101 protein-coding genes, 1 tRNA gene and 1 riboswitch (2 of these 103 only partly in view) are annotated in these 114,382 nt (G+C 65.3%); of the genes, 56 read left to right on the forward strand and 46 right to left on the reverse strand.

The window, feature by feature from the left end:
- Window positions 1-6,767 carry the 5' portion of a glycoside hydrolase family 94 protein gene (locus NX862_RS01945; RefSeq protein ID WP_264492186.1) on the reverse strand. 1,246 nt of this gene lie to the left of the window's left edge, so 6,767 of the gene's 8,013 nt are visible here — the first part of the coding sequence; it begins with the start codon at window positions 6,765-6,767; its stop codon lies off the left edge, out of view.
- Window positions 6,768-7,075: 308 nt separating this feature from the next.
- Between NX862_RS01945 and NX862_RS01950 the strand changes: the two genes are divergently transcribed.
- The gene (locus tag NX862_RS01950; RefSeq protein WP_264492187.1) at window positions 7,076-7,675 is read left to right on the forward strand and encodes a sigma-70 family RNA polymerase sigma factor; all 600 of its coding nucleotides are present in this window, start codon (window positions 7,076-7,078) and stop codon (window positions 7,673-7,675) included.
- A gap of 10 nt (window positions 7,676-7,685) precedes the next feature.
- Here NX862_RS01950 and NX862_RS01955 read toward each other — a convergent pair whose 3' ends face one another.
- The gene (locus tag NX862_RS01955; protein ID WP_264492188.1) at window positions 7,686-7,850 is read right to left on the reverse strand and encodes a DUF3309 family protein; all 165 of its coding nucleotides are present in this window, start codon (window positions 7,848-7,850) and stop codon (window positions 7,686-7,688) included.
- A 560-nt stretch (window positions 7,851-8,410) separates the two neighbouring features.
- Between NX862_RS01955 and NX862_RS01960 the strand changes: the two genes are divergently transcribed.
- Window positions 8,411-8,908 (forward strand): hypothetical protein, encoded by a 498-nt coding sequence (locus tag NX862_RS01960; protein ID WP_264492189.1) that lies wholly within the window; start codon window positions 8,411-8,413, stop codon window positions 8,906-8,908.
- Window positions 8,909-9,034: 126 nt separating this feature from the next.
- On the opposite strand, the gene NX862_RS01965 is transcribed toward NX862_RS01960, so the two are convergent.
- The 5 genes from NX862_RS01965 to NX862_RS01985 form a co-directional block, all read right to left on the reverse strand.
- Window positions 9,035-9,214: a hypothetical protein gene (locus NX862_RS01965; protein ID WP_264492190.1), complete on the reverse strand. Its 180-nt coding sequence runs from the start codon at window positions 9,212-9,214 to the stop codon at window positions 9,035-9,037.
- A gap of 9 nt (window positions 9,215-9,223) precedes the next feature.
- Window positions 9,224-9,520, reverse strand: coding sequence for a PRC-barrel domain containing protein (locus NX862_RS01970; RefSeq protein ID WP_264492191.1), 297 nt, complete (start codon window positions 9,518-9,520; stop codon window positions 9,224-9,226).
- A 302-nt stretch (window positions 9,521-9,822) separates the two neighbouring features.
- A complete protein-coding gene (locus NX862_RS01975) occupies window positions 9,823-10,083 on the reverse strand; it encodes a hypothetical protein (RefSeq protein WP_264492192.1) in 261 nt (86 codons plus the stop codon).
- 5 nt (window positions 10,084-10,088) lie between these two features.
- The gene (locus NX862_RS01980; RefSeq protein WP_264492193.1) at window positions 10,089-10,388 is read right to left on the reverse strand and encodes a glycine zipper domain-containing protein; all 300 of its coding nucleotides are present in this window, start codon (window positions 10,386-10,388) and stop codon (window positions 10,089-10,091) included.
- A gap of 175 nt (window positions 10,389-10,563) precedes the next feature.
- Entirely contained in the window at window positions 10,564-10,944 is a 381-nt protein-coding gene (locus tag NX862_RS01985; RefSeq protein ID WP_264492194.1) for a hypothetical protein, read from the reverse strand.
- Between the two features lie 45 nt (window positions 10,945-10,989).
- Between NX862_RS01985 and NX862_RS01990 the strand changes: the two genes are divergently transcribed.
- Window positions 10,990-11,628: a YiaD family glycine zipper/OmpA-like lipoprotein gene (locus NX862_RS01990; protein WP_264492195.1), complete on the forward strand. Its 639-nt coding sequence runs from the start codon at window positions 10,990-10,992 to the stop codon at window positions 11,626-11,628.
- On the opposite strand, the gene NX862_RS01995 is transcribed toward NX862_RS01990, so the two are convergent.
- Window positions 11,625-12,374 (reverse strand): Crp/Fnr family transcriptional regulator, encoded by a 750-nt coding sequence (locus tag NX862_RS01995; RefSeq protein ID WP_264492196.1) that lies wholly within the window; start codon window positions 12,372-12,374, stop codon window positions 11,625-11,627. The genes NX862_RS01990 and NX862_RS01995 overlap by 4 nt on opposite strands.
- Before the next feature lie 170 nt (window positions 12,375-12,544).
- Between NX862_RS01995 and NX862_RS02000 the strand changes: the two genes are divergently transcribed.
- The 5 genes from NX862_RS02000 (at window position 12,545) to NX862_RS02020 (ending at window position 14,603) form a co-directional block, all read left to right on the forward strand.
- Window positions 12,545-12,796 carry a hypothetical protein gene (locus NX862_RS02000; protein ID WP_264492197.1) on the forward strand — a complete coding sequence of 84 codons (252 nt, stop codon included), beginning with the start codon at window positions 12,545-12,547 and terminating at the stop codon, window positions 12,794-12,796.
- A 21-nt stretch (window positions 12,797-12,817) separates the two neighbouring features.
- Entirely contained in the window at window positions 12,818-13,084 is a 267-nt protein-coding gene (locus tag NX862_RS02005) for a hypothetical protein (protein WP_264492198.1), read from the forward strand.
- An 11-nt stretch (window positions 13,085-13,095) separates the two neighbouring features.
- The gene (locus NX862_RS02010) at window positions 13,096-13,446 is read left to right on the forward strand and encodes a hypothetical protein (RefSeq protein ID WP_264492199.1); all 351 of its coding nucleotides are present in this window, start codon (window positions 13,096-13,098) and stop codon (window positions 13,444-13,446) included.
- Window positions 13,443-13,718: a hypothetical protein gene (locus tag NX862_RS02015; RefSeq protein ID WP_264492200.1), complete on the forward strand. Its 276-nt coding sequence runs from the start codon at window positions 13,443-13,445 to the stop codon at window positions 13,716-13,718. The genes NX862_RS02010 and NX862_RS02015 overlap by 4 nt, the downstream gene beginning before the upstream one ends.
- A gap of 303 nt (window positions 13,719-14,021) precedes the next feature.
- The gene (locus tag NX862_RS02020) at window positions 14,022-14,603 is read left to right on the forward strand and encodes a hypothetical protein (protein ID WP_264492201.1); all 582 of its coding nucleotides are present in this window, start codon (window positions 14,022-14,024) and stop codon (window positions 14,601-14,603) included.
- A 610-nt stretch (window positions 14,604-15,213) separates the two neighbouring features.
- Here NX862_RS02020 and NX862_RS02025 read toward each other — a convergent pair.
- From NX862_RS02025 to NX862_RS02040, 4 genes are all read right to left on the reverse strand, one after another.
- Entirely contained in the window at window positions 15,214-16,101 is an 888-nt protein-coding gene (locus NX862_RS02025) for an NAD(P)/FAD-dependent oxidoreductase (RefSeq protein WP_264492202.1), read from the reverse strand.
- A 3-nt stretch (window positions 16,102-16,104) separates the two neighbouring features.
- Complete coding sequence (locus NX862_RS02030; RefSeq protein ID WP_264492203.1) at window positions 16,105-16,548, reverse strand: Rrf2 family transcriptional regulator; 444 nt, start codon at window positions 16,546-16,548, stop codon at window positions 16,105-16,107.
- A 139-nt stretch (window positions 16,549-16,687) separates the two neighbouring features.
- Window positions 16,688-18,088 (reverse strand): sensor histidine kinase, encoded by a 1,401-nt coding sequence (locus tag NX862_RS02035; RefSeq protein WP_264492204.1) that lies wholly within the window; start codon window positions 18,086-18,088, stop codon window positions 16,688-16,690.
- On the reverse strand, window positions 18,085-18,762 hold the full coding sequence (locus tag NX862_RS02040) for a response regulator (RefSeq protein ID WP_264492205.1): 678 nt from the start codon (window positions 18,760-18,762) through the stop codon (window positions 18,085-18,087). Before NX862_RS02040 ends, NX862_RS02035 begins: the two co-directional genes overlap by 4 nt.
- 75 nt (window positions 18,763-18,837) lie before the next feature.
- Between NX862_RS02040 and NX862_RS02045 the strand changes: the two genes are divergently transcribed.
- The 4 genes from NX862_RS02045 to NX862_RS02060 all read left to right on the forward strand — a co-directional run bounded on the left by NX862_RS02045 (window position 18,838) and on the right by NX862_RS02060 (window position 22,985).
- Window positions 18,838-19,905 (forward strand): ABC transporter substrate-binding protein, encoded by a 1,068-nt coding sequence (locus NX862_RS02045; RefSeq protein ID WP_264492206.1) that lies wholly within the window; start codon window positions 18,838-18,840, stop codon window positions 19,903-19,905.
- Window positions 19,906-20,018: 113 nt separating this feature from the next.
- Entirely contained in the window at window positions 20,019-20,981 is a 963-nt protein-coding gene (locus NX862_RS02050) for a Bug family tripartite tricarboxylate transporter substrate binding protein (protein ID WP_264492207.1), read from the forward strand.
- Entirely contained in the window at window positions 20,978-21,466 is a 489-nt protein-coding gene (locus tag NX862_RS02055) for a tripartite tricarboxylate transporter TctB family protein (RefSeq protein WP_264492208.1), read from the forward strand. Before NX862_RS02050 ends, NX862_RS02055 begins: the two co-directional genes overlap by 4 nt.
- A gap of 1 nt (window position 21,467) precedes the next feature.
- The gene (locus NX862_RS02060; protein ID WP_264492209.1) at window positions 21,468-22,985 is read left to right on the forward strand and encodes a tripartite tricarboxylate transporter permease; all 1,518 of its coding nucleotides are present in this window, start codon (window positions 21,468-21,470) and stop codon (window positions 22,983-22,985) included.
- Between the two features lie 251 nt (window positions 22,986-23,236).
- Here the strand turns inward: NX862_RS02060 and NX862_RS02065 are convergent, their stop codons facing one another.
- The 15 genes from NX862_RS02065 to NX862_RS02135 all read right to left on the reverse strand — a co-directional run bounded on the left by NX862_RS02065 (window position 23,237) and on the right by NX862_RS02135 (window position 37,247).
- Window positions 23,237-23,746, reverse strand: coding sequence for a GNAT family N-acetyltransferase (locus tag NX862_RS02065; RefSeq protein ID WP_264492210.1), 510 nt, complete (start codon window positions 23,744-23,746; stop codon window positions 23,237-23,239).
- A 173-nt stretch (window positions 23,747-23,919) separates the two neighbouring features.
- Window positions 23,920-23,994 (reverse strand) — tRNA-Glu (locus tag NX862_RS02070).
- A gap of 178 nt (window positions 23,995-24,172) precedes the next feature.
- Complete coding sequence (recJ, locus tag NX862_RS02075; protein WP_264492211.1) at window positions 24,173-25,906, reverse strand: single-stranded-DNA-specific exonuclease RecJ; 1,734 nt, start codon at window positions 25,904-25,906, stop codon at window positions 24,173-24,175.
- An 87-nt stretch (window positions 25,907-25,993) separates the two neighbouring features.
- A complete protein-coding gene (gene glpX, locus NX862_RS02080; protein WP_264492212.1) occupies window positions 25,994-26,965 on the reverse strand; it encodes a class II fructose-bisphosphatase in 972 nt (323 codons plus the stop codon).
- Window positions 26,966-27,031: 66 nt separating this feature from the next.
- The gene (locus tag NX862_RS02085; protein WP_264492213.1) at window positions 27,032-27,250 is read right to left on the reverse strand and encodes a hypothetical protein; all 219 of its coding nucleotides are present in this window, start codon (window positions 27,248-27,250) and stop codon (window positions 27,032-27,034) included.
- Complete coding sequence (locus NX862_RS02090; protein WP_264492214.1) at window positions 27,247-27,501, reverse strand: hypothetical protein; 255 nt, start codon at window positions 27,499-27,501, stop codon at window positions 27,247-27,249. Before NX862_RS02090 ends, NX862_RS02085 begins: the two co-directional genes overlap by 4 nt.
- Complete coding sequence (locus tag NX862_RS02095) at window positions 27,498-28,907, reverse strand: radical SAM protein (RefSeq protein ID WP_264492215.1); 1,410 nt, start codon at window positions 28,905-28,907, stop codon at window positions 27,498-27,500. The genes NX862_RS02090 and NX862_RS02095 overlap by 4 nt, the downstream gene beginning before the upstream one ends.
- On the reverse strand, window positions 28,904-29,641 hold the full coding sequence (locus NX862_RS02100) for a prolipoprotein diacylglyceryl transferase family protein (protein ID WP_264492216.1): 738 nt from the start codon (window positions 29,639-29,641) through the stop codon (window positions 28,904-28,906). The genes NX862_RS02095 and NX862_RS02100 overlap by 4 nt, the downstream gene beginning before the upstream one ends.
- A gap of 13 nt (window positions 29,642-29,654) precedes the next feature.
- On the reverse strand, window positions 29,655-30,947 hold the full coding sequence (locus tag NX862_RS02105; RefSeq protein WP_264492217.1) for a homoserine dehydrogenase: 1,293 nt from the start codon (window positions 30,945-30,947) through the stop codon (window positions 29,655-29,657).
- A gap of 64 nt (window positions 30,948-31,011) precedes the next feature.
- Window positions 31,012-31,251 (reverse strand): hypothetical protein, encoded by a 240-nt coding sequence (locus NX862_RS02110; RefSeq protein WP_264492218.1) that lies wholly within the window; start codon window positions 31,249-31,251, stop codon window positions 31,012-31,014.
- 236 nt (window positions 31,252-31,487) lie between these two features.
- Complete coding sequence (locus tag NX862_RS02115) at window positions 31,488-32,399, reverse strand: pirin family protein (protein WP_264492219.1); 912 nt, start codon at window positions 32,397-32,399, stop codon at window positions 31,488-31,490.
- 187 nt (window positions 32,400-32,586) lie between these two features.
- Window positions 32,587-33,186, reverse strand: coding sequence for a TadE/TadG family type IV pilus assembly protein (locus NX862_RS02120; protein WP_264492220.1), 600 nt, complete (start codon window positions 33,184-33,186; stop codon window positions 32,587-32,589).
- Between the two features lie 10 nt (window positions 33,187-33,196).
- Window positions 33,197-33,742 (reverse strand): TadE/TadG family type IV pilus assembly protein, encoded by a 546-nt coding sequence (locus NX862_RS02125; protein ID WP_264492221.1) that lies wholly within the window; start codon window positions 33,740-33,742, stop codon window positions 33,197-33,199.
- On the reverse strand, window positions 33,739-35,460 hold the full coding sequence (locus tag NX862_RS02130) for a pilus assembly protein TadG-related protein (protein WP_264492222.1): 1,722 nt from the start codon (window positions 35,458-35,460) through the stop codon (window positions 33,739-33,741). The genes NX862_RS02125 and NX862_RS02130 overlap by 4 nt, the downstream gene beginning before the upstream one ends.
- Before the next feature lie 158 nt (window positions 35,461-35,618).
- Window positions 35,619-37,247: a vWA domain-containing protein gene (locus tag NX862_RS02135; protein ID WP_264492223.1), complete on the reverse strand. Its 1,629-nt coding sequence runs from the start codon at window positions 37,245-37,247 to the stop codon at window positions 35,619-35,621.
- 324 nt (window positions 37,248-37,571) lie between these two features.
- On the opposite strand from NX862_RS02135, the gene NX862_RS02140 reads away from it, so the two are divergent.
- The 6 genes from NX862_RS02140 to NX862_RS02165 all read left to right on the forward strand — a co-directional run bounded on the left by NX862_RS02140 (window position 37,572) and on the right by NX862_RS02165 (window position 43,672).
- Window positions 37,572-38,804: an MFS transporter gene (locus NX862_RS02140; protein WP_264492224.1), complete on the forward strand. Its 1,233-nt coding sequence runs from the start codon at window positions 37,572-37,574 to the stop codon at window positions 38,802-38,804.
- 48 nt (window positions 38,805-38,852) lie between these two features.
- On the forward strand, window positions 38,853-39,431 hold the full coding sequence (locus NX862_RS02145) for a DUF924 family protein (RefSeq protein WP_264492225.1): 579 nt from the start codon (window positions 38,853-38,855) through the stop codon (window positions 39,429-39,431).
- Between the two features lie 76 nt (window positions 39,432-39,507).
- Entirely contained in the window at window positions 39,508-40,902 is a 1,395-nt protein-coding gene (gene lpdA / locus NX862_RS02150) for a dihydrolipoyl dehydrogenase (RefSeq protein ID WP_264492226.1), read from the forward strand.
- A gap of 103 nt (window positions 40,903-41,005) precedes the next feature.
- Window positions 41,006-41,599, forward strand: coding sequence for a DUF642 domain-containing protein (locus NX862_RS02155; protein WP_264492227.1), 594 nt, complete (start codon window positions 41,006-41,008; stop codon window positions 41,597-41,599).
- Between the two features lie 192 nt (window positions 41,600-41,791).
- The gene (locus tag NX862_RS02160; protein ID WP_264492228.1) at window positions 41,792-42,406 is read left to right on the forward strand and encodes a choice-of-anchor C family PEP-CTERM protein; all 615 of its coding nucleotides are present in this window, start codon (window positions 41,792-41,794) and stop codon (window positions 42,404-42,406) included.
- Between the two features lie 114 nt (window positions 42,407-42,520).
- Window positions 42,521-43,672 carry an MFS transporter gene (locus NX862_RS02165; protein ID WP_264492229.1) on the forward strand — a complete coding sequence of 384 codons (1,152 nt, stop codon included), beginning with the start codon at window positions 42,521-42,523 and terminating at the stop codon, window positions 43,670-43,672.
- Here NX862_RS02165 and NX862_RS02170 read toward each other — a convergent pair.
- Window positions 43,662-44,003: a rhodanese-like domain-containing protein gene (locus NX862_RS02170; RefSeq protein ID WP_264492230.1), complete on the reverse strand. Its 342-nt coding sequence runs from the start codon at window positions 44,001-44,003 to the stop codon at window positions 43,662-43,664. The two genes, NX862_RS02165 and NX862_RS02170, sit on opposite strands and share 11 nt — an antisense overlap.
- A 175-nt stretch (window positions 44,004-44,178) precedes the next feature.
- On the opposite strand from NX862_RS02170, the gene uvrA reads away from it, so the two are divergent.
- Both uvrA and NX862_RS02180 read left to right on the forward strand, forming a co-directional pair.
- Window positions 44,179-47,034 carry an excinuclease ABC subunit UvrA gene (uvrA, locus tag NX862_RS02175; RefSeq protein WP_264492231.1) on the forward strand — a complete coding sequence of 952 codons (2,856 nt, stop codon included), beginning with the start codon at window positions 44,179-44,181 and terminating at the stop codon, window positions 47,032-47,034.
- Window positions 47,035-47,414: 380 nt separating this feature from the next.
- A complete protein-coding gene (locus tag NX862_RS02180; protein ID WP_264492232.1) occupies window positions 47,415-48,080 on the forward strand; it encodes a VPLPA-CTERM sorting domain-containing protein in 666 nt (221 codons plus the stop codon).
- A 53-nt stretch (window positions 48,081-48,133) separates the two neighbouring features.
- Here the strand turns inward: NX862_RS02180 and NX862_RS02185 are convergent, their stop codons facing one another.
- Complete coding sequence (locus tag NX862_RS02185; RefSeq protein WP_264492233.1) at window positions 48,134-49,633, reverse strand: CoA-acylating methylmalonate-semialdehyde dehydrogenase; 1,500 nt, start codon at window positions 49,631-49,633, stop codon at window positions 48,134-48,136.
- Window positions 49,634-49,836: 203 nt separating this feature from the next.
- Here NX862_RS02185 and NX862_RS02190 point away from each other — a divergent pair, with 203 nt between their 5' ends.
- The 17 genes from NX862_RS02190 to NX862_RS02270 all read left to right on the forward strand — a co-directional run bounded on the left by NX862_RS02190 (window position 49,837) and on the right by NX862_RS02270 (window position 69,538).
- The gene (locus tag NX862_RS02190) at window positions 49,837-50,730 is read left to right on the forward strand and encodes a LysR family transcriptional regulator (RefSeq protein WP_264492234.1); all 894 of its coding nucleotides are present in this window, start codon (window positions 49,837-49,839) and stop codon (window positions 50,728-50,730) included.
- A gap of 75 nt (window positions 50,731-50,805) precedes the next feature.
- Window positions 50,806-51,240 (forward strand): CBS domain-containing protein, encoded by a 435-nt coding sequence (locus NX862_RS02195; RefSeq protein WP_264492235.1) that lies wholly within the window; start codon window positions 50,806-50,808, stop codon window positions 51,238-51,240.
- Window positions 51,241-51,342: 102 nt separating this feature from the next.
- Window positions 51,343-51,843, forward strand: a complete 501-nt coding sequence (coaD, locus tag NX862_RS02200) for a pantetheine-phosphate adenylyltransferase (protein WP_264492236.1) — start codon at window positions 51,343-51,345, stop codon at window positions 51,841-51,843.
- A gap of 53 nt (window positions 51,844-51,896) precedes the next feature.
- Window positions 51,897-52,262, forward strand: coding sequence for a hypothetical protein (locus tag NX862_RS02205; protein WP_264492237.1), 366 nt, complete (start codon window positions 51,897-51,899; stop codon window positions 52,260-52,262).
- On the forward strand, window positions 52,259-53,794 hold the full coding sequence (locus tag NX862_RS19360) for a methyl-accepting chemotaxis protein (RefSeq protein ID WP_319800858.1): 1,536 nt from the start codon (window positions 52,259-52,261) through the stop codon (window positions 53,792-53,794). Before NX862_RS02205 ends, NX862_RS19360 begins: the two co-directional genes overlap by 4 nt.
- Window positions 53,795-53,993: 199 nt before the next feature.
- Window positions 53,994-55,001, forward strand: a complete 1,008-nt coding sequence (locus NX862_RS02215; RefSeq protein ID WP_264492238.1) for a LacI family DNA-binding transcriptional regulator — start codon at window positions 53,994-53,996, stop codon at window positions 54,999-55,001.
- 131 nt (window positions 55,002-55,132) lie between these two features.
- The gene (locus NX862_RS02220; RefSeq protein WP_264492239.1) at window positions 55,133-56,395 is read left to right on the forward strand and encodes an ABC transporter substrate-binding protein; all 1,263 of its coding nucleotides are present in this window, start codon (window positions 55,133-55,135) and stop codon (window positions 56,393-56,395) included.
- A gap of 117 nt (window positions 56,396-56,512) precedes the next feature.
- Window positions 56,513-57,400, forward strand: a complete 888-nt coding sequence (locus NX862_RS02225; protein WP_264492240.1) for a carbohydrate ABC transporter permease — start codon at window positions 56,513-56,515, stop codon at window positions 57,398-57,400.
- Entirely contained in the window at window positions 57,397-58,203 is an 807-nt protein-coding gene (locus tag NX862_RS02230; RefSeq protein WP_264492241.1) for a carbohydrate ABC transporter permease, read from the forward strand. Before NX862_RS02225 ends, NX862_RS02230 begins: the two co-directional genes overlap by 4 nt.
- A gap of 8 nt (window positions 58,204-58,211) precedes the next feature.
- Window positions 58,212-60,383 carry a glycoside hydrolase family 2 protein gene (locus NX862_RS02235; protein WP_264492242.1) on the forward strand — a complete coding sequence of 724 codons (2,172 nt, stop codon included), beginning with the start codon at window positions 58,212-58,214 and terminating at the stop codon, window positions 60,381-60,383.
- A gap of 3 nt (window positions 60,384-60,386) precedes the next feature.
- A complete protein-coding gene (locus tag NX862_RS02240; RefSeq protein WP_264492243.1) occupies window positions 60,387-61,451 on the forward strand; it encodes an ABC transporter ATP-binding protein in 1,065 nt (354 codons plus the stop codon).
- Between the two features lie 131 nt (window positions 61,452-61,582).
- Window positions 61,583-62,740, forward strand: coding sequence for a ribonuclease D (rnd, locus tag NX862_RS02245; protein WP_264492244.1), 1,158 nt, complete (start codon window positions 61,583-61,585; stop codon window positions 62,738-62,740).
- Between the two features lie 121 nt (window positions 62,741-62,861).
- Window positions 62,862-64,241, forward strand: coding sequence for a hypotaurine--pyruvate aminotransferase Tpa (tpa, locus tag NX862_RS02250; RefSeq protein WP_264492245.1), 1,380 nt, complete (start codon window positions 62,862-62,864; stop codon window positions 64,239-64,241).
- Between the two features lie 130 nt (window positions 64,242-64,371).
- A complete protein-coding gene (pdxR, locus tag NX862_RS02255; RefSeq protein WP_264492246.1) occupies window positions 64,372-65,823 on the forward strand; it encodes a MocR-like pyridoxine biosynthesis transcription factor PdxR in 1,452 nt (483 codons plus the stop codon).
- Between the two features lie 134 nt (window positions 65,824-65,957).
- Entirely contained in the window at window positions 65,958-67,724 is a 1,767-nt protein-coding gene (xsc, locus tag NX862_RS02260; protein WP_264492247.1) for a sulfoacetaldehyde acetyltransferase, read from the forward strand.
- Window positions 67,725-67,789: 65 nt separating this feature from the next.
- On the forward strand, window positions 67,790-68,527 hold the full coding sequence (locus NX862_RS02265) for a sulfite exporter TauE/SafE family protein (RefSeq protein ID WP_264492248.1): 738 nt from the start codon (window positions 67,790-67,792) through the stop codon (window positions 68,525-68,527).
- Entirely contained in the window at window positions 68,528-69,538 is a 1,011-nt protein-coding gene (locus NX862_RS02270; RefSeq protein WP_264492249.1) for an acetate/propionate family kinase, read from the forward strand.
- 153 nt (window positions 69,539-69,691) lie between these two features.
- Here NX862_RS02270 and NX862_RS02275 read toward each other — a convergent pair whose 3' ends face one another.
- From NX862_RS02275 to truA, 4 genes are all read right to left on the reverse strand, one after another.
- Complete coding sequence (locus NX862_RS02275; RefSeq protein ID WP_264492250.1) at window positions 69,692-71,764, reverse strand: MFS transporter; 2,073 nt, start codon at window positions 71,762-71,764, stop codon at window positions 69,692-69,694.
- Between the two features lie 126 nt (window positions 71,765-71,890).
- Window positions 71,891-73,849: an acetate--CoA ligase gene (acs, locus tag NX862_RS02280; protein WP_264492251.1), complete on the reverse strand. Its 1,959-nt coding sequence runs from the start codon at window positions 73,847-73,849 to the stop codon at window positions 71,891-71,893.
- Between the two features lie 235 nt (window positions 73,850-74,084).
- Window positions 74,085-75,686 (reverse strand): SulP family inorganic anion transporter, encoded by a 1,602-nt coding sequence (locus NX862_RS02285; protein WP_264492252.1) that lies wholly within the window; start codon window positions 75,684-75,686, stop codon window positions 74,085-74,087.
- 87 nt (window positions 75,687-75,773) lie between these two features.
- Window positions 75,774-76,538 (reverse strand): tRNA pseudouridine(38-40) synthase TruA, encoded by a 765-nt coding sequence (gene truA, locus NX862_RS02290; RefSeq protein ID WP_264492253.1) that lies wholly within the window; start codon window positions 76,536-76,538, stop codon window positions 75,774-75,776.
- 356 nt (window positions 76,539-76,894) lie between these two features.
- Here truA and NX862_RS02295 point away from each other — a divergent pair, with 356 nt between their 5' ends.
- Genes NX862_RS02295 through NX862_RS02305 form a run of 3 tightly spaced genes read left to right on the forward strand, consistent with a single transcriptional unit; the run spans window position 76,895 to window position 79,655 of the window.
- Entirely contained in the window at window positions 76,895-78,274 is a 1,380-nt protein-coding gene (locus NX862_RS02295) for a YcjX family GTP-binding protein (RefSeq protein ID WP_264492717.1), read from the forward strand.
- Window positions 78,271-78,708, forward strand: a complete 438-nt coding sequence (locus NX862_RS02300) for a GNAT family N-acetyltransferase (RefSeq protein WP_264492254.1) — start codon at window positions 78,271-78,273, stop codon at window positions 78,706-78,708. Before NX862_RS02295 ends, NX862_RS02300 begins: the two co-directional genes overlap by 4 nt.
- The gene (locus NX862_RS02305) at window positions 78,696-79,655 is read left to right on the forward strand and encodes a TIGR01620 family protein (protein ID WP_264492255.1); all 960 of its coding nucleotides are present in this window, start codon (window positions 78,696-78,698) and stop codon (window positions 79,653-79,655) included. The genes NX862_RS02300 and NX862_RS02305 overlap by 13 nt, the downstream gene beginning before the upstream one ends.
- A gap of 362 nt (window positions 79,656-80,017) precedes the next feature.
- On the opposite strand, the gene pth is transcribed toward NX862_RS02305, so the two are convergent.
- Both pth and NX862_RS02315 read right to left on the reverse strand, forming a co-directional pair.
- Window positions 80,018-80,719, reverse strand: a complete 702-nt coding sequence (pth, locus tag NX862_RS02310) for an aminoacyl-tRNA hydrolase (protein WP_264492256.1) — start codon at window positions 80,717-80,719, stop codon at window positions 80,018-80,020.
- A 65-nt stretch (window positions 80,720-80,784) separates the two neighbouring features.
- Window positions 80,785-81,375, reverse strand: coding sequence for a 50S ribosomal protein L25/general stress protein Ctc (locus NX862_RS02315; RefSeq protein ID WP_264492257.1), 591 nt, complete (start codon window positions 81,373-81,375; stop codon window positions 80,785-80,787).
- A 400-nt stretch (window positions 81,376-81,775) separates the two neighbouring features.
- On the opposite strand from NX862_RS02315, the gene NX862_RS02320 reads away from it, so the two are divergent.
- From NX862_RS02320 to NX862_RS02330, 3 genes are read left to right on the forward strand one after another with little or no spacing between them, the layout of a single operon-like run.
- Window positions 81,776-82,810, forward strand: coding sequence for a cysteine synthase A (locus NX862_RS02320; protein ID WP_264492258.1), 1,035 nt, complete (start codon window positions 81,776-81,778; stop codon window positions 82,808-82,810).
- The gene (locus NX862_RS02325; RefSeq protein WP_264492259.1) at window positions 82,807-85,377 is read left to right on the forward strand and encodes a DUF3772 domain-containing protein; all 2,571 of its coding nucleotides are present in this window, start codon (window positions 82,807-82,809) and stop codon (window positions 85,375-85,377) included. Before NX862_RS02320 ends, NX862_RS02325 begins: the two co-directional genes overlap by 4 nt.
- Window positions 85,374-86,087 (forward strand): alanyl-tRNA editing protein, encoded by a 714-nt coding sequence (locus NX862_RS02330; protein ID WP_264492260.1) that lies wholly within the window; start codon window positions 85,374-85,376, stop codon window positions 86,085-86,087. The genes NX862_RS02325 and NX862_RS02330 overlap by 4 nt, the downstream gene beginning before the upstream one ends.
- Window positions 86,088-86,240: 153 nt before the next feature.
- Here NX862_RS02330 and NX862_RS02335 read toward each other — a convergent pair whose 3' ends face one another.
- Complete coding sequence (locus tag NX862_RS02335; RefSeq protein WP_264492261.1) at window positions 86,241-88,598, reverse strand: glycoside hydrolase family 3 N-terminal domain-containing protein; 2,358 nt, start codon at window positions 88,596-88,598, stop codon at window positions 86,241-86,243.
- Window positions 88,599-88,731: 133 nt separating this feature from the next.
- On the opposite strand from NX862_RS02335, the gene trxC reads away from it, so the two are divergent.
- The gene (gene trxC, locus NX862_RS02340; RefSeq protein WP_264492262.1) at window positions 88,732-89,172 is read left to right on the forward strand and encodes a thioredoxin TrxC; all 441 of its coding nucleotides are present in this window, start codon (window positions 88,732-88,734) and stop codon (window positions 89,170-89,172) included.
- On the opposite strand, the gene NX862_RS02345 is transcribed toward trxC, so the two are convergent.
- Window positions 89,166-89,999: a MurR/RpiR family transcriptional regulator gene (locus tag NX862_RS02345; RefSeq protein WP_264492263.1), complete on the reverse strand. Its 834-nt coding sequence runs from the start codon at window positions 89,997-89,999 to the stop codon at window positions 89,166-89,168. The genes trxC and NX862_RS02345 overlap by 7 nt on opposite strands.
- Before the next feature lie 102 nt (window positions 90,000-90,101).
- Between NX862_RS02345 and NX862_RS02350 the strand changes: the two genes are divergently transcribed.
- From NX862_RS02350 to folE2, 11 genes are all read left to right on the forward strand, one after another.
- Window positions 90,102-91,124: a polyamine ABC transporter substrate-binding protein gene (locus NX862_RS02350; RefSeq protein WP_264492264.1), complete on the forward strand. Its 1,023-nt coding sequence runs from the start codon at window positions 90,102-90,104 to the stop codon at window positions 91,122-91,124.
- The gene (locus NX862_RS02355; protein ID WP_264492265.1) at window positions 91,121-92,152 is read left to right on the forward strand and encodes an ABC transporter ATP-binding protein; all 1,032 of its coding nucleotides are present in this window, start codon (window positions 91,121-91,123) and stop codon (window positions 92,150-92,152) included. Before NX862_RS02350 ends, NX862_RS02355 begins: the two co-directional genes overlap by 4 nt.
- On the forward strand, window positions 92,152-93,024 hold the full coding sequence (locus NX862_RS02360; RefSeq protein ID WP_264492266.1) for an ABC transporter permease: 873 nt from the start codon (window positions 92,152-92,154) through the stop codon (window positions 93,022-93,024). Before NX862_RS02355 ends, NX862_RS02360 begins: the two co-directional genes overlap by 1 nt.
- Window positions 93,017-93,835, forward strand: a complete 819-nt coding sequence (locus NX862_RS02365; RefSeq protein ID WP_264492267.1) for an ABC transporter permease — start codon at window positions 93,017-93,019, stop codon at window positions 93,833-93,835. The genes NX862_RS02360 and NX862_RS02365 overlap by 8 nt, the downstream gene beginning before the upstream one ends.
- Window positions 93,832-94,905 (forward strand): DmpA family aminopeptidase, encoded by a 1,074-nt coding sequence (locus tag NX862_RS02370; protein WP_264492268.1) that lies wholly within the window; start codon window positions 93,832-93,834, stop codon window positions 94,903-94,905. The genes NX862_RS02365 and NX862_RS02370 overlap by 4 nt, the downstream gene beginning before the upstream one ends.
- A gap of 57 nt (window positions 94,906-94,962) precedes the next feature.
- Window positions 94,963-95,931 (forward strand): signal recognition particle-docking protein FtsY, encoded by a 969-nt coding sequence (gene ftsY / locus NX862_RS02375; protein WP_264492269.1) that lies wholly within the window; start codon window positions 94,963-94,965, stop codon window positions 95,929-95,931.
- Complete coding sequence (locus tag NX862_RS02380; RefSeq protein WP_264492270.1) at window positions 95,932-96,828, forward strand: EamA family transporter; 897 nt, start codon at window positions 95,932-95,934, stop codon at window positions 96,826-96,828.
- Window positions 96,825-97,439 (forward strand): inner membrane-spanning protein YciB, encoded by a 615-nt coding sequence (locus NX862_RS02385; RefSeq protein ID WP_264492271.1) that lies wholly within the window; start codon window positions 96,825-96,827, stop codon window positions 97,437-97,439. Before NX862_RS02380 ends, NX862_RS02385 begins: the two co-directional genes overlap by 4 nt.
- A 65-nt stretch (window positions 97,440-97,504) precedes the next feature.
- Window positions 97,505-98,134: a hypothetical protein gene (locus NX862_RS02390; RefSeq protein WP_264492272.1), complete on the forward strand. Its 630-nt coding sequence runs from the start codon at window positions 97,505-97,507 to the stop codon at window positions 98,132-98,134.
- A gap of 175 nt (window positions 98,135-98,309) precedes the next feature.
- Window positions 98,310-98,385, forward strand: a riboswitch (SAM riboswitch).
- Between the two features lie 56 nt (window positions 98,386-98,441).
- Window positions 98,442-99,620, forward strand: a complete 1,179-nt coding sequence (gene metZ / locus NX862_RS02395; protein WP_264492273.1) for an O-succinylhomoserine sulfhydrylase — start codon at window positions 98,442-98,444, stop codon at window positions 99,618-99,620.
- Between the two features lie 180 nt (window positions 99,621-99,800).
- Window positions 99,801-100,883 (forward strand): GTP cyclohydrolase FolE2, encoded by a 1,083-nt coding sequence (gene folE2, locus NX862_RS02400; RefSeq protein WP_264492274.1) that lies wholly within the window; start codon window positions 99,801-99,803, stop codon window positions 100,881-100,883.
- Between the two features lie 145 nt (window positions 100,884-101,028).
- On the opposite strand, the gene glmM is transcribed toward folE2, so the two are convergent.
- From glmM to NX862_RS02440, 8 genes are all read right to left on the reverse strand, one after another.
- Entirely contained in the window at window positions 101,029-102,369 is a 1,341-nt protein-coding gene (gene glmM / locus NX862_RS02405; RefSeq protein WP_264492275.1) for a phosphoglucosamine mutase, read from the reverse strand.
- Window positions 102,366-103,382, reverse strand: coding sequence for a dihydropteroate synthase (gene folP / locus NX862_RS02410; RefSeq protein ID WP_413694525.1), 1,017 nt, complete (start codon window positions 103,380-103,382; stop codon window positions 102,366-102,368). Before folP ends, glmM begins: the two co-directional genes overlap by 4 nt.
- Window positions 103,383-103,545: 163 nt before the next feature.
- Entirely contained in the window at window positions 103,546-104,454 is a 909-nt protein-coding gene (locus NX862_RS02415) for a dihydroneopterin aldolase (protein ID WP_264492276.1), read from the reverse strand.
- Window positions 104,455-104,579: 125 nt separating this feature from the next.
- Window positions 104,580-105,209, reverse strand: a complete 630-nt coding sequence (locus NX862_RS02420; protein ID WP_264492277.1) for a cell wall hydrolase — start codon at window positions 105,207-105,209, stop codon at window positions 104,580-104,582.
- A gap of 233 nt (window positions 105,210-105,442) precedes the next feature.
- Window positions 105,443-107,998 (reverse strand): putative PEP-binding protein, encoded by a 2,556-nt coding sequence (locus NX862_RS02425; RefSeq protein WP_264492278.1) that lies wholly within the window; start codon window positions 107,996-107,998, stop codon window positions 105,443-105,445.
- Window positions 107,999-108,298: 300 nt separating this feature from the next.
- The gene (glyS, locus tag NX862_RS02430; RefSeq protein WP_264492279.1) at window positions 108,299-110,437 is read right to left on the reverse strand and encodes a glycine--tRNA ligase subunit beta; all 2,139 of its coding nucleotides are present in this window, start codon (window positions 110,435-110,437) and stop codon (window positions 108,299-108,301) included.
- Complete coding sequence (locus tag NX862_RS02435; RefSeq protein ID WP_264492280.1) at window positions 110,438-110,923, reverse strand: DUF6446 family protein; 486 nt, start codon at window positions 110,921-110,923, stop codon at window positions 110,438-110,440.
- Window positions 110,920-111,858, reverse strand: coding sequence for a glycine--tRNA ligase subunit alpha (locus NX862_RS02440; protein ID WP_264492281.1), 939 nt, complete (start codon window positions 111,856-111,858; stop codon window positions 110,920-110,922). The genes NX862_RS02435 and NX862_RS02440 overlap by 4 nt, the downstream gene beginning before the upstream one ends.
- Window positions 111,859-112,116: 258 nt before the next feature.
- Between NX862_RS02440 and NX862_RS02445 the strand changes: the two genes are divergently transcribed.
- The gene (locus NX862_RS02445; protein WP_264492282.1) at window positions 112,117-113,793 is read left to right on the forward strand and encodes a serine protease; all 1,677 of its coding nucleotides are present in this window, start codon (window positions 112,117-112,119) and stop codon (window positions 113,791-113,793) included.
- A 302-nt stretch (window positions 113,794-114,095) separates the two neighbouring features.
- Here NX862_RS02445 and ilvC read toward each other — a convergent pair whose 3' ends face one another.
- Window positions 114,096-114,382, reverse strand: partial view of a ketol-acid reductoisomerase gene (ilvC, locus tag NX862_RS02450; RefSeq protein WP_264492283.1) — the end only. 736 nt of this gene lie beyond the right edge of the window; 287 of the gene's 1,023 nt are visible here — the last part of the coding sequence; its start codon lies beyond the right edge, outside the window; the stop codon is at window positions 114,096-114,098.

The following is a 114,382-nucleotide window of genomic DNA, read 5'->3' on the forward strand; positions in this document are numbered from 1 at the left end:
CCTTCGGGGAACTGGCGACCGGCCGCGCGGAGCAGTTGCGCCCGCGTCAGGTCGGGGCGCAGGGCCGTCAGCGCCATGGTGTCTTGCAGCTGATCGCGGAACCCATAGGCGCCGCTGGCCTGATAGAACCCCGCCCGCGCCCAGACCCGACAGGCCAGCGTCTGATACAAAAGCCAGCCGTTCAGCATGATATCCATGGCGCGGTCGGGGGTTTCGACCTGAACCTGACCCAGAAGCTTTTCCCAGAAGGCCACGACCGGGGCCACACCCGGGTCATGACGTGTCCGCAGGATCAGGGCGCGGGCCTCGTCTGCCCCCGCCGCCTGACCCAGCGCAAAGACCAGATCCACCGTGGCGCCGGGTTCCAGCACCAGGCGCCGGGCCAGCGCCGCGCAGGGGTCAAGCCCCGCCCCCACCCGCCCCGAGAACCCCGACAGCCGCGCGGGCCGCGCCATATCGCCCCGGCGTCCGATGACCTCGGCCCGGTCGCAGGTCAGGCTATCGACCCCCGCGCCGAAATCGGCAAAGGCCACGACGCCGGGAAAAGCCACCGACCGCGGGTTGCGCGCCAGAACCGCACCCGTGGTGTCGACCTCTGTCACCACAGGACCGCCACCCAGAACCCAGGCGACATAGGCCGTCACGCACAGATGCCGGCGCCGGCCCGTGGTGTTGTGCAAGGTCAGCCGCGTGATCTTTACCGGGTCGGTCAGTGGCACATATTGCAGCATATGCGTCCTGATCCCGCCCGCCTCGTGCTGGAACTCGGTCCGGCCAAAGCCGTGGCGGGCGATATAGCTGCCCTGCCCCCTGATCGGCAGGGCGGTGGGGGTCCAGACCTGACCGGTGTCCAGGTCGGTCAGGTAAAAGGCCTCGCCCGCAGGGTCACTGACCGCATCGTTGGACCAGGGCGTCAACGGGTTCTCGCGCGCGTTTTGCGCCCAGGTAAAGCCGCTGCCCTCGGACGAGACCTGAAAGCCGAAGCCCTGGTTCGCGATGACGTTGATCCAGGGGGCGGGCGTGGTCTGGCCGCCCTTCAGGTGGGTGACATAGGTCCGCCCCTGATCGGCGAACCCGCCGGTGCCGTTCCAGAACTCCAGCCCCGGGTCGGGCAAAAGCGTCGGCGGCGGGAGGGGGGCCAGGGGCGGGGCCGCCACGGGCGGCGCGGTCAAAAGATCCAGCTGCGCCCCGATGCCACCGCGCGCCGCCACCAGCACGACACTGGCCGCCCCCAGCAGAGCCTGACGCAACTGCGGCGTGATCAGATCGGCGCGCAGCAGGTGAACCAGACCCCCGGCGCGGCGGGCCGATTGGTCCAGAAGGCTTTGCAGATCCTGCACATAGGACGAGGCCCTTTCGTTCAGGATCACCACATCGACCTTCAAAAGCCGCGCCTGCCAGTATTCGGCGGCGGCCAGGACCTCGGCCACTTGCGGCAGTTCCTCGGTCTCGGCGATCTGGACCAGAAGGATCGGCCGGTCCCCCGATATCCCCAAGGCCCAAAGGTCGGATTGCGGCCCCATCGCGGCCCGCGACCGCAGGCGGGGATCGCCCCGGATCACCATACCGCCCAGCCGCTGAAACTCCGCCGCCTTGGCCGGGGTCAGGCCCAGGTGGCGCAGTTCGACCCGCGATTGCGTCCAGGACAGCGTCATGGCGCGCCCAAAGGCCGAAGGGTCGGAATGACGCTCGACGCTTTCCAACAGCGCCTGCGGAGAGCCTGCGACCAAGGTCCAGAAGGTGACACGCGCCCGCCCGCCCCCGGGGATCAACAGCCTGCGGCGCAGGGCAAAGACCGGGTCCAGCACGGTGCCGGTGGTGTTCGACAAGGGCTGATCCAGCGTCACCTGCGACAGGTCGCGCCCCCGGCCGATGAAACGCTCCCGCGCGGTTTCCCATTGCAGGGGGGCGGTCTCCTCGCCCTCGACCACGGCGATATGGGCGGCCCAGACCTCGGGGTCGGTGGGCGTCCGCCTGCGCCTTGTGGCAATCAGGACCCCCCAGTCCGGCAGGACATCGGTCACAACGAACAGCTTGGAAAAGGCCGGATGCGCGGTATCGGCCGCAGCACCACCAAGGATCAGTTCGGCATAAGAGGTCACGTCGATTTCGCGCGCATGGCGGCCGGTGTTGGTCAGTGTCACCCGCCGCGCCTCGCCGTCGTCTTCGGGCGAGATCACGACCTCGGTCCGCGTGGTCAAGATCCGGGTGCGGTGGGTAAAGACCGCATGATGGGGCGAAAAGACCGCCTGCACCGGGCTGCCCAAGGGCTGCGCCGTGGCCGACCACAGCCCGCCCGACTGCACATCGCGCAAAAAGATGAAACTGCCGGCCCGCGCCTGGGTCGGATCGGCGCGCCAGCGCGTGACGGCCAGGTCGCCCCAGGACGACCCCCCCGCGCCCGAGGGCGTCAGAACGACCCCGTAGCGCCCATTGGACAGAAGATGCGCCGTGGCGGGTTCGGCTTGCGGATCGGCAAAGACGCGCAGGACCTCGGGCGCGGCCTGAACCTCGGCGCCACTCAGCGCCTCCCGCGCGCGGGGCGGGGCAAGCGAGACATCGCGGGCGACCGGTTCTTGCAGCAGGCTTTCGACCGATTGCACGCGCGGATCGGCATGGAAATCGCGCGGGATCAGCCCGCCGGTCACGACATTGGCCAGAGCCACGATGGTCATGCCCTGATGATGGGCCATGAAACTTTGGACCACGGCGCGGCTGGCGCCTTCGGGCAGGCGCGAGGGCGTGAAGTCGACCGCCTCGTAAAAGCCGAACCGCCCCTCGGCGCCAAAGGCGCGCAGGTGGTCGAAATTGGCCAAAGCCGCGCGCGGGTCGATCATCGCGGCCAGCGCCGTGGCATAGGGCGCGATCACCCGGTTTTCGCCCAAGCCCCGTTTCAGCCCCAGCCCCGGCACGCCGAAGTTCGAATATTGATAGGTCATCTCCAGGTCGCGGGCGTTATAGGCGCTTTCCGAAATCCCCCAGGGCAGGCCAAGCGCCGTGGCATAGGCCTCTTGCCGGGCGACGATGCGGCGGTGGGTCTGATCCAGGATCGAACCCTCGGGCGATTGCAGCACCAGGGCCGGCATCAGATATTCAAACATCGACCCCGACCACGAGATCAACCCCGAGCCCGCGCCCAAAGGCGTCGCAGCCCGTCCCAGCTGGAACCAATGGCGGGCCGGGGCGTCGCCCTTCGAGATGGCAAACAGGCTTGCCAACTGCGCCTCAGAGGCCAGAAGGTCATAGGCATTGGCATCCAGCGCGTTGACGTCGACGCGAAAGCCTATGGAAAGCAAGGGTTTGTCGGGATGCATCAGGAAGGCGAAATCCATGTCCTCGGCCAGGTTGCGGGCCAGCAGGGCCAGGGCGCGGGCGGTCTCGGGCGGGGTGGGCGTGGCCAACTGGCTGGCGTGGGTCGCCTGCAGCGCCAGGACCCAGCGCCGCGCCTCGGGCGGCAGGTCGGTCGCCAAAAGCGCCGCCAGACGGGCGGGATGGGCGGCGGCGGCCTCTAGTGCGGCGCGCAAGTCGGGGGCGGCCTGCACCGCCAGGGCCAGCGCATCGGCCAGGCCTGCCGGATCGGGCGCCATCGGATGCTGCCAGCGCAGGCAGGCGCCCGCCACCGCCACCAGATGCCCGGCCAGGTTGCCGCTGTCGACGGTCGACACATAGGGCGGGTCCAGCACGCGCAGGTCCTGCGTGTCGTGCCAGTTGTAAAGATGCCCGCGAAAGCGCGGCATCTTTTGCACGGTGGCCAGGGTGGCCGCGATCCGCGCCAGACCCTCGGCCTGACCGATCCAACCCATGTCCACCGCCGCCACGACCGACAAAAGATACAGCCCGATATTGGTCGGCGAGGTCCTTTGCGCCACGACGGGCACCGGGGTCTCTTGCATGTTGTCGGGCGGCAGGTGATGGGTCGCCTCGGTCACATGGGTCTCGAAATAGGCCCAACTGCGCCGCGCGATCCGGCGCAGGGCGCGGGTGTCGCCGCCCGCCAGCCGCCGCGGCGACGAGGTCCGGCCCAGCCGCCAGGCCAGCGCGGGCGCAAGGACCCACAACAGGCCCAGCGTCAGCGCCTGGGGCTGCGCCATCACGGCCAAGGCCCCCAACGCGATCCCGGGCAGGCCCAGGCGGTAATGGCGCGCCAGGCTTGGCAGGCCCGCGCCCACCGATTGCGCCGCCGTGGTCCATTCCAGCAGATGCCGCCCCGAGCCCAGCCGCCACAGGCTGCGCAAGATCGCATCCAGCCGCGCCGCCGCCGTATCAGGCAACAGCGCCACGGTCAGCGCGAATTGCGCCAAGGCGGCGCCGGTGTCGCGCCCCAAGGCCTGCAGATGGCTGCGCGAGGTCACGCCCGCCCGCCCCGGCAGCACCGCCAAGGGCAGGCCCGCGACAAAGGGCACCGCCATCAGCGCCAGAACCGCAGGCGCGGCCCCCAGCGCCACAGCGGCCAACGCCACGGGCGCCATCAGCGACCGGCGCAAGTTGTCCACCATCTTCCAGCGGTTCAGCCCGGAGATCCCCTGACCGCGCAGGCCAAGTATCCACGGCAGCATCTGCCAATCCCCCCGCGTCCAGCGGTGTTGGCGCCGCGCGTCGACGTCATGGCGCGTCGGATAGGCCTCGATCACCTGAATGTCGCTGGCCAGCCCCGCCCGGGCAAAGGCGCCTTCAAACAGGTCATGGCTGAGCAAGGTGTTCTCTGGCACCCGGTCTTTCAGGGCCCCGGCAAAGGCGTCGACGTCATAGATCCCCTTGCCGGTGAAAGAGCCCTCGTGGAACAGGTCCTGCCAGATGTCGGACCGCGCCGCCGCATAGGGCTGCATCCCGCCAGCCGCCCCGGTGATGCGCTGCCACGGAGAGCCCGCGCCGCGGTTCGGCATCAACGCCGTCACATGGGGTTGCAAGATGCCATAGCCCGAAACGACCCGGCCCAAGGCATCGGCTTGGGCTGCGTTCAACGGATGGGCCATCTTGCCCACCATCCGGCGCAGGGCGTCGCGCGGCAGCTGCGTATCGGCGTCCAGCGTCACGACAAAGCGCACACCCTGCGGCACATCGCAGGGCATGAAGCTGGTGTCGGTGGCACCGCGCAACAGCGCGTTCAGCTCGGTCAGCTTGCCGCGCTTGCGCTCCCAGCCCATCCAGACGCCCTCGGCAGGGTTCCAGCGCCTTTCGCGGTGAAACAGGCGAAAGTGGTCGCCGTGCCGCGCGTTCAGGGCGGCAATGCCGGCCGTGGCCTCGGCGATCAGGGCGCGGTCGGTTTGGGTGGTCTGCGTGTCCGCATCCGGCCCATCGGTCAAAAGCGCGAAATGCACCGCGCCACGGATCGAGGACAGGTGATGCACCTCCAGCCGGCCCAACAGTTCGGTCAGGTCCTGCGGGCCGGTCAAAAGCACCGGCATGACGACCAGGGTCCGGCAGGTCTCGGGGATGCCCTGTTTCAGCGACAGGCCCGGAAGGCGGCGCGGGGCAACCAGGCGCCCGATGCCAAGGTTGACCAGCGCAAGCCCCGCATCCACGGCGATAAAGGCCAGAAGCGCGGGGGTCAAAAGCGTGGGGGCCAATAGCGCAGGTGCCGACTGCGTCAGCGCCAGAACCCCGCCCGAAGTCAGGGCCACCGCCGCCAGATAGGCGCCAAGACCGGGGCGCAAGGCCACCGGCAGGCCCCGCCGGCCTCCCAAGGCGCGGGCAAAGTCGCGGCGTCCCGGGCCGATCAGCACGGCGCCCGGATCGCAACCCAGTTCTGCCGCGCGCGTCAGGGCGGCTTCGGTCACGTCCATCTCGGGGCGGCGAGTGGCGCGGGCCAGGGACTCGATCGCGCTGCGATAGGCGTTGCGGGTGGCGAAATCCATCTGGGCGTGCAAGGGCGTCGACCGCAAACGGGCCTCGATCAGGCTCAGGTCTTCGAAGACATCGGCCCAGTCCATCTCGGCCATCCGCCGCATCGAGGTGACGATATTGCGCATCGTCACATTCGCGGCCCCTTGGCGGCTTTGCGTCGCCTGAACCACGGTGTCGATGCTGGAGCCTTGGGCGCGCAGAGTCTGGACCAGCCAGGCGGCCAAGGGGGTCTCGTCGGGGTCCATGCCGCGCAGGCGTTTCGCGATCTGGGCGGCCATGTGGTCGGGCAGGACCATGGGGCCGGGCATGGTGCCTTGGGCCACCGCCTCGACCAGGGCATCGCCCGCGGCACGGTGGCGGGCGCCCTCGCCCACCTGCACCGCAAGGCGGCGCATATTCTCGACCAGAACGATGCGCAACGAGATGGCAAGCGCCCAAAGCTCGCCGATGGTCAGGGGTTGAACCTGTTGATATTCCGCGACGAAATGCAGCAGAAGGGGGGCGGCCAAAAGGCTGTCGGTATGGGCCACGCAGGCCCAGGCCAGGCCCAGGATGCGGGGATATCCGGCAAGAAAGCCCTCGGTCAGCTTGGGCAGGTGGCGGTAATAGCCCGGCGGAAGATCGTCGCGAACCTGCGCGATCTGGGCCTCGACGATGTGGATATTGTCCAAAAGCCATTCGGCGGCGGGGGTGATCGTGCGGCCCGTCTCGACCGCCTGAACCGCATCGCGGTAGGCGGCCAGAAGCGCCTTGGCGTTGTCCTCCAGCCGCGCCCGCAGGTTGGGCACCCGGGTGCCGCGCCCGACCTTCTGGGCCGCAGCCAGCGACCTTGCATGATGGGCCAGCCGTTCGGAGCCGAAGATCTCGGCGCGGATCGGGTTCGGGTCGGCCCAAAGCTCGGCCCCGGCGCCGGGTCGGCTCATGCTTGCGGGCCGGGAGCAGGGGGCTTGGGAGCGGGGGGTTGCGGCGGCCTTGGGGGCGTTTCGGCCGCCTGAAGGGGCGCGCAGGGGGTCACGCGGCGGATCATCTCGGCCCAGCGGGCGCAGGTCACGTCCCAGGTCATGGCTTTTCCTTTCGGCTTGTGGTGCGCCCTAACGCGCCAGACCGGGCGGGAGTTCCCTGGTCCGCACAATAAGCCGTGCCCCGTCCATCATGGATCAGCCCGGGCCGCGCGGTGGGGTGGCAGGGTGAAGGCCTCCCCTCCCTCCCCGGGGGACCCCGAAAGGACGCCATGGGCCAATCTTCAGCCGTGATCCCCGCCCGCTTGCCGATCCATGCCCTGCGGCCAAGCCAGGCCGCGTCGCTTGCGACAGAGATGCTGACCCATATCCCCGCCCTGCGGTCCTTTGCGCTGCAGCTGTGCCGCAACCCCGATCAGGCCGATGACCTGGTCCAGGACGCGCTGTGCCGCGCGCTGGGCCACCTGGACAGCTTTACCCCCGGCACACGGTTGCGCAGCTGGCTGTTCACCATCCTGCGCAACGGATTCTACTCTGGCCTGCGCAAAAGCCGCCGCGAGGTCGCCGACCCCGAGGGCCTGTTGGCCGCCCGCCTGGCCGTGGCGCCCGCCCATGACGGAGCCCTTGCCATGGCGCAGTTCCTGCGGGTCTTTGCCGCGCTGTCGGTCGAACATCGCCAGGTTCTGACATTGGTCGGCGCGATGGGGCTGACCTATGACGAGGCGGCCATGGCCACGCGGCTGAAGCCCGGGACGGTCAAGAGCCGGGTCAGCCGGGCGCGGGCGATGCTGGGAGAAAACCCCTGGCCGCAGGCTGATGGCGCGACGATCTTTGTCCTGAACCAGGCCAGCGCCGCGCCCTCAAGGCGTTAGAACCGCGCCGTTACAGCCGACCTGTCACCAGCAGGACCAGGACGACGATCAGGATGACGCCGATGACGCCGACCCCGCCATGGCCATAGCCATAACCATAGCCGCCGAACCTGCCGCTGAAGCCTCCCAACAACGAGATGATCAGCACGATAAGCAAAAGATATCCAAGAGACATGGGGAGCCTTTCCAAAGCCCGGGCCAAATTGGGCGGCCCGTCCCGGCCAGTCTGACGCGCCCCCGCACGCCGCGCACTGATCCAGGTGAGCCCCCGACGCCGTGGGGGTGCGGCGCGCGGCGCTCTGGCTGTGCCGCGCTTCTGGGGGCAGCATTTCTGGGGACTGCGCTTCTGGGGACCGCGTTTCCGGTCACGGCGGGCCGCTTGTCAGCGCTGTCGGGCGGTCTCCGACAGGGCTGCGACTTTTTCGGCGCGACACCCAAACAAAGCCGGGCTCCAATGCCGAGTGCCATCCAAGATCGGGGGGGCATCCAAGATCGGGAGGGTCGAGCCATCCCGCCCCGCCCCCGGATGCCCCGCCGTTGGTCCGACCGCCGCGTCGGCACGCCGCAGCGGTCGCGCTGACTTTGCCCCGGGAGCGCGGCGCTGATGCTGACACAGGTCAGCCCCAAGCCCTGCGACGCGGTCCAAGGTGACACAGGCGCCCGCCACAAAGGTGCGGCGCGATCTGGAGATCTGACATGCAACCTTTCCCCCGACCCCCCTTGTCCCGCCAGCCCTTGCCCCGCCGGATTGTGTCGCGCCTGATCCTGCCCGCGCTTTTGATCGGCCTGGCTCTTCCGGCCATGGCCCGTGTCGACAAGATCGCCGGCATCGACGTGACCTTTGACCCCTCTGCCGTGACCAATGCGGCGGCGGCCAAGCGGTTCACCCATATCGCCGATGACCTCAAGAACGCGATTGCGGGTCTTGTGGCCGACCGGCTGGGCGACGAGGGCGCGCGCATCGGCATCGACATCTCGGAGGTCGAGTTGTCCAACAGCTTTACCGAGGCGACCGGGGCCGCCGATACCCGGCTGGAAGGCATCGTGGCGATCACCGATGCCCAGGACAATTCCAACTTTGCCGCCTATGTGCTGACGGTGAACATCGACCAGGCCCGCGGCTTTCTGCCCGAGACGGTCGACATGACGACCCTGACCGCCAGCGGGGATGCCTATTACCAGGCGATGATCATGGCCTTTGCCCGGTCGGTCGTGGACCGGCTTGACCTTTAGGCCCGCCACCAGGCCCCATGTGCCAAGAAGGCCGCCCTGCGGGGCGGCCTTCTCTTGGTGATCGGTGCGGGGAAAAGACCGAACGGCAAAATGCGCAACAGGGCACCGAACGCCAATCTCGATGGATCAGGACTTGCGGCCTGCAGCCCCCTTGGACCCGGTCTTGGAGCCGGTCTTGGCGCCCGGATGGCCCGCGGCCGAGGATTTGGGTTCAGGATGCAGCGCGGCCATCACGCCCGTCTTGTCGGTCGAGGCCTTGGGGGCGGGGGTCTTGAGGCTGGGGGTCTTCTTGGGGGCTTTGGTCATGACGCTCTCCTAGTGGCGATGTTCGGGAAGCGCATGAACCTGCGCCTTGGTCAGGCTGGTCAGCCCATGCACCTTGCCGTCGTCATCGCGCATGAAGGTCATGTCGCGGGTGTCCATCTGCACCGACTTGGCGCCGATGCCCAGAAAACCGCCGACCTCGACGACGACCTTGGACTCCGGCCCCATGCCATGGACATGGGTGACTTGGCCGATCCGGTGATCCTCGTCGCCAAAGATGCGGGCGCCTTGCAGCGTCTCGGGGGTGAAGTCGATCGCATCAAGGACAACATTGCTTGCGTGATCCATCGGGGTCTCCTGCGGTTGGGGCAAATCGCTCTGCCCTGGGTATGGGGGCCTGGGTATGGGGGCCGGGGTAGGGGGCGCGGGTAGGGGGCCGGGGTATGGGAGCTGTCAGACCAGGGCGGCCTTGACCTGGGCCATCTTATCCCTGGGGCCGGGGGAGCCGTCTGGGCTGCGGTGGGCCTGGGAACTGGGCATGACGTTCTCCTTGAACGAGGGCCTGCGACCACTGGATTTGGGCCAATGGATTGGATCGGCGCCCCTGGGGCAATCATCGCAGGGCATTGGCTGCCCTGCGCTGACCCTGGTTAGCGCCGCCGCAAGATCCCGCGCAGGGCAAGCACGGCCAAAAGCGTGACCAGCTCGGCGCCCGCAGGTCTTGGCGTGGGACGGGGCTGCAAGGCCTGGACCAGGGCCACCACCGCAAGGCAAAGCCCGCCCAACAGCGCAAAGGCCGCCACCGGCCCGATCAACCGGGACAGGCCAAGCAGCAGCGCCACGGCGATCAGACCCGCCCCAAGGCTTGCCAAGGCCGCCAGCGCCAGCGCCCGACCGATCCGCCCTTGCATCGGCGCTATTTCCGCGCCAGGGCGCCCAGCAACAGCCCGACCCCCGTCGCCAGACCCAGCGCCACATAGGGATTTGCCGCCACCGCCCGCTCGATCGCCATATCCGCGTCATGGCCCTTGCCGCCCAGATAGCGGGCGGCGTCGGTCACGCTGGCCTCGACATCCTGCACCACGGCCTTGCCACTCCCCAGCGCCGCCTTCTGCACCGCTTCGGCCAGGTGCACGAGGTCGCCGCGCAACGCCGACATCTGCGCCACCAGCGCCTCGTAGTCGGCCGCGGTCTTGGTCATGGGATCTTGTGCCATGGAAGGCTCCTTTCAACTGCCACGCGCCTGATGGCGGGGCCTTTTCATCCTGCGCCGGACGGAAGGCCCCGCGCACTAACACCGGTCAGTGGGGCATCCGGCGCGCGGGCCAAATGCTCACCGCCCGCCCTGGCAGGACCAGAGCGGGCGGGGCGGTCCAGCATCGGAGAGGGAATCAGCCGATGCGGATGGGCAATGGATTGTGCGCCTGGGACGCCCGTTTCTCGGCGTTGCGGCGTCTTTCGCGGGACCTTTCAACGGCCAGAAACTGACCGAGGGAGGCGGGAACCTCGCCGCCCAGGGCCGGGATTTCCACATCGAAGGGGACAAAGGCCAGTTGGCCGCTGTCCTTGGCCATCAGGGCGCGGCGGCGATTGAATTTCGCCGCAAGCGATGGGGCCGCAAAGGTTGGGGGCGATGGCTTCATGGCGTCTTTCCGGAACATGAGCCACCTTGCCACGACAGGCGACGGGCCGGGCTGATCAAGGTTAGGCCGGGCCACGATCTTTGCGTCCGGCTGATGCAGATCAGGACGACCGAGGCCGGGGCGGCGCATGCAGGGTCTCGCCCCAGGCCCTGCGGCGCAAAGGAAAGCCCCATCATGACCCTCTTTCGCCCCGTCCTTCCCTGCCTGATCCTGGGCCTTGCCCTTGCGGGCTGCACCGACCCCTATGGCAACCCCAACCGCCCGGCCAATGGCGCGCTGATCGGAGGCGCCACGGGGGCGGTTCTGGGCGGTGCGGTGGGCCATGGCACCCGCGGCGCGCTGATCGGCGGCGCTTTGGGCGCGGCGGTCGGCGGCGCCATCGGCACCGACCTTGCCCGTCAGGAGGCCGAGTTGAACGCAGGCCTTGGCGGATCGGGCATCCGCGTTGTCAACACCGGCAGCGCGCTGCAAATGACCCTGCCCGAGGACGTTACCTTTGCCACCGGGTCCTCAGCCGTCAACACCGGCTTTCGCCCCGCGCTGCAAAGCCTGGCCGACAGCCTGACGCGTTACCCGAATTCGACCGTTGTTGTTGCGGGCCATACCGACACCGTGGGCGGCGCGGCCTATAACCGCCAGCTGTCGCAGGACCGCGCCCTGGCCGTGGCACAGATCCTTGTGGCTTATGGTGTCAGCGCCGGGCGGATCACGGCGGCGGGCTATGGCTATGACCAGCCCATCGCGTCGAATGGCTCTGCCGCGGGCCGGGCGCAAAACCGTCGCGTCGAAATCGTGATCACCCCCACCCGCTAGATCAACAGCGGGCCGTCATGGTCGAGGTAAGCGCGGTCAAAGCTCGCTGCCTCGACCAGGCCGTCGTAATCGTCGAATGTGACCTGGCCCTTTTGAAAGGTCACAAGCCCCTCTTCGCGCAGCTCGCGCAGGACGCGGTTGACATGGACCGCGCTTAACCCCAGCGCATCGGCCAGCAGATATTGCGACAGGGGGCAGGCAAAGCCCTTTCGGTCGGCCATGCCCACCAGCCGCAGCCTTGCGTTCAGCTCCAGCAGGAAATGCGCCATCCGCTCGGCCGCCGACCTGCGGCCCAGGTCGACCAGGTGTTCGACCACCATCGCCTCGTCGCGCGACGCCGCCCAAAGCACCGCCGCCGCCAACCGGGGCGTCGAGGCAAACACCGACAAAAGGTCGCGCTGCGTGACCTCCGAGGCCTGGACCGGGGTGATCGGTTCCACATTGTGATCCGAGGTGCGAAACAGCACCGAGCGCAGGCCCAGAAAGTCGCCGGGCAGTTGGAAATCGACGATTTGCCGCGTGCCGCCGGGCAGGATCTTGTAGGAACAGGCCCAGCCCGAGGCCAGGACAAAGGCCACCTGATCGGTCTGGCCCTGATAGATCATCTCGGAGCCTACGGCGAACTTGCGCCGCCTGCGGTGCAGGTCGGACACCGCCAGCAGGTCAGCGGGCGCCAGGCGCACGAAGGCTGACAGTTTGCGGGCCAGGGGACTGTCCTGCAACGTCAGGATCGCGGGGTCGGTCATGGCCTATCCTTCGGGGTCAGACACTTCTGCTTGCCCTGTCACTTTCATCACATGCGCGGGCGGGATGCTGATCCAAATCAGCCCGGGGGATGAATTTCCTGCGACCATGACGCAAGGCGCCCGCAAATCGCCCGGCGCCAGGCCGCATCGCGGCAGAAAGTCGAAAGCCCATGAGCCCGGACCCATTGAAAAGCGCCGATCCAAGCGATGTCGCAGGCCATGCGGCGCTTGCAATCTGCGAGTCGCTGCTTTTGGCGCTGAATGACCGCAAGATCCTGCCGGAACACGAAATCATCGGCATCCTGCGCGATGCCGCCGCAGCCCATTCCAATGCCCCCGATGCCGAAGACCCGCTTCATGCGGGCGTGGCGCGGCTGATCAACCGGATCATTGACGACGGAAACTCGGTCCGCCGCCGCTAAAACCCGAAGGAGGGTCTGTCCATGTCGCTTTCCTCGATCCAGCATGTGAAATTTGCCCATCCGTTCCATCTGCCGGGCCATCCGCAGATCTTTGACCCCGGCTCCTATCGCGTGCTGGTCGAGGATGAACAGCTCCATGGGCTGAGTTTCGAGGCCCTGCGGCGCATATCGACCCATCTGATGATCGAGGGCCATGGCGCCCATCCCGGCCGCACCGAACTGCATGCGACGACCCCCGAGGACCTGGCCGCTGCCCTGCACAGCGACCAGACCCCGGCGGCACCCTGAAAGGACAAAAGATGAGCATTTCGGATTGGGCCGCGCCTGCGGCCTGGGGCGTGGCGGTGGGGGCGGTGGCTCTGGCCGTTGCGGGGTTCACCTGGGGCGGTTGGGTGACGGGCGCGACCGCAACGCGGCGTGCCGATGCCCAAGCGACCGAGGCCGTGGCCGCGGCCCTGGTGCCGCTGTGCCTGGACCGCGCGCGGCTGGACCCTGCGGCGGTCCTCAAGCGCGCCGGGCTGCAGGCTGCCAAATCCTATGAGCGCCAGGCCCTGTTGGAAAAGACCGGTTGGGCCACGCCGCCCGGCGCCACCGCCCCGGATGCGACGCTGGCGCGCGCTTGCCTGCCCGGGTTGGAGCTTGCGCCATGACGCCGCCGCGCAAGCCCCTTGCGCCAAGCCCTGCGCGGCCAGGTCCCGGTTCGGGGAAGGCCGAGACAGACCGCGTCGAGACGGGGGCGGTCAATATGCCCGCCGCCTTGACGCCAGGCCGGGGCGACGTGCCGGGCGAAAGGCTTTGCCTGAAATGCGCCAAGCCCTTTGCCAGCGCAGGTTTTTCCGAACGCATCTGCCCGCATTGCAAGGGCCTGAAGCTGTGGCGCGACGCCGCCCCGGCCAGGGCCAGCTTCATGCGCCAGGGCTAGGTCCAGGGCCCGCCAGATGTGCGCCATATCATAGCTTGGCGGCCCGATTGGCCGCAGAACCGCGCGCCATCAGACCTTGAGGCGGTTCCAACTGATGGATGTCATGCGGCTGACCGGTCCCGAGGGCCCGCCAGATGGCGCCGATCAAGGGGGAAGCATGCCGCAGCCCTGTGATGGCCCAAGGGCAAGCTCGCCTTTTTCACGCCAGGATTTCAGACCAGGCTGAACAAAAGCGCAGCAGGGCAGGGCAGGATGGAAGGTCGAGAGGTTTGGGATGCAAGGATCAGCGCAGCCGCCGGGCGATTGAATTTCGTCGAAGGCTACAAGATCCTGTATGTCCCATGGAGGACGATCGGCCGCAGCGACACGGTTTTCCTGTCGCTCAATCCGGGCGCGCCGCCGGATGGGGCCGAATTGTGCACCGTGTCGGATGAACGGGGCAACTCATACGAAGTCGAGCAGGCCGTTACCGCCTCGCCGATCACAGCGCAGTTTCTGGCGCTTGCCGCGTTGCTGGGGCTTCGGCCCGGGGATATTCTGACCGGAACCGTCGCCCGCTTTCGCAGCCCCCGTTGGCGCGACCTGACGCTTGTCCAGCGGCGCGCGGCGCCGGACCTTGGCAAAGAGTTCTGGCGGCAGGTTTTCGCGGCACGGACTCCGCGCCGGGTGATCGCCTGCTGCCCCGAGGCCGCAAAGATCGCAACCGACCTTTTGCAAGCCAGGCCCGAGCTGACGATCCGGTCGGGATGGGGGGATACCTCGCTCTACCGCTATCGCGCCGAGGCTGGCCCGATTGTCGCGCAGATACCGCATCTGTCCACCTTCAAGCTTTTAAGCCGACCCGAATGTCTTGGCCCGTTGCGCACCCTTCTTGACCTGGGGTGAAGGCGCAGACCGAAGCTGGGCCTTTGGCTGCGGGTCATCCGAAGGCAACTGCCGCGGTACCGGCGTGACCGGATGCGCCGCCGCCAAAGGGGCGCAGACAAATGGCCTGTTGCGAGACCAGATGACGCCAGCGACGGGGCAGCCTGTTGGATGGGAGAGGTCATGTTCGTCAACGCGCAGCCTTGGCGGGCTCTTGGGGGCATGGTCCGACAACGCGATCATCAGGCGTCACCTTGGCGGGTCTATCGGGCTGGACCCGGGATGCTCTCGTCTTCCCGGGCCGCCACAAAGCCGCATCCGTCGCCCGCCATGACCGACGAAGGACGGGCCGGCTATGGGGCATGAAGGTCGCCCTTTCCACCGCCGTCACCCCGGCCCCGGCAGCATGGCGCCTTGCCATCCCCGCGGTCGGGCGGCTCTGCGAGGTTCCGGCCGATGAAACCCGCCTCCCGACCATGTCCAGGTTTTGCATGCCAAGGGTCCAAGCGCCCGCGCCTTCGTCGCCCGGGCCGTGCAGATCACGGTGGCAGCCTGCGCCAAGGGTTGCGACAAGGCCGGGGGCAAGGCCGGGGGTCAAGGAGGGGGGTCAAGGAGGGGGCCAGCGCCCCCCCTAGGGCCAAAGCAGCGACCGATGCACATTTGCCCCGGCCCAGGCGCCATCGGCCACCGCAAGGGACAGGGAATGGGGCACCCGCGCCACGTCGCCACAGGCAAAGACCCCGGGGATCGAGGTCTCTTTCGCCTCGGAGGTGCGGATTTGCACGCCCAGCGGGGTTTCCATCAGCGCGCAACCCAGGCTCTCGGCCAGGGGGCTGGCGGGCCGGGTGCGGCTGGCGGTGAAAAGACCGGCAAAGGAAAGCGTCCTTCCATCGTCCAGCAGGATATCGGCCGTGCCGGTTAGGGCGCGGATCGGCGCTTCCTCGACCGTCACGCCCCGCGCGTGCAGGTCGCGGCGTTGCGCCGGATCAAGGTCCGGCGCGCCATTGGTCAGGAAGGTGGTCTCTCCCCATTCGGGCAACATCTGCGCCTGGTGCAGCGACATCAGCCCGTTTGCCCCGGTGGCGATGACCCCGATGCGACCCTGGTCCAGCTCGTAGCCATGGCAATAGGGGCAGTGAAACACCGACTGCCCCCAGCGCGCGGCCAGGCCCGGGATGGCGGGCAGGTCGTCGCTGAGGCCAAGGGCCAAGACCAGCCGGCGCGCGGTCAGGGTCTGGTCCCCGGTCGTCACGGTGAAGGCGTCGTTCTGGCCTGCGATCGACAGGGCCTGGCCCGTGACCCAGGTCAGCGTCGGATAGGCCAGAAGCTGTTCGCGCGCCTGGGTCCAGATCACCGCGGGGTTCACCCCATCCTGTCCCAGGAACCCATGGGACTGGCTGGCAAAACGGTTGCGCCTTTGGCCGGCATCGACCACCAGCACCCGGCGGCGGGCGCGCAAAAGCTGCAGGGCGGCGGCCATTCCGGCGTAGCTGCCCCCGATCACGATCACATCTTGCATCCTTTATCCTTTCTGGGCCCGCACCTCGGCATGGCGGCGGGCGAAATCCCGGGCCAGATCGGCCAGGGTCACTTGGGCAAACCGATCCAGAAGCAGGGCCTCGGCCTCGGCCATGGCCTGACCCAGGGCCGCATTGACCGCCTGTTCGACCAGGCAAGAGGGGGTTTCATGGCGATGGCCAAGGGCATGGATCGCCGGTTCGCCAAGGGCCTCATGCAGGCGGCGCAGCGACACGGTTTCAAGGTCGGCCACGATGCGCCACCCGCCGGCATGGCCGCGCTCGGAGGCGACAAGCCCCGCGTCGCGCAAAAGCCCCATGGTGCGGCGGACAACGACCGGATTGGCCGCCAGGCAGCGGCCCAAAGCCTCGGAGGTCATGGGGCCATCATGCTCTGCCATATGCAGAAGGGCATGCAGGACGGAGGAAAGGCGGCTGTCTCGAATCATGTAACTAGTGATGTTACATGAAGGGCCAAAGGTCAAGCCCGCCGGGTCCCTGCGGTTCCGGGCCTGGTCGGGGATCTCCTTGGTTCAAGGCTGCCCTTCCGGGGCGCCGTCGGACTTTGCTTGCCCCCTGCGGCGCCTGTCAAACCGCGTCAGGCGCCAGGTGAAATCTGACACTTGCCAAAAGGCCGCAGCCGTCCCGACCGGGGCCCAACCGGAGATCTGTGCGAAACAGCGCGGCGATCTCGGCGGTGATGGCCAGGCCGAAGCCATAGCCCGCGTCCTGATCCTTCACCGGGTTCGGCGCATGCAGCAAGGCGCCGCGCTTGCGATGCTGAACCAGGGCGATCTGACGCGGCGAAAGCCCGGGGCCATTGTCCTCGACCTCCAGCACCACATGATCGGGATGGGCGGTGACACGGACGGTCACGACCGCACCATGCCCGGCATGGGCGATGGCATTGCCGACCAGGTTCTTCAGCAGTTCCGCCAGCAGAACGGGTTCGGCCAGGGCAGGGGCGGCATCGGGGCCTTCGAAGCCCAGATCCACTTCGCGCTCCAGGGCAAAGGGCACCATTTCGGCGGTCAGGTCCTTGGCGACGGCCACGATGTTCACCGGCTGCAGCGCCACACCTCCCGCCGCCGCATCAACGCGCGCCAGCACCAAAAGCTGAGCCAGCACCCTTTCAGCCCGCTCCAGCGCGGTTTGCGCCCGGCGACTTGCCGTCTCGCGGTCCCGCGCCGTCTCGCCGCGGTCCATCAGGGCCAGCTGGGTGCGGACCACGGCCAGGGGGGTGCGCAGCTGGTGGCTGGCATTTCCGGTGAAATTCCGCAGCGCCGCGAGGGCCGTATCCAGCTGCGCCATAAAGGAGTTGATCGCGCCGACCAGGGCCGAGACCTCTTGCGGGACATCCGCCGTCACCGGGCGCAGATCGGCGGGCGAGCGTTCGGCAATGATCGCCCCCAGCCGGTCCAGCGGGCGCAGCGCCAGCGTCACGGCCAGCCACACGATCCCGGCGACGCCCGCGATCAGCACAGCCAACCGCACCGCCGACCGCAGAAGGATCGCCCGCGCCAGCGCGCCGCGCGCCAGTGTCTGTTCCGCCACCGTGACCGAAAAGGCGATGGACTGCGCCCCGGTCGACACCTCGCGCCGCAGGGTGGCGCTGCGGATCGGGGTGCCGCGATAGGTGCCATCGGCAAAGCTGACCGCCTCGGGTCCGGACGGGGCGGGGGTCAGGTCGTCATAGCCGGTCAGAAAGCGGCCGATCGGGCCGTCGACGCGGTAAAACACCTTGTCCTGTGCGGTCGAGGTCAACATCTCCAGCGAGGAATAGGGGATATCGACTTCAAGCCCGCCGCCTGCGTCCACCGTGATCCTTTCGGCAATCGCCAGGGCAGAGCCGTACAGCACCCGGTCCGACACGCCCTGGGCGGTGCGCAGGGCCTCGGCCCTGGTGTCGGCCAGGGCCACAAGGCCGATCAGCGCGGTGGCCAGGAACAGCCACACCAGCAGGCGGCGGCGCAGGGAATAGGCCGTCATGGCGGATCCCGCGGCGGGTCCAGCAGATAGCCGATGCCGCGCACGGTGCGCAGGCCAAGCCCATGCGGCGCAATGCGGCGGCGCAGTCGCGAGACATATTGTTCGATCGCATTGTCGGACAGGATATCATCCAGCGAGGTCAGCGACTGCACGATGGCCTCCTTGGTCACGACCTTGCCCGCCCGTGTCACCAACAGCTCCAGCAGGGCGCGTTCGCGGGGCGGCAGGTCCACCACCTGACCGGCAAGCGAAAACTGCCGGTTCGTCAGGTCCAGCGTCAGCGCTCCCAGGCTGATCCGGGCCGAGCGCAGCCCCGCCTTGCGCCGCAACAGGGACCGCACCCGCGCCTCGAACTCGCGCACGTCGAAGGGTTTGGCCATGTAGTCATCGGCGCCGAGGTCAAGGCCGCGCACCCGGTCCTCGGACGCGCCCCGCGCGGTCAAGATCATCACCGCCGCCGCATTGGCCCGCGCGCGCATGGCCTGCAGAACCGCCAGCCCGTCCATCTCGGGCAGGTTCAGATCCAGGATAACAAGGTCGAACACCTCGACCGCAAGCAGCGCCTCGGCAGAGGCCCCGTCATGGACCAGATCCACCGCATAGCCCGACGAGGCCAAAAGCGCCGTCAGCGACTCTGCCAGGGGCAGATCATCTTCGACCACAAGCAAGCGCATCCCATCCTCCCGCGCCAAGTCTAGCGCTGAAACGCCGTGGTTGTGAACCGGCCTTCGATTGGGCAAGCTGGGGGCATGCGCATCGCCCCCGCCCTGATCGCCGCCCTGATCCTTGCCCTGACAGGCTCCGCCCGGGCCGAGCTTGTGACCTATCCCGCCCCTGACCCGGCCGCGCTGCGGGCCTTGACGATCTATTCCACGCTGGACAATCACCTGGCCGCGCCGCTGATTTCGGCCTTTCAGGCCCTGCATCCCGATGTGACCCTGCATTACGAAGACCTTCTGGCCGGTGACATCGCCTCCCGCGTCATGGCCGAGACCGATGCAGGCCAGCCCACGGCGGATTTCGTGTTTTCCTCGGCCATGGACATGCAGATCAAGTTGGCCAATGACGGTTATGCCCAGCCCGTGTCTGTTCCCGCTGCGCGCACCTGGCCCGTTTGGGCCAATTGGCAGGACACGGCCTTTGCCCTGACCTATGAACCCGCGGTCCTGGTCTATCACCGCCCCAGTTTCCCCGAAGGCCCGCCCGGATCGCGGCTGGAGCTGATGGAGTGGCTGCGCCGCGCCCCCCCGGAGATGCGCGGCAAGATCGGCACTTATGACATCCAAAGATCGGCGGTGGGCTATCTGTTCCTGGCCCGCGACGCCGAGCATTTCCCGGATATCTGGGCGCTGTTGCAGCAAATGGCGCAGGCGGGCTTGCAGACCTTTCCCACCAGCCAGGATGTCATCGACCGGGTGGCCGATGGCCGCCTTGTGCTGGGCTATAACATCCTCGGCTCTTATGCCGCCGATCAGGCCCGCGCGGCGCCCGACCTTGGGTTCGTCTTGTTGCGGGATTTCACCGTCGTCGTCTCGCGCGTGGCCTTGGTGCCGCGGGCGGCGCGGTCGTCGGAGTTGGGCCGCGCCTTTTTGGCCTTTCTCATGAGCCGCGAGGGCCAGACCCTGCTGTCGGAACGCTTGCGCCTGCCTGCTGTCAGCCTGGAGGTCTCGGGCGCCAATTCTGCCCGTGCGATGCAGGCCGTGTTGGGCGACCAATTGCGCCCGGTGGCGGTCAGCCCGGGGGTCCTGGTCTATCTGGATCAGGCCAAGCGCCGCCGCCTCTACCGCCTGTGGGCAAAGGCCCTGACGCCCCGGTAAGATGTCAGCCAGATGACAGGTTCCTGTGATGAACTCCCGGACAGGGCGGGCACGAGGAGGTGCCTTCCCCCGCAAATCGGCACGCAACGCCGTGCCTTGGGAGGAGAATACCGATGAAGACCCCATTTTTTGGGAAGCACACGCTTTTCGGCGCGGCCCTTGCGGCTGTCCTGGCCATCCCGGCCCATGCGGGCGATTACATGATCATGGCCCCTGCGGCTCCGGGTGGCGGCTGGGACAGCACGGCGCGGTCGATGCAAGAGGTCATGCAGGCCGAGGGCATCGCGGGCTCCGTCCAGGTCCAGAACGTGCCGGGCGCCGGTGGCACCGTGGGCCTGGCGCAATTCGCCTCTACGGCGGGCGGCGATCCCAGCCAGCTGATCGTCGGCGGCTATGTCATGGTGGGCGCGATCCTGACCAATGAATCGCCCGTGTCCCTGGCCGATGTCACCCCCATCGCGCGGCTGACCGGCGAGGCCGTGGCCATCGCGGTTTCGGCCGCCTCACCTTATCAGACGATCAACGAGCTGGTCGATGCGATGAAGGCCGATCCGGGTGCTGTGTCCTGGGCGGGCGGCTCGGCCGGTGGCGTCGACCACATCACCGTGGGCCTTCTGGCCAAGGCGGCGGGGATCGACCCGACCAAGATCAACTACGTCGCCTTCTCGGGCGGTGGCGAGGCGCTTGCTGCCATCCTTGGCAATCAGGTCACGGTTGGCATCTCTGGCGTGGGCGAGTTCCTGCCCCAGGTCGAGGCCGGCACGATGCGCATCCTGGCGGTTTCCACCGCCGAAAAGTGGGCAGGCACCGATGCGCCGACGCTGATGGAATCGGGCTATGACGTGAATGTCCAGAACTGGCGCATGGTGGCGGCGGCTCCGGGCCTGTCGGCGGAACAAAAGGCCGCGGTCACGGCAGATGTCGACAAGCTGGTGAACTCCGCTGGTTGGAAGTCGCTTCTGGAGACCAAGGGCTGGGCCAACACCTATCTGTCCGGCGCCGATTTCGACAAGCAGCTTGCGCTTGAAGTCGAAGCGACCACCGCTGTCCTGAAAGACATCGGCCTGGTCAAATGATCCACGATCTTCGTGGACCCCAAGGTCGCCCCCAGCGGGCGGCCTTCATCGTCGCGGGGCTTTTGGCGGCTCTGGGCGGGCTTGCCTTGTGGCAGGGCTTTGCCTTGCCAGACAAGGGCGGCTATGCGGGCATGGGCTCGGGCGGGTTGCCGAAATTCGTCGGCGCGGGGCTTTTGGCGCTGGCTGCGGGGCATGTCTGGACGGGCTTGCGCGCGCAGGGCCCCTTGCCGCCGCGCATCCAGCCCGCGCCGGTTCTGTGGATCGTGGCTGGGCTTTTGGCGCAGCTGTTGCTGCTGAAACCGCTGGGGTTCACCATTGCCTCGGGGCTGTTGTTCGCCCTGACGGCGGCGGGCCTGGGGCGCAGCCTGCGGATCACGCTGCCGGTGGGACTTGCGCTGGCTTTCGCGATCTATGCCGTCTTTGACCAGCTGTTGCAGCTGCATCTTCCGGCGGGATGGATCGAAACCCTGGTCTTTGGGGGCTGACATGACGACATTCGATTTCCTGATCCAGGGTCTGGGCATGGCCATGGACCCGATGATCCTGCTTTACGCGCTGATCGGGGTGACGCTTGGCACCGCCGTGGGCGTCTTGCCGGGCATCGGGCCGGCGCTGACCGTGGCTTTGCTTTTGCCCGTCACCTATGGGCTGGACCCGGCGGGCTCGCTCATCATGTTCGCGGGGATCTATTACGGCGGCATGTATGGCGGATCGACGACCTCGATCCTGTTGAACACCCCCGGAGAAAGCGCCAGCATCGTCACCGCGTTGGAGGGCAACAAGATGGCCCGCGCCGGACGTGGCGGACCTGCCTTGGCCACCGCCGCCATCGGCTCCTTTGTCGCGGGGCTGATCGCCACGCTGGCCCTGGCCTTCCTGGCCCCGCATATCGTCAAACTGGCGCTGATCTTCGGCCCGCGCGAATATTTCGCCCTGATGATGCTGGCCTTCGTCACCGTCTCGGCGGCCTTTGGCGATAGCGCGATGAAGGGCCTGACCTCGCTTTTCGTCGGCCTCTTCCTTGCGCTGGTGGGCATCGACCAATTGACCGGCCAGGCGCGGCTGTCCTTTGGCGTGCCCGAACTCTTGGACGGGGTCGAGGTCACGACCCTGGCCGTCGCCCTTTTCGCCATCGGTGAGGCGCTGTTTGTGGCCAGCCATGGCACGATGGCCGCCGACAAGATCGAGGCGGTCAAGGGCTCGGTCTGGATGACGAGGGCCGATTGGGCGCGGTCCTGGAAGCCCTGGCTGCGCGGCACGGCGATCGGCTTTCCCATCGGCGCCATGCCCGCAGGCGGGGCCGAGATCGGGACGCTTTTGTCCTATGCCGCCGAGAAACGCCTTGCGAAAAACCCCGAGGAATTCGGCCATGGCGCCATCGAGGGCGTGGCAGGCCCCGAGGCCGCCAACAACGCCTCGGCCGCGGGAACCCTGGTGCCCTTGCTGACCTTGGGCCTGCCGACTTCGGCCACGGCGGCGATCCTCTTGGCGGGGTTCCAGCAATTCGGCCTGCAGCCGGGGCCCTTGCTGTTCGTCACCTCGCCGCAGCTGGTCTGGGGGCTGATTGCCAGCCTTCTGATCGCCAATGTCATGCTTTTGGTGCTGAACCTGCCGCTGATCCGGCTTTGGGTCAAACTGCTGACCATCCCCAAGCCCTGGCTTTACGCGGGCATCCTGTTGTTTGCCACGCTGGGGACCATCGGGATGAACCCCTCTCCGGTCGAGCTGGCGATGCTGCTGACCTTTGGCATCATGGGTTTTGCGATGCGGGTCCATGGCTATCCGATTGCGCCGGTCGTGGTCGGGCTGATCCTGGGTCCGATGGCCGAACAACAGTTGCGCCGCGCCCTGTCGATTGCGCAGGGCGATTGGACGACGCTGGTGTCGACGCCGATTGCGGCGGGGATTCTGCTGGCAGCCGCCTTGGCGCTGGTCGTGCCGATGATCCTGCGGCTGAGGGGCCGCGGCGAGGTCCTGAGCCGACTGGCCGCCGACGAGGACTGAGCTTGACTCCATGCCGCCAAAAGCCCCTGCGGGTCGCTGCGGGGGCCACCCTGCGCCAAGCCCGCACCGCAGCGGGTCTCGACCCCGATGCGCCCCTTGTGGGTATCCCGCAGGCGCTTTCCAACGGCTATCACAGGGCCACTACGCAAGCTGTCTGACCCCCGTTGCCGCAAGGTTTCGGGGGTGTTTTTCGTTGCGAACGCAGGTCGTCGGCATGCGGCGCTTGCGGCACCACGACGGCGGGTGATGCGTCAAGTCAGATAGAAAGCAGGTTGATAGGTCACTTGCCCTGTTGGCCGCGACCCAATGAACGGCAGCACCATGAAGTATTCCGGTGGCACACCTTCAAAGGTCATCGCAGGATCAGTTTCGAAGCCGAAGCGGTGATAATATCCGGGGTCTCCCAAGACGACGCAACCTTTCGCGCCATCGGACCGCAGACGCGCCAACCCCTCACGAATGAGCCGACCACCGGTGCCCGACCTTTGGAAGCCGGGCTTCACCGATATCGGACCAAGCCCGAACCACCCAACATCGCGACCATCGACGGTCACAGGCGAAAAGGCGACGTGGCCGACAATCTCGCCATCTTTTTCAGCAACCAGCGACAAGGTCAGTGTTCCGGCAGCCCTCAGGCCGTCAATGATAGCGCCTTCCGTGCCAGAACTATGCGCGGCACCGTCGAACGCCTGTTGCGTGATATGACAGATTGCTTCTGCGTCCGCCGCTTCTTCAAGTCTGATAATCATGTCGATCCTCATGTGGTGACTTCGAACGTGCCGACCAATCCTGTTCACGTTCGCATGACGGTCTATAGCTTGTCGCAGCGCCGGAAGGGCCGCTTTCTGGGATCATACTGTCAGGGGTAGATTGTGCGTGGATGCTATCGACCCTGCACATTATTGAATGAAATCAATAACTTACATAGGTTGAGTGGCAGCCCGTAGGGGAGTCGAACCCCTCTTACCTGGTTGAAAACCAGGTGTCCTAACCGATAGACGAACGGGCCACGCTGTCTTCTGGGGCGGTGTTTAGCCTTGGTGTTCGGGGGGTGCAAGGGGGATTTTCCCGAAATCTGCGGATAATTTGCCCCACCTTTGGCACCGAGGAGCGTCGTGGCCCCGGGGTCGGTGGGGTGTCAGGGTGGGGCGGCGCGCAGGGAGGTCGCCCGCAAATCACCCGGCAGATCACTCGGCTGCGGCGGCGTCTTCCAGGCGCAGTTGCGGGCGGCTCTTGCCGTTCCAGTGGTTCAGCTCCAGCCGGCCAGCAAGGTGGAAGGGCTGGTGGCCGGGGGTCTCCAGCGCGGCCCCCAGGGGCGTGTCGAAAGCGTTGAACAGCATCGCCTCGATCCGCGCGCCCTCGGTCTCGCCAAAGGTCAGCTTCAGGTGTTTGTCGGCCAGCCGGCGCGCGGTCAACCTTTGGGCGGCAAAGGCAAAGCGCGGGCCGGGCGCGCCGGCGCCAAAGGGGCCGGCCTGGTCGATCTCGGTGATCAGCTCGGGCGTGGCGGCGGTGGGCATCAAAAGCGCGGTGATTGCAAGGTCGCCGGGGCCTTCCGTCCCTGCGCCCTGACGGGCCAGAAGCGCATCCAGACGCGCCATCGCCGGGAGCAGCTGCGCGCGGGTCAGGGTCAGGCCCGCGGCCATCTTGTGACCGCCGCCCTTTTCGATCAGCCCCTCGGCGGCAAGACGCTGGATCGCGGCCCCCAGGTCGACGCCCGACACCGACCGGGCCGAGCCCTTGCCGATATCCCCGTCAAAGCCGATGACGACGGCGGGGCGGTGGGTGGCCTCTTTGACGCGGGCGGCCACGATGCCCACGACACCGGGATGCCAGCCGTCCTCGGCGGCCCAAGCCAGCGCGGTCGTCGGGTGGCTGTCCACCTGGGCCAGCGCCGCTTCGCGCACTGCGGCCTCGATCTCGCGGCGTTCTGTGTTCAGCGCGTCCAGGCGCCCTGCCAGTTGCGTGGCCTCGGCCAGGTTGTCGGTGGCCAACAGCCGCGCGCCAAGGTCGGCCTGACCGATGCGGCCGCCCGCGTTGATGCGGGGGCCAAGGACGAAGCCAAGCGCATAGGGCGAGGGCGCCTGATCCAGCCGCGCGATATCCGACAGCGCGCGCAGGCCGATGCGCTCTCGCCGGGCCATGACCTTCAGCCCCTGGCGCACGAAGGCGCGGTTGACGCCGATCAAGGGCGCCACATCGGCCACGGTGGCCAAGGCCACAAGGTCCAGCAGGCCCATCAGGTCAGGCAGGGCGCCAGAACCGCGCAGGCGGCGGTTGGCCTCGACCAGCAGAAGGAACACGACCGAGGCCGCGCACAGATGGGCAAGATCGCCGGTCTCGTCCTGACGGTTGGGGTTCACGATGGCATGGGCGCGGGGCAGGGTCTCGATCCCCAGGTGGTGATCCAGGATGACCACATCGCATTTTGCGGCGGCCACCGGGTCATGGGACAACGTGCCGCAATCGACGCAAAGGATCAGGTCATGGGCCGCGCCAAGCGCCGTCATGGCGGGGATGTTCGGGCCATAGCCCTCGTCGATGCGGTCAGGGATATACAGCGTCGGCGTCAGGCCGAAATGGCGCAGCCAGATCATCAGAAGTGCGGCAGAGGACCCACCGTCGACGTCGTAATCCGCGAAAATCGCGATCCTTTGCCGGGTCTGGACGGCATGACACAGGCGGTCGGCCGCCTTGGCCATATCCTTCAAGGTCAGCGGATCGGGCAAGAGGTCGCGCAGGGCGGGCGTCAGGAAAAGGGCCGCGTCCTCGGCCGTCACGCCGCGGGCGGTCAGGGTCTGACACAGGGCCAGAGGCAGGTGGGTCAGCTGCGCCATCGCCTCGGCCAGGCGGCGTTGCCCGGCATCGGGGCCGATCCAGCGCCGGTTGGTCAGGGATTGGGTGACATTCAGAAAGGCGTCCATGGGCCAAGGGGATGCCGGAAAGGCGCCTGGGATGCAAGGGTGGTTGCGACCGCAGCCCCCGTGGGCCACGGTCGCAAGGCGCGCGGTTTACTTCACCGGGGTGCGATAGGTCACGCGGCGCACCGAGCCGGTTTTCGACCGCATCAGCAGGGTCTCCAGCGTCAGGAAGCCCGGTTCGCGCTTGATGCCGGCCAAAAGCGAGCCCGAGGTGACGCCGGTCGCCGCAAAGATCACATCCGATTGCACCAGGTCATCGCGGGTATAGACGCGGTCGAAATTGGTGATCCCGGCCTTGCGGGCGCGGGCTTTTTCGTCCTCGTTGCGGAAGACCAGCTTGCCGTAGAACTGGCCGCCCATGCATTTCAGCGCCGCCGCCGCCAGCACGCCTTCGGGCGCCCCGCCCGAGCCCATGTAGATGTCGATCCCGGTCACATCGGGCTCGGCGCAATGCATCGCGCCCGCCACGTCGCCATCGGTGATCAGCCGGATCGCGGCCCCGGTCGAGCGGAGTTCCGCGATCAGGTCCTCATGCCGGGGGCGGTCCAGCACGCAGCAGGTGATGTCATGGGTCGAGACCCCCTTGGCCGCCGCCAGCGCCGAGATACGCTCTGACGGGGTCATCGCAAAGGTCACGGTGCCGGGTTTGAAGCCCGGGCCGATGGCCAGCTTGTCCATATAGACGTCGGGCGCATGCAGAAGCGTCCCGCGCGGCGCCATGGCGATCACGGTCAGCGCATTGGGCATGTCTTTCGCCGTCAGGGTCGTGCCCTCCAGCGGGTCCAGCGCGATATCGACCGCCGGGCCTTTGCCGGTGCCGACCTCTTCGCCGATATACAGCATCGGGGCCTCGTCACGCTCGCCCTCGCCGATGACGACGGTGCCCGCGATGTCCAGAAGGTTCAGCTGTTCGCGCATCGCGTTGACGGCGGCCTGGTCGGCGGCCTTTTCATCGCCGCGCCCGATCTGAGAGGCGGAAGCCACGGCCGCGGCCTCGGACACGCGGGCAAGGCCCAGCGACAAGAGGCGGTCTTCGAATTCGGCTTTGGTGTTTTCGGCCATGGCAGGCTCCTTGGGGGCTTTGATCCCGGGTAGCGGGGGCCAAGGGAGGCGGCAAGGCTGGTTGCGCTAACGGAAGTCGTCGGGGGTGGGGGGCGGGGCCGAGTTGCGGGGTTTTCGCCACAGGGCGATGCCTGCCCAGACCAAGAGCCCGGCCGGGACGAAGCCGATCAACAGGAATATCCAGGCGCTGTCCGCAGCGACGATCTGCGCAAAGAAGATCGAGCAGCCGCCGCATAGAAAGGCCACCAGGAAGAGGATCAGGGCGATCAGGCGCAGGAGGATCATTCGGGCCTCTCCGCGTCGAAGGCCTTGGCGGGTGCGGGGCGGGTCAGGCGGCGCAGGATCCAGACGCCGAGGCCGATGCCTGCCGCCGCCACGATCAGGCCGATGGCCCAGACCATCTGGACGGCCTCGATATAGTCTCCGCCCTTCAGGATGTCGGGGGTGAAGAAGGCCGAGCAGCCGCCGGCAAGGAGCCCCACCAGCAGGAGGATGCAGCCCAGAGCGAAGAGGATGAAGCGCAGGATGGGGTTCATGCCATGGCCCTGCGCGCGACGAGGGAGGCCGCGCGGCGGGTGCGGGCGTCCTCGTCGCGGTAAAACAGGTTATAGGTGTCGAAGGGGATGATGCCGTCAGCCGTCAGGAAGTGGACGCAAGAGCGTTTGACGCGCGAGAGGCAGAAGTTGTGCGGGTCAAGGAATTCGGAAATCGCGACGCGGAAGAGGTCCTTGTAGCCGACCTCTGACGGGGCCTCGATGCCGGGAAAGCAGCAGAAGAGGGTTTCCAGCCGTTCGGGGACGACCTGATCGACATTGGTCAGGGAAAAGAAGTCGAAGATCCGCGCACGCAGGCCGGGGTGGCGTTCGAAAGTGACGGAGTTCGGCAGTTCCGACAGCAGCAGGTCCTTGGGCAGCAGGCCGGTGATCGGGGCTATGCGGTCGCCGGACCGCAGGCCATAGCCCACGCAGATAGAGGAAGGGTTGCAGGGCAGGGGGATCATGTCGGCGGCGCCAAAGGCCCCATGGGCGATGATGCTGGCGCGGATGTCGGACAGGGTGATGCGGTCGCGGGCGGGGTCAAAGCCCTCGTTCCGGCCGGCGTCCTGGATCGGCTGGAAGGTGACGCCGCGCACGCAAGACCAGGTCAGCGCGTGGTCGATGATGGCGCCGGTCTCGTCGTCATTGACGCCCTGTTTCACGGTGACGACCAGGGTGGTCGATATCCCCGCGGCCTCCAGCGCCACTAGGGCCTGTTGCCGGATTCGGGTCAGGTCGGCGCCGCGCAGGGTTTTCAGCGCCTCGGGGCGCAGGCTGTCGAATTGCAGATAAACCTCGAACCCCGGCTTCAGGCTGGCAAGTTCGGCCACGAAGGCCGGGTCCTTGGCGATGCGCAAGCCATTGGTGTTCAACATGACATGGCGGATGGGGCGCGATTTCGCCGCCCGCAGGATATCCATGATCTGCGGATGCAAGGTCGGCTCTCCGCCCGAGATCTGCAGCAGGTCCGGTTCGCCCTCGGCGGCCACCAGCATGTCCAACAACGCCTCACATTCGGCCAGGGTCTTTTGCCCGGTCTGCGCCGGGGAGGAACCCGCAAAACAGACCGGGCAAGTCAGGTTGCAGGTCTCGTTCACCTCCAGGATGGCCAGGCAGCTGTGCTGTTCGTGGTCAGGACAAAGCCCGCAATCATAGGGGCAGCCCTCTTCGATGCGGGTCGCAAAGGCCTGCGGGCGGTCCGAGGGTTTCACCCAGGTCTCTTGCGCGCGCCAATAGGCCGGGTCGCCCGAAACGCGGACCTTTTGCACCCCATGGGTCCGGCAGCGTTTCAGGTAAAACACCGCGCCGTCCTCTTCGATGATCTTGGCGGGCACCGGGGCCAAGCAATCGGCACAGAGCGAGACGGTCTGGCCGAGGAACAGGTAATTGGCAATCTTGCGGGTCATTTGCGCACCATATGGACAGCATAGGCCACAAGCCCCGCGCAGGTCATGTGGAAAAGATTCAGCGGGCCCAGAAGGGCGGCATAGGGTTTCAAGAACTCCAGCCCAAAGCGCTGGGCGGCGTAAAACCCCACCATCAGGTGAAAGCCATGGGCGGCAAAGAGCGGCCGATGTCGCAGGGCAAAGGCCAGGGCCAGAAAGGCGGTCATGGCCAGGCTTTCATAGGCGGCGACGGGGTGGCGGGGGATATGGTCGCCGAAATCCACGCCCCAGGGCAGGGCGGTGGGGATGCCGTAGGTGTTGTCCTCCAGCCCCGAAAGCGCACAGCCGATGCGGCCGACGATGACCAGGGCGCAGAAGGTCGGCACCAGGGGGCCCCCGGTTGACCCCTTGATCCCGCTGCGGGACTTATAGAGTTCGACCGCGATGATCCCCCCGGTCAGCGCCCCCAGGATGGACCGGCCAAGGGCGGGCACGCCCGACAGCCAAAGGTTTGCCGTGCCAAGGAGATATGAGCCCAACAGGATGCCCAGGGACAGGGCGGTCAAATAGCCCTCGCGCGCCACCGGGCCGAGGCTGCCGATCGGCGCTTTTGTCGCCGCGGCGTCGCCCGGGTTTGCGCCCTGACCCGGGGTATACCCCGGGCTACGCAAGCGCCACCAGAGCCCTGTCATCCCCGCCGCCACGACGACGGCCAACAGGTCAAACGCCAGGTGAACCGGGAGGCCCCACAGCACGGGGCCCATCCTGTCAGACCTCTTCTATGCGCAGGGCCACCGGTTCGCCCACCAGCACGCCCGTCGTCGCAAACCGCGCCACCGCATCCGCGATATCGGCCGGAGAGGCCTTGTGCGTCACGATCAGCACCGGGGCATGGACCCCCTCATGGCCGTTCTGGCGCATCTGGTCGATGGACACGCCCGCCTCACCCAGGCAGGTCGCGATCTTGGCCAGGGCGCCGGGCTTGTCCAACAGCGTCATGCGCAGATACCAGGCCGAGGGCGCCTGGGCCTTGGCCGGCACCGCCACGGTCAGGGTGCTGGCCGGCTGACCAAAGGTCGACACCCGCGTGCCCCGTGCCAGGTCGATCACATCGCCCATCACCGCCGAAGCCGTCGGACCCTCACCGGCGCCCGGGCCGCGCATGACCACCTGGCCCACCGCGTCGCCCTCCAGCACCACCATGTTCGTGCCGCCTTGCAATTGGCCCAAGGGGCTGTCGGCGGGCACCAGGCAGGGCGTCATGCGCTGCTCCAGCCCCCGGCCCGTCATCTGCGTCACGCCAAGCAGTTTGATCCGATACCCAAGGTCGCGCGCCATGTGGATGTCGTCCAGAAGGATGTTCTGGATGCCCTGCAACTCGACCGCGTCAAAGGCCACCTGGGTCCCGAAGGCGATGGACGACAACAGCGACAGCTTGTGCCCGGCGTCGATCCCGCCCACGTCCAGGTTCGGATCAGCCTCCAGATACCCAAGCTTGGCACATTCGTCGAAAAGGACGTTATAGCCCTGTCCGGTCGCCTCCATCCGCGTCAGGATATAGTTGCAGGTGCCGTTCATCACGCCCATGACGCGCTTCATCTGGTTGCCCGCCAGCCCCTCGGTCAGGGCCTTGATCACCGGGATGCCGCCCGCCACCGCCGCCTCGAAGCGGATGACGCGGCCGCGGGCCTCGGCGGCCAAGGCAAGGGCCTGACCGTGATGGGCGAGAAGCGCCTTGTTGGCCGTGACCACATCCTTGCCCGCGGCAATCGCGGCCTCGGTCGCGTGGCGCGCGGGGCCTTCGTGGCCGCCCATGACCTCGACAAAGACGTCGATGTCGGGGCGCTGCGCCAAGGCCACCGGGTCCGCCTCGAAAGCATAGGCCGAAAGGTCGACGCCCCGGTCCTTTTGCGACCGCGCCGAGACCGCGACGATCTGCACCGCACGCCCGGCGCGTTTGGCGATCAGGTCGCCATGGGTCTGCAGGATGCGCACGACGCCGCGCCCGACGGTGCCAAGGCCCGCGATCCCAAGACGAAGGGGGGGAAGGGATTGGGTCATGGGCTGTCCTCGTGAACTGTTCGCCCATCTGTTAGCCGTTTCGCGCGCGCCCTGCAACGCGGGGTTAATGCAAAGGCTGCGACGGCCGGTCGCTGGGGCGAGTGGTCCCGGTCCCCCCTGCAGCCCAGGCCCGCAAGGCCGCCCCCCGCGCGGCCACGGCCGGTCCGGGGTCGGTGCCCGGCACCGCCCCGACCGCGTCCAATGGCAAAAGATCGGGCGTTGCGGGCAGGGCACCTGGCGGCCAGCCGACGATGGGCCGCTCCGTGCAGCCCGCCAAAAGCATCAGGATCAACAGATGTCTCATGCCCCGACCCTAGGCGATCTGGCGCCCGGCCCCAAGCCCCCACCGGATTTTCATCTTTTCACAAATATCCCCGGAGAGGGTCCAGGGAGAGGGCAGCGCCCTTTCCCTGGGCGGTGAGGGGTCTGGGGAGAGGGTGCAACCCTCTCCCCAGTTCGGGTCTCCCGAGGAGGGCGAGCGCTGGCGCGAGCCCCCGTTGTCCGCTTGCGCAACCCCTCCCCGCACCCCCGACTTCGCTCCTAGTGGGCGGGTTTGATGAAGGTCCCGTTGCGCAGTTCCGTCATGGCCTGGCGGATCTCGGCATCGGTGTTCATCACGATCGGCCCATGCCAGGCCACCGGCTCCTGGATCGGCGCGCCCGAGATCAGCAGGAACCGCACGCCGTTTTCACCCGCCTGCACCACAACCTCGTCGCCCGCGCCGAAGTTCACCAGTGTCCGGTTGCCCGACATGTCGCGGATGTTCACTTCCTGACCGCGGACCTCTTTTTCCAGCAGCACCCCGCGCGGGGCCGCCGCATCGGCAAAGCGGGCCGAGCCATCGAAGACATAGGCGAATGCATTGCGCCGCGTGTCGATCTTGAAGGTCTTTTTCCGCCCCTCGGGGATGAAGATGTCCAGGTATTGCGGCTCGGCTGCGATGCCGTCCACCGGACCCGTCTTGCCGCGGAAGTCGCCGACGATGACCTTCACCACGGTGCCGTCATCTTCCAGGATCTCGGGAATATCGCGGCCCTTCACGTCCTGATAGCGTGGCCGCGTCATCTTCAGATCGCGCGGCAGGTTGGCCCAAAGCTGGAAGCCATGCATCTGGCCGCGCGCATTGCCGAAGGGCATCTCTTGATGCAGGATGCCCGACCCGGCCGTCATCCATTGCACATCGCCGCCCTTCAGAGTGCCGCGGTTGCCCAGGCTGTCGCCATGTTCGACCGAACCGGCCAGGACATAGGTGATCGTCTCGATCCCGCGATGGGGATGCCAGGGAAAGCCCTTCATGTAGTCGCGCGGGTCCTCGCCCCGAAAGTCGTCGAACATCAGGAAAGGATCGGTCATCGACGTGTCGCCAAAGCCGAAAGCGCGGTGCAGGCGGACACCGGCGCCCTCCATCGTGGGACGCGCGGTGGTCATGCTGGTCACGGGACGAATGGACATCTTGCCTCCTTTGGGGGGGACCCCCGGACTTTGGGGTGAACCCCTGTGATGGCGGTAATCTAGGGCCTGGACCCCCGCCTTGCCAGAGCGGCAAGCCCTGCGAAAGCCCGGGCTGACCTGTGCGCCAGCGCACAATGCAAAAGGCCGCCCCCTGTGGGACGGCCCCTCGCAATCAGCAGGCTTGGGTTTAGGACCCCGAGCAGGGCACGTTGTCCATCGCCACACAGGGCAGAAAGCGCGGCCGCGTCACGATGAACTCGTTGAAGGTCTGTTCGGCCAGGCCGACGTTGAAGGCCGGGGCATAGGGCACCTGCACTTCGACGATGATGGCATAATCAGCGTAAGACATGGTGGGGATCTGCGCCAGGTAGTCTTGCAACTTCGACGTGCTCAGCACCGGCATCTTCAGGCTGTTGGTCGTGCGCGACCAATGGACCTCGTATTTGTTCGTGGTGATGTTGCGCGTCACCGAGGTCACGCGAAGCGTCGTCTCGTTGCCCTCGGTGTTCACCAGGTAATCCAGCAGGTCCTTCATGCCCGTCACATAGGCATTGTTCACCCCGGTCTTTTGCCGCGACAGCACGTCGGACAGGGTATAGCCCGCCTTTTGCACCGTATTCATCTCGCGGAAGGCATCCCAATAGACGAACAGCCCGATGAAAGCCCAGATCAGCAAGGGCAGGACGATGACGCCCTCGGCCAGGACAGAGCCATCCTCGCGGGCGCCAAAGCGGCGCAGGGGGCGGGCCAAATGGCGGGTCAGACGGGTCAACAGGTGGTTCAACATCTGATCCTCCTCAGCTTGGTTCGACGACAAAGGCGCTGCGGGCGACCAGGGCATAGTTGCCCAGCTCGTCTTGCGGCAATTCCATGGCCAACCCCATCCCGGGGAAGATCGCAGGCAGGCTGATGCAGACCCGCATCAACATCAGGTCATTGTCGGTGCCGACATTGCCCAGATCGACGACCGGTTCGGCGTCGTCTTCGCTGTTGCGGCAGACCGGCGGCGGGGTGGGGATCGACCAGGTCGCGGTGCTGATCCGGTCCAGCTGCACGGTGATGTTGCTTTCACATTCGCCGAAGATGATGGTGCGGCGGCAGATTTCTTCCTTCAGCACCGTGTTGGTGACTTCGGGATAATGCCCAAGCCGCAGCTCGCGCATCGTCACATCGACCGCATGTTCCAGCAGAATGGCCCGCGTCATCAACAGCCCACATTCGAAGGCCGACATGAAGATGGCAAGGAAGACCGGCACCATCAGGACGAATTCCATCGCCGCAACGCCGTCTTCGCGCCGCCACAGGGTCTTCAGGCGGCGGGCAAGAGAGATATGAACATTCATTGGGTCAACCTCAACTGGCTGATATTGTTGGCAATGGCCGAGAAGGCAGAGGAAATCTGCAGGCCGGATGCATTGAAATAATGGGCGACAGACGAGGCGCAGTCCTTGATCTGGGTCTGGCCATTGGTGGGCGCTTCGAAGGCGATGCCATAGACCAGGGTGTTCTGTTCCTTGGCCAGGCTGCACATCGACTGCAGCTGGTCATCCATCACCACCGTCTCGGTCTGTTCGCGGAAGATGTTGGTATAGCCCGACACCGATCCGCCCAGGGGCCTGACATAAAAGACGTTGGCGACATATTGCATGTTGAAGGTCGACCAGATGGTAGGCCAGGATTTGCGCGTCACATTGGTAAAGCTGGCCGGCGTCGCGGTCGGGTCATAGCAGGCGTTGCTTGCAGGCGCCGTGCCATTCCAGGGCCGCGACTGCCAGGTCCCCGAGTTGCGGTCCGAGGCCAGCACGTAATAGGGCCGCGAGTTGCAAATCGTGGTGGGCGTGCTGTTGTTGACCTTGCTTTCGTGGAACACGGTATAGCGCGAGTCCGGCGTGGACTGCCAGATCGTCGAGGGCCCGACCTTGTAGGCCGCCCGCACGCGCTCTTCCTTGAAATGCTCGCCGTCGGTCATCAGGACGATCACCTTCATGGCGTCGTCATGGTCATAGGCCAGGGGACGGCCGGCCATGTCGGCGGGCATCAGGCCGTCTTCCATGTAGTCGTTGTAGACGCTCTGCATCGAGGGGTCCATGAGGGCGACGCCCCATTTCATCCCTGCGTTGATCGAGGTCGCCCCCACTGCGGTCAGGCCGTCGATATAGCCCTTCAGCGTGGCGATGTCCTGGGTCGGCATCCGCACGATATTGCCCCAGTTCGCAACGCTGGGCGGGCCGGGGCACCACTTGTTGCTCTCGGAGGGGTTGACCGTGCCCGAGCTGCTGTAGGTGTCGGCATTGGCCGTCATGCTCAGCGGATCGGTGCGCGAGATCGCCAGGCTGTTGTAGGTTGCGCTAGGAAGGTCGACGCAGTCGCGATAGCTGGCGCCATTCACATCGGTGATGTTGAACTTGGCCGCCAAGGTCGGCCCAAGGTTCACCTGGCCGTTGAAGGGGACTATGCCGATCGAAATCTTGTGTTCCACGTCATTGCGCAACACCGTGTCCACAAAGCTCTTCGCGGCCGATTTCAGGTTCGTCATCCGGTTGTTCGACGCCATCGAACCCGAGACGTCCAGCACCAGCATGATTTCGACATTGTTGATGCGCTGTTCCGCGGTCGAGGCGCCGAAAGCGTCCATCTCGTCGATGTTCATCATGGTCAGGAACATCGGATCGGTGTCGGCCGTGGCCGAAGCATCGACGTTGCGGAAGTTCAGCCCCTGGGTCACGTTCACCGACCGCAAGGAGTTCAGGATACCCGCCTTCAGGAAGTAGTCATGCACCACGGACTCGGGGTCCAGGTCCTGGGTCAGCGAGGCCGCAGCCAGGGTGGAGCGGTCCAGCGTGTTTTGCAGCTCTGTGCGCTGCGCCTCATAGCGCATGACATCAACGGCGATGCCGCCGATCATGATCATCAAGACCAGCATGCACATGCCAAAGACGACCAGGGTGCCGTCTTCTTTCCTGCTGAAGTCCCTCAGGGCCCTGGACAGTCCGCTAAAGTCACCTCGGCTGGAGTGACCGCGGCTGGAGTGACCCGTCCTTGCAAATGGCTCGTTCGACATGATCGCCTTCCCGTGGCTGCCAGGATCACTTCGAATCCCGGACCTGTGTCGGCCTAATCCGACCCGTTTACCTTCGTTTTCCTATTCGGCGGAAATGTGGCGCGAATGCGGGCAAAGCTTGCACATTCGCGCCAATTGTGGCGAAGGCCGGGAGGGGATTATTGGGTCAGCCGCAGGGCAGTCAGGTTGGCGGCGATCGTCTGGAAGACGTCGCGGATCTGGTCGCGGTCGGCGACAAAGGTGAAGTCCGAGGTCGCGCAGTCGGTGATGACCTCGTTGCCATGGGCCGGGGCCTCGACCGTGATGCCGTAAAGCAGCACGCCTTGGGCGCGGACCTGGTTGCAGGTCGCTTGCAACGAATTGTCCATCGCGTTGATGGCCGAGGTGGCATCGGCGCCGGCATAAAGCGACTGCATCGTGGCAACCTGGGCGTTGTAGACATTGGTCCGCCCGGTGTTGCCGTTGCCAAGCGGGCGGGCATAGAACTGCCAGGCCACATAGGACAGGCGCAGCTTGGTCCAGACCTGGCGCCAGTCTTGCTGGGAGCCGTTGTTCCAGGCGGTGGCCTGCCAGGTGTTCAGATGCGGGACATAGAACTGATTTGCCCCCGCCGCCGCCGGCCGCCCCGTGACGAACTTCACCGAATAGCGCCCATCGGCCGCCTGATAGATCGGCGAAGGGCCGGTCTTATAGCCATCCGTGACACGGTAGTGCTGCACATGCTCGCCATCCGTCATCAGGATGACGACCTTTTGCACATTGTCGCCATAGGCAAACGGCCGGCCCGCAAAGTCGCCCGACATCTTGCCGTCGTCGATAAAGCCGGAATAGGCGGTGCGCAGGCTGGGATCAATCATCGTGGCGCCCCATTTCATCCCCAGCGTGATCGAAGTGTTGCCCCCCGCCTGCAGCGCATTGATCTGCGCCTTCAGCACATCGGCATTGCCCGAGGGCAGGCGGACGATATTGGCCGTCGTGGGCTTGCAAAAGGCGCTGGAATAGTTGGGAAGGGCAAAGCTGGGATCAAGCGGCGACACGGCCGCATGGGTCCGGTTCGTGCCATTCGCGATGTCGGCATAGGCCATCATCGGGATCTCCAGCCCCGTGGGGATTGCCAGCGCGCCAAAGGCGGCGTCCGGGATCTCGACGCAATTCACATCGGTGACCAGGGGGTCATGGATCAGGTTGAAGGCGGTCTTCAGGTCCGGCCCGATATTGACCTGGGCATTATAGGGCACAATGGAAATCGAGACCTTGTGGTGGGTGTCGCCCTCCAGCACGGTGTCGACGAATTCGGTCGCGGCCTCTTTCAGCTTGACCAGCTTTTCGCCCGACATCGAGCCCGAGACGTCCAGCACCAAGGCGATTTCCACGTTGTCGATCGCCTGTTGCGCCTGGGACTTGCCCTTGGCGTCGAATTTGTCGATGCCGATCATCGGCATGAAACGGGGATTGGTGGGGGCGATGCCGGTGGCGCGCACGATGCGTTCGTTCAGCGCCTCGGTCACTTGCACATCGCCCAGTTGGTCCAGGATGCCGGCCTTCAACATATAGTCGCGCACGGTGGCTTCGGGGTCTTGGGTCTGCTCCAGCGAGGCCGCCGCCAGCGTGGCGCGGTCCAGGGTGTTCTGCAGCCGGACACGGGTGTTTTCAAACCGGATGAGGTCAACGGCAAAGCCGAGCATCATCAGCATCAGTGTCATCATGATCAGGCCAAGGACGTAAAGCGCGCCCTCTTCGTCACGACGAAACCCTTGGCAAAACGAGACGAACCGCGAACGGAACATGGCAGAGCCCTCACCAAACTCCCGGCCGGACACAATTCCGCCCGAGATATGAACCCCACCGAGGTCCATTTGCCTCAAATTTGCCGTGTAACCAAAGCAAATCTGTCAAAACCGTGGTTAACGGATTTTAACGAAAACAATCCCGGGGCGCGGGTGCGGACTGTTGTTGGCGCGTGAACGGTGGTTCGGCGGATTTGCCGCAAAGACGCCGCAATCGCGCGGGCAAGGCGAATCAGGGCGTGGCAGTTCTTGCGTGATGCGGACGGATCGCGTCAGGGTTTGGTTAACCACTCTGGTGTTAAGTCACAAAAAACGAGGCGCGAGATGCTGAAGGTTCTGGCCCATTCCTGGCCCCTGCTGTTGGGCGTGATGCTCTTGATGGTCGGCAACGGCGTTCAGGGCACGCTTTTGGGTGTGCGCGGCGCGATGGAAGAGTTCACGACCTTTCAGTTGTCGGTCGTGATGTCGTCTTACTTCGCGGGATTTCTGTTCGGGTCGCGGATGGCGCCTTCGATGATCCGGCGGGTGGGCCATGTGCGGGTCTTTTCGGCGCTGGGGTCGCTGATCTCGGCCGTCTTGATCCTGTATCCGCTGTGGCTGGACTGGCAGGCCTGGTCGGTCATGCGCGTCATCATCGGGTTTTCCTTCAGCGGGATTTACGTCACCGCCGAAAGCTGGCTGAACAACACCGCGACAAACGAGACGCGGGGCCAGGCGCTGTCGGCCTATATGATCGTGCAGATGCTGGGGATCATCGCGTCCCAGGGGCTTTTGGCGCTGGGCGACCCTTCGGGATTCGGGCTGTTCATCATCCCCTCGGTCCTGGTGTCGCTGGCCTTCATGCCGATCCTTCTGGCCGACACGCCCGCGCCGACCTTTGATGACGCGCGGCGGATGCCCTTTGCAAAGCTGTGGACGACCTCGCCGCTGGGCTGCGTGGGGATGCTGCTGACGGGGGGGATTTTCGCGGGGATGTTCGGCATGGCCTCGGTCTGGGGGGCGATGTCGGGGCTGACCCTGAAAGAGATCGCGGCCTTTGGCGCCTCGCTGTATATCGGGGGCTTGGCGCTGCAATATCCGGTGGGCTGGGTCAGCGACCGGATGGACCGACGCAAGTTGATCATGGTCCTGTCCTTTTTTGCCACCGGGGTGATGGCGGTGGCGGCCTTTGTGCCCTTGCCCTTCACGCTGATCCTTGTGGTGGCGCTGCTGTTGGGGGGGATGATCAACCCCCTGTATTCGTTGCTGATCGCCCTGACGAACGACCACCTGTCCAAGGAAGAGATGCCGGGGGCCAGTTCCGGTCTGATCTTTTTGAACGGCTTTGGCGCGATCTTTGGGCCGCTGGCCTCGGGGTGGTTGATGGGGGTCGTGGGCCGGGGCGGCTATTTCCTGTTCCTGGGCGGGCTCTTTCTGGCGCTGGGGGTCTATGCCGCCTGGCGGGTGTCGCGCCGGGCCTCGCCGCACAACTCGGGCTTCATGGGCCTGTCGCCCAACGCCTCTTCGCTGGCCGTGGGCACCGTGATGGAGAAGGACCCGCGCCGGTCGCGGGGCTGATTGCACGACCGGCCGGAACCTGTCAGGGTCACGAAAAAGGGGGCGCCCATGGATGATCCGATAGCGGTTCTGGACTTCTGGCTGGGGCAGATCGGCCCCGAAGGCTGGTATGCCGGGGGCGAAGAGGTCGATGCGCTGTGCATGATTTTCGCGGACCTGTGGCAGGCCGCGCGCGAGGGCGGCCTGGATCACTGGGCGGATGGCACGGTGGGAAGCCTGGCCTTTCTGATTCTGACCGACCAGATCCCGCGCAACATCCACCGCGGCACCGCTTTGGCCTTTGCGACCGACGCCTTGGCGCTGGCTGCGGCGAAACGCGCCCTGACTGAGGGTTGGGACCTTGGCGCGCCCGAGCCGGAACGGCAGTTTTTCTATATGCCCTTCGAACATTCCGAGGACCCGGAGGATCAGGCCACCGCCATCCGCCTGATGGAAGAACGACTGGGATCTGACCCCGACATGGCGCTTCACGCCCGCGCCCATGCCGAGGTGATCCGCCGCTTTGGCCGCTTTCCAACGCGCAACGCGGCCTTGGGCCGGATATCGACCCCCGAAGAGGAAAGCTATCTGGCCGAGGGTGGTTACGGCGCCGTGGTCAAGGCTCTTAGCCATGCAGGCGACGCATAGGGTCACAGCGCGCCTGTCGTTGCAGGCCGCGACCATGTAGTTTAATGGCAAACTATCTTGCCAAGGGAGGGATGAGATGGCCCAGACATTCGATGTGGTGGTGATTGGGGCAGGCCCCGGCGGCTATGTGGCCGCGATCCGTGCCGCGCAACTCGGCCAAAAGGTCGCGATCATTGAACGCGAAAACCTTGGCGGCATCTGCCTGAACTGGGGCTGCATCCCGACCAAGGCGCTGTTGCGCAGCGCCGAGGTGTTTCACCTGATGCACCGCGCCAAGGAATTCGGCCTGAAGGTCGAGGGCGCCTCCTTTGACCTCGACGCCGTCGTTGCGCGGTCGCGCGGGGTGGCCAAACAGCTGTCGGGCGGCATCGGCCACCTGATGAAAAAGAACAAGGTCACGGTCTTTATGGGCGATGCGACCTTGCCCAAGGCCGGCGTCGTTCATGTCACCTCGGCCAAGGGCGTCGAAGAGCTGACCGCCCCCGCAATCATCCTCGCCACCGGTGCGCGCGCCCGCGAACTTCCGGGGCTGGAGGCCGACGGCGACCTGGTCTGGACCTATCGCCATGCGCTGCAACCGAAACGGATGCCCAAGCGTCTGCTGGTCATCGGGTCGGGCGCCATCGGCATCGAATTCGCCAGCTTTTTCAACACGCTTGGCGCCGATGTCACGGTCTGTGAGGTCATGGACCGCGTGCTTCCGGTCGAAGACGCCGAAGTGTCCGCTTTCGCCAAGAAGGCCTTCGTCAAGCAGGGCATGAAGATCCTGGAAAAGACCACGGTCAAGAAACTGGATCGCAAGCCCGGCGTCGGCGTCACCGCCCATCTGGAAGACGCCAAGGGCACCGTCACCGCCGATTTCGACACCGTGATCTCTGCCGTGGGTATCGTGGGCAACATCGAAAACCTGGGGCTGGAAGTCTTGGGCGTCAAGATCGACCGCACCCATGTCGTGACGGATGAATACTGCCGCACCGGCGTTCCGGGGCTTTACGCCATCGGCGACATCGCTGGCGCGCCCTGGCTTGCGCACAAGGCCAGCCACGAGGGCGTCATGGTGGCCGAACTGATCGCGGGCGGCCATCCGCATCCGATCAAGCCGGGCTCGATTGCCGGTTGCACCTATTGCCATCCCCAGGTCGCCAGCGTCGGCATGACCGAGGCCAAGGCGAAAGAGGCGGGCTTTGACATCAAGGTCGGCCGTTTCCCCTTTATCGGCAACGGCAAGGCCATCGCGCTGGGGGAACAAGAGGGCTTCATCAAGACGATCTTCGATGCCAAGACCGGCGAGCTGCTGGGCGCCCATATGATCGGCGCCGAAGTGACCGAGCTGATCCAAGGCTATGTCATCGGCCGCGCGCTGGAGACGACCGAAGAAGACCTGATGAACACCGTCTTCCCGCATCCGACCCTGTCCGAGATGATGCATGAGGCGGTGCTCGACGCCTATGGCCGCGCTCTGCACATTTGAAAGGCGGGCCGCATCCGTCCAAAGGCGGATGCGGCCTCACCCCGTTGACCGAATCGCGAGATTGTGGCAAAAGTTAACGAATGTGGTATCTTTGGGGTGTGACGTGAAAAAAACTTTGGCTCTGGCGCTTGGTCTGTCCTTGTTGGGCATGTCGGCCAACGCGACGACGGTTTTCTCTGACAATTTCGACGCGAACAACTATGGCTTGAATACGACCCCGCTGGGTTGGACTCTGAACTCGGGTTCGGTGGACATCATCGGCGACGGCCAATTTGCCTGGTATGGTGCGGGCAATTACATCGACATGAACGGCTCGACTCAGGTTGCTGGTTCGATCAGCACCACCCTGACCGGTCTGGTCGCCGGGGCAAGCTATGCCCTGGACTTTGACGTCGGTTTCAACAATGGCTCGGGCAACAACGAGAAGCTCAGCTATTCGATCGGCACTCTGTCGGGCAGCTATGGCCCGCCGATCGCGTCGGGCAATTCGACCTTCCTGCATCTGCGCTTTGCCTTCATCGCGGGCGGGACCTCTGCCGTCCTGACCTTTGCCGATGCCGGCAACACGCCGAATGACAACGGCGGTCCGATCCTGGACAACGTGTCGGTGACTGCGGTTCCGGTTCCGGCGGCGGGTGGGCTTTTGCTCTCGGCTTTGGGTGGCGTGGCGATGTTGCGTCGGCGCAAGAAAGCCTAAGACAGGCGCCAGAAGGCCTGACACATGCACAAGAAAGCCCGCTTCGGCGGGCTTTTTCATTGGGCGATTCGCAAAAGGTGTTGCGCCCCTGGACTCAAGCCTTTGCAGGTGCAGCATAATCGAGAAGCTCCAGGTTTCTTGTGCGCGCGGCGGCTTTCAGATAGTGTTAACGAAAGTTAATTGGTGGTGAATATGAAGAAGATCTTGGCAACGACGACATTGGCTTTGGCCCTTGCAGGCGGCGCGCAGGCTGCGACGGTCGTGAACGGTGGGTTTGATGGCGACTTCATGGGGCAATTTGCAACCCTTGGGAATGGCAGCACCACGATCGGTGGCTGGACTGTCGGCGGCACCAGCGTCGACTGGATCAACGCCTATTGGCAGGCAGCCGATGCGGATGGTCACAGCGTCGACCTCAGCGGCGGCGGGCCGGGTTCGGTCTCGCAGGTCCTGACCGGACTGGTCAGCAACATGGTTTACAAGGTCAGCTTCTATCTGGCGGGCAACCCGGATCAGGGCGGCACGAAATACATCAATGTTCAGGCCGCCGGGGCGAGCCAGATCGTCTATTCCTTCAACAACGATGGCAGCAATTCCAAGGCCGCGATGGGTTGGGTCAAGCGGACTTACACCTTCACGGCAACCGGCCCGACCGCGACGCTGAGCTTTTCCAGCCTGAACAACTCGGCTTACGGGCCGGCTCTGGACAATGTGTCGATTGCGGCGGTTCCGGTCCCGGCAGCGGGGCTTCTGTTGGGCGGCGTCCTGGGTGGTCTGGCCGCTCTGCGTCGTCGCAAGCGCGCCTGAGGGATTGAAGTTCGCAAAAACGCCCGGGCCAAGGCTCGGGCGTTTTTTCATGTCCGCAGCTCTGGCGCCGTCGGGCATTGTCGGGCAGTCTGCCGCGCAGGTTCGGGGGCACAGATGCGCAGTTGGGTTCTGATATTGGCCTTGTGGTGCGCGGGGCTTGGGGCCGCGGCGCAGTTCGGCAAGATTTCCGTGGCGTTTCAGGATCTTGGCGCGGCCTATCAGGGGCAGGGCGCGGTGGCCATCGGGCTGATGGTTTCGGTCGTGGGCCTGGTGGGGCTGGTCTTCGGGACGACGGCGGGGCTGATCGTGGCGCGGGTGGGCGCGCGGCGCGCGATGCTGGCGGCGCTGGTGCTGGGCGCGCTGGTTTCGGCCGCGCAAAGCCTGTTGCCGCCCTTTCCACTGATGATGCTGGCGCGGCTGGCCGAGGGCGTGTCGCATCTGGCCATCGTGGTCGTGGGGCCGGTGGCGATTGCCCAAGCCGCACCGCCCGCGCGGCAGGGCGCTGCGATGACGCTGTGGAGCTCGTTCTTTGGTCTGACCTATGCCGTTCTGGCCTGGGTCGGGCCGGGGATCTTGCAAGCCCATGGGATCGCGGGGCTTTTCCACTGGCATGCGCTGTGGATGCTGGGCTGTGCCCTTGTCCTGTGGCGGTTGATGCCGCGCGATGTTGCGGTGGGCGCGCCGCGGGCGGAGGGGATTTGGGCGGGCCATCTTGCCATCTATCGCTCGCCCTTCGTTGCGGCGCCCGCCACGGGTTTCGTATGTTATACCGTGACTTACGTGGCGATCCTGACCCTGATGCCCGCAGCGATGGGGCCGCAGGGGGCGCTTGCCGCGGTCGCCATGCCGCTGGTGTCAATCGGCCTGTCGCTGACCTTTGGCGTCTGGCTTTTGGGGCGGATCACGGCGGTCCATCAGGTGCAGGCGGGCTTTGCCCTGGCCGCAGGGGCGAGCCTGTTCCTGTGGCCGCTGTGGGGGACGGCGGCGGCCCTGGCGCCCGCGCTGGTCGTGGCGGGCGCATTGGGGCTGGTGCAGGGCGCCTCTTTTGCCTCGATCCCGCAACTGAACCCCGCCGCCCAAGACCGCGCGCGGGCGGCGGGGGCGATTGCGCAGCTTGGCAATCTGGGGACCACGACGGGGACGCCGATCCTGGCCTGGTTGATGCAAAAGGCCGGGGTCAGCGGCCTGGCGCTGTTCCTGTTCGGGTTTTCCGTCTTGGGGATCGCGCTTCATGCGCTGCAGGCGCGGCGGCGGCTTAAAGCCTGACGACCGGCCCACCCGCCGCAGCCCATTGGCCAAAGCCGCCGATGTTCCAAGCCGAAAGGCCCATCCCGCTCAGGATTTGCACCGCTTGCCCCGCCCTTGCGCCCGCCGCGCAGAACACGGCGATGGGCCGCCCGGACAGACGCGCGTCGAAATCCGGCGCCTTGGGGTCGGCCTTGATCGGCACCAAAGACAGCGGGATATGCAGCGCGCCGTGTGCCGTGCCAGAGGCCGCAAGCTCGGCCGCCTCGCGCACATCCAGAAGCGTGACCTCGCCCCGGGCGGCAAGGGCGATGATATCGGACAAAGAGGGCTGCGGGGCAGGGGTGGGCATCTTGAACCTCCGGTTTGGGACGCGTCATATATATTCGAAGGATTGAATTTGTAAAGCCCGGCTCCGGGTTGCGGAATCTTTCGGCGGCCCGCCATCCGTTCACCCAATGTTCACATTTTCCGGTTGGAAAGCCCGGCCTTTCGCCCTATCTTGCGCAGGGGCCAAGGGGGCGGCAATGGATCAGAAGTTCATCTCGGTGCGCGGGGCGCGCGAACATAACCTCAAAGGGGTGGATGTCGATATCCCGCGCGACAAGCTGACGGTGATCACCGGGCTGTCGGGCTCGGGCAAAAGCTCGCTGGCGTTTGACACGATCTATGCCGAGGGGCAGCGCCGCTATGTCGAAAGCCTTTCGGCCTATGCGCGGCAATTCCTTGATATGGCAGGGAAACCTGATGTGGATCACATCAGCGGCCTTAGCCCGGCCATCTCTATCGAACAAAAGACGACGTCCAAGAACCCGCGCTCGACCGTGGGCACTGTGACCGAAATCTATGACTATATGCGCCTGTTGTTCGCCCGCGTCGGCATCCCCTATTCCCCCGCGACCGGCCTGCCGATCACCGCGATGCAGGTTCAGGACATGGTCGACGCCGTCATGGCGATGGAGGAGGGCGCGCGGGCCTATCTGCTGGCGCCCATCATCCGCGACCGCAAGGGCGAGTATAAGAAAGAGTTCCTGGACCTGCGCAAACAGGGGTTTCAGCGCGTCAAGGTCGACGGCGCCTTTCACGATCTGGACGAGCCGCCGACTTTGGACAAGAAGTTGCGCCATGACATCGACGTTGTCGTCGACCGCATCGTGGTGCGCGAGGGCCTCCAAACCCGACTGGCCGACAGCTTCCGCACCGCGTTGAACCTGGCCGATGGCATCGCCATCATCGAAACCGCGCCCGCCGAAGGCGAAGGCCAACGCATCACCTATTCCGAGAAATTCGCCTGTCCGGTCAGTGGCTTCACCATCGCCGAGATCGAGCCGCGGCTGTTCTCGTTCAATGCCCCCTTTGGCGCTTGTCCGGCCTGCGACGGCTTGGGGGTCGAGCTGTTCTTTGACCCGCGCCTTGTGGTGCCCGATCAGAACCTGACCCTGATGCAGGGCGCGCTTGCGCCTTGGGCCAAGTCGAAGTCGCCCTATTTCACCCAGACGCTGGAGGCGATGGCCGCGCATTACGCCTTTGACCGCAAGACCAAGTGGAAGGATCTGCCCGAAAAGGTGCAGGATGTCTTCCTCTATGGCTCCAAGGGCGAGGAAATCACCTTCCGCTATGACGAGGCGGGCCGCATCTATCAGGTGGACCGCGTCTTTGAAGGCGTGATCCCGAACATGGAGCGGCGGTATAAAGAGACCGACAGCGCCTGGTCACGCGAAGAGATGGAGCGCTTTCAGAACAACCGGCCTTGCGGCACCTGCGCGGGCTATCGCCTGCGCCCCGAGGCTTTGGCGGTGAAAATCGCCGGTGTCCATGCCGGGCAGGTCGTGAAAATGTCGATCCGTGAGGCGCATCAATGGACGCTTCAGGTGCCCGAGACCCTGACCGGCCAGCAGAACGAGATTGCCAAGGCGATCCTGAAGGAAATCCGTGAGCGCCTGGGGTTTTTGGTGAATGTGGGTCTGGATTACCTGACCCTGTCGCGCAATGCGGGCACGCTGTCGGGCGGCGAAAGCCAGCGCATCCGGCTGGCCAGCCAGATCGGAAGCGGCCTGACCGGGGTGCTTTATGTGCTGGACGAGCCCTCGATCGGGCTGCATCAGCGTGACAATGACCGGCTGTTGACCACGCTGAAAAACCTGCGCGATCAAGGCAATACGGTTCTGGTCGTCGAACATGACGAGGATGCGATCCGCGAGGCGGATTACGTCTTTGACATCGGCCCGGGGGCGGGGGTGCATGGCGGCAGGGTGATTTCCCACGGCACGCCGGCGCAGGTCGCCGCCGATCCGGCCAGCCTGACGGGGCAATATCTGTCGGGCCGCCGGGCCATCGAAGTGCCCAAGGAGCGCCGCAAGGGCTCGGGGAAAAAGGTCACGGTGGTCAAGGCCACGGGCAACAACCTGAAAGACGTCACCGCCGAATTCCCGCTGGGCAAGTTCGTTTGCGTGACGGGCGTGTCGGGCGGCGGCAAGTCGACGCTGACCATCGAGACCCTGTTCAAGACCGCCGCCACGCGGCTGAACGGCGCGCATGAGACGCCGGCGCCTTGCGAGACGATCAAGGGCTTTGAACATCTGGACAAGGTCATCGACATTGACCAACGCGCGATTGGGCGGACCCCGCGCAGCAATCCGGCGACCTATACCGGCGCCTTCACGCCGATCCGCGACTGGTTCGCGGGCCTGCCCGAGGCCAAGGCGCGCGGCTATCAATCCGGCCGCTTCAGCTTTAACGTCAAGGGCGGCCGGTGTGAGGCCTGCCAGGGCGACGGCGTCATCAAGATCGAGATGCACTTCCTGCCCGACGTCTATGTCACCTGCGAGACCTGCAAGGGCCAGCGTTACAACCGCGAAACGCTGGAAATCAAGTTCAAGAACAAGAGCATCGCCGACGTTCTTGACATGACCTGCGAAGACGCCCGCGAGTTCTTTGCCGCCGTCCCCGCGATCCGCGACAAGATGGAGGCGCTGTGCGAGGTCGGTCTTGGCTATATCAAGGTCGGCCAGCAGGCGACGACCCTGTCAGGTGGCGAGGCGCAAAGGGTGAAGCTGTCCAAGGAACTGGCGCGGCGCGCCACGGGCAAGACCTTGTATATCCTGGATGAACCGACGACCGGCCTGCATTTCGAGGATGTGAAGAAACTTCTGGAAGTGCTTCATTCGCTGGTCGATCAGGGCAATACGGTTGTGGTGATCGAACACAATCTGGACGTCGTCAAAACCGCCGATTGGGTCATCGACATCGGCCCCGAGGGCGGCGATGGCGGCGGCAAGATCGTCGCGGTCGGCACGCCAGAGGATGTGGCCAAGGTCGCGGCCTCCCATACCGGGCGCTACCTTGCGCCGATGTTGAAGCCGAAACCTGTGGCGGCGGAATAGGTCGCCGGGCCGTGTCGCGGCCTCGCATCAGGGGGTGAGTTTCATTGGCATCGTGGTCCGGCTTGGGGACTTCAGGCCCCGCATCCGCATCGCGCAGGCAGGGGTTCCTTGGCCGGCGCAAATCATGCGGCGGCATCGCCAGCGCACTTGGCAGGCAAGCTGAACCTCTGTGTGATTCGCGCGTTGTTGCGAAACTGGAGACAATAAGTGCAGGTCGTTCCGGCTGACTTGACAGAATCCAACCTGGGCACCCTTATTGGCTTCTTCGCGGATTTCCGATGCAACCCTGAATTGCAATATGACCGAAAAGAGGCGATTTCAAAAGACTTTTTGTCAAAATTGAGGTCTGATGTCGGTCTGTAGCGCGAATGGGGTGAGTTATGAAGATTTTACGGAATGTGGCGACGGCCCTTGGTCTGATGATCCTGGCAAGCCAGGGTCAGGCGGCGACCATCGGTTTCGCCAATATCGCGGGTGGTGACACCTCTGGCGACAGCCTTGTTGGTCGGTTCTCTCTGGAACTGACGGATGTGTCGACCCGCTTTACGCAGAAGGTGCAGATCAAGATCAAAAGCGCCGCTGCCAACGCAAGCTATTTCATCGGGTCGATTTTCATCGACGATGAGCCGGGCAATCGTCTGAGCGGCGAATCCAGCGCCTACAAGGACAGCCTGTCTTACCGGACCGAGTTCAAATACAAGACCAGTGGCGGTTTTGCGCAAGGAAATCTGATCAATTTCGGCGCCACGGCTCGTTACATGATGGAGGGCGGGTCTTCGGCAGGCGTCCAGCCGGGGGACTACGCGACCTTCCAGTTCGGTGGGACCTATGCTCAGGTTCTGGCCGGGCTGCAGTCCGGGGCCCTGCGGTTCGGCCTGCATGTCCAGGGGATCAACCTGCCGGGCTGTGAAGACGGGTCGGATTCTTTTGTCAGCTATGTGCCGCCCGTCTTGCCGCCGATTCCGACCGTGCCGCTGCCGGCCTCGGGTCTGATGTTCCTGGGCGCCCTGGGTGGTCTTGTCGGTCTGCGTCGCCGCAAGTCGTAAGGCATATGGGATAAAGAAAGGGCCGCATCCCCGGGGATGCGGCCCTTTTTCGTTCAGTCCAGCGCTTTGAAATTCAGCGCGGCGCCGTCCTTGATGCCCGAGAACCAGCGGGCGGTGACGGTCTTGGTCTTGGTGTAAAACCGGAAGGCGTCCGGGCCGTATTGGTTCAGGTCGCCAAAGGCCGATTTTTTCCAGCCGCCAAAGGTGTAGTAGCTCAGCGGCACCGGGATCGGGAAGTTGATGCCGACCATGCCGACATTCACGCGGCTGGCGAAGTCGCGCGCCGTGTCGCCATCGGCGGTGAAGATCGCCGTGCCATTGCCGTATTCGTTGTCGATCACCAGGTTCAGCGCCTCTTCGTAGGTGCCCTTGCGCACAACGGAGAGGACGGGCCCGAAGATCTCTTGCTTGTAGATGTCCATGTCGGTGGTCACGTCATCGAACAGCGTCGGGCCGACGTAAAAGCCGTTCTCATAGCCTTGGATGTTGATGTTGCGGCCATCGACGACCAGTTTTGCGCCCTGATCGACGCCCGAGTTGATCAGCCCCTTGATCCGGTCGCGCGAGGCGGCGGTGATCACCGGCCCGAAGTCGACGTCATCGCCGGCGGTATAGGGGCCGACCTTCAGCTTTTCGATTCGCGGCAGCAGCTTTTCGATCAGGCGGTCGGCGGTCTTTTCGCCCACCGGCACCGCGACCGAAATCGCCATGCAGCGCTCGCCCGCCGCGCCATAACCGGCACCGACGAGGGCGTCAGCGGCCTTGTCCAGATCGGCATCCGGCATGATGATCATGTGGTTCTTGGCGCCGCCAAAGCACTGGGCGCGCTTGCCGTTGGCCGCAGCCCGACCATAGATATACTGCGCGATGGGGGTCGATCCGACGAAGCCCACAGCCTGAATGGTGTCGTTGTCCAGGATCGCGTCGACGGTTTCCTTGTCGCCGTTGACGACCTGCAACACGCCATCGGGCAGGCCCGCTTCTTGCAGCAGTTGCGCCAGGAAGATTGAGGTCGAGGGCGTGCGCTCGGAGGGTTTCAGGATCATAGCGTTGCCGGACGACAGCGCCGGGCCCATTTTCCACAGGGGGATCATGGCGGGGAAGTTGAAGGGCGTGATGCCTGCGACCACGCCAAGGGCCTGACGCATCGAGTAAATGTCGATGCCGGGGCCGGCGTTGTCGGTCGCCTCACCCTTCAGGAGCGCCGGGGCGCCCATGCAGACCTCGATGACCTCAAGCCCGCGCTGGACGTCGCCGCGGGCGTCGGGAATGGTCTTGCCATGTTCGCGCGACACCATCTCGGCCAGCTTTTCCATGTTGGCGTTGATCAGCGCGCCGAAGGCCATCATGACGCGGGCGCGGCGCTGCGGATTGGTGGCGGCCCATTTGATCTGCGCCTTGGCGGCGTCAGCGACTGCGGCGTTCAGCTCGGCCACGGTGGCGAGGGCCACACGGGCCTGAACCTCGCCGGTGGCGGGGTTGAAGACCTCGGTAAAGCGCCCGGAGGTGCCGGGGACGAGCTTGCCGTTGATCCAGTGGCCGATGTCGGTCATGAGAGTCTCCTTTTGGGTTCATGCGGTTTTACCCTTGCGGAAATGCCGAGGGAAGCGGAAGTTCGGCAAAGGGGTTTTGCAGGGATGCAAAGGTCGGCGTCTTCTCCGAACCAGCGGGGGGGCTGCCGCCCCCCCGCACCCCCCTGCTTCAAGGGGCCCACGGGCCCCTTGAAAATCCCCGTGGATATTTGGGAAAAGATGAAATGGATTGGGACGATCTGCGGGTCTTTCTGGCTGTCGCGCGGGCGGAAAGCCTGTCGGGGGCGGGGCGGCGGTTGAAGGTCGATCCGGCCACGGTCGGGCGGCGCGTCGTGCGGCTGGAAGAGGACCTCGGGCGGCGTTTGTTCGTCAAGTCGCCCCAGGGTTACGGGCTGACCGAAGAGGGCGCGCGGCTTTTGCCCCATGCCGAGCGGGCAGAGGCGGCTTTCGATGGCGCGACCGAGGCTTTGCGGGGGCCGGAGGGGCTGACGGGGCAGATCCGGCTTGGCGCGCCGGATGGCTGCGCGAATTACCTTCTGCCGCAAGTGATTGCGCGGATCTGTGACGCCAATCCCGGGCTGGAGGTGCAGTTGGTGGCCCTGCCGCGGGTCTTCAACCTGTCCAAGCGCGAGGCGGATATGGCTGTGGCGGTCTCGCGTCCCGAGGCGGGGCGGCTGACCGTGCAGAAGTTGACCGATTACCGGCTGCATCTGGCGGCCAGTCGGGACTATCTGGCGGGACATGCGCCGATCCTTGCGCGTGAGGACCTGAAGGACCACCGTTTTGTCGGCTATATCCCCGACATGATCTTTGACAAGGAGCTGGATTACCTGGCCGAAATCGGCGTGCCGCCGCCGCCCTTGGCCTCGAATTCGGTGTCGGTGCAGCTGAATTTTCTGCGTCAGGGGGCGGGGCTTGGGGTGGTGCATGACTTCGCGCTTCCCGCTGCGCCCGAGCTGGTGCGGGTCCTGCCCGAAGTGATCAGCCTGAAGCGCGCCTTTTGGCTGATCCGCCATGCCGATGATGGGCGGGTTGCGCGGCTCAACCGTTTTGCGGCGCTGCTGACCTCGGGGGCGCGGGCCGAGATGGCACGGCTGGAAGGGTGTGGCGCAGAATAAAGTTGCGTTGAAATTTTACGGATTGACGGAATCTTGCGTGAGGCGCAGCCTGAACGGATTGGAAGGGAGGTGTCCATGCTTGTCAGTCATATCCTGAAATCGAAATCCGACGATGGGGTCGTCACTTTGGCGCCAGGGTCGACCGTGGCTCAGGCGGCCGAAACGCTATCGGCGCGGCGCATCGGGGCCATCATCGTGTCACGTGACGGGCGCGAGGTGGCGGGGATCGTGTCAGAGCGCGATGTGGTGCGCGAAATCGGGCGGCGCGGCGCGGCCTGCCTGGCCGACCGGGTGGAAAGCCTGATGACGGCGCAGGTGACGACTTGCACCCGCTCGGATACGGCGGACCGGGTGCTGGAGTTGATGACCCAGGGCCGTTTTCGCCATATTCCTGTGGTCGAGGCCGGGCAGATGGTCGGCCTGATTTCGATTGGCGATGTGGTCAAGGCGCGGCTGGCCGATCTGCAACATGAAAAGGACGCTTTGGAGGGCATGATCCGGGGCGCATGATCGGGGGTGCTTGATCGGGGGTGCTTGATCGGGGGCGCAGAATTGCCCCTTGCGCTTGGGGCCGCTTTCCGCTGCACTGCGGAAAAAATGCGGAGGGCGTTGATGCGCATCGGTCTTTATCCTGGCACGTTCGACCCGATCACGCTGGGCCATATCGACATCATCCAGCGGGCCATGGCTTTGGTGGACCGCTTGGTGATCGGCGTGGCGATCAACCGTGACAAGGCGCCGCTCTTCGGGCTGGAAGAGCGCGTCGCCATGGTCGAGGAGGAATGCCGCGAAATCTCGGCCCGGGTGGGGGGCGAAATCGTCGTTCACCCCTTTGAAAACCTCTTGATCGACTGCGCCCGCGATGTGGGGGCGGGGATCATCATCCGCGGCCTGCGGGCGGTGGCGGATTTCGAATATGAGTTCCAGATGGTCGGCATGAACCGGGCGATGGATGCCTCGGTCGAGACGGTTTTCCTGATGGCCGACGCGCGACGTCAGGCGATCGCGTCGAAATTGGTCAAGGAAATCTGTCGGTTGAACGGGGATGTGTCGAAATTCGTCACCCCCGCCGTCGATGCAGCCCTGGTGCGGCGTTTGCGTCGGGCGAAATAGCGCGCATTTTAGACATTAGGCGGGCGTCAACACCCTTGGTCTAGACCAGAGGGATGAAACAGCGCATCGCACAGATTCTGCCGATCTTTGCCGTCTTCTTCGTCAGCTTCGTGGCTTTGGCGGCCACGATGGGCGTGGCGGCCCTGGCTCATGCCGGTTCGACCCGCGTGGCCCTGATCGCCTCGTCTGACGGGTGGAAGCGGGTCGAAAGCTCTGGTCTGCCGATCGTCCGCCTGGCGCTTGGGGGGCTGTTGATTGTCGTCGATGGCGCGGGCGCGCCTGATGCCTTGGCTCGATTGCGGGCCGGTTCCCTGTTTATGTTGGACGCAAGCCTGATTCCGGGCTGCGAAGTTCCGGGCTCCGTGACGACGGAAAAGGTGCCGGATGAAACTGCGCCTGTTGAAAAGGTTCGCTCATGACTTTGACGCTTGAAACCCTGCGAAGCCGTGTCGCCCGTGGCTTGGGATGGCTGATGTGGCTGCATGTGCCGCTTGTGGCGGTTCTGGCTTGGGTTCTGGGGGACGGGGTCGTGGTTCCGGTCGCCGCGACCTTTGTGCTGACCGCCCTGGTCGAGCTTTTGGCCGTCCGCCGTCCTCATGCCGCGACCAGTCACCTGATCTTCGCGGTGGTCTATGGGGCGCAGGTGGCGATCCTGGTGGGCCTGATGCAGGGGCATCCCTGGCAGGCCGACATGCACATGTATTTCTTTGCGGCCCTGGCCATCCTGGGCGCGCTGTGCAGTTGGCCTGCGATCGTGGCCTATGTCGCGTTCGTTGCCGTCCATCACCTGGCGCTGAACTATCTCATGACCGAACTGGTCTTTGTCGGGCCAGCCGATTTCGGTCGCGTTGTGATGCATGCGGTGATTCTCTTGTCCGAGGGGATTGCCCTGGGCGTCCTGACTTATGTCCTGGCCTCGATCTTCACGGTCCAGGCCCAGGTCCTTGCCGCGGCAGAGGCCGCGCGCAGCACGGCCGAGGGCTTTTTGGTCAGCCGTTCGGCCGAACAAACGGCGCAGTCCCAGGCCGTGTCTCGGTTGATCGAAAGCATCACCGATCTGGCCGCGGGCGACTACGGACACGAGATTGCGAGCGACAGTTTCCCGCAAGAGTATCAATCGGTTGGCCATGCCTTGAACCTTTTGAGCCGCCGGTTGAGCCTGGCTGTGACCACGGTGGCCCAGGCCGCGCGGGGGGTGCAGGTCTCGGGCGGGTCGCTGTTGTCCACGGCGGGGGCGCTGGAAAGCTCGGCGGCAGAGCAGGTCGCCTTGCTGGGCCGGGCGCGCAGCGGCTTCACCGGGCTCAGCCAAAGTCTGGGGGCCACGATCACGCTGGCCTCGCAAGCCGATGACGCCATGCAGGAAAACCGGATGGAGGTCGAACGCGGGACCGAGCTTTTGTCCCAGGTGGTCGAGGCCATGGGCCTGATCCAGCAGTCCACGGGGCAGATCCGGCAAATCGTCGAAGTCATGGACAACATCGCCTTCCAGACCAACCTTCTTGCCCTGAACGCCGGGGTCGAGGCCGCACGGGCGGGCGACACCGGTCGCGGCTTTGCGGTCGTGGCCTCCGAAGTGCGGGCGCTGGCACAGCGCGCTGCCGAATCGGCGCGCGAAATCCGTGGGTTGATTGACCAGGGCCAGGGCAATGTCGAAATGGGCACCCGCAAGGTCGACATGACGACAGAGGCTTTGCAAAGCCTGATCACCAGCGCACAGCGCGCTGCGGGATTTGTCACCGACATCACCGACAGCATCCGGCAACAGGGGCAGGGACTGCAGGGCCTTCAGGAAGAGGTCAGTTCGCTGGACACTCAGGCGCGCCACAATGCCAATCTCGCCTCACGGATTTCGGCGGCGGGCGACGAATTGCAGACCCATTCCAGCGCCATGGCCAAGGGTATGGCCGAGTTGGAGGGCAAGGGCGGGCGAAACCTGCGGAATGTTGCATAAGCGCAGGGGAATGGGCGTGTGTTCCTAACCCGCACCCCATAATATTGGAAAAAGACAAGCCAGCCTGTCCACTGTCGCCCCCTCCAGATGCTTGGGCGCACGGAAACGGCGCCTCAGGCGGTGATATCCCGCCCGATGCCCGGTTGCAGAAGGGGGCCCCTTCGTGCCATGCAAGGCCATTCATGCGCAGGGATCGCCGATGGTCACGCTCAAACAGATCGCCAATGCCGTGGGCGTCAGTCAGGCGACCGTTTCGCGGGTGCTGAACTTCGACCAGACGCTGTCGGTCTCGCCGCAGACCCGCCAGTCGATCATCGAAACGGCCGAGGCGATGAACTACGCCACGCCCCGCGCCCGCCAACGCGCCAAGGCCACCGAGGCTGCGCCCAAGATCGCGTTGATGCATTTCCTGCGTCCCGATCAGGAATTGGCCGACCCCTATTACGTCGGCCTCCGCCTCGGGATCGAGACCCGCGCCGCCGCCCTGAAGCTTGAGACTGTCAAGATCTACCATGCCGACAGCCTGCCGGAGCCCAAGATCTTCGACCAGACGTCGGGGTTGATCTGCATCGGCCTGCATGACGCGGCAGAGCTTGATTGGCTCAAGACCCATGCCCATCATGTGGTCTGTGCCGATTTCGCCCCCGAGGATGACGAATTGGACGCGGTCGAAAGCGATGTGACCGGCGCCATGCGCAAACTGTTGAAATCGCTGATTGCCATGGGGCATCGTCGCATCGGCTTCGTCGGCTGGTGGGACCATGACCGCGCCGGCGCGATCAAGGCGCGCGAAAAGCGCTGCGCCGCTTTCATCGACTGGATGACCGCGGCCGGGCTTTATGACCCCGACATTTGCCTGACCGACTGGAACACCGAGGCTTCGGGCTATCGCCTGACCCAGACCGTCCTGGCCCGCCCCGACCGGCCCGGCGCTTTGGTCTGCGGCAATGACAATATGGCGGTGGGCGCCTACCGCGCCATTCACGAGATGGGGTTGAAGATCCCCGGCGACATCGCCGTCGTGTCCTTCAACGACATTTCGGTCGCGCAATTCATGAACCCGCCGCTGTCGACCATGCGCCTGCCCTCCGAGGAAATCGGCGAAACCGCCGTTGACCTTTTGATGGAGCGAATCCAGGGCCGCACCACGCCCAAGCGCACGATACTCGCCCCCAAGATGATCTGGCGCCGCAGCGCCAAGCTGTAAATGTCGTTTTCCGGCCGAAACTTGCCGCAACGCAGCGGAAAATTTTTACTAAAAACTTGCCAGACGATTTTACCTGCGCTAGCCTGATCGAACAGCGGGGGAGGAGCCCCGCGATTTGGGAGGAGCCAAAGATGAAAATGACCGCCTTCAAGGGCGTGCTGGCTGTCGCCGGCATCCAGCTGATCACCGCCACCATGGCGCTGGCCACTGACATCACCGTCTGGTGCTGGGCGCCCGAGTTCAACGGCGCCGCGATGAACGAGGCGATTGCCCGTTACACCGCCGCCAACCCCGACACCAAGATCACCGTCGTCGATTTCGCCAAGGGCGACCTGGAAACCAAGCTGCAGACGCAGTTGGCTTCGGGCACCACCGAGGGCCTGCCGGACATCGTTCTGATCGAAGACTACGGCGCACAAAAGTATCTGCTGTCCTTCCCCGGCGCCTTCGAGCCGCTGACCGACAAGATCGACTACAGCCAGTTCGCCAAATACAAGGTCGAACTTGCCACCGTCGAAGGTCAGACCTATTCGCTGCCCTTCGATTCGGGCGTGACGGGCCTGTTCTACCGCTCGGACCTGCTGGAGCAGGCGGGCTACAAGGCCGATGCCCTGAAGGACATCACCTGGGAAGAGCTGTCGGCCATTGGCGACAAGGTCAAGGAAGTCACCGGCAAGCCGCTGTTGTCGGTGGACATGAATGACGCTGGCGCGATCCGCATCATGCTGCAATCGGCCGGTTCGTGGTATTTCAACGCCGATGGCACCGCCAACATCAAGGACAATCCGGTCTTCAAGGCAGCCTTGACCTCTTGGGTCGGCATGTTGAAGAACCAGAACCTGTATAAGTCGGTCTCGGGCTGGGGCGACTATACCGGCGCCTTCAACAACGGCGACGTGGCGGGCGTCTTCACCGGCGTGTGGATGACCGGCGGCATCAAGGGCAACAACATGTCCGGCAAATGGGCCGTGGCGCCCATTCCGAAGCTGGCGGGCGTCGAAGGTGCGGGCCATGCCTCGAACCTGGGCGGGTCGTCCTGGTATGTGCTGTCCTCGGCGCCGTCCAAGGATGCGGCCATCGACTTCCTGCAGAAGGTCTGGGCCTCTGACGTGGACTTCTATCAGAAGATCCTGGTCGGCCAGGGCGCCTTTGCCGCCTATCTGCCCGCCCGCGACGGCGAGGCCTATTCGGCGGCCGACGCGTATTTCGGCGGCCAGTCGGTCTGGAAGGACTTCTCGGATTGGCAAGCGGCCATCCCGGGCGTCAACTACGGCATCTTCACCAACGAGGCTGACGCCGCCGTGACCGCCCAACTGCCGGGCCTGATCGACGGTGGCGACATCGACGCCGCAATCGAAGCGATCGACGCGCAAATCGCGCAGCAGATCCAGTAAACTCCTCCCGGAGTGGGCCTTTCCGGCAGCAATGTCGGGGGGGCCTTTCCGTCCGCGGGAGCGCCGATCTTTTCATGACCCCGCATCAAGACGGGGCCTCGTCACACAGGGGGAGCCATGCAGACTCTGACCCGGCGCGAGAACCTGACCGGCTGGGCCTTTACCGCCCCGGCGCTGGCGCTTCTTGGCCTTTTCATGATCTATCCCATCCTTTGGTCGCTTTATATGAGCTTCATGACCGGCAAGGGGATGAACTTCAAATTCGGCGGCTTCGCCAATGTCGAGCGGCTGACGAAGGACCCGATCTTCCTTCATGCGCTTGGCAACACGCTGACCTTCCTGGCGATCCAGGTGCCGATCATGATCATCCTGGCGCTGGTCTTTGCCGTCGCCTTGAACAACCCGCGGCTGCGGGGCAGGGCGGTTTTGCGCACGGCGATCTTTTTGCCCTGCGTGACCTCGCTTGTGGTCTATTCGGTGCTGTTCAAGTCGATGTTCGCCGAGGATGGCGTGGTCAATGACGCGCTGCTTTTCCTGCATATCATCAGCGATCCGATCCCTTGGATGAACGATCCGTTCTGGGCCAAGGTCTTGATCATCCTGGCGATCACCTGGCGCTGGACCGGCTATAACATGGTGTTTTACCTGGCCGCGCTGCAAAACATCGACCCTTCGATCTATGAGGCCGCCCGCATCGACGGCGTTCCGGCCCGGGCGCGGTTCTTCAAGATCACCATTCCGATGCTGCGCCATGTGATCTTGTTCACGACCGTTTTGTCGACCATCGGCACGCTGCAGCTGTTCGACGAGGTCAACAACATCACCGCAAGCCAGGGTCAGGGCGGCCGTCCCGCCGATGCGACGCTGACGCTTTCGCTGTATATCTACAACCTGACGTTCCGCTTCATGCCCTCCTTCGGCTATGCCGCCACGATCTCTTGGGTCATCGTGATCCTTGTGGGGCTTCTGTCCTGGGCGCAGTTCCGGCTTGCGAGGGAAAAATGAACCGTCTTATCTCTGTCGTGGCGCAAGCTGGCATGTGGCTTGCGGCCTTTATCTCGGTCTTTCCCTTTTTGTGGATGGTCACGGGCGCGACCAACACGGCCAATGACATCACGGGGGGCAGGTTCCTGCCCGGCACCAACCTTTTCGTCAACATCGCCAAGTTCTTTGAACTGGTCGATGCGGGGCGGGTGTTCTTCAACTCGTTCTTCGTGGCGATCACGGGGACGGCGCTGACCTTGGTCGTGTCGTCGCTTGCGGGCTATGGCTTTGAAATCTTTGCCTCCAAGGCGCGGGACCGGGTCTTTGCCGGGCTGCTGTTGCTTTTGTCGGTGCCCTTTGCGGCCATGATGATCCCCCTGTTCGTCATGTTTTCGGGGGCGGGGCTGATCAACACCTATATCGCCATGATCGCGCCGGGCGTGGCCTCGATCTTCATGATCTTTTACTTCCGGCAGAACACCAAAAGCTTCCCGCATGAACTGCGCGACGCGGCCAAGCTGGACGGGCTGAAAGAGCATCAGATCTTCTGGTTCATCTATATTCCCGTCATGCGGTCGACCTATGCGGCGGCGATGATCATCCTGTTCATGACGAACTGGAACGCCTATCTGTGGCCGCTGATCGTGCTGCAAACCAACGAGATGAAGACGATCACCCTGACCGTCGCCTCCTTGGCCACCGCCTATACCCCGGATTACGGGCTGATCATGATCGCCAATGTGCTGGCGACCTTGCCCACCGTCCTTGTCTTCTTCCTGCTCCAGCGCCGCTTTGTCGAAGGCATGCTGGGCGGCGTCAAATAAGGCCTGACATGCGCATCCTGACCGACTTCAACGACGATTGGCTGTTCGAGGGCCGCGACCGCGTCCGTCTGCCCCATAACGCCGTCGAGCTGCCGTTTTCCTATTTCGACGAGCGCGCCTATCAGCGGCCCTTCACCTATTCCAAGGCTTTCCTGGCCGATCCCGCATGGGAAAACCGCGAGGTCACATTGCGCTTTGACGGCGCCATGGCGAATACGGTCGTGCGGCTGAATGGCGAGATCGTGGCGACCCATGCCGACGGCTACACGCCCTTTGTGGCGCGGCTGACGGGGCGGCTGGTGCCGGGCACCAACCATCTTTCGGTGACGATCGACGGCACCGAAAACCCCGCCATCCCGCCCTTTGGCAATGTCATCGACTATCTGACCTATGCCGGCCTCTACCGCGAGGTCTGGCTTCAGGTCACGACGCCGACGCATATCCAGAACGTCAAGATCGAGACCCCGGACATCGTCCGCCCCCGCGCTGAAATCCGGGTCATGGTCTCCAAACCCGAAGGCCGGCTGACCGCTGTGATCCGCGACAAGGCGGGCGTCGAAGTGGCCCGGGCCGAGGCGCCCGCCGCGCTGGACACGGCCCTGACGCTGGAGACCCCCGGCGTGGCGCTGTGGTCGCCGGAAAACCCGGCGCTCTATACGCTGGACGTGACCCTGACCACCGATCAGGGCCGGGACGATCTGCAAACCCGGTTCGGCTTTCGCAAAGTGGTCTTTTCGCCCGAGGGGTTTTTCCTCAACGGCCAAAGGATCAAGCTGCGCGGCCTGAACCGTCACCAAAGCTTTCCCTATATCGGCTATGCGCTTGGCCGCGCGGCGCAGGTCAAGGATGCCGAGATCATCAAGCATGAGCTGCGCTGCAACATGGTGCGCACCTCGCATTACCCGCAGTCGACGTATTTCCTGGAGGCCTGCGACGAACTGGGCCTGATGGTCTTCGAGGAAATCCCCGGCTGGCAGCATATCGGCGACAAGGCCTGGCAGAAGGCCAGCGTTGAAAATGTGCGGGCGATGATCACCCGCGACTGGAATCACCCCTCCATCGTCATCTGGGGCGTGCGGATCAACGAAAGCGGCGACAACCACGATTTCTACAAGGAAACCAACGCGGTGGCGCGCAGCCTGGACCGGACCCGGCCCACGGGCGGCGTGCGCTACATCACCGACAGCGAGTTCCTGGAAGACGTCTATACGATGAACGACTTCATCCTGGGCAACGAGGAATTGGGCGGCAACCGTCCGCGCACCCCCCTGCGGCCTCAGCAAGAGGTCACGGGGCTGGACCGCCCGGTCCCCTATATGATCACCGAATTCGGCGGCCATATGTATCCGACCAAGTCGACCGATCAGGAACAGCGCCAGGCCGAACATGTGATCCGCCATCTGGATGTGCTGAACGCCATGTATGGCGATCCGCAGATTGCGGGGGCCATCGGCTGGTGCGCCTTTGACTACAACACCCACAAGGACTTCGGCTCGGGCGACCGGATTTGCCACCACGGCGTGATGGACATGTTCCGCGAGCCCAAATTCGCGGCCTATGCCTATGCCTCGCAATCCGACCCCTCCGAAGGCCCGATCCTGCAGCCCGTCACCTTCTGGGCCCGGGGCGAACGCAACATCGGCGGCATCCTGCCCCTGTTGATCCTGACCAATTGCGACGAGGTCGAGTTGCGCTACGGCAACCACCCGCCCAAGCGCGTCAAGCCCGACCACGACCGCTTTCCCCATCTGCCCCATCCCCCGGTGATCGTGGACAACCGCGTTTTCACCAAGGATGAACTGGGCCTTTGGGGCATGAAATGGGAGGCCGGCACCGTCACCGGCTTCATCAACGGCAAACAGGTGGCCCAGACCCATTTCGCAGCCGACCCCGTGGCGACACGGCTGGAGGTCGCGCCCGATGCCACGACCATCGGCGCCCATGACAGCCTGCGCGTCATGGTCCGTGCGCTGGACCAGACCGGCCACAAACTGCCCTTCTTCCCCGAGCCGGTGTCCATCACCGTCACGGGCCCTGCGCGGCGCGTAGGCCCCGGCTTTGTCCCCCTGCGCGCAGGCTCTACCGGCTTCTGGCTTCAGGCCCATGGGGCAGGCGAGATCACCATCACCGTATCCAACGACCGCCTCGGCACCGTCGTCACCCAGATCATCTCGGAGTAAGACATGAGCGTGACCCTCAAATCCCTCCGCAAGGCCTATGGCGCGGCCGAGGTCATCAAGGGCGTCGACCTGACGGTCGAGCCCGGTGAATTCTGCGTCTTCGTCGGCCCCTCGGGCTGCGGCAAATCAACCCTGCTGCGCATGATCGCGGGGCTGGAGGAAATCACCGGCGGCGATCTGGTGATCGGCGACAAACGCATGAACGACGTGGACGCGGCCCATCGCGGCATCGCCATGGTGTTCCAAAGCTATGCGCTTTACCCGCATATGACGGTGCGCGAAAACATGGGCTTCGCGCTGAAATTCGCGGGCGACACCCCGGCGACCATCGCCAAAAAGGTCGATGCGGCGGCGGCGACGCTTGGCCTTGCGAAACTGATGGACCGCAAGCCCAAGGACCTGTCGGGCGGCCAACGCCAGCGCGTCGCCATCGGCCGCGCCATCGTGCGCAACCCGCAAGTCTTCCTGTTTGACGAGCCCCTGTCCAACCTTGATGCCGAACTTCGCGTCCATATGCGGATCGAAATCGCGAGGCTGCATCAGGAACTGAAGACCACGATCATCTATGTGACCCATGACCAGATCGAGGCCATGACCCTCGCTGACAAGATCGTCGTGCTGCGCGATGGCCGTGTCGAACAGGTCGGCGCGCCGCTGACGCTTTATGATGACCCCGACAACCTCTTTGTTGCGGGTTTCATCGGCAGCCCGAAGATGAACTTCCTGAAGGCCAAGGTCAGCCAAGGCCAGCTTGCCCTGATCGACCTCCCCGGCCAGACCCTGCCGCTGACCCAAGGCCTGCCGGAGGGCACCGAAGTCACCGTGGGCCTGCGCCCCGACATCTTCAAACGCGGCGGGGCGGCGTCGCTGGACCTCAAGATCGAGATCGTCGAACAACTGGGCGCGGAAACTTATGCCTATGCCCGCTCCGGCACCGAGATCGACGGCCAGCCCCTGACCATCGCCGTGACCGAGGGCCGCGACCTGCGCCCCGGCCAGGCGCTGACCGTGACCTTCGACCCCTCCCGCGCGCTCCTCTTCGCGAAAGACGGCCAGCGCATCCGCTGATTTGGCTTTCATACTGACCCAAATATCTCGCGGGGGTGCGGGGGGCGCGCCCCCCGCTCTTCCCTTACCCCAAGCGGCACCCTATACGGAAAAAGCGGGATACCCCCGCGGCCCCTATTGAAAGCCGCCCCATGCGCACAATCACCACGACCGAAGACCTTGCCGAGTTCTGCGCCCGCGCCAAGCTCGAGCCCTTTGTGACCATCGACACCGAATTCCTGCGCGAGCGGACCTATTGGTCGAAACTCTGCCTGATCCAGATGGCGCTTCCAGGCAAGGATGGCGAAGCCGTCCTCGTCGACCCGATCGAGGGTCACGCCATGTCGATGGAGCCGATCTATGATCTGTTCCGGCACACCAAGACCGTCAAGGTCTTTCATGCCGCGCGTCAGGACCTGGAGATTTTCTTCACCGAAGGCAATGTCTTCCCCGATCCGCTGTTTGACACGCAAATCGCCGCCATGGTCTGCGGCTTTGGCGAGCAGGTGGGCTATGAAACCCTGGTGAAAAAGATCGCCAAAGCGGACTTGGACAAGACCTCGCGCTTTACCGATTGGTCGCGCAGGCCTTTGACCACGGCTCAGGCGGAATATGCCCTGGCCGATGTCACCCATCTGCGGGTCATCTATGAATTCCTGGCCGCCCAATTGGTGAAAACCCGGCGCGAGCCCTGGGTGGTCGAGGAACTTTCCGTCCTCACCGATCCCGAAACCTATATCACCCGTCCCGCCGAGGCCTGGGAAAAGATCAAGACCCGCACGACCTCGGGCCGTTTTCTGGCCGTGGTGCGCGAATTGGCCCGGTTCCGTGAGACCTATTGCCAGGCCAATAACGTCCCCCGCGCGCGGGTGATGAAGGATGACGCCCTGCTGGAGCTGGCCTCGACAAGGCCCACCAACACCGAGGAACTGGGGCGCTCCCGGCTTTTGCTGCGCGAAGGCCGCAAGCCCGAAATCGCCGAAGGCATCCTGAACGCCATCAAGGTGGCGATGGACCTGAAGCAAGACGACCTGCCGCGCCCGCCCGATCAGGGAGCGCAACTGCAGGTCAATCCGGCCTTGGCCGACCTGTTGCGCGTGCTGCTGAAGGCCAAGTCGGAAAGCCTGGGTGTGGCGCCGCGGCTGATCGCCTCTTCGTCCGAACTGGATCAGATTGCGGCGGGTCAGCGTGAGGTTGCCGCCCTGAACGGTTGGCGCGCCGAGGCCTTTGGCGACGATGCGTTGCGGCTTTGCAAAGGCGAGATCGCCTTGTCGGCCAAGGGCAACGAAGTCCGCGTCGTCCGCCTGTAAGCGGTCAGGGGTCTTGCCAGGCCAGGTGAACTGGTCTTAGCGGCCCCTGACCTCTGGTCCTAACGCTATGGGGATTGCGGGCGCAGACTGTCCGCTGATTTGCCAGATATGGAGCCTTGCGATGAACACGATGACCAATGACCTTTCCGGCGTGATCGCCGCCGACAAGGCCCATGTCTGGCATCACCTGAGCCAGCACAAGCAATACGAAAACGAGGCCATCGACCCTCGCGTCATCGTCGAGGGCAAGGGCCTGCGGGTCTGGGATGCCAAGGGCAAAGAGTATATCGACGCGGTTTCGGGCGCGGTCTGGACGGTCAACGTCGGCTATGGCCGCGAGTCGATTGCCAAGGCGGTCTCGGATCAGCTGATCAAGATGAACTACTTCGCGGGGTCGGGCGGAACGGTGCCGGGCGCCTTGTTCGCCGAAAAGCTGATCTCCAAGATGCCGGGGCTTTCGCGGGTCTATTATTCGAACTCGGGTTCCGAGGCGAATGAGAAGGTCTACAAGATGGTGCGCCAGATCTCGCATCGTCACCACGGCGGCCGCAAGAACAAGATCCTCTATCGTGAGCGTGACTATCACGGCACGACGATTGCGGCCCTGGCCACCAGCGGTCAAAAAGAGCGCGCGATGCAATACGGGCCCTATCCCGAGGGTTTCGTGATGGTCCCGCATTGCCTGGAATATCGCAAGCAATGGGATGTCGAGAACTACGGCGAGCGTGCCGCCGATGCGATCGAGGAAGTCATCCTGCGTGAAGGCGCCGACACGATCGGCGCCCTGGTGCTGGAGCCTGTGACCGCGGGTGGCGGCGTGATCGTGCCGCCCAAAGGCTATTGGGAGCGGGTGCAGGAGATCTGCAAGAAGTATGACATCCTTTTGCATATCGACGAAGTGGTCTGTGGTCTGGGGCGCACCGGGGTCTGGTTCGGCTATCAGAACTACGGGATCAAGCCCGATTTCGTGACCATGGCCAAGGGTGTCGCCTCGGGCTATGCGGCGATTTCCTGCACGGTGACGACCGAAGCGATCTTTGGCATGTTCAAGGACGATGCCGCTGATCCGATGAGCTATTTCCGCGACATCTCGACATTTGGCGGCTGTGCCTCGGGGCCTGCCGCCGCGCTGGAGAACATGCGGATCATCGAGGACGAGGGGCTTTTGGACAACACGCTGAAGATGGGGGCGCGGACGATTGCGAACCTGCAGGCGCTGATGGAAAAGCACAAGGTCATCGGCGATGTGCGCGGCGCGGGGCTGTTTTGCGGCGCGGAACTGGTGGCGGATCGCATCACCAAAGAGCCGATGGACGAAAAGAAGGTCGCAGCCGTTGTGGCCGATTGCAACGCCAATGGCGTGATCATCGGCATGACCAACCGGTCGATCCCGGGGCTGAACAACACGCTGTGCCTGTCGCCCGCGCTGATCGCCACGGCCGATGACATCGACGCCATCACCGGCGCCATCGACAACGCTTTGACCCGCGTCTTTGGCTGAACGCGCCGGGGGTTTCACACCCCCGGACCCCCGTGGGAATATTTATGAAAAGATGAAAGGGGAGGGCGCGGCTCTCCTCTTTTGCTTTGGGGTGCTTGACTTCGGCGGCGGCTCTGGGGCCAATCGCCCCATGGTGCATGAAATCCCCTCTGAAGCTTTTGTCCTGCCAGGTGCCGACCGCGGGAGCTTGCAGCAGCGCATCCGGCAAATGGTGACAGAAGCTGTGCTGTCCGGCCGGTTTCGCGCCGGTGAGCGGATGCCCTCGTCGCGGGGGCTGGCCCTGCATCTGGGGATATCGCGGCTGACGGTGACGCTGTCCTATGCGGAACTGGTGGCGCAAGATTACCTGGTGGCGCGCGGGCGGTCGGGCTATTTCGTCTCTGATAACGCGCCCCGCCCGCAAGAGATGCTGGTGCAGGGTGGTCGGGCCGAGGCGGCAGAGTTCGCCCGCATCAAGGGCCTGTTTTCGGGCCGCGAAGGCGTGGCGCGGCCCTCGGATTGGGAGGCTTATCCGTTTCCGTTCATCTATGGCCAGGCCGATGTCAGCCTGTTCGACCACCAGAACTGGCGGCAATGCGCGGTTCAGGCGCTGGGGCGGCGCGATTTCACTGCCATGACGGCGGATTACTACGAGGGCGAGGACCCTTTGCTGATCGAATACCTCTTGCGCCATATCCTGCCGCGCCGGGGGATTGCGGCGCGGGAGGATGAGGTTCTGTTGACCATGGGGGCGCAGAACGGGCTTTGGCTGACCGCCGCTTGCCTTTTGGGCCCCGGGCGGGTCGCGGTGATGGAAAATCCGGGCTATCCGGGGTTGCGCAACATCCTGACGACCTCGGGCGCGCGGGTGCTGGCGGTCGATGTCGATGCCGATGGCCTGCCGCCCGACGCCATTCCGCCGGGCGTCGACCTTGTCGTGACCACGGCCAGCCACCAATGCCCGACCAATGCGACCATGCCGGTGGACCGCCGTCGCGCGCTGCTGGAGGCGGCAGAGCGGGAAGGCTTCTTGATCCTGGAGGACGATTACGAATTCGAGATGTCGTTCCTCAAGCCTGCCTCTCCGGCGCTGAAGAGTCTGGATGCCGGGGGCCGCGTGATCTATGCCGGGTCGTTTTCCAAGTCGGTGTTTCCGGGGATGCGGCTGGGCTATCTGGTGGGCCCGCCCAGCTTTATCCGCGAGGCCCGCGCGCTGCGGCTGATGTCCTTGCGCCATCCGCCCGGGCATATCCAGCGGACGATGGCCTATTTCCTGTCGCTTGGGCATTACGACACGTTGATCCACCGGATGAAGGCGGCGTTCAAGCGGCGCCGGCAGGTGATGGAGGAGGCGATTGCCGCCCATGGGCTGACGGTGGCCGGGCAGGGCGGCTTTGGCGGGTCAAGTTTCTGGATGCGGGCGGGGCAGGACACCGAGACGCTGGCCACAAGGCTGCGGGCGGATGGTGTGCTGATCGAGCCGGGGCGGACTTTCTTTGATCCGGTCAGGCCAGACCGGTTCCACTATCGGCTGGGTTATGGCTCCATTCCGGCGGCGAAGATCCCCGAGGGCATCGCGCGCATCGCCAAGGCGCTGGGGTAGGGCGGGGTTCACCCCGCCGGCCCGGGGAGCGGCGGGGTGAACCCCGCCCTACTGGCGCTATGCCCGGCTGATTTCTGGCCCTAACCCCCTTGCATGCCCCCGGTTACACCAAGGACAATCCAAGGAGTGACCCCATGAAGATGACCACCGAAGAAGCCTTCGTCAAAGTCCTGCAACTGCATGGAATCGAACATGCTTTCGGCATCATCGGCTCGGCCTTCATGCCGATCTCGGATATCTTCCCCGAGGCGGGGATCTCGTTTTGGGACTGCGCCCACGAGGGCTCTGGCGGGATGATGGCCGACGGCTTCACCCGCGCCTCCGGCAAGGTCTGCATGATGATCGCGCAAAACGGCCCGGGCATCACGAACTTTGTCACCGCCGTCAAGACCGCCTATTGGAACCACACGCCCTTGCTGTTGGTGACGCCGCAGGCCGCCAACAAGACCATCGGTCAGGGCGGCTTTCAGGAAGTCGAACAGATGAAGCTGTTCGAAGACATGGTCTGCTATCAGGAAGAGGTCCGCGACGCCTCGCGCATGGCCGAGGTGCTGAACCGCGTCATCCTGAACGCGAAACGCATGTCGGCGCCGGCGCAGATCAACGTGCCGCGGGATTTCTTCACGCAGGTCATCGACATCGACCTGCCCCGCATAGTCGAGTTCGAGCGCCCCTCGGGTGGCGCTGTGGCTCTGGCCGAGGCGGCGGAACTCCTGTCCAAGGCCAAGTTCCCCGTCATCCTGAACGGCGCGGGCGTGGTGCTGGCGGGGGCGATTCCGGCCTCGATGGCCTTGGCCGAGCGTCTGGATGCCCCGGTTTGCGTCGGCTATCAGCACAATGACGCCTTCCCCGGCTCGCATCCGTTGTTCGCGGGCCCCCTGGGCTATAACGGCAACAAGGCGGGGATGGAGCTGATCCTGCGCGCCGATGTTGTCCTGGCGCTTGGCACAAGGCTGAACCCGTTTTCGACCCTGCCGGGCTACGGCCTGGATTATTGGCCCAAAGAGGCCGCGATCATCCAAGTCGATATCAACCCCGCGCGGATCGGCCTGACCAAAAAGGTCGCCGTCGGCATCGTGGGCGATGCGAAACAGGTGGCCGAGGCTCTGTTGGCCCGTCTGGCGGATACGGCGGGCGACGCGGGCCGTGCGGACCGCAAGGCCTTGATCGGGCAGACGAAATCCACCTGGGCGCAACAGCTGTCGTCGATGGATCACGAACAGGACGACCCCGGCACCAGCTGGAACGAACGCGCGCGGGCGGCCAAGCCCGACTGGATGTCGCCCCGCATGGCCTGGCGCGCCATCACCAATGCCCTGCCGAAAGAGGCGATCATCTCGTCGGATATCGGCAACAACTGCGCCATCGGCAACGCCTATCCGACCTTCGAAGCGGGGCGGAAATACCTGGCGCCGGGGCTGTTCGGCCCCTGTGGTTACGGCCTGCCCTCGGTGATCGGCGCGAAAATCGCCTGTCCTGATACGCCCGTGGTCGGCTTTTCCGGCGACGGCGCCTTCGGCATCGCGGTGACGGAACTGACCGCGCTTGGCCGCCCGGAATGGCCCGCCATCACGCAAGTCGTCTTCCGCAACTACCAATGGGGCGCCGAAAAGCGCAACTCGACGCTGTGGTATGACGACAATTTCGTCGGCACCGAGCTGTCCGAGCAGGTTTCTTACGCCGGGATCGCGCGGGCATGCGGGCTGCAAGGCGTCGTCGCCCGCACGATGGACGAGCTGGAACAGGCGCTGCGCCAGGCCATCATCGACCAGAAGGCCGGGAAAACCACCCTGATCGAGGCGCTGATCAACCAGGAACTCGGCGAGCCCTTCCGCCGCGATGCGATGAAAAAGCCGGTGCGTGTCGCGGGCATCTCCAAGGCCGACATGCGCCCGCAATAAGCCCCTTGCCATTGCCGCATGGCCGGGGTCAGCCTGACCCCGGCCTTTTCATTCGGAGCCCCAGCATGTTCGACCTCTCCCCCTTGGGCCTCGCCTGGATGGCCCTGGCGATCCTGGTCGCGGGCTTTGTGCGCGGCTATTCCGGTTTCGGCTTTTCGGCCATGACCATCGCGGCCTCCAGCCTGGTGATGAACCCGCTGGATTTCGTCGCCGTCGTCGTGGTCTGGGAGGCGGTGATGACGCTGCAAGCCTGGAAGGGGGCGGGCGCCGATGTCGATTGGCGCCGCGTCGGGCTGTTGACCCTGGGCGCGGTCCTGGGCCTGCCGGTCGGGCTGTGGGTCTTGGGCATGATCTCGGAAGAGGCGGCCAAGGCGCTGATTTCAGGGTATGTTCTGGTCATGTGCCTTGTGCTTCTTGCCGGTTGGCGCATGAAGGCCCAGGCCGGGCGGGTGGCCACCCTGACGGCTGGCATCGTCTCGGGGCTGGCCAATGCGCCCGGGATGGGAGGCCTGCCGGTCGCGGCCTTTTTTGCCGCGCAACCCATGGCGCCTGCCGTGTTTCGCGCGACGCTGGTGGCCTATTTCCCGATCCTGGATCTCTATTCCGCGCCGCTGTATTGGTATCACGGCATGGTCAGCCTGGAGACGGGCAAGGCCGCGCTGATCGGCCTGCCCCTGGTGCTTTTGTCGAATTGGGCGGGCAGCCGGCATTTCCTGACCACCGATCCGCAGGATTTCCGCCGCTTTGCCATCCTGCTGCTGGGCGGTCTCGCGGCTTTGGGTCTGTTGAAGGCGGTGCTGTAAATGCTGCTGGTGGTCAATGCGGGCTCGTCCTCGCTGAAACTCGCGGGCTTTGCGGCCGATCTGACCCAGCTGGCCGAGGCGCGGTTTGAACGGATCGGCACCGGCGGTCTGCCCGATCACAAGGCGGCGCTGCTGCAGGGGCTGGCGCAGCTGGGCCGCCCAACCGCCGCCGCCCACCGCGTCGTTCATGGTGGCGCGGGCTTGACCGCTCCGGCCAGGATCACCCCGCAGATCGAGGCGCAGATCCAGGCCTGCATCCCCCTGGCCCCCCTGCACAACCCCGCCAACCTGCAAGGCATCCGCGCCCTGCGCGACCTGATGCCGGAACTGCCGCAATTCGCCAGCTTTGACACTGCCTTTCACGCGACCAATCCTTGCGTTGCGACCCGTTATGCCCTGCCACCCGCGGCCGAGGCTCTGGGCCTGCGCCGCTATGGCTTTCATGGGCTCAGCTATGCCGCAATTGTTCGAAAAATGCAAGAAAGCGCCCCGGATTCCCTGCCAGATCGGCTGTTGGCGTTCCATTTAGGCAATGGCGCGTCGGCCTGTGCGATCCTGAAAGGGCGCTCTGTGGCGACGACGATGGGCTATTCGCCGCTGTCGGGCCTGACCATGGGCACCCGCACCGGCGATATCGACGGCAACGCCGTCCTGCGCCTGGCCGAGGCCCTGGGCCCGACCGAGGCCGCCCAGCTGCTGAACCGCGGCTCTGGCCTGCATGGCCTTGGCGGCGCCTCCGACATGCGCAGCCTGCGCGCAGCTGGCACGCCAGAGGCCGCCTTTGCCATCGACCATTTCACTTATTGGGCCGCCCGCCATGGCGCAAGCCTGGTGGCCGCGATGGGCGGCCTTGACGCCGTGGTCTTCACCGGGGGCATTGGCGAAAATGACCCGCAGACCCGCAGCGCGATCCTGAAGCACCTCGCCTTCCTTGGCGAAAAGCCCGTCCTGGTGATCCCGGCCGAAGAAGAACGCCAGATCGCCCGCGAAGCACTGATCCTGATGGCGTGAAACCCGGGCCAGGCCAGCGCGCCCGAAGCCCTTTCACATTGATACAAATATTCCACGGGAGGGTCCGGGAGGGTGTGAAACCCTCCCGGGGCGTCCCACAAAAGCAAAGGGCCGGAGGTTTGCACCCCCGGCCCTCCCTTCACTGCGCCAAGATCACTCGGCGAAGATCGACTTCTTGTGCGTCCCGTTCGGCACGAACAGCGTGCCGATCACAACGGTCATGACGGCCACGATGATCGGATACCAGAGCCCTGAGTAGATGTTGCCATACTGGGCCGAAATCGCCAGGACCGTCGCGGGCAGCAAGCCCCCGAACCAGCCGTTGCCGATGTGATAGGGCAGCGACATGCCCGAATACCGGATACGCGTCGGATAAAGCTCGACCAGTTGCGCGGCAATCGGGCCATAAACCATCGTGACCAGGATGATCAGATAGGTCAGGGCGATGATCACCGACAAGTTCTGCGTGGTGAACAGGTCGCCAAAGGTGGTGATCTTGGCCACCGTCGTGTTGTCCGCCGCGACGATGGGATAGCCCGCCGCCTTCAGCGCGTCGTTCACGGCCTTTTCGAAGGCGGGCTTCACGCCATTGGCCGTGGCCAGGGACGCATTTGCCGCATCCAGAGCCGCCAGCTGGTCGGCCGGAACCGCAGCCCGCGCCGCAGCCAAGCCACCGTCAACCGCAGGCATGGCCGCCTTGGCCGCATCCACCGCGGTTTGCGCCGCGGCCTTGGCGTCGTCGGCCGCCCCTGCCAGCGCCTTTTCGGCATCTGCCAGCGTCACCTTGGCCACACCGGCGGCCTTTTCGGCCGTGGTCAGCGCGGTCATCAGGCCCGCGTCGATGCCCGCCTTGGCCGCATCGACCGCAGCCTTGGCCGTGGCGATATCGGCCGCATTGGCCGCGCCGTCAAAGGCCGAAACCTCGGTCTCGCCGATCTTGACCGAAGCCACGGTGCCCGCGGGCGCCGCAACGGTTTCCGAATTGGCCGAAGCCTTCAGCAGCAGCGCCTTCAGCGTGTCGCACGAGTTGGTGAACTTGGCCGTCCCCACCGGGTTGAACTGGAACGAGCAGTCGGCCGGATCGGCGGTCACCGTGATCTGGGTTTGCTGGGCGGCATGCAGCGCCGGGTTCGCGGTCTTGGTGATGAACTGGAAGACCGGGAAATAGGTCAGCGCGGCGATGGCGCAGCCGGCCAGGATGATCGGCTTGCGGCCGATCTTGTCCGAGAGCGACCCGAAGAACAGGAAGCCCCAGGTGCCCAGAACCAGCGAACACAGGACGAAGACGTTGGCGGTGAAGAAGTCGACCTTCACGGCGCCTTGCAGGAAGGACAGCGCGTAGAACTGGCCCGAATACCAGACCACGGCCTGGCCCGCCGTCAGGCCCAGCAGGGCGATGATGGCGATCTTGCCGTTCTTCCAGGTGCCGAAAGCCTCACGCAGCGGAGCCTTCGAGGCAGCGCCTTCAGCCTTCATCTTCTGATAGACCGGGCTTTCCGACATGGTCAGGCGGATATACAGCGAGACCAAGAGCAGGAAGGCCGACAGGATGAAGGGCACGCGCCAGCCCCAGGAATTCCAGGCCGGAAGCGTCACTTCGGCGCCCTTGGCATCCAGCATCGGCAGGCCGTCAAGGCCAAGCTGCACCACGGCGGGGAAGTTGTTGTTGATGATCGGCGTAACGATCAGGATGACGGCCAGCGACAGGAACAGGCCCAGCGTCGCCGTGGTCTGAATCCACGAGGTGTAAAAGCCGCGACGGCCGTTGGGCGCGTGTTCGGCCACATAGACCGCAGCCCCGCCATATTCACCGCCCAAGGCCAGGCCCTGGAACATGCGCAAGCCGATCAGGCAGATCGGTGCCGCGATCCCCCAAGAGGCATAGCCCGGCAGGATACCGACCAGGAAGGTCGACAGGCCCATGATCAGGATCGTCATCAGGAAGGTGTATTTCCGGCCGACCATGTCGCCCAGCATCCCGAAGACCAGCGCGCCGAAGGGCCGCACGATAAAGCCCGCCGCAAAGGCCAACAGCGCAAAGATATTGCGCGAGGTCTCGGGGAAGGGCGTAAAGAACTGCGCCCCGATAAAGGCCGCCAGCGAGCCGTAAAGGTAGAAGTCATACCATTCGAACACCGTGCCCAGGGACGAGGCCAGGATAACCTTGCGCTCCTCCTTGGTCATCGGCCGGGCCCGCTCGGTGGCGGAGGCCATTGATTGCGTCATTGTCTCTCTCCCATAGGCCCCTCTGTCGGGGGCATGTGAACACCCGTGGCCAGAACCGATCCTGGCCGGGATGCCCTCCCTTCACCCGGGCCTCCCAGCCCGGGATTCTTTTGTAAAACGGGGGGGTTAGCCCCGGTTCATGCGATTTGCGACCAGGTCGTCGACGACGCCGGGATCTGCCAGGGTCGAGATGTCACCCAAGGCGCCGAAGTCGTTCTCGGCGATCTTGCGCAGGATGCGGCGCATGATCTTGCCCGAACGGGTCTTGGGCAGGCCGGGGGCCCACTGGATCAGGTCGGGGCTGGCGATCGGCCCGATTTCGGTCCGCACCCATTTCACCAGATCCTTGCGCAGATCCTCCGAGGGTTCCTCTCCCTTCATCAGGGTCACATAGGCATAGATGCCCTGGCCCTTGATGTCATGGGGATAGCCGACCACGGCGGCCTCAGCCACCTTGGGATGGGCCACCAGCGCGGATTCGACCTCCGCCGTGCCCAGGCGATGGCCCGAGACGTTCAGCACGTCATCGACCCGGCCCGTGATCCAGTAATACCCATCGGCATCGCGGCGGCAGCCGTCGCCGGTGAAGTAATACCCGGGGTATTGCGCGAAATAGGCGTCCTCGAATCGCTGATGGTCGCCCCACAGCGTGCGCATCTGACCCGGCCAAGAGTCCGCGATGCACAGCACGCCTTCGGTTTCGGTCGCGGTTTGCGGCTGGCCGGTGGCGGCATCCAGCACCACGGGACGCACGCCAAAGAAGGGCAGCGTCGCCGAGCCGGGCTTTTGCGGGATCGCGCCGGGCAGGGGGGTGATGATATGACCGCCGGTTTCGGTCTGCCAGAACGTGTCGACCACCGGGCAATTGCCCTTGCCGATATTGCGGAAATACCAGTTCCAGGCCTCGGGGTTGATGGGCTCGCCCACCGAGCCAAGCAGGCGCAGCGACGACAGGTCATGCTTTTCGACCAGCTCTGTCCCCAGCCCCATCAGCGACCGGATCGCGGTCGGCGCGGTGTAAAACTGCGTGACGCGGTGCTTGGCGATGACCTCCCAAAAGCGGCCGGCGTCCGGATAGGTCGGCACGCCCTCGAACATCAGCGTGGTCGCGCCATTCGCCAGCGGGCCATACAAGATATAGCTGTGCCCCGTGACCCAACCCACATCGGCGGTGCACCAGAAGACATCGCCGGGCTTGTAGTCAAAGGTCATCTCATGCGTCATCGCCGCATAGACCAGATAGCCCGCGGTCGTGTGAACGACGCCCTTGGGCTTGCCGGTCGACCCCGAGGTATACAGGATGAACAGCGGATCTTCGGCGCCCATCTCGGCATAGGGGCAATAGGGCGAGGCCTGTGCCATCTCGGCCAGAAGGTCGAAGTCGCGGTCCTCGACCCAATGCGTCTCGTCGCCGGTGTGCTTGATCACCAGACATTTGACGCTGTCCTTGCAGTGCAACAGCGCCTGATCGGTGTTCGACTTCAGCGGCGTCTTCTTGCCGCCGCGGGGGCCGTAATCGGCGGTGATCACCAGCTTGGCCTCGGAATCGTTGATCCGGTTGGCCAAGGCATCGGGCGAAAAGCCGCCAAAGACGACCGAATGGACCGCGCCGATCCGGGTGCAAGCCAGCATCGCATAGGCCGCCTCGGGGATCATCGGCAGATACAGAACGACGCGGTCGCCCTTTTTGACGCCATGGTCGCGCAGCACATTGGCCAGCCGCGAGACCTGCTCCAGCAGCTCGCGATAGGTGATGTGGCGGGCGGGCGTGGCGGGGCTGTCCGGCTCCCAGATGATCGCGGTCTGTTCGGCCCGCGTCACCAGATGGCGGTCGATGCAATTGGCGCTGACATTGGTCGTGCCATCCTCATACCATTTGATCGACACAGCGCCCTTTTCGAACGAGGTGTTCTTGACCTTGGTAAAGGGCTTGATCCAGTCGATCCGCCGCCCCTCGGCGCCCCAAAAGGCGTCGGGATTGGTCATCGAGGCCTCGTAGCGCTGCTTGTATCCGGCAGGCGTCACATGGGCATGGGCGGTGAAATCTTCCGTCGCGGTGTAAACCGTGGGGGCGCGTTCCGTCATCTTTTTCTCCCTGAACCCGATGCGCCGCTCCTCCGGCACATTGGGTCTCCTTTCAAGTTTTATCGCAGCAATGGGCGGCGAAAATCTACAATTCTTTTGGCTATACCAAGGCCCACATGGCGCAAAGCGCCAGATTGCCGCAGGGGAATGTTTCGCGCAACCTCCTTTGTGGGCAAGATAATTTCGCCTGCGCGCACGCCCTGCGCGGGGGATTGCGACACTTTGCCCCAGAGGCCTAGACGCGGTCCAATGTTGCCAGATCGGGGATGAAATCGACCTTTGCCGCGGTCAGCCCGGCGGTTTCCAGAACGATCCGCTGGTCGGGCTTGACGCCGGACAGCACCATCCGCCCGCCTTGGCGGCTGATGCGTTTGGCCAAAAGCTCCAGCGCACGGGCGCCCGAACTGTCCAGGTAATCCAGGTCCTTCATGTCCAGCACGAAGTGTTTCGGACGTTCGGCCAGTTGGTCCAGCAGGGCGCCGGTCTGGGCTGCGGCGCCAAAGAACCACGGCCCGGTCAGATGCACGACGACGCGGTCGGGGTCGGTGCCAAGGTCGGTTTCGACCGCAACGGCCTTGGACATCCGGTGCAAAAACACCACCCCGGCCAGGGCGAACCCCATGATGATGCCTTCGGTCAGGTCGCGAAAGACGACCAGACCGAAGGTCGTCAGCAAGATCAGCCCATCGCTGCGCGAGGCCCGCAGCAGCATGACAAACTGCGCCCGTGCCGCCATGTTCCAGGCCACGACGCACAGGATGCCGGCAAAGACCGCCATGGGGACAAAGGCGATCAAGGGCGCCAGGATCACCAGAAAGCCCAGCACATAGACCGCGTGCAGCATCCCCGAGACGGGCCCCCGCGACCCGGCCGCATGGTTCGTCACCGTCCGCGCCACGGCCCCCGTCGCATAGATGCCCCCGATGAAGGACACCGCGATATTGGCCGCCCCTTCGGCAAACAGCTCGATCGAGGGGCGGTGACGGTTGCCCGAAATCCCATCCGCAACCTGGGCCGACAAAAGCCCAGTGATGGCGCCCAGAAGGGTGAATTGCAGGGCAAAGGGCAGGGCCTGCCACAGGCTGCCCGGCGACAGGTCGGGCATCTGCGGCATCGGCAGGAAATGCGGCAGGCTGCCGAAGCGGTCGCCCACCAGATGCACCGGCACCCCCAAGGCCCAGACCGCAATGGTCATCGCACAGGTGACGATCAGCAGGTTCGGCCACTGCGGCCGCCACCGCTTGATGGCTTGCAGCAGGACAATGGTCCCCAGCGCCACGCCAAGCGCCACGGGCGACAGGCTGTCGCGGGCCTGCCACAGCGCCTGAAGCTTCGGGACCACCTCTGCGGGCTCTGCCGACGGGGACAGGCCCAGCACGTCCTTGATCTGGCTGACAAAAATGATGACCGCGATGCCCGCGCTGAAGCCCACGGTCACGGGATAGGGCAAAAAGCGCACGTAATGCCCCAGCCGCAGCGCCCCGGCGGCGATCAGCAAGACCCCCGACAGCAGCGTGGCCACCATCAGCCCCGAAACCCCGATCTGCGCCACGCAGGTCGAGACGCCGACGATGAAAGCCCCCGCAGGCCCGCCGATCTGATACCGAGAGCCCCCCAGCGCCGAAATCAGGAACCCGCCCACAATCGAGGTGAAAAGCCCCCGCTCTGGCCCAAGCCCGCTGGCGATGGCGATGGCCATGGACAGCGGCAGGGCCACGATGGCCACGGTCAAGCCCGCCATGGCATCGGCGCGCAGGTCGGCCAGGCCATAGCCCTCGCGCAAGACGGTCAGAAGCTTGGGCAGGAAGTCGCCCTGGGGGGCAGATGGCTCTGACATGGTCCGCCCCCGGTCGCCCGGGGCCTTTTTCCAACTGGCAGCGCAATGGCTGCGGGGAAGCGTTACGGCAAAGCGAAGAAGAATGAGTTAACCAAAATCAGCGAAAGGATCATCCGGATAGCCGACCCCTGTCAAGCACAGGCCTTGCGGCGGCGCCACGGGCCCGCAGGCGGCGCGGTCGCGGGCATCGCGGGCGCGGGCGATGGCCTCGGGCGCCCAGGTCCCAAGGCCGACCTGCACCAGCGACCCCATGATCGAACGCACCTGATTGTGCAGGAATGACCTTGCGCGGAACCGGATGTGGATTTCCTCGGCCCAGGTGGAAAAGCTGATCTCGTCCAGGGTCTTGAGCGGAGAATTCGCCTGGCAATAGGTCGACCGAAAGGTGGTGAAGTCGTGGTGCCCCACCAGATGCGCCGCCCCCTCTGCCATGGCCGCGACGTCCAGCCGGGTCTTGATGTTCCAGACCCGACCGCGCTCCAGCACGGGGGGCGCGCGGCGGTTCTGGATGCGATACAGATAGCGCCGCTCGGTCGCGGAAAACCGGGCGTGAAAGTCATCGGCCACGCGGCGCACGGCGCGGATAGCCACAGGATCGGGCCGCAGATGGGCGTTCAAGGCCTCCAGCAGTCGGAACGGGTCCCAGTCGCGGGTCAGGTCGACATGGGCGACCTGGCCGGTGCCATGGACCCCGGTGTCGGTGCGCCCGGCCGCGGCCAGCAGATGGTCCCCCGGCTCCAGCCGCGCCAAGGCCGCCTCGATCGCGCCCTGAACCGAACGCGCATTGGCCTGCCGCTGCCAGCCCGCAAAGGGGCCGCCATCATATTCAACAAGGAAGGCGAAACGGGGCATCTGGTTTTCCAAGGGCAGTCTATGGGGCAAACGGCAGAGCAGGGGGCTCCTCCCCCCACCCCCCGGGGATATTTGTGCACGTTGAAAGGAGCAAGAGGGCGCAACAGAAACGCGCCGTTTTGCGCAGCCTTGGGCAGGGCCAGCTTCCCCCCCCCGTCGTCAAGACCCCCCCGTCCTCTCCGCATGTCTTTCATACTGACCCAAATACTCACGGGGAGGTCTGGAGGGGCCCGTGGGTCCCTCCAGCTCTTCCCCCTAAGCCGCGGTTTGCCGATTTTTCCCATGGATTTGGCCTGTTGCGGGGCGCTATTCGGGCCTATGTTCGGGAAAACGGAAGGGCCAAGGGTTTGAGCGGCATCGGCGATCTGGCGGGAGGTTTTCTGCGCGGCCTGGGCGGGCTTGCCTTGCCCGACCCCGTGGTGCGGCTGGGGGTCACGGGGCTGTCGCGCGCGGGCAAGACGGTCTTCATCACATCCTTGGTGGCCAACCTGCTGGAGCGTGGGCGGATGGGGCAGTTTCGGCCCGGCGCCCGGATCGACTCGGTCCTCTTGCAGCCGCAGCCTGACATGACCTTGCCGCGCTTTGCCCAGGAAGACCACCTGGCTGCCCTGACCGGTGATACGCCGCATTGGCCCGACAGCACCCGGGCGGTGTCCGAACTGCGCCTGTCGTTCCGTTATAGGCCCGAGGGGATGGCTTCGGTCCTTGGCGCCAGGACCCTGCATCTGGATATCGTGGATTATCCCGGCGAATGGCTGTTGGACCTGGCCCTTCTGGGCAAGAGCTATGAGGACTGGGCCGAGGCCACTTTGTCGCGCATCGCCGGCCGCGAGGAGGCGCGCGATTACCTGGCGCTGGCCCGGGCCGAGGATGGCGCGCTGGACCTGGACGAGCCGCGCGCCATGGCCTTGGCTGCCAGCTTCACCGATTACCTGCAAGCGGCGCGGCGGGCGGGTTGGTCCGATTGCACGCCGGGGCGGTTTCTTTTGCCGGGCGATCTGGCGGGCTCTCCGGTGCTGACCTTTGCGCCCTTGCCGCGGCCGGCCATGGCGGGGCGGGGGTCGATGTATCAGGCGATGGAGGCGCGGTTTGCCGCCTATCAGGCCAAGGTCGTGCGGCCGTTTTTCCAGACCCATTTCGCAAAGCTGGACCGACAGGTGGTCTTGATCGACCTGTTGGGCGCGCTGGACCGTGGCCCCCGCGCGGTCGAAGACCTGCGCCGCACCCTGGCCGAGGTTCTGGGCGCCTTTCGCCCCGGGCGGCGCGGTTGGCTGGACCTGCTGATGGGCGCCAAACGGGTCGACCGCATCCTGTTTGCCGCCACCAAGGCCGATCACCTGCACCATTCCCAGCACGCCCGGATGACCGCGATCACCGAGGCCCTGTTGGCCGATGCCCGCGCCCGGGCCGATTATGCCGGGGCGGGGACAGCGGCCATGGCGCTGGCCTCGTATCGCGCCACGGTCGAAGAAGAGATCTCCCGCGGCGGCACCACGCTGCCCGCGGTCAAGGGGCGCTTGGGCGATGGGCGCATGGTGGCGGCCTATGCCGGGGAATTGCCCGAGGACCCCGCCCGCATCCTGTCGCCCGCCCGTCAGGGGGCGCAGGGCTGGATGGGGGCGGACTACCAAGCGATGGACTTTCAGCCCCTGCGCATGACGCGCCACCCCGGCGAGGGGCCGGCCCATATCCGCCTGGACCGGGCGGCTGATTTTCTGATCGGAGACCTGATGTGATCCTGCGCGATGCCGATGAAGCCGATCTGCCCGTGGTGGCGCGTATCCTGGGCGAATGGGTGGCCGAAACGCCCTGGATGCCCAAGCTGCACACCGCCGAAGAGGACCTGTGGTTCGTGACCAAGCTGCGCCACGAGGCGCGGATGCGGGTCGCGGCCCTGGGCCCCCGGGCCAGCGATGTCATGGGGTTTCTGGTGCGGCAGGACGGCGAGGTCCTGGCGCTGTATGTGGCCGCTGGCGCGCGGGGCCGGGGGATCGGGCGGGCCCTGATGGCCGATGCCATGGCCGCAAGCCCCGAGGGCGGGCTTTGGACCTTTCAGGCCAATGCGGCGGCGCGGGGGTTTTATGCCGCCTTGGGCCTGTCCGAGGTGATGATGACCGATGGCGAGAACGAAGAGGGCTTGCCCGATGTGAGGTTGGAATGGAGCCGCTGAAGCCGCCCCTTGTGATCGAGGCCGCGGGCGAGGCCGATCCGGGCCTTGCGCCCGTGGTGGATGCGGTCGCGGTCCTGCCACGGGTCGCGCGGCGGGGCTCGGTGCTGGGGCGGTTGGCGGCCTGGGTCTTTGGGCTGTTGTTCGGGCTGGTGCTGGCGGTTTCGGGCTGGACTTTCGTCACGGGGCTGTTTGTGGCCTTTCCGGCCTTGGGCTGGGTGGCCCTCGTGCTGGTCGGGCTGGCGGGGGTGATCCTGCTGGTCTGGCTGGTGGGCGAGGCCCGGGCCTGGGCGCGGCTGGCCCGGGTCGAGGCGATCCGGGGCGCGGCGCTTGAGGCGCGCGACCTGGCCCAGGCGCGGGCGGTGGTGGCGCGGCTTCTGGCGCTTTATGCCGGGCGGCCCGAATTGTCCGAGGCGCGGGCCCGGCTGGACCGGCGCGGCGCCGAAGTCTTTGACGCCGATGCGCTTTTGGCCCTGGCCGAGGTGGAGTTGCTGGCGCCTCTGGATGCGCGCGCCCGGGCCGAGGTCGAGGCGGCGGCGCGGCAGGTGGCGCTTGTCACCGCGCTGGTGCCCCTGGCGCTGGCCGATGTGGTGACGGCGCTGGTGGCCAATATCCGCATGTTGCGCCGCCTGGCCGAGATCTATGGCGGGCGGGCGGGGGTTCTGGGCTCTTGGGCCTTGATGCGGCGGGTGATGGGGGCGCTGATGGCGGCGGGGGCCTTGGCGCTGACCGACGACCTGATCGGCTCGGTCGCGGGGGGCGGCATCCTGGCCAAGGTCTCGCGGCGGTTCGGTGAGGGCGTGGTGAATGGCGCGCTGACGGTGCGGGTGGGCCTGGCCGCGATGGAGGCCTGCCGCCCGCTGGCCTTTGGCGCGCTGGGGCGACCGGGCGTGTCGGTGACGGTCAGCCGGGCGCTGGCGGGGCTGTTCGGGAAGGGTCCTGCCGACTGAACCGTCGTCGCATCAGGCCCGGACCATGGCCCTGCCGACTGGGAGACGGTCTGCGGAGGACGGGTCTTCGTGGGCCCAAGGTTCGTGGGCCCAAGGTTCGGGGGCGGGTCTGCCGGAACGGGTCTTCGGGGACGGGTCTTTGGCGTCAAAGCCTATTGCGGCCACGTTTTCGGCGGCCAAGTTTTCCGGGGCAAAGCCTTTGGGGGCCGGGTCAATCGCGGCTTCGGACCCTGTGGTGGGCGCTTGGCCAGTCGGCCCCAATCGCGGCCCCTGTCCAAATGCCCATCCTGCCTCTGGGTCCCGCGCTGCGTGGCAATGCGCAGGGCTCTGGTCCCGCTGTGTAGCGCGGGGTCTCCCCCGGGTTAGCCCTTGAACTTCTGCATCAACCGTTCCAGCGGCGACAGCGTCGGCCCGGGGGCAACCTCTGGCGCGGGCTTGGGCGGTTTGGGCATATCGACCTTTTCGGGCGCCTGCGGGCCCTTGCCCGAGTTGCGCGGCGGGTTCACCCGCAGCGACACCGCGTTCAGGAACCGCGCGTCCTCGCCCGCAGCCAGATCGGGCGCCCCATCGGCGATGCCTTGCAACAGGGGCTCCAGCCAGTCGCGGTCGGCCTTGGCGAAATCATGCAGCACATAGCCCGCGACCAGATCCTTGTGGCCGGGATGGCCGATGCCAAGGCGGACGCGGCCATAGGCCTCGCCGATCACCGCATGGATCGACCGCAAGCCGTTGTGGCCCGCATGTCCGCCGCCCATCTTGACCCGGATCTTGCCGGGCCCAAGGTCGAGTTCGTCGTGAAAGACCATCAGGTCGGCGGGGGCGATCTTGTGAAAGGTCATCGCCGCCTGAACCGCGCGGCCCGAGGCGTTCATGAAGGTCTCGGGCTTTAGCAGGACGACCTTGTCCCCGCCCAGCCGGCCTTCGCTGATGCGGCCGTGGAAGTCCTTTTTCCAGCCGCCAAAGCCATGGTCGGACGCGATCCGGTCCAGTGCCATGAAGCCGATGTTGTGCCGGTTGCCCTGGTATTCGGCCCCCGGATTGCCCAGGCCCACGAAGAGTTTCATCCGCGCCCCCAAGAATGGAAACGGGCGGCCACCAGGGCCGCCCGTCAAGGTCAGTGACCTGTGGTTCAGTCTTCGACGGCCAGGAGGCCAGCCGGAGCCGCCACGTTGGCGATGACAAAGTTCCGCGCGATCGTCGGCTTGACGCCTTCGGGCAGGACGACGTCAGAGATGTGGATCACATCGCCGATGTTCTTGCCGGTCAGGTCGACGGTGACGTGATCGGGGATGTCGCCGGCCAGGACTTCGAGTTCGACTTCCGAACGGACAACCGTCAGGACGCCGCCGCGCTTGATGCCCGGGGCCTTGTCGGCATTGTCGAAGTTCACATGGATGTGCAGGACGATCCGGCTTTCGTCATGCAGGCGCATGAAGTCGACATGGATCGGGCTGTCCTTCACGACATCGCGCTGAACGCCGCGGCAGACGACATGGACGTCGTCATGGCCCGGAACCTTCAGGTTGAACAGGGTCTGCAGGAAGCGCCCGGCTTTCAGGTGCTTCAGCAGATAGTAGTAGGGCAGGTTGATCGAGATGGGCTCTTGCCCATCGCCATAAACCACTCCGGGAACTTTCCCGTCGCGCCGTGCTTGCCGAGCGGCCCCCTTGCCCGTCCCCGAACGCAGCTCGACATTGAGATCGTGGATCTCGCGTGCCATAGTATTCTCCTAATGTAAGTCCGCCATCCTCCAAGGGTGCATGGCGCGACGAAGGGGGCCGATAGCGTGATTCCGCCTGAAAGGGAAGGGGGAATCGCCGGGGCTGGCCCTGAGGGGGGCGCTGCCCCCCGCCTGCGGCCCCCCCGGAGATATTTGGGTCAGTATGAAAGACACAAGTGGGGCGCGATGCACGGGGCAGGCCTGGTGGCTTTCATACTGGCCCAAATATTCCCGCCGGAGGCATCGCCCGAGCCGGTTGGGGCGCAAGCCCCAGAGGCGAGAGAAAATCTTGCGCCGTCAGGCGCTCAATTTGGTGTGCGGGGGCTGCGGGAGGCTTCCGGGCTTGCTTGAGTTTCGCCGCCCGCCCCCTTACACAGGGGGAAAGGTGAAGAGGACCCAAATGCGCATCCACAGCGATCTGGCCGATACGATCGGCAACACGCCCCTCCTGAAGCTCAAGCGGGCCTCTGAGCTGACGGGCTGCACCATCCTGGGCAAATGCGAATTCCTGAACCCCGGCCAGTCGGTCAAGGACCGGGCGGCGCTGTATATCATCAAGGACGCCATCGCGCGCGGCGCCTTGAAACCCGGCGGCACGATCGTTGAGGGCACGGCCGGGAACACCGGGATCGGGCTGGCCTTGGTCGGCGCCTCGATGGGGTTTCGCACCGTCATTGTCATCCCGGAAACCCAGTCGCAGGAAAAGAAGGACATGTTGCGTCTTGCGGGCGCCGAACTGGTTCAGGTCCCGGCTGTGCCTTACAAGAACCCCAACAACTATGTCCGCTATTCCGGTCGTCTGGCCGAGGCCCTGAACCGCACCGAGCCCAATGGCGCGATCTGGGCCAACCAGTTCGACAACGTGGCCAACAGGCTCTCGCATATCGAGACCACCGGCCCCGAGATCTGGGAGCAGACCGGGGGCCATGTTGACGGCTTTATCTGCGCCGTGGGCTCGGGGGGGACTTTGGCGGGCGTCGGCATGGCCCTGCAGCCCAAGGGCGTCAAGATCGGCCTGGCCGATCCCGAGGGCGCGGCCTTGCACGCCTGGTATACCTCGGGCGTCTTCGACAGCCCCGGGACCTCGATCACCGAGGGCATCGGTCAGGGCCGCATCACCGCCAACCTTGAAGGCTTCAAGCCCGATTTCAGCTATCGCATCCCCGATGCCGAGGCGCTGCCCTTGGTCTTTGAAATGCTGGAGGACGAGGGGATCTGCCTTGGCGGATCGTCGGGCATCAACATCGCCGGGGCCATCCGCATGGCGCGCGACATGGGGCCGGGCAAGACCATCGTCACCATCCTGTGCGACTATGGCAACCGCTATCAGTCGAAACTTTATAACCCCGCTTTCCTGAAGGAAAAGGGCTTGCCGGTGCCGACATGGCTGGACCGCGCGCCCAAGGGCCTGCCGACGGTCTTTGAGGACGCATGAGCCGCGCAGGCCGGATGCTGCATCTGGCGCTGGTGGCGGGTCTGGCGCTTGCGCTGGGGCCGGGGCTGGCACTGGCGCAGGCTACTGGGGGGGCCTCGGGTGGGGCTGCGCCGGGCCAGGCGCCGCTGACCGTCCAGGCTGACAGTTCCGGCGCGCTGATCCCGGCCAAGCCGCTGACCGTGGAAGGCGGGGCTCCGGTCTCGGGCGGGTTTGCGCCGCAGGGCGGGGCCAAGCCCCAGGCGGCCAACGGGGGCGCCAAGCCCATCGCCTCTGGCGGGGCTTCGGGCGGGGCCCTGGACTATCAGGGCTGGGAACGGATGGCCGTGCGCGCCGAAAGCGCGCTGACCAACCAGTCGCTGTCCAACCAGGGGCTGGAGACGCTGCGCACCGAACTGACGCGCTGGCGCGAGCAGCTTTCGGGCGCGCAATCGGCCAATTCCACCCGCATCGCCACGCTGAAGGATCAGATCGACGCCCTTGGCCCGCCGCCCGAGGGCGACGCCGCCGAAGAGCCCGAGATCGCCACCCGCCGCGCCGAACTGACGGCGCAGATGGGCCGCCTTCAGGCCCCCGGGATCGCCGCCGAAGAGGCCTATCGCCGCGCCGACGGCCTGATCCGCGAGATTGACCGGCTGTTGCGCGAACGCCAGGCCTCGGAGCTGCTGAAGCTTTGGCCCAATCCGCTCTATCCGCCGAATTGGTCGGATGCGGTCCAGGCGCTGTCGGACACGGCGATGGCGCTGTGGGACGAGACGGCGCGGCGCGTGAACGACCAACTTGCCCTGCGCCGGCTGGTCAACAACCTGCCGCTGATGCTGCCGCTTTTGGTGCTGTCGTTGGCCCTGTTGTGGCGCGGGCGGCATTGGACGCAAACCGGGCTGACCTATCTGCTGGGCACGGCGCCGGTGCGGGGGCGGCGCATCCTGGCCTCGATGGCCTCGATCCTGCCGTTCCTGGTGCCGGTCGTGGCCTGTCTTTTGCTGCAAGAGGCCCTGGCCCTGACCGCCATGCTTGGCCCGATCGGGACGCAGATTGCCAGCGGTTTCGGGTCGATGTGCTTTTCGGTCATGATGGCGGTCTGGCTTGGGTCGCGGGTCTTTCCGCTGGCCGAGGGGCCGATGCTTTTGCCCCTGCCGCCGGAACGCCGGGCCGAGGGGCGGTTCCTGACCACGATCTTCGGGGTCTTGATCGCCCTGGCCGTGTTGCGCCGGGCCGCGATGTCCGATCTGGACCTGTCGGATGCCGCCGCCTCGGTTCTGAACCTGCCGGGGATCTTGGTCGGGGCGGTCGTGCTGGTGCGCATCGGTCAGCTGATGAACCGCGCGGACGACGGCAGCGACGAGGGCCGCGCGGCCTATGGCACGCGGATCGTGCGGATCTTGGCCCGGGGGGTGATCCTTTTCGGCCTGATCGCGCCCGCCCTTGCGGCGGTGGGCTATGTTTCGGCGGCCTCGGCGCTGATCTTTCCGTCCTTTACCACGCTTGCCCTGGCGGCGGTTCTGTATCTCGCTCAGGGGCTTGTGGGGGATATCTATGCCCTGTTGACCAAATCCGAGGACGGGGACGCGCTGGTTCCGGTGCTGATCTCTTTTGCCCTGGCGCTGGCGACCTTGCCTTTGGTCGCGCTGATCTGGGGGGCGCGGGTCGCTGACCTGACAGAGCTTTGGACCCGGTTCCAGGAAGGCTTTCAGCTGGGTGAGACGCGGATTTCGCCGACCGACTTCCTGTTCTTTGCCGTGATCTTTGGCTTGGGCCTGACCCTGACGCGGCTGTTGCAGGGGGCCTTGAAGAATTCGGTCCTGCCGCGGACCTCTTTGGATCAGGGCGGGCAGAATGCGGTGGTCTCGGGGCTGGGCTACCTTGGGATTCTCGTCTCGGCCTTGGCTGCGATCAATGCGACGGGGATTGACCTGTCCGGCCTGGCCATCGTCGCCGGTGCCCTGTCGGTCGGTATCGGTTTCGGCCTGCAGACCATCGTGTCGAATTTCGTGTCCGGCATCATCCTGTTGATCGAACGCCCGGTGTCAGAGGGCGACTGGATCGAGGTCGGCACGGTGCAAGGCACGGTCAAGGCGATCTCGGTGCGGTCCACCCGCATCCAGACCTTTGACCGGTCCGATGTGATCGTGCCCAACAGCGACCTGATCACGCGACAGGTGACGAACTGGACGCGGTTTTCGCTGACGGGGCGGTTGATCGTGCCGGTTTCGGTGCCCCTGACCGAGGACAGCCGGCGGGTGTCAAAGCTGTTGCGTGACATTGCCGAGGCGCAGCCCCTGGTCCTGCTTTCGCCGCCGCCGGCCGTGATCTTCATGGGCTTTGCCGGGGATGCGATGAACTTCGAGATCCGAGTGATCTTGCGCGATGTGAATTTCCAGCACGATGTGCGGACCGAAATCAACCACCAGATCGCGGCGCGGTTCGTGGCCGAGGGTGTGGCCTTCTCGTCCGCCTATCGCGATTTCATGCAGAAGAAAAAGGACGATGCCGCGGCCGAGGCCGAAAAGCTGGCCGAAGAGGCGCAACATGTCGCGGCGGTGGCGGCGATCCTGGGGGGGAAGTCATGACCGAGATGCTGTTTCGCGACGATGCCTATCTGGCCGAGGCGGAGGCCCGCGTGGTGGGCCACACGCCCGAGGGCGGGATCGTGCTGTCGGCCTCGGTGTTCTATCCGACCGGGGGCGGGCAGCCCGGGGACAGCGGCTGGCTGTCGTGGGAGGGCGGGCGGATGGCGATTGCCACGGCGCTGAAGCATGAGGGCGGCGTGGCGCTGGTCCCGGGCGAGGTCGTGGCCCTGCCGCCGGTGGGGACGGTCGTGGTGCAAAGCCTGGACTGGGAGCGGCGCCATCGCCACATGCGGGTGCATACGGCGCTGCATCTGTTGTCGGTGGTGATCCCCTTGGCCGTGACGGGCGGCCAGATCGGCGCCGAGCGCGGGCGGCTGGATTTCGACATGCCAGAGCCACCGCAGGACCTTGCCGCCATCGAGGACCGGTTGAACCGGCTGATCGACTTGGACCTGGCCGTGACCGAGACCTGGATCACGGATGAAGAGCTTGCGGCCAATCCGGGGCTGGTCAAGACCATGTCGGTGCGGCCTCCGGTGGGGCAGGGGCGGGTGCGGTTGGTGCGGATCGGGTTGGGCGAGACCCAGGTGGATTTGCAGCCCTGCGGCGGAACCCATGTGGCGCGGACCTCGGAGATCGGCCGCGTGGCCCTGACCAAGGTCGAGAAAAAGGGCCGCCAGAACCGCCGCGTGACGCTGGAGCTGGTGTAAGGCTTTCGGCCCGACGTTTTCGGGTCTGGGGCGCCCTCGGATTTCTGCGAAATCCTCGGGCTGCGCGGCGGCGGGGGGGGCTTTTGACGGGGGCATCGAGCCCCCGCCAAAAGCTGCTGCCGCGGGCTTTTGGTGTCGCCCGCGGGTTTTGGGTCAGCCGATCCTGGCCTTGGACTGCATGCGCCAGTCTTTCGGCAGGGCGCGCGGGGCGGTTCCTGTCACCTCGACCTCGCCCTTCAGCCTGATATCGGCCGACGACGCGCCCAACAGGACATCGAACATCCCGGGCTCGACGATGCGGTGGCCCTGATAGCCGGTGAAGTTCAGCATATCGACGGGCAGGTCGAATGTGACCCGCCGCGCCGCGCCGGGCTCCAGGTCCAGGCGGGCAAAGGCCTTCAGCTCTTTGACCGGACGCACCAAGGAGGCCACACGGTCGCGAACATAGAGCTGCACCACCTCGACCCCTTTGCGGGCGCCGGTGTTGGTGACGGTCAGGCTGGCGGTCACGCTGCCCTCAAGGCTGACCTGCGGCGAGACCTGCAGGTCCGTCCAGGCGAAATCCGTATAGGACAGACCATGGCCAAAGGGATAATCCGACCCGAAATGCCGGGCGACCGGCGTGCCCGAGGCCTTGAATTTGTGGTTGTAGAAATAGGGCGAGGCGCCGGCGCTGCGGGGAACGGAAAGGGTCAGGCGACCCGAAGGCTCCACCGCCCCGGTCAGGACATTTGCCACGGCATGTCCGCCTTGCTCGCCGGGGAACCAGGCATAGACCTGGGCCGCCAGACGGCTTTCAAGCCCGCCAAGGTTATAGGGCCGCCCCGAGGTCACGATGACCACCGTGGGCGTGCCGGTATCGACCACGGCTTGCAACAGCGCCTGCTGGACGCCGGGCAGGTCCAGCGTCTCGGCGTCCGAGCCCTCGCCCACGGTGCCGGTCTGGAAGATGCCGGACAGGTCGCCCACGCAGACCACGGCCAGCTCTGCGGCGCGTGCGGCGGCCACCGCCTCGGGGATCAGGTCAAGGCGGGTGGACAGCGGCGACACCTGATGCAACCGCGTCGGATCGGCCACATCGCCGGGGAACACCGGCGCGCCCGCCGACCGCGTTTCAAGGATATGGCAGCCCCTTGCATAGGTGACATCGGGCATCAGCGCCCGGAAGCCCTGCAACAGGGTGACGACCGAAGAGGCGTCCTCTTTCGCGTCCATGTTGATCAGGTGGACGGGGAAGGAATAATCCCCCAGCAAAGCCAGCGGATCATCGGCGGTCGGGCCAATGACGGCGATGCGGGTGGCCGGTGCAATCGGCAAAGCGCCGCGGTTGTCCAGGATCACCACCGATTGCTCGGCCACCTCACGGGCCAGCGCCAGGGCCTCGGGCGTGCGCAGGCGAATGGCGCCCTCGTCCGCGAAAGGCGTCTCGAACAGGCCGATGCGGAATTTCTCGTGCAGGGAGCGGCGGAGCGTCTCGTCGATTTCGGCCATGGTGATCAGACCCCGGTCCAGCGCCATGGCCAGCTGCGAGGCACATTCATCGGCGGGCAGTTCGACATCCAGACCGGCCCGGAACGACAGGGCTGCCGAGGCCGCCGCATCCGCCGTCACCCCGTGATGGGCGTGCAGCAACGTGACCCCGATGTAATCGGCCACCACGATGCCCTCAAACCCCCATTCGCCGCGCAAGACATCCGTCAGCAGATGCCTGGACCCATGGACGGGCTCGTTGTCGATGTCGTGATAGGCGGGCATGACCGAGGAGGCCTGGCCGAGCTTTACGGCCATTTCAAACGGCAACATGAAGTCGTCATTCAGCTCGCGCCAGCCCAGATGCACGGGGGCATGGTTGCGCGCGCCCTCACTGAAAGAATGGCCGACGTAATGCTTCAATGTCGCCAGCCGCTTGCGATCCGGCCCCTGCAAGCCGCGCACATAGGCCAGGGCCATTTCACCGACCAGATAGGGGTCCTCGCCAAAGGTCTCTTCGGTGCGGCCCCAACGCGCATCCCGCGCCACGTCCAACACCGGAGCCAGCCCCTGATGGCCGCCGACCGAGGCCATCTCGTCGCCAATCGCCGCGCCGACGCGCTGGATCAGGGCAGGGTTCCAGGTCGCGCCATAGCCCAGCGACGAGGGGAACAGCGTCGCATCCCGCGCCATCAGACCCGACAGACATTCTTCGTGCGACAGAACCGGGATGCCCAGCCGGGTTTCCTCGACCATCAGCTTTTGCAGCCGGTTCAGCGCCCGCACGCCTTTCGCCGGATCGACCGCCGCCGTGCCCAGGGGCCGCGTGATCTGCCCCAGACCCAGAAGCAGCCTTTGGCGCAGGGTGTCGGCCTCGGTCCCGCGGATGAAGGCATCGCCGCGGACCTTGTGGGCGCCGTCCTCGTCCAGCACCAGCCACATGGCATGCAGCTGGGCGAATTTCTCTTCTGGCGTCATGCGGGCGATCAGATCGGCCACACGGGTTTCAATCGGCGCATTGGGGTTTTGATAGGGGTGCATCGGGGTCTCCTCTTGGCCCGGCACCCTAAAGCGGGGTCTCGGGGGATGCAAAAGGTTTCCTGTAACGATTACGGAGCCCTTGTGCGGCCGGGCACGGCATATATATCAAGCGTGGAATGTAAGGAGGCTCTAGATGCGGCTGACATGTATGGACTGCGGCCAGGCCAACCGGGTGCCGGAGGATCGCATGACCCAGGCGCCGAAATGTGGCGTCTGCGGGGCGGGGCTGGTGACGGGCAAGGTGGGGGCGCTGGACATGGGCACCCATGACAAGCTGATCCGCGACGACATGCCCGTGGTCATCGACTATTGGGCGCCCTGGTGCGGGCCTTGCCGCCAGATGGCGCCGGAATTTGCCAAGGCGGCGGCGGCTGTGCCGGGCACCCGCTTTGCCAAGATCGACACGCAGGACCACCCGGCCGTCTCGGCCCGGCTGGGCATCCGGGGCATCCCGCTGCTGATCCTGTGGCACAAGGGACGTGAGGTCGCCCGGCTGGCCGGCGCGCGTCCTGCGGCCGAGATCGCGGCCTTTGCAGGCTCAGTAACGGTCGGGTCGGTAAGGCCGGGTCAGTAAAGGTCCAGGCCACGTAGCAGCCCGGGCCAGGCCTCGATCCGCGCCCGCGTGGCCTCCGGCGCCTGCAGGGCCACGGCATGCAGGATCACATTCATCATGGTCGTCATCGGCCCGGTGCTTTCCAGGAAAGCATCCACCTTGGTCTGGACGTGAAAGACAAAGGGCGTCTCGGCGGCGGCCCAGGTGTTCAGCTCATCCGTGACCACCACCGCCGCCATCCCCAGGCTGCGGGCCAGGCGCAGGATCGGCAGGGCCTCACGCGCATAGGGGGCCATGTCGACCATCACCAGGCAGGCGCCGGACTGCCGCGGCGGCAGCCATTCGACCAGGCCATCGTCATGGGGCGACAGGAATCGCACCGCGCCCCGCACGATGGCAAGCCTGCGGGCGAAGTCCTCGGCAATGCCGCGGATCGACTGAAAGCCCGTCACATGGACCTCTTGCGCCTCGGCAATCGCCTGGATCGCCCCCCCCCATGCGGGCTTTTCCACCTCGGCCGCGAGCGCCAGCACGGCTTCGGCGTCGCGTTTCAGCAGGCTGCCGATCTCGCCCTCGGGCAGGCGGAAATAGTGATCGGGCGAAACTTGCGCCAGATGGGCGCTTTGCAGCGCGTCCTTCAGCCCCGCCAGCCCCTTGAAGCCCGCGCGTTTCAGGAACCTACTGACGGTGATTTCGCTGACCCCGGTCTTGGCCGCGACCGAAGCCCCGGTCTCATTGCCCAGACTTGCCACATTCAGCGCCAGCCATTGGGCAATCGCTGCCTCTGATTTGGTCAAACCGCCCGGGATCTGGCGCAATCTTTGGGCAAGCGGGGTCTCATCGGTCATGACAGCGTTTACAGCTTTATTTTTGAATGTTAGCCTTCTGTCATAACGATAACACGCCCGACCGGGCAGGCAAAGCCCCGCGGGTCCAACCGGGAGACGATGATGAAGGTCTATGCTTTGGCCCTTGGCCTGATGGCGTCCGCGGCTTCGATCCAGGCTGCGGGGGCCGAGACCCTCGCGCTGTATAACTGGGGCGATTACATCAACCCCGAGATCCTGGCGGGTTTCACCGCCGAAACCGGGATCGAAGTGACCCTGGACACCTATTCGTCGAACGAAGAGATGCTGGCCAAGATCCAGGCCGGGGCCACGGGCTATGACATCGTTTTCCCCTCGGTGCATATGAATGACATCATGCTGAAGCTGGGGCTGCTGGAAAAGACCGACATCAACCTTTCCCCCGGGTTTGCGGCAATCGACCCGGCCAACCTGCGGTCGAAAGAGGACCCGGACAGCGCCTATTGCCTGCCCTATGCCTGGGGCACGGTGGGGATCTTTTACAACGAAAAGGTCACGGGGCCGATCACCGGCTGGGCCGATTACTTCGCTGCGGCCGAAAAGGGCGCCAAGGTCACGCTGTTGGACGACATGCGCGAGGTCGTGGCGGTGGGGCTGATCATGACCGGCAAATCGGTCAACTCGACCGATCCGGCCGACCTGCAAGGCGCGGTGGATTACCTGCTGTCGCAAAAGTCCAAGGTCGCGGCCTTCACCTATGATTCCATGTCCATGCTGACCTCGGGCGACATCGGCGCCGCGCATTTCTTTGTCGGTGGCAATGTGTTCTTCACCCAGACGCCGGATGTGAAATACGTCATCCCGGTCGAGGGCGCGACGATGTATCAGGAAAACATCTGCGTCCTGAAGACCGCGCCGAACAAGGCCGCGGCCAAGGCCTTCATGGAATTCTACCTGCGCCCCGAGATTGCCGCGCTGAACGTGGCCCAGCAGTTCAACGGCACCGCCAATGTGCCCGCCCGCGATCTGGTGCCCGATTTCATCAAGCAGAACCCCACGATCAACGTCCCGGCCGAAACGCTGACCCGGTTGCAGATCTTCGAGGACCTTGGCGCGGGGCTGAAGCTTTATGACCGCGCCTGGAACACGATCCGGACCGCGCAATGAGCCTGCTTTCGGTCAGGGGCGCGCGGCGTGTGTTCCAGACCCCGGAGGGCGGCCGGCTGGCGGCCCTCGATGGGGTCGACCTGCAGGTCGGTGCGGAGGAATTCGTGACGCTGCTTGGCCCCTCGGGCTGCGGCAAGACCACGCTTTTGCGCGCGATTTCGGGCTTCGAGGCGCTGGATGAAGGCACGATCCACCTGCAGGGCGCGGACCTTTTGCGCCTGGCCCCCTATCGCCGTCCGGTCAACACGGTCTTTCAAAGCTATGCGCTCTTTGGCCATATGTCGGTGGCGCGCAACGTGGGTTATGCCTTGGAAGTCCGGGGGATGGGACGCGCCGCCCGCCAGGCCCGGGTGGATGAGGCGCTGGAGAAAGTGGGCCTCTCCGGCCTCGGCGCCCGCGCCATCGGTCAGTTGTCGGGCGGCCAAAGGCAGCGCGTGGCTTTGGCCCGGGCCATCGTGGCCGAACCGCGGCTTCTGCTCTTGGACGAGCCCCTGTCGGCCCTGGATCGCAACCTGCGCCAACAGATGCAACTGGAGCTGAAGGCGCTGCAGGCCCGGCTTGGCATCGCCTTTGTCTTCGTCACCCATGACCAGGAAGAGGCCCTGACCATGTCCGACCGCGTGGTGGTCATGCGCAAGGGCCGCATCGAACAGATCGGCCCCCCGCGTGAGATTTACCGCAAGCCCCGCACAAGGTTCGTGGCGGAATTCATCGGCGAAACCAACCTTTTCGACCTTGATGCGCAGGGCCGCACCCCAGAGGGACTCATCTTCGCCGTGCCCAATCCTCCGGCGGCGCGGTTCACCGCCTGCCTGCGGCCCTCGGATTTTCACCTGGCCGAACAGGGCATCGCGGGGGTCGTTACCAAGGTCGTCTATCTGGGTGCCGACCTGCATCTTTATGTGCAACCGAAAGTGGGAGGCCCCGAACTGCGTGTCACCGCCCGTGACCATGCCGCCGCCCCGGTCGTCGGCGCCGAGGTCCATTTGGGCCATGACCCCGAAGCCCTGCACCTGTTGGAGGCGTGATGCGGCAAAGCACCTTCCTCGCGGCTCTGCTGGCCCCCGCCACACTGTTCCTGGGTGTCTTTTTCCTGGGGCCGCTTTTGATCATCGCGGTCTTTTCGCTTTTGACGCCGGGGCTTTACGGCGGTGTCGAATGGAGCTTTTACCACCAGAACTACGGCCGCATCTTTGGCTGGGCCGATGGGATCATGGAAATCTATGAGCCGGTCTATCTGCAAATCCTGCTGCGGTCGCTGGGCTTTGCCGCCCTGACTGTCGGTCTGTGTCTGGTGATCTGTTACCCCGTGGCCTTCTGGGTCGCGCGATTGCCGCCCCGTGCGCGGCTGTTCTGCCTGTTCCTCGTGACGCTGCCCTTCTTCTCCAGCCTGATCGTGCGGCTTTACGCCTGGCTCTTGATCCTGAAACCCTCGGGGCTGCTCAATCAGACGCTGTTGGCCACGGGCTTGATCCAGACCCCGCTGGAGATCCTTTACACCCAATCCGCCGTCGTTCTGGGGCTGGTCTATGTCATGGTCCCCTTCATGTTCCTGCCGCTTTACAGTGCCATCGACAACCTGGACCGGTCCATGGTCGAGGCCTCGATGGATCTGGGCGCGAACCGGGTGCAGACCTTCACCAAGGTCGTGCTGCCGCAGACCCTGCCGGGGATCATCGGGGGCGCGGTCATTGTCTTTATCCCCTCGGTCGGAAATTTCATCGTGCCGGATGTGCTGGGGGGCGCCAAGGGGCTGATGGTGGGCAATCTGGTCGAGCAACAGTTTCTGTCGGCGCGCAACTGGCCCTTTGGCGCGGCCTTGGCGATGATCGTCATGGGAGTCGTTCTGGCGACCCTGCTTTACGCCTCGGCCCGGGCGCGGAGTGCCGCCCATGCGTAGCCTTCTGACGCTGTGGTCCCTGGCCTTTTTCGCCTTTATCTATGCGCCCTTGGCGGTGATCGTCGCCTATTCCTTCAATGCCAACCCGGTCAACATGATGATCTGGGACGGGTTCACGTTGGACTGGTATCGCGGGCTGTTCGGGGCCGCGGTCGAACGGCCCGCCAGCGACGCGCTGTATATCGAGAATACCGACCAACTGCTGGCCGCGCTGCGCACCTCTTTGACCGTGGCGTTTTTCACCACGACCATTGCCACGGTGCTGGGGACCTCGCTGGCCATCGCGCTGGGGCGGGGGCGCTTTGTCGGCCAAAAGGCGCTGGGCGGCTTTCTTCTCTTGCCGATGATGATGCCCGATATCGTGCTGGGCATCGGCCTTTTGATCTTTTTCCTGACGCTGGGGATGCAGCTTTCGCTTCTGACCATCATCATCGGGCATTGCACCTTTTTGATCTCATATGTCTTCGTGATCGTGCAGGCGCGGTTGGCGGGGCTGGACCCGGCGCTGGAGGAAGCCTCGGCCGATCTGGGCGCCTCGCCCTTCGTCACCCTGCGCAAGGTCCTGATCCCGCAACTGGCGCCCGGCATCCTGGGCGGGGCGCTTTTGGCCTTTGTCATCTCGATGGATGACCTGGTCATCACCTATTTCATCGCGGGCACCGACAACACGACCTTGCCCGTCTTCATCTTCGGCATGATCCGTCGCGGCGTAAAGCCCGAGATCAACGCCATCGCCACGCTGATCATCTTGTCCTCGGTGGTGATCGCGGGGCTTGGCCTGTGGCTGCGCGCCAGAAAGACCCCAGCATGAAACCTCGCGCCAAGAAACTTAGGGCCCGCGACCTCGGCCTGCCCTTCAAGGGGCAGACCGGCCCGCTGAACGCCATCACCGATATCGCGGGGCTGACGGTGGGGTTTTGCACCCTGACCGATCCCGCGCGGGGCTTGCGGACCGGGGTCACGGCCATCCTGCCGCGCCCGGGGAGCGATCCTCAGCCGGTCTGGGCCGGCCACTATGCGCTGAACGGCAACGGAGAGATGACCGGCACGCATTGGATCAACGACGCGGGCTATTTCATCGGGCCGGTGCTGATCACCAACACCCATGGGGTGGGCGCGGCGCATCTGGGGGCGACCGAATGGATGATCGGCCACTATGCTGACTATTTTGCGAAGGAACATGCCTGGGCCATGCCCGTCGTGGCCGAGACCTATGACGGGGTGCTGAACGATATCAACGCGCTCTCGGTGCGCCCCGAACATGCGTTGGCCGCCTTGGCCGACCTGAAGCCCGGCCCGGTGGCCGAGGGCTCGACCGGCGGGGGCAACGGGATGATCGCCTATGAGTTCAAGGGCGGCACCGGGACCTCGTCTCGCCGCGTGGCCTTGGGGGGGCAGGATTACACGGTGGCGGCCTTGGTGCAGGCCAATCACGGCATCCGCCCCTGGCTTTCTGTTCTGGGCCGCCCGGTGGGCGAGCTGATGCCGGAAGGGTCGTTTTACGCCAAGGAAAGCGGGTCGATCATCGTGATCCTGGCCACCGATGCGCCGCTTTCGGGGCTGGCTTTGCGCCAGCTGGCCAAGCGGGCGGCCTTGGGGGTCGGGCGGGGCGGCACACCGGGGGGGAACAATTCGGGCGATATCTTCCTGGCGCTGTCCACCGCCAATCCCGGCCCCATGCCGCAATTCGCGCCTGCCTTGGCGCTGCGGCCCGAGCTGAACATCGAACTGCTGGACGACCTTTACCTGGGCGCCGTGCGGTCCGTCGAAGAGGCGGTGATCAACGCCCTGGTGGCGGGCGAGGACGTGGCGACCTTCAAGCCCCCGGGCCATATCTGCCGCGCCATCGACACCGGGCGGCTTCAGGCGCTTTTTGCCTGACGCTTGCATCGCGGGGCTGCGCGTCTTAGGTGGGGATAAAGCTTTCCCGAGGGTGACATGGCCTTTTTCTCCAAGCTGCGCGACCGTCTCTTCCGTTCGTCGGCCAAGATCGACGAGGGGCTGGACGCGCTGGTCAGCGAAGAGGCCCCCGAGAAACCGGGCCTGATCGGGCGGCTTCTGGGCCGGGACGAGGCGTCAAGGGTGCTTGATGATGCCATGCTGGAAAGCCTGGAAGAGCTGCTGATCCAGTCCGACATGGGGGTCGAGACCTCTTTGCGGGTCACGGCCAATATCGCGGCCGGGCGTCTGGGGCGGCGGGTGACGACGGCCGAGATCAAGGGCGCGCTGGCAGATGAGGTCGCGCGCATCCTGGAGCCCGTCGCGCGGCCCCTGCCGATCTATCCGCAAAAGCCGCAGGTCGTGTTGGTCGTGGGGGTCAATGGGTCGGGCAAGACCACGACGATCGGGAAACTCGCCAGCCAGTTCAAGGCGGCGGGCAAAAAGGTGGTGATTGCGGCGGGCGACACGTTTCGCGCGGCGGCGGTCGAACAGCTGCAGGTCTGGGGCACGCGGGCAGGGGTGCCGGTCCTGACCGCGCCAGAGGGCTCCGACCCCGCAAGCCTCGCCTTTGACGCGCTGACCCGCGCCCAGGCCGAGGGCGCCGACCTGTTGATGATCGACACGGCGGGCCGCTTGCAAAACCGCGCCGACCTGATGGAGGAGCTGGCCAAGATCGTTCGCGTCATCCGCAAGGTCGACCCCACCGCGCCGCATAACACGCTGTTGGTGCTGGATGCGACCACGGGGCAGAACGCGCTGGCCCAGGTCGAGATCTTTCGCAAGATCGCCGATGTCTCGGGGCTTGTGATGACCAAGCTGGATGGCACGGCGCGCGGCGGCGTCCTGGTGGCGCTGGCCGACAAATTCGGCCTGCCGATCCATGCGATTGGCGTGGGCGAACAGATCGACGACCTGCAGCCCTTTGATCCGCAGGATTTCGCGCGGGCTCTGGTGGGTCTGGACTGATTGGGCCAGATCGTCACCTCTTTGGCAGGCACGGCCGAGGGGCACCGGATCGCCGTCATTCTTGCCATCGTGGCGGCCTTTCTTCATGCGTTGTTTGGCGCGCTGCAAAAGGGCCGCGATGACCCTTGGCTGGCGCGGGCCGCCATCGACGCCTGTTACGGGGTGATGGCGCTGCCGGTGGCCTTGTTCCTGGTGCCCTGGCCCACGCTGGCGCAGGCGCCGATCTTTGCCGGGGCCTTTGTCATCCATGCCGGATACAAGATCGCCCAGGCCATGACCTATGACCGCGCGCCCTATACCGTCGCCTATCCGATTGTCCGCGGCACCGGCCCGGTGTTCACGGTGATCTTTGCCGGGGCCGTCTTTGGCGAGGCCTTTGCCCCCGGCCAATGGGCGGGGCTTGGGCTGCTGGTCGCCGGCATCTTTGGCCTGTCGGTCGCGGCCCTGACCCGGATGGAGCGGCCGATGAGCCTGGCCCCCGCGCTGGCGCTGGCGCTGCTGACCGGAGGCTTTGTCGCCGCCTATACGACCTATGACGCCTGGGGGATCAGGGCGGTCGAGGACCCTTTTACCTTTCTGGCCTGGTTCTTTGTGGTCGACAGCCTGTTCATCCCGGCCCTGACCTGGCGGCGCTGGCAAGGGGTTGACCGCGCCCGGCTAGGGGGCCTGGCGGCGCGGGGCGTCTTTGGCGCGCTGGTGGCATTTGCCTCTTTCGGGTCGGTGATGATTGCGACACGGTTGGATCATGTGGGGCTTGCGGCGGCCCTGCGCGAGACCTCGGTGGTCTTTGCGGCCTTGATCGGCTGGCTGGTCTTGGGTGAAAAGGTGGGATGGTTGCGCGGCGCCCTGATGGGGCTGATCGCACTGGGCGCCGTGATGATGGAGGTGGCAGCATGACGAAATGGAAAACCGCGCTGGAATACGGGCCTTTGGTCGTGTTCCTGCTGGCCTGGATGGCCTTCAAGGACCGCAGCGTGACGGTGGCGGGGGTCGCGTATCAGGGTCTGGTCCTGGCCACCGGGGTCTTTGTCGTGCTGCAGGCCTTGGCGACGCTGGCGCAATGGCGGCTGACGGGGAAGCTGTCGGGGATGCAGGTCTTTACCCTGGTCGTCGTGCTGTTCATGGGCGGGCTGACGATTTGGTTCAACGATGCGCATTTCATCAAGATGAAGCCGACCATCATCTATGTGTTTTTCGCGGGGATTCTGGGGCTTGGCCTGTTGCGCGGGCAAAGCTGGCTGAAGCTGGTCCTGGGCGAGGCTTTGCCCATGCAGGAACAGGGCTGGATGATCCTGACGCGGCGCATCGCGGTGTTCTTTCTGGTCATGGCACTTGCCAACGAGATCGTCTGGCGCAACTTCTCGGATGGGACCTGGCTGACCTTCAAGGTCGTGGGGCTGACGGTGGCGATGTTCGGGTTTCTGGTCAGCCAAGCCGGGCTTTTGCAGAAATACGGGACCGACAAGGACACGGACAAAGGCACCGACAAAGGCACCGACAAGACCTGAATCCCGCCGTTTTTCCGCCGTCTTTGCATGAGACATTCCCCCGACACAACGCGGGGGCGTGGGCCATGTGGGACGAGATCAAGGCGACCTTTGACGGGTTTCGAGCGGTTTTCCGCAAGGAGGACGGCTTGCCCTGGGTGCAGGTGCTGCCCCTGGTCGTCATGGCGCTGTCCTGGCCGCTGTTGACCGCCGTCCTGCCCTCCGAGCGCGACGCCTTCATGCTGGCCTTTGTCTTGGCTGTGGCGCTGCGCCTCGCTTTGCGGGCGAATGTGACGGTGAACAACCTGGCCGTGACGATTTCGGGGCGGCGCGCGCTTTTGCTGGCGCTGCTGTTCGGGCCTCTGGTCTTTGCGGCTCTTGTCACCTTGGGCGAGCCCCTGTGGTGCCAGCGCTTTCTGTCGGGCTATTTCCTTTTGATGGCGGGGCTTTACCTTTTGGACGTCATCGCGGGCGGCCATGCGATGACGCGGCATTTCGTGCCGGGCAACCGTCCGCCCGCCTCAGATGCGCTGATGGCGCGGGTCATGGCGGTGATGTATCTGGGCCTTGTGCTGTTGAACGAGGCGATGATCCAGCAATCCCTGGCGGTCTGGCTGATCTATTTCGGGCTTTTGCCTTTGGGCGTCAAACGCGTGGCCCAGGCGCTGGAGCGGACGGTGGAGATGGCCTGGACCAAGGGCTACGGTCGGTTCTGACGGACAGCGCTGGAGGAGGCTCTGCCCCCTCCAGACCTCCCCCGGAATATTTGAGCCAATGTGAAAGAGGCGGGCGCGCGCAAAGAGGCGGGCGCGCGCAAAGAGGCGGGCGCGCGCAAAGAGGCGGGCGCGCGCAAAGAGGCGGGGCGCTTGACCCTTGGCGGGGGGGCTGGTAATCCCTGTCCGTGGCGCTTTGAACCGGATTGCGGGCCACGTTAAACATTCCGCTAAAAGGTGGGGCTGATGGCCCCTCTCTCCGGGCAACCCGGGTCCCCGTTGCAAGACGGCGGCCCATAAGGAGGACCGGATGAGCGAGTGGAACATCCGCACGAAACTGGTGCATGAAGGCAGCCGTCGCAGCCAATATGGCGAGATGGCCGAGGCGCTGTATCTGACGCAGGGCTTTGCCTATCCCGACGCCGAGTCGGCCGAACAGCGGTTCATCAAGGCGGGCGATGACGAGTTCATCTATGCCCGCTATGGCAACCCCACGACCCGCATGTTCGAAGAGCGCATCGCGGCGCTGGAGGGGACCGAGGACGCCTTTGCCACCGCGTCGGGGATGGCGGCGGTCAATGGCGCCTTGGTGTCCATGCTGCGGGCGGGGGATCATGTGGTGTCCTCGCGGGCGCTGTTCGGGTCCTGTCTGTATATCCTGGAAGAGGTCCTGACGCGCTATGGCGTCAAAGTGACGTTCGTCGATGGGGCGGATCTGGATCAATGGCGGGCGGCGGTCGTGCCGGGGGTCAAGGCGGTCTTTTTCGAGTCGATGTCGAATCCGACTTTGGAGCTGGTGGATATTGCTGCGGTGTCACAGATTGCCCATGCGGTCGGCGCCTTGGTCATCGTGGACAATGTCTTTGCCACGCCGATCTTTTCGCGGGCGGTGGAACAGGGCGCCGATGTGGTGATCTATTCCTCGACCAAGCATATCGACGGGCAGGGCAAGGCCCTGGGCGGGGTGATCTGCGGCACGAAGGATTTCGTGCGCAAGGTGGCGGAACCCTATCTGAAACACACCGGGGCGGCGATTTCGCCGTTTAACGCCTGGCTGCATCTGCAAGGCATGGTGACGCTGGACCTGCGCTGTCGGGCCATGGCCGATGCCGCCTTGCGGGTGGCCACGGCTTTGGAGGCCGAGGCCAAGGTGACGCGGGTGATCTATCCGGGGCTCGCCAGCCATCCGCAGCATGATCTGGCCATGGCGCAGATGGGGACGGGGGGCACTTTGGTGACCTTTGAAGTCGCAGGCGGCAAGGAAGGCGCCTTCCGCTTCATGAACGCGCTGGAAATCGCCAAGATTTCCAACAACCTGGGCGATGCCAAGTCGATCGCCACCCATCCGGCGACCACGACCCACCAGCGTTTGCCGCAGGATCAGAAGGACAAGCTGGGCATCACGCCGGGCCTGATCCGGTTCTCGGTCGGGCTGGAGGATGCGGGCGACCTGATCGCCGATCTGCGGCGCGGTCTGGCTGCGATCTGACAGGGGGGGGCCAGTCCTGCGGGGCCAGTCCTGCGGGGCCGGCCCTTTACCTTTCCTTCACCGCGACCCGAATGAATTTGATCCAATGTCGCCTTTCCATCGTAAGACTTCGGTAAGACTTGGGATCGGAGGTCCGATGCCCTATATTGCCTTCTTGCGACCTGATCAGGGGAAGCCGCCATGAACATTCACGATCCAGAATTCGACCGCAAGCCGGGCCGCGCCGAGGCCGAAGCCGCGCTGGAGGTCCTGAAACGCTGGGCGGACCGGGCAAGCGCCTCGGATATCGTGGCGCTGGACCCCGCTGTCGGGCGGCTGATCGCGGGCTATCCCGTGCTCTCGCGCGCCTATCCAGAGGATTTCCGCCCCGACGCCGCCTATAAGGACGCCATGCCCGACCTGCAGAACGGGCCCTCCAGCCTGATCGTGGGGGCCAAGCAGGTCATCCAGCATGTCGGCATTTCCAATTTCCGCCTGCCGATCCGCTATCGCACCCGCGATGCCGGGGAAGTGGTGCTGGAAACCTCGGTGACGGGGACGGTCAGCCTTGAGGCCGAGAAAAAGGGCATCAACATGAGCCGCATCATGCGGTCGTTTTACGCCCATTCCGAGCGGGATTTCTCGTTCCAGGTCATCGAACACGCGCTGGACGACTACAAGCGCGACCTGGGGTCCTTTGACGCGCGCATCCAGATGCGGTTTTCCTTCCCGGTCAAGGTGGCCTCGCTGCGGTCCGGCCTGGCGGGCTGGCAGTATTACGACATCGCGCTGGAGCTGGTGGAAAAGGCCGGGGTGCGCAAGAAGATCATGCATCTGGATTTCGTCTATTCCTCGACCTGCCCTTGCTCGCTGGAGCTGTCGGAACATGCCCGCATGATGCGCGGCCAGTTGGCGACGCCTCATTCGCAACGCTCTGTCGCGCGGATTTCGGTGGAAACCGTGGGCGATATAATGTGGTTCGAAGACCTGATCGAGCTGGCCCGTCAGGCCGTGCCGACCGAAACGCAAGTGATGGTGAAGCGCGAGGACGAGCAGGCCTTTGCCGAGCTGAACGCCGCCAACCCGATTTTCGTCGAGGATGCGGCACGCAGCTTCTGCGCCGCGCTTCAGGCCGATGACCGCATCCGCGATTTCCGCATCGTGGCCTCGCATCAGGAGAGCTTGCATTCGCATGACGCGGTGTCGGTCCTGACCGAAGGGCCGACCTTTGCGGCCGAAAGCCTGGACCCGCGGTTGTTTGCGTCGCTTTATCACGTGGGGTGAGACGCTTGTTGAAAGCGCCGGGGAGGTTTCACACCTCCCCGGACCCCTCCGTGGGATATTTTTGAAAAGATGAAATGAAAGAGGCGCGCCAGGGGAGACCGGGCGCGCCTTTTTCGATGATGTGCTTTGGTTCCGCCGCTGGCGCCTAGCGGGTGGCCTTTTCCACGGCAAAGACGATTTCGTCGACGACTTCGGCCAAAAGCCCCGGGTCCTCACATTCGGCCATCACGCGGATCAGGGGTTCGGTGCCGCTCTTGCGGATCAAGAGGCGGCCCTTGCCGGTCAGGCGACGTTCCGAGGCCGCAATCGTGGCCTTGACCGTGTCATGGTCCAGGGGGCGCTGGCCATCGGCATAGCGGACGTTTTTCAACAGTTGCGGGACCGTGTCGAACTGGCGGATCAGGCGCGAGGCCTTTTCGCCGGTGCGCACCATCTCGGCCAGGAAATGCAGGCCGGCCAGCAGGCCATCGCCGGTCGTGGCATAGTCGGTCATCACGATATGGCCCGATTGCTCACCGCCCAGGTTCCAGCCGCCGCGGCGCATCGCCTCGACCACATAGCGGTCGCCCACAGCCGTGCGTTCCAGGTGCAGGCCCTTGGCCGTCAAAAAGCGTTCCAGCCCCAGGTTCGACATGACGGTGGCCACCAGCGTATCGCCTTGCAGCCGGCCTTCGCTGGCCCAGCGTGCCGCCAGCAGGGCCATGACCTGATCGCCATCGGCCACGGTCCCGGCCTCGTCCAGGATCATCACCCGGTCGGCATCGCCGTCCAAGGATATGCCCAGATGCGCGCCATGGGCCACCACCGCCTCGGCGGCGGTCTGCGGATGGGTGGAGCCGACGTTTTCGTTGATATTGGTGCCGTTCGGGCTGACGCCCACCGGAATCACGGTCGCGCCCAGCTCCCACAGAACTTCCGGGGCCGCCTTGTAGGCCGCGCCATTGGCACAGTCGATCACGACCTTCAGGCCTTCAAGGGTCAGGCCCGAAGGAAAGGTCGTCTTGACGAATTCCTGATAGCGACCGCGGCCATCCTCGATCCGCCGCGCGCGGCCAATATCCTCGGGCAGGACGGGGGGGATATCGGCGGCCACAAGGGCCTCGATCTCGGCCTCGGCCTCATCGGACAGTTTGAACCCGTCAGGCCCAAAGAACTTGATGCCGTTGTCCTGATGCGGGTTGTGCGAGGCGCTGATCATCACGCCGAGGTCCGCCCGCATCGACCGCGTCAGATACCCCACCGCGGGCGTCGGCACCGGACCCAGAAGCAGCACGTTCATGCCGGTCGAGGTCAGGCCGGCCGTCATGGCATTCTCCAGCATGTAACCGGAAAGCCGCGTGTCCTTGCCGATCACAACCCGATGCGCCCCCGAGCCGCGCTTGAAATAGCGCCCGGCGGCGGCCCCCAGCTTCAAGGCCATCTCGGCCGTCATCGGATAGGTGTTCGCCCGCCCGCGCACGCCATCGGTGCCAAACAACTTCCTCATGCGCTAACCCCTTGCACCGCTTCCCACAATTTCAACGCCTGCCGCGTCTCGGACCCGTCATGGACACGGATCATCTGCATCCCCTGGGCCGCGCCCCAAAGCGCCACCGCCAAGGACCCCGGCATCCGCTTGGCCGCATCGGCCTCGGCGCCAATCGTCCCGATAAACCGCTTGCGCGAGGCGCCGAGCAGCACCGGCAGCCCCAGGTCGTGAAACACCGACAGGCCGCGCAGCAGCGTCAAGTTGTGCTCCAGCGTCTTGCCAAAGCCGATGCCGGGGTCAATGGCGATACGGTCACGGGAAATCCCCGCGGCCTCGGCCACAGCCACCCGCTCGGCCAGGGCATCATAGACGTCCAACAGCACATCGTCATACCGCGGATCATCCTGCATGGTCTGCGGATCGGCCACCGAATGCATCAGCACGACCGGACAGCCCGCCTGTGCCACGACCGCCGCCATCCCCGGGTCAAACCGCAAGGCCGTCACGTCATTGACCCAGGACGCCCCCGCGGCCAAAGCTGCCTCCGCCACCGCGGCCTTCCGTGTGTCGATCGAGATCGGCGCCTCCAGCCCGCCCGCCCGCAAGGCGGCAATCACCGGCGCGGTCCGGGCGATCTCTTCGGCCACCGCCACCTCGACCGCCCCGGGCCGCGTGCTTTCGCCGCCGATGTCCAGGATGTCGACGGCGCCCGCCATGATCCGCGCCTGACCCACCGCCGCTTCGGGCCGCAAAAACAGCCCACCATCCGAGAAACTGTCGGGCGTGACGTTCAAGATCCCCATGAGCCGCGTGCGCCCCATGTCCAGCCCGCCAAACCCCCCGCGCGGGCCCGAGAGCCTGTCGCGCACCTCGCCCGAAAGCTCCGAAGCCGCCACGATGCGGCCGCCCTCCCGGGTCAGAACCTCGACTTGGGCGAACCATTGGGTCCCGCCCGCCAGAGGCAAAGCCCCCGACACCCGTTCCGCCATCGCAATGGGTCGATAATACGCGCGCAAGCTTGGCCCTTTCATACTGGCTTAAATACTCCACATGCGCCTTCGGTTTCGCCATTGGTCCGAGCAACCGAAGGCGCGGCGGTCCGGGAGGGTGTGAAACCTTCCCTGCGTTCCGCAAGTGCCAAGACAGGGATTAGGCCGCAGCCCAAGCCCAAACAAGCCCCCATCCGCCCCAGGCTCAGGCGCGCGCGACGCTCACGCGGCTTCCCGCCGGAAGTGCAACATCGCCGTGAACGATCAGCCGGTCCGCCGCCATCACCTCGGCCAGCCACAGGGCCAGCGCCACCGGCTCGCGGTTGGACGGGCCGTCCACCGCATCCAGCACCATCTTGGAGGGCGCCCAGACCAGCATCTGACCGCGCTTCACCGCCCAGTCGATTTCGGTCCGCGTGGCCATGACCACACAGCGCGGATCGCGGGCGCCCAGCGTCCAGGCGTTCTGCTCGATGGCCAGCATATCCACCCGGCGCTGGGTGGGCTTGTGCCCCGTCACGGGCCGCGCCAGATCGGGCAGGCCGACGCACAAGATCACCGGCTGACCGCTGGCCTGCCATCCATCCAGCCGCGCGCCAAGGTCGGGCGCCGCAATCGTCGCATTGTCGAGATAAACCACCAAAGGATGCACCGAGGCCGTCATCCCATCCGTCCCCACGACCTGCAAGGCGGTCTCGGCGCGGCTGCGCACGATTTCCACCCCCAGCTTATAGGGGCCGATGTCCAGCTTTTCGATGCGGATGAAGGCGCGCATGGCCTGAGGCTCGGCCAGGATCTTTTCGGCGACGCGCTCGGCCAGGGTCTCCAGCAGGTTCAGCCGTTCCGCGGCCAGTTCCTCGGCAATCGCCTCGGTCAGCCGGTCATAAGACAGGATGCGGTCGACATCGTCGTTCAGCGGCTGGGCCACGGGGCGGACCTCGACCACGACGTTGAACATCAGCCGCTGGGTATGGCCGCGCTCGACCTGAAAGGCGCCGATATCGGCCTCGACGATGTGATCGCGCAGACTGATACGGTCGCGCGGCGAGGCGCTGGCCGTGGCCAGGCTGCGCTCTTCGGGATGGGCGAAGGCAAGGCGGGTGTCGGTGCTCATGGCTTCCCCATAAGATCGGGGCGCGGCTGCCCCAGAACCGGGTCAGGTTAGCGCCTGACCCCGGCCCGGATTTGCCTCATGGCGACGGCTTGTGCAAGCTGCGCGACCCCATTTCGGCGCCCGCGTCAGTTGGCGCGGTAAAACAGATGCGCGCCGATGGCGGCCGTCCGGGTCACATCGCCAAAGTTCGGGCTGACGTAAGTGGCGTGAAAGAAGGTCGCACCCTGGGTCAGGTTGCGCGGCGCACCGTCCAGCATGGCGCGGGCGATGCGGCTGGCACGGTCGGCGGCCATGGGATCACGCATGACCTCGGGGGCTGCGTCGCAGACATAGGAAAAGGCGCAGTCGCCTTTGCCCTTGGAATTCACCACGCCGCAGACGGTCTTGGGGAAACCCGCCGCCTCGACCCGGTTCAGGATCACTTCGGCCACGGCGAATTGGCCCGGCAGGTCCTCGCCCCGGCTTTCGAAATAGATCGCCTCGCGCAGGCAGTCATATTCCGCGTCGCCCTGCGGCGCGGGCAGGCTGGCCAGCCAGGCATCGGTATAGTCGATGGCGGGGGCCGCTTCGGTCTTTGCGGCCTTGGCCTCGGGGCCCTTGGCCAGGGCCATCAGCTCTGCCTGGGGCAGCGCGTTGACCGTGTCATGTTCGGCGCCCAGAAGGGCCGCGAATTCTGCGCCCATTTCCTGGGCAGGGGTGTTGGACTGGCTCACCGTCACATCGGCGTGGGCCGCGCCCGAGATCATGAGGGCCATGGCCACCATTGTCTCTGAAAGCTGCAAGCGCATTGGACTTTGTTCCCGGTTGTTTCCATATCGTCACCCGTCGTGCAGGGACGGGGCGACAAGACCCGGGGTTAATGGCGAGAATGTGACCGGTCTACGGTGGGGACGGATTCCGCCGGATTCACCAGAAATTTGCGCGGAAATCCGCCGAAAATCTTAAACCAATATCTTAGCTTCGGGGTGCATCCCCATGATCTTGTGTCCTATTTCGACTTATCCACAGCATCGGCCAAAGCCAGATGCGCCGCCGCCAACCGCGCCAAAGGCACCCGGTAAGGGCTGCAAGAGACGTAATCGAATCGGGCGCGGCGACAGAAATCAATCGATTCGGGGTTGCCGCCATGCTCGCCGCAGATCGAAAGCGTCAGGTCGCCGCGCGTCGCCCGCCCCCGTTCTGCCCCGATCAACAAGAGTTCCCCCACCCCGTCCACATCCAGCGACATGAAGGGATCTTCGGGGAAAACGCCCTGCGCCACATAGGTCCCCATGAACCGCCCGGCATCGTCGCGCGACAGGCCATAGGTCATCTGCGTCAGGTCGTTGGTGCCAAAAGACAGAAAGGCCGCGTGATGGGCGATCTCTCCGGCGCGCAGCGCGGCCCGCGGGGTTTCGACCATGACGCCCAGCTTGTATTCAAAGGCCACCCCGGTCTGGACCTTTACCGCGGCCGCGACCTTGTCGATATTGGTCTTGACCAACTCGACCTCGCGGGAGGCAGAGACCAGCGGGATCATCACCTCGGGCACGACCGGCGTGCCCTGTTTGCCCGCCTCCACCGTCGCCTCAAAGATCGCCCGCGCCTGCATCTCGTAGATTTCCGGCAGGACGACGCCCAGCCGCACACCGCGCATCCCCAGCATCGGATTGGCCTCGGACAGGGCCTCGGCGCGGCGGGTGACTTCGGACAGCGGCAGGTTCAAGGCCTCGGCCAACTCGCGCAGACCCTCTTTGGACTGTGGCAGGAATTCATGCAAAGGCGGGTCGAACAGGCGGATGCAGACCGGCAGGCCCTGCATGATGGCGAAAAGCTGGACGAAATCGGCGCGCTGCATCGGCAAAAGACGCGCCAAGGCCGCGGCGCGGTCGGGCGCCGATCCGGCAAAGATCATCTCGCGCATCACGACCAGGCGGTCTTCGTCAAAGAACATGTGTTCGGTGCGGCAAAGCCCGATCCCCTCGGCGGCAAACCTGCGCGCGGTCGAGGCATCCGAAGGCGTGTCGGCATTGGCCCGGATGCCGATGTCGCGCACGGCATCGGCCCAGCCCAGAAGCTTTTGGAAATTGTCATCCAGCGCCGCGGCCAGCATCACCGCAGCCCCCGCCAGAACCTCGCCGGTTGATCCGTCCACCGTGATCTGGTCGCCCTCGTGGAAGATGCGGCCATCGGGCGCGGTGATCCGCCGTTCCTTGGCGTCGATGCGCAACCCATTGGCGCCCACGACTGCAGGCACCCCGATCCCCCGCGCGATCACCGCGGCATGAGAGGTCGTCCCCCCCCGTTCCGTCAGCACCCCCGCCGAAGCGTGCATCCCGCGGATATCCTCGGGCTGGGTCTCGCGCCGGCACAGGATGCAATCCTCGCCCCGCGATTTGGCCGCCTGGGCCGCGGTCGAGGAAAACACCACCCGCCCGGTCGCAGCCCCCGGAGAGGCCGCAATCCCCCGCGTCACCACATCCCGCGCCACGCGGGGGTCAACTTGCGGATGCAGAAGTTCGGTCAGGCTGCGCGGTTCGACCCGCAAGATCGCATCATTGCGCGAGATAATCTCGTCATCGGCCAAAGCCACCGCAATCCGCAGCCCCGCCCGCGCCGAGCGTGAGACCTTGACCGCGTCGATGATGGCCAAGCGCCCGTCTTCGATGGTGAATTCGATTTGCATCTCTTCGCGCAGCCGGGCGCGGGTGGCGACGCCGTAAGCCTCCAGCCGTTCAAAGATCGCGGGCGACAGGTCCTGCAACGAGGGGCCGCGCGCATCCTGCGTCAGATACAGCGCGTCCTGTTCGCGCAAGGCCGCGCGCCCCTGGGATTGGCCCAGATAGCGCCCCGTGACCTGCGGCGCCCCGGTGATCGCATCGACGAACTGGATGACGCCCGCGCCCGAAAGGCCCGGGCCGATGCCCTGCGCCATCTCTTGCACGACAAGCCCCAGGGCGGCATCCTGCGGCGCGCCCTTGGCCTGGCGCAAAAGCCGGGCCGAGGTCCCCTCCCAGGCCCGCGCCATCGACCGCAAAACCTCGGTCAGCTGGCGGGCAGGGTCCTCGGGGAAGGGCTCGTCCATCTCGCGCTCATAGGACCGCAGGGCCTCACGCAGACTGTCGGCGGTGTTCAGCCCGGTCTGGAAGGCGTCGGGGTCAAGGCGGGCGACATGGGTGGAATAGGCGGTGACAAAGCGCAGGAACAGCGCGTCCGCCGCCTCGGCCCCATGGCTGTCGCGCAAGGCGCGGTGGCGGGCGGCGTTCATGCCGACGTTCAGGATCGTCCCCGGCCCGCCCCACAAGGGATTGGCGGGCGAGGGCCGCACGGAAACCAGCGGCGCCGGCCCAAACAGCTGCAAGACGGCCGATGTGTCGATCGTGGTGCCCTGAGCGATGGCGCGCACGGTCTGGGTGGGAAGGGCCACGGTGCGCGGCACGGGCAGCTCCAGCCGGATCAGGCGTTGCAGGCATTTCGCCCGCCAGCCATGCGCCTCCGGCCGGATCGAGGCCGTGGGGGTGATCAGCGTATGATCGGCAAGGAGGGGGATTTCCGGCTTCTGCACTGCGGCGCCTTTCGTTTGCAGCTGCAGGATAGCAGGGCAAGGGCGCGCGCGCCAAGGGTTTTGGCCTTGGCCTTTGGTCTTGGGCCCCAAGCGTGGCGCTTGCGGCACCCCCCGGGAGGGTTTCACACCCTCCCCGATCTCTTGTGGCAAGCCCCGGGAGGGTTTCACACCCTCCCGGACCCACCCGTGGGATATTTATGAAAAGATGAACGGAAAGAGGCGCGCCTTGGCTTTCATCTTTTCCCAAATATCCCGGGGTGAGGCGCGAAGCGCCGAGGGGCAGCGCCCCTTGCTGCCTTGTCAGCCCTCGATCCGGGTCAGGTCGGCCACGCCCGAGCAGATCGCCCGGATACGGTGGAGGAGGTTCAACCGGTTCCTGCGCAGGATCGGATTGTCCGCGTTGATCTGCGTGGCCGTAAAGAAGGCGTCGATGGGGGCGCGGAGCGTCGCCATGGCGGCCATGGCGGCGGGGAAGTCCTCGGCGCGCATGGCGGGCGTGATGGATTTTTCCGCCGCATCGAGGGCGGCAAACAGGGCGCGTTCCGCGTCGGTCTCGGCGAATTTGATATCGGCGCCGTAAGAATATTCGACGCCGTCCTTCTGTTCCGCCTGGGTCAGGATCGTATTGGCCCGCTTGAAACCCTGCAGGAGGTTCGGCCCGTCCTCGGATTTGAGGAAAGCCGCCAGAGCCTCGGCGCGTTTCACCAGAAGCGTCAGGTCGTCATTGCCGGGCAAAGCCAGGCACGCGTCGATGACGTCGTGGCGGATGCCCTGGTCTTTCAGGAAGACCTTGAGCCGGTCGTGGAAGAAGGCAAGGAGGTCGGCTGACGTAACAGTCGGGTCCATATCAACTGCTGTCATCGGATTTCCCGCTTCGACCCAACGCGCGTTGATCAGCGCAACCGCCTCGCGGTTCTTATCAAACCCAGACAAAATCAGTTTCGACAGTCCAATAGTCAGCCCATTCCCCAGCACCAGCCGGATCACCCCCAGAGCCGCCCTCCGCAGGGCGAAGGGGTCCTTGCTGCCCGTGGGCTTCTCATCAATCGCCCAGAAGCCGGTCAGGGTGTCGATTTTGTCGGCCAAGGCCACGGCGACCGAGACGGGGTCGGTGGGGACGGTGTCGGTCGGACCCAAGGGGGAGTAGTGGTCGCGGGCGGCGTTGGCGACTTCGGGGGTCTCCCCGGCCTCCAGCGCGTAATACCGGCCCATTTTGCCTTGGAGTTCGGGGAACTCTCCGACCATGGCCGAACGCAGGTCGGCCTTGGCCAGGCGGGCGGCGCGGGCGGCGACGTCCGCATCTGCGCCCACCAGGGGGGCGATGTCGCGGGCCAGGGCCTCGATCCGGGTGATGCGGTCGGCTTGGGAACCCAATTTGTTGTGGAAAGTCACGGGGCGAAGGCCTTCCAGCCATTCGCCCATGCCCGCTTTGGCCACCCGCAAATCGTTGTCCCAGAAGAAGCGCGCATCCGACAGGCGGGCGCCCAGCACCTTCAGGTTGCCTTTCAGGATCGTCGCGCCCTGGTCCACTGTTTCCGTATTGGCAACAGTCACGAAGGCCTCGATCCGCCCTGTCCGGGGGTTCTTCACCGAGAAGAACTTCTGATGCTCTTTCATGGAGGTTTGCAGGACCTCGGGCGGCAGATGCAGGAAGCCTTCCGCAATCCGGCCCATCAGCGGCACCGGCCATTCCACCAGACCCGCGATTTCGGTCAGCAACCCCCGGTCCTCGACCAGCTCCAGACCCGCGGCAAAGGCGAGGTTCTGGGCGCCTTGCAGGATCGCGGCTTCACGCTCGGCCTGGTCCAGCACGACATGGGCGCGTTTCAGCTTCACCGCGTAGTCGTCAAACCCCGTCACCGGGAAGCGGCCCTTGGACAGGAAGCGGTGGCCCTCGGTCGTGTTGGTGGAGGTGATCCCATCGACCGACATCGGCACGACATGGGCGCCACTTTCATCCGACAGCAGGCACAGGATCGAATGAAGCGGGCGCACCCATTTCAGCGTGCCGGAGCCCCAGCGCATCGACTTGGGCCAGGGAAAGGTCCGGATCGTGGCCTCCAGCACTTCGGCGATGATCTCGGGCGCGCGGCGGCCGGGCTTTTCCAGCACGGCGTAAAGGGTGGCGACGCCCTTCTTGTCCTCGCGGCGCTCCAGTTGGTCCAGGCTCAGACCGGTGGAGCGCAAGAAGCCCTCCAAGGCCGCAGGCGGCGCATCGGCGCGGGGGCCTTTGCGTTCCTCGCGCACGGGGCGGCTTTCGGACGACAGGCCTTCGACCGACAGCGTCAGGCGGCGCGGAGTCGAAAAGGCGCCCGCGCTGGCATAGGTCAGCCCGGCATCGACCAGGCCTTGGGTGACCATGGATTTCAGATCCTCACGCGCCTTGGCGGCCATGCGGGCGGGGATTTCCTCGGAGAAAAGTTCGATCAGAAGGTCCATTTACTTCTCCGTTCCGGGGGCAAGCTGGTTCCAGGCATAGGCCCGGCCATCGGGGAAGACCGCCACGACGCGGTCGATTTCGACATCATTTGTGTTGGGCACGACATCGGCCTGAGAGAGAAAGGCCACGGCCTCGCCACTTTCCAGCGCCTCGCCGATCGCATCGGCGTCAAAACAGTCAAACCAGCCCGGCGCGATCAGAGGCGTGGGCTTTTCATAGACGGTATAGGCCTCGGTCAGGGTGGCGAGGCTTTGCTCGGCCACGAAACAGGCGCGGAACTTCAAGGGCGAGGAGGTGCCGTCGATCCCCTTGACGTCGCGCACCGGGATGGCCTCGGCCGTGCCCGACAGCGCGGTCAGCAGGATTTCGGAGCCCGGGGTGAAGGTCACTTGGGTATAGGGCCCATATTCCTGCATGTAATAGACCACCGCCCCCGCGGCCAGCGCAGTCAGCACGATGGCACCCACGACGAACTTGCCATTCACGACACCACCGCCGCATCGGCGCCGGCTTCCGTCATCCGAAACGCGTCGGCGCATTTCTTGGCCAAGGCGCGGACGCGGCCGATATAGGCTTGGCGTTCGGTCACGGAAATCACGCCCCGCGCGTCAAGCAGGTTGAACAGGTGGCTGGCCTTGATCGTCTGGTCATAGGCGGGATGCGCCATGATGATGCGCTTGCCGGTCTTGGGGTCGACCTCAGGCACGTCCAGCAGGCGGGCACATTCCTTTTCGGCGTTCTCGAAATGCTGGAACAGCATCGCGGTATCGGCGGCGTCGAAATTGTGGCGCGAATATTCCTCTTCGGTCTGGCGGAAGATATCGCCATAGGTCAACGGGATCGGCGACTGCGGATCGTTGAAGGGCATGGTCATGACATGGTCGATGCCCAGCACATACATGGCCAGACGCTCCAGCCCATAGGTCAGCTCGCCCGAGACCGGCTTGCAATCATGGCCGCCGACCTGTTGGAAATAGGTGAACTGGCTGACCTCCATCCCGTCGCACCAGACCTCCCAGCCCAGACCCCAGGCGCCCAAGGTCGGGCTCTCCCAGTCGTCCTCGACAAAGCGGATGTCGTGGATGGAAGGGTCCAGACCGATGGCGGCCAGGCTTCCCAGATACAGGTCCTGCAAATTAGGCGGCGAGGGTTTGATGATGACCTGATACTGGTAATAGTGCTGCAGCCGGTTGGGGTTCTCGCCATAGCGGCCATCGGTCGGCCGGCGTGAGGGTTGCACATAGGCGGCGGCCCAGGGCTTGGTCCCCAAGGACCGCAGCGTGGTCGCCGGGTGGAAAGTGCCCGCGCCGACCTCCATGTCATAGGGCTGCAGGATGGCGCAGCCATGGCCCGCCCAATAGGTCATCAGCCGAAGGATGATCTCTTGGAAGCTCTTGGGCGTGGGCAGGGGTGCGGTCATGGTGGGGCCTCTTCGCGAATGCGCCTTCTCCATAGGCAAGCCCTGCGGTCGGGTCAATGTCGCGCGCCTGCATTTGCAGGCTTTCGGCCATTTCAGGGAGTGACCTTGCCGCGGATTGTTTCTATTGTCGCACCCCGACAGGGAGCCCATCGGCTTCGCTTTGGAACACGGAAGAAGATGCGGATTTTCAGGTCTCGGTTCAGGTTTCGGTTGTATGTGGCGTTTGTGGTCCTGGTTTTGGGTCTCGGGCGGGGTGCGGTGGCGCAAGATCAGGTCTGGTTGCAGATCGAGGCCCAGCCCAATCTGGCCAAGGCCCAGGAAAGGGCCGCGGCCTATGCGGGCGTCCTGCCCGAGGTCAAGGGCTATGCGCTGGACAGCGGCTGGTATGGGATCGCGGTGGGGCCGATGTCGTCGGACCGCGCGGTGGACCTGCTGGCCAGCCTGACCGCGGCGGGCACGATCCCGGCCGACAGCTATATCACCGACGGGGCGAGCCTTGGGCCGGTCTTCTATCCCGGAGCCGACGCCGCCCAGGTGGCAGAGCCCGTGGCCCCGGCCGTCGAACCTGTGGCCGAACCTGTGGTCGAACCTGTGGCCGCAGCGGAACCCGGCCTTCCCGACGAGACCGTCGCCGAAGCCAAGGCCTCGGAGGCGGCGCTTGGCGACAAGGACCGCCAAGACCTGCAAATGGCCTTGAAATGGTTCGGTTTTTACGATGGCAAGGTCGATGGCCGCATCGGGGCGGGGTCGCGCAAGTCGATGGCCGCCTGGCAAGAGGCCCAGGGGCTGGAGCCGACCGGCGTCCTGACCACGGCGCAGCGCAGCCGCCTGACCGAGGGGTATCGCTCCGAAGAGGGCCTGTTTGGCTTTGAACTGGTGAGCGAACCCGAAGCCGGGATCGAGCTGACGCTTCCCATGGCCATGCTGGACTTCGACGGCTACGCCCCGCCCTTTGTCCGCTACAAAGGCAAGGATGGCGCGGGGCTTTCGGCCATGCTGATTTCGGAACCCGGGACCTCTGCGGCGCTTTCGGGCCTGTATGAGGTGCTGCAGACGCTGGACACGATGCCTCCCAATGGCGAGCGCGCCTTGGGCGAAGAGGATTTCACCATCCGTGGGGCGAACGACAAGATCGCCTCGCTGGCCTATGCGACGGTGGCGGGCGGCAACGTCAAGGGCTTTGTCCTGACCTGGGATGTGGCGCTTTCGGCGCAGATGGAGCGGGTCTTGCCGCTGGTGCAAAGCTCGTTCCGGTCGACCGGGGAAAAGGCGATGGACCCGGGGCTGGTGCCCTTGGACGAGGCCGTCAAGCGCGGGCTGATCGCGGGGATTTCGGCGAAAAAGCCCAAGTCCTCGGCGACTGGGTTTTTTGTCGATCCGAAGGGGGCGGTGGTGACGCTGGCTTCGGCGGTGCAGGCCTGCGGCACGGTGACGCTGGATCACCGGACCGAGGTGGATGTGAAGCTGCTGGGCGATCTGGCGGTGTTGACGCCGAAAACCCCGGTGGCGCCGCGGGCCTATGCGGCCTTTGCCACGGGGGCGCCGCAGGCTGGGGCTCCGGTGACGTTGGCGGGCTATTCCTGGGGCGAGCGGCTGTCGGCGCCGGTTCTGACGCGGGGCACGCTGGAAGAGGCCGCGGGGCTGAACGGGGAAAAGGGCCTGGCGCGGCTGGGCATCACGGCGCGAGAGGGCGACCTTGGCGGCCCGGTGCTGGATGCTTCGGGCGCGGTGATCGGGATGCTGATCCCGGTGCCCGAGGGCCTGCCGGAGGGCCTGGGCTTTGTTGCGACCTCGGGCGCGCTGACTTCGGCGCTGAGCGATCCGGCCGGGGCAGGGCTGACGCTGTCGGCGGCGACCGCGACCGCCAAGGCCTCTCCCGACGCCCTGACGGCTGCGGCGCGGGGGATGACGGTGCTGGTGTCCTGCTGGGAATAAGGTGATCGGAGATTGCCAAGCAAAAGGCCCGCAGCAGAGCTGCGGGCCTTTTGCTTGGCGGTGGCACCTGCGGTGGGCGGGCCCTGCCGACTGCACCGACGGCCTTGGATCGGAAGCGTCGCCCTGCCGACTGGGAGGCAGGGTCTTGGGCGCTTTTCCTGCAGGGGGGGCGGGAGGGGGAGAGTTTTGACGCGCTCTGGTGCGGTTGCGTAGCCCGGGGCTACCCGCCAAGCGAAAGGGCCGGAGGTTTCCCCCCGGCCCCTCATCCTGCGGTCGGGCGGGGTTCACCCCGCCGCCCGGCTTCAGTTGCGGGCCTTGTCGACCATCTTGCCCTTGGAGATCCAGGGCATCATGTCGCGCAGCTTTTTGCCGACCAGCTCGATCTGATGCTCGTCGTTCGACCGGCGCGAGGCCTTGATCGTCGGCTGGCCCACGGCGTTTTCCAGCATGAAATCGCGCACGAACTTGCCCGACTGGATGTCCGACAGAACTGCCTTCATCCGGGCCTTGGTCTCGGCATAGGGCAGAATCCGCGGGCCGGAGACATATTGGCCATATTCGGCGGTGTTCGAGATCGAGTAATCCATAT

The sequence above is a fragment of the Stagnihabitans lacustris genome, assembly GCF_025950525.1.
In the GTDB taxonomy this organism is placed as follows: Bacteria; Pseudomonadota; Alphaproteobacteria; order Rhodobacterales; family Rhodobacteraceae; genus Stagnihabitans.

Bases quoted from the DNA above. Each gene is read 5' to 3' on its own strand.
- NX862_RS02130 (WP_264492222.1), bottom strand. From the start codon at position 35,460: ATGTCGAACGAGCCATTTGCAAGGACGGGTCACTCCAGCCGCGGTCAC.
- NX862_RS19360 (WP_319800858.1), top strand. From the start codon at position 52,259: ATGACTTTGACGCTTGAAACCCTGCGAAGCCGTGTCGCCCGTGGCTTG.
- NX862_RS02335 (WP_264492261.1), bottom strand. From the start codon at position 88,598: ATGCACCCCTATCAAAACCCCAATGCGCCGATTGAAACCCGTGTGGCC.
- NX862_RS02345 (WP_264492263.1), bottom strand. From the start codon at position 89,999: ATGACCGATGAGACCCCGCTTGCCCAAAGATTGCGCCAGATCCCGGGC.
- NX862_RS02105 (WP_264492217.1), bottom strand. From the start codon at position 30,947: ATGACCCAATCCCTTCCCCCCCTTCGTCTTGGGATCGCGGGCCTTGGC.
- NX862_RS02235 (WP_264492242.1), top strand. From the start codon at position 58,212: ATGCGCATCCTGACCGACTTCAACGACGATTGGCTGTTCGAGGGCCGC.
- NX862_RS02050 (WP_264492207.1), top strand. From the start codon at position 20,019: ATGAAGACCCCATTTTTTGGGAAGCACACGCTTTTCGGCGCGGCCCTT.
- NX862_RS02305 (WP_264492255.1), top strand. From the start codon at position 78,696: ATGGAGCCGCTGAAGCCGCCCCTTGTGATCGAGGCCGCGGGCGAGGCC.
- NX862_RS02060 (WP_264492209.1), top strand. From the start codon at position 21,468: ATGACGACATTCGATTTCCTGATCCAGGGTCTGGGCATGGCCATGGAC.
- rnd (WP_264492244.1), top strand. From the start codon at position 61,583: ATGCGCACAATCACCACGACCGAAGACCTTGCCGAGTTCTGCGCCCGC.
- NX862_RS02355 (WP_264492265.1), top strand. From the start codon at position 91,121: ATGAGCCTGCTTTCGGTCAGGGGCGCGCGGCGTGTGTTCCAGACCCCG.
- NX862_RS02225 (WP_264492240.1), top strand. From the start codon at position 56,513: ATGCAGACTCTGACCCGGCGCGAGAACCTGACCGGCTGGGCCTTTACC.
- NX862_RS02415 (WP_264492276.1), bottom strand. From the start codon at position 104,454: ATGAGCACCGACACCCGCCTTGCCTTCGCCCATCCCGAAGAGCGCAGC.
- NX862_RS02115 (WP_264492219.1), bottom strand. From the start codon at position 32,399: ATGTCCATTCGTCCCGTGACCAGCATGACCACCGCGCGTCCCACGATG.
- NX862_RS02275 (WP_264492250.1), bottom strand. From the start codon at position 71,764: ATGACGCAATCAATGGCCTCCGCCACCGAGCGGGCCCGGCCGATGACC.
- NX862_RS02040 (WP_264492205.1), bottom strand. From the start codon at position 18,762: ATGCGCTTGCTTGTGGTCGAAGATGATCTGCCCCTGGCAGAGTCGCTG.
- tpa (WP_264492245.1), top strand. From the start codon at position 62,862: ATGAACACGATGACCAATGACCTTTCCGGCGTGATCGCCGCCGACAAG.
- NX862_RS02270 (WP_264492249.1), top strand. From the start codon at position 68,528: ATGCTGCTGGTGGTCAATGCGGGCTCGTCCTCGCTGAAACTCGCGGGC.
- NX862_RS02350 (WP_264492264.1), top strand. From the start codon at position 90,102: ATGAAGGTCTATGCTTTGGCCCTTGGCCTGATGGCGTCCGCGGCTTCG.
- NX862_RS02135 (WP_264492223.1), bottom strand. From the start codon at position 37,247: ATGTTCCGTTCGCGGTTCGTCTCGTTTTGCCAAGGGTTTCGTCGTGAC.
- NX862_RS02185 (WP_264492233.1), bottom strand. From the start codon at position 49,633: ATGACCGACATCGGCCACTGGATCAACGGCAAGCTCGTCCCCGGCACC.
- NX862_RS02090 (WP_264492214.1), bottom strand. From the start codon at position 27,501: ATGAACCCCATCCTGCGCTTCATCCTCTTCGCTCTGGGCTGCATCCTC.
- NX862_RS02000 (WP_264492197.1), top strand. From the start codon at position 12,545: ATGAGCCCGGACCCATTGAAAAGCGCCGATCCAAGCGATGTCGCAGGC.
- uvrA (WP_264492231.1), top strand. From the start codon at position 44,179: ATGGATCAGAAGTTCATCTCGGTGCGCGGGGCGCGCGAACATAACCTC.
- NX862_RS01965 (WP_264492190.1), bottom strand. From the start codon at position 9,214: ATGACCAAAGCCCCCAAGAAGACCCCCAGCCTCAAGACCCCCGCCCCC.
- NX862_RS02220 (WP_264492239.1), top strand. From the start codon at position 55,133: ATGAAAATGACCGCCTTCAAGGGCGTGCTGGCTGTCGCCGGCATCCAG.
- trxC (WP_264492262.1), top strand. From the start codon at position 88,732: ATGCGGCTGACATGTATGGACTGCGGCCAGGCCAACCGGGTGCCGGAG.
- NX862_RS02285 (WP_264492252.1), bottom strand. From the start codon at position 75,686: ATGTCAGAGCCATCTGCCCCCCAGGGCGACTTCCTGCCCAAGCTTCTG.
- NX862_RS02085 (WP_264492213.1), bottom strand. From the start codon at position 27,250: ATGATCCTCCTGCGCCTGATCGCCCTGATCCTCTTCCTGGTGGCCTTT.
- NX862_RS02160 (WP_264492228.1), top strand. From the start codon at position 41,792: ATGAAGAAGATCTTGGCAACGACGACATTGGCTTTGGCCCTTGCAGGC.
- NX862_RS02330 (WP_264492260.1), top strand. From the start codon at position 85,374: ATGACCGAGATGCTGTTTCGCGACGATGCCTATCTGGCCGAGGCGGAG.
- folE2 (WP_264492274.1), top strand. From the start codon at position 99,801: ATGAACATTCACGATCCAGAATTCGACCGCAAGCCGGGCCGCGCCGAG.
- NX862_RS01950 (WP_264492187.1), top strand. From the start codon at position 7,076: ATGGGCCAATCTTCAGCCGTGATCCCCGCCCGCTTGCCGATCCATGCC.
- NX862_RS02265 (WP_264492248.1), top strand. From the start codon at position 67,790: ATGTTCGACCTCTCCCCCTTGGGCCTCGCCTGGATGGCCCTGGCGATC.
- NX862_RS01980 (WP_264492193.1), bottom strand. From the start codon at position 10,388: ATGGCACAAGATCCCATGACCAAGACCGCGGCCGACTACGAGGCGCTG.
- pdxR (WP_264492246.1), top strand. From the start codon at position 64,372: ATGGTGCATGAAATCCCCTCTGAAGCTTTTGTCCTGCCAGGTGCCGAC.
- NX862_RS02315 (WP_264492257.1), bottom strand. From the start codon at position 81,375: ATGGCACGCGAGATCCACGATCTCAATGTCGAGCTGCGTTCGGGGACG.
- NX862_RS02170 (WP_264492230.1), bottom strand. From the start codon at position 44,003: ATGCCCACCCCTGCCCCGCAGCCCTCTTTGTCCGATATCATCGCCCTT.
- NX862_RS02025 (WP_264492202.1), bottom strand. From the start codon at position 16,101: ATGCAAGATGTGATCGTGATCGGGGGCAGCTACGCCGGAATGGCCGCC.
- NX862_RS02190 (WP_264492234.1), top strand. From the start codon at position 49,837: ATGGATTGGGACGATCTGCGGGTCTTTCTGGCTGTCGCGCGGGCGGAA.
- NX862_RS02215 (WP_264492238.1), top strand. From the start codon at position 53,994: ATGGTCACGCTCAAACAGATCGCCAATGCCGTGGGCGTCAGTCAGGCG.
- NX862_RS02055 (WP_264492208.1), top strand. From the start codon at position 20,978: ATGATCCACGATCTTCGTGGACCCCAAGGTCGCCCCCAGCGGGCGGCC.
- glpX (WP_264492212.1), bottom strand. From the start codon at position 26,965: ATGGCCGAAAACACCAAAGCCGAATTCGAAGACCGCCTCTTGTCGCTG.
- NX862_RS02325 (WP_264492259.1), top strand. From the start codon at position 82,807: ATGAGCCGCGCAGGCCGGATGCTGCATCTGGCGCTGGTGGCGGGTCTG.
- NX862_RS02095 (WP_264492215.1), bottom strand. From the start codon at position 28,907: ATGACCCGCAAGATTGCCAATTACCTGTTCCTCGGCCAGACCGTCTCG.
- NX862_RS02320 (WP_264492258.1), top strand. From the start codon at position 81,776: ATGCGCATCCACAGCGATCTGGCCGATACGATCGGCAACACGCCCCTC.
- NX862_RS02140 (WP_264492224.1), top strand. From the start codon at position 37,572: ATGCTGAAGGTTCTGGCCCATTCCTGGCCCCTGCTGTTGGGCGTGATG.
- NX862_RS02065 (WP_264492210.1), bottom strand. From the start codon at position 23,746: ATGAGGATCGACATGATTATCAGACTTGAAGAAGCGGCGGACGCAGAA.
- NX862_RS01970 (WP_264492191.1), bottom strand. From the start codon at position 9,520: ATGGATCACGCAAGCAATGTTGTCCTTGATGCGATCGACTTCACCCCC.
- acs (WP_264492251.1), bottom strand. From the start codon at position 73,849: ATGACGGAACGCGCCCCCACGGTTTACACCGCGACGGAAGATTTCACC.
- glyS (WP_264492279.1), bottom strand. From the start codon at position 110,437: ATGGACCTTCTGATCGAACTTTTCTCCGAGGAAATCCCCGCCCGCATG.
- folP (WP_413694525.1), bottom strand. From the start codon at position 103,382: ATGAAAGGGCCAAGCTTGCGCGCGTATTATCGACCCATTGCGATGGCG.
- NX862_RS02010 (WP_264492199.1), top strand. From the start codon at position 13,096: ATGAGCATTTCGGATTGGGCCGCGCCTGCGGCCTGGGGCGTGGCGGTG.
- NX862_RS02370 (WP_264492268.1), top strand. From the start codon at position 93,832: ATGAAACCTCGCGCCAAGAAACTTAGGGCCCGCGACCTCGGCCTGCCC.
- NX862_RS02205 (WP_264492237.1), top strand. From the start codon at position 51,897: ATGAAACAGCGCATCGCACAGATTCTGCCGATCTTTGCCGTCTTCTTC.
- glmM (WP_264492275.1), bottom strand. From the start codon at position 102,369: ATGAGGAAGTTGTTTGGCACCGATGGCGTGCGCGGGCGGGCGAACACC.
- xsc (WP_264492247.1), top strand. From the start codon at position 65,958: ATGAAGATGACCACCGAAGAAGCCTTCGTCAAAGTCCTGCAACTGCAT.
- ftsY (WP_264492269.1), top strand. From the start codon at position 94,963: ATGGCCTTTTTCTCCAAGCTGCGCGACCGTCTCTTCCGTTCGTCGGCC.
- NX862_RS02110 (WP_264492218.1), bottom strand. From the start codon at position 31,251: ATGAGACATCTGTTGATCCTGATGCTTTTGGCGGGCTGCACGGAGCGG.
- NX862_RS02045 (WP_264492206.1), top strand. From the start codon at position 18,838: ATGCGCATCGCCCCCGCCCTGATCGCCGCCCTGATCCTTGCCCTGACA.
- NX862_RS02230 (WP_264492241.1), top strand. From the start codon at position 57,397: ATGAACCGTCTTATCTCTGTCGTGGCGCAAGCTGGCATGTGGCTTGCG.
- NX862_RS02385 (WP_264492271.1), top strand. From the start codon at position 96,825: ATGACGAAATGGAAAACCGCGCTGGAATACGGGCCTTTGGTCGTGTTC.
- NX862_RS02440 (WP_264492281.1), bottom strand. From the start codon at position 111,858: ATGACCGCACCCCTGCCCACGCCCAAGAGCTTCCAAGAGATCATCCTT.
- recJ (WP_264492211.1), bottom strand. From the start codon at position 25,906: ATGGACGCCTTTCTGAATGTCACCCAATCCCTGACCAACCGGCGCTGG.
- NX862_RS01975 (WP_264492192.1), bottom strand. From the start codon at position 10,083: ATGCAAGGGCGGATCGGTCGGGCGCTGGCGCTGGCGGCCTTGGCAAGC.
- NX862_RS02145 (WP_264492225.1), top strand. From the start codon at position 38,853: ATGGATGATCCGATAGCGGTTCTGGACTTCTGGCTGGGGCAGATCGGC.
- NX862_RS02420 (WP_264492277.1), bottom strand. From the start codon at position 105,209: ATGGCCCTCATGATCTCGGGCGCGGCCCACGCCGATGTGACGGTGAGC.
- NX862_RS01990 (WP_264492195.1), top strand. From the start codon at position 10,990: ATGACCCTCTTTCGCCCCGTCCTTCCCTGCCTGATCCTGGGCCTTGCC.
- NX862_RS02365 (WP_264492267.1), top strand. From the start codon at position 93,017: ATGCGTAGCCTTCTGACGCTGTGGTCCCTGGCCTTTTTCGCCTTTATC.
- NX862_RS01985 (WP_264492194.1), bottom strand. From the start codon at position 10,944: ATGCGCCGCCCCGGCCTCGGTCGTCCTGATCTGCATCAGCCGGACGCA.
- pth (WP_264492256.1), bottom strand. From the start codon at position 80,719: ATGAAACTCTTCGTGGGCCTGGGCAATCCGGGGGCCGAATACCAGGGC.
- NX862_RS01995 (WP_264492196.1), bottom strand. From the start codon at position 12,374: ATGACCGACCCCGCGATCCTGACGTTGCAGGACAGTCCCCTGGCCCGC.
- NX862_RS02195 (WP_264492235.1), top strand. From the start codon at position 50,806: ATGCTTGTCAGTCATATCCTGAAATCGAAATCCGACGATGGGGTCGTC.
- coaD (WP_264492236.1), top strand. From the start codon at position 51,343: ATGCGCATCGGTCTTTATCCTGGCACGTTCGACCCGATCACGCTGGGC.
- NX862_RS01955 (WP_264492188.1), bottom strand. From the start codon at position 7,850: ATGTCTCTTGGATATCTTTTGCTTATCGTGCTGATCATCTCGTTGTTG.
- NX862_RS02005 (WP_264492198.1), top strand. From the start codon at position 12,818: ATGTCGCTTTCCTCGATCCAGCATGTGAAATTTGCCCATCCGTTCCAT.
- NX862_RS02125 (WP_264492221.1), bottom strand. From the start codon at position 33,742: ATGAATGTTCATATCTCTCTTGCCCGCCGCCTGAAGACCCTGTGGCGG.
- metZ (WP_264492273.1), top strand. From the start codon at position 98,442: ATGAGCGAGTGGAACATCCGCACGAAACTGGTGCATGAAGGCAGCCGT.
- lpdA (WP_264492226.1), top strand. From the start codon at position 39,508: ATGGCCCAGACATTCGATGTGGTGGTGATTGGGGCAGGCCCCGGCGGC.
- NX862_RS02180 (WP_264492232.1), top strand. From the start codon at position 47,415: ATGAAGATTTTACGGAATGTGGCGACGGCCCTTGGTCTGATGATCCTG.
- NX862_RS02030 (WP_264492203.1), bottom strand. From the start codon at position 16,548: ATGATTCGAGACAGCCGCCTTTCCTCCGTCCTGCATGCCCTTCTGCAT.
- NX862_RS02015 (WP_264492200.1), top strand. From the start codon at position 13,443: ATGACGCCGCCGCGCAAGCCCCTTGCGCCAAGCCCTGCGCGGCCAGGT.
- NX862_RS02240 (WP_264492243.1), top strand. From the start codon at position 60,387: ATGAGCGTGACCCTCAAATCCCTCCGCAAGGCCTATGGCGCGGCCGAG.
- NX862_RS02120 (WP_264492220.1), bottom strand. From the start codon at position 33,186: ATGTTGAACCACCTGTTGACCCGTCTGACCCGCCATTTGGCCCGCCCC.
- NX862_RS02165 (WP_264492229.1), top strand. From the start codon at position 42,521: ATGCGCAGTTGGGTTCTGATATTGGCCTTGTGGTGCGCGGGGCTTGGG.
- truA (WP_264492253.1), bottom strand. From the start codon at position 76,538: ATGCCCCGTTTCGCCTTCCTTGTTGAATATGATGGCGGCCCCTTTGCG.
- NX862_RS02035 (WP_264492204.1), bottom strand. From the start codon at position 18,088: ATGACGGCCTATTCCCTGCGCCGCCGCCTGCTGGTGTGGCTGTTCCTG.
- NX862_RS02390 (WP_264492272.1), top strand. From the start codon at position 97,505: ATGTGGGACGAGATCAAGGCGACCTTTGACGGGTTTCGAGCGGTTTTC.
- NX862_RS02360 (WP_264492266.1), top strand. From the start codon at position 92,152: ATGCGGCAAAGCACCTTCCTCGCGGCTCTGCTGGCCCCCGCCACACTG.